At 71.3% G+C, this 115,343-nt stretch carries 76 protein-coding genes, 1 tRNA gene and 2 pseudogenes (2 of these 79 cut by a window edge); 52 read left to right on the forward strand and 27 right to left on the reverse strand.

The genetic code is table 11. The features are described 5' to 3' along the window. The 5 genes and pseudogenes from ACH4XV_RS20840 to ACH4XV_RS20860 form a co-directional block, all read left to right on the forward strand. Positions 1–4,807, forward strand: the 3' portion of a protein-coding gene (locus ACH4XV_RS20840; protein WP_395792018.1) for a type I polyketide synthase. 4,709 nt of this gene lie to the left of the window's left edge; only the last 4,807 of its 9,516 coding nucleotides appear in the window; its start codon lies beyond the left edge, outside the window; it ends in the stop codon at positions 4,805–4,807. A gap of 163 nt (positions 4,808–4,970) precedes the next feature. Continuing rightward, a pseudogene (locus tag ACH4XV_RS20845) lies at positions 4,971–13,217 on the forward strand (type I polyketide synthase); the annotation flags it as partial. Positions 13,218–13,638: 421 nt separating this feature from the next. Continuing rightward, positions 13,639–18,555 (forward strand): annotated as a pseudogene (locus tag ACH4XV_RS20850) (acyltransferase domain-containing protein); the annotation flags it as partial. A gap of 79 nt (positions 18,556–18,634) precedes the next feature. Continuing rightward, positions 18,635–19,099, forward strand: coding sequence for a nuclear transport factor 2 family protein (locus ACH4XV_RS20855; protein WP_395791814.1), 465 nt, complete (start codon positions 18,635–18,637; stop codon positions 19,097–19,099). Further along, positions 19,096–19,578, forward strand: coding sequence for a nuclear transport factor 2 family protein (locus ACH4XV_RS20860; RefSeq protein ID WP_395791816.1), 483 nt, complete (start codon positions 19,096–19,098; stop codon positions 19,576–19,578). The genes ACH4XV_RS20855 and ACH4XV_RS20860 overlap by 4 nt, the downstream gene beginning before the upstream one ends. Before the next feature lie 63 nt (positions 19,579–19,641). On the opposite strand, the gene ACH4XV_RS20865 is transcribed toward ACH4XV_RS20860, so the two are convergent. Together ACH4XV_RS20865 and ACH4XV_RS20870 are read right to left on the reverse strand one after the other, a co-directional pair. Next, positions 19,642–20,289, reverse strand: a complete 648-nt coding sequence (locus tag ACH4XV_RS20865; RefSeq protein WP_395791818.1) for a 4'-phosphopantetheinyl transferase — start codon at positions 20,287–20,289, stop codon at positions 19,642–19,644. Between the two features lie 2 nt (positions 20,290–20,291). Next, on the reverse strand, positions 20,292–21,191 hold the full coding sequence (locus tag ACH4XV_RS20870; protein WP_395791820.1) for a metallophosphoesterase family protein: 900 nt from the start codon (positions 21,189–21,191) through the stop codon (positions 20,292–20,294). Between the two features lie 186 nt (positions 21,192–21,377). Here ACH4XV_RS20870 and ACH4XV_RS20875 point away from each other — a divergent pair, with 186 nt between their 5' ends. From ACH4XV_RS20875 to ACH4XV_RS20895, 5 genes are all read left to right on the forward strand, one after another. After that, positions 21,378–22,160 (forward strand): BTAD domain-containing putative transcriptional regulator, encoded by a 783-nt coding sequence (locus tag ACH4XV_RS20875; RefSeq protein WP_395791822.1) that lies wholly within the window; start codon positions 21,378–21,380, stop codon positions 22,158–22,160. 46 nt (positions 22,161–22,206) lie between these two features. Further along, the gene (locus ACH4XV_RS20880; protein ID WP_395791824.1) at positions 22,207–22,968 is read left to right on the forward strand and encodes a thioesterase II family protein; all 762 of its coding nucleotides are present in this window, start codon (positions 22,207–22,209) and stop codon (positions 22,966–22,968) included. Positions 22,969–23,160: 192 nt separating this feature from the next. Beyond that, positions 23,161–24,129 carry a non-homologous end-joining DNA ligase gene (gene ligD, locus ACH4XV_RS20885; RefSeq protein ID WP_395791826.1) on the forward strand — a complete coding sequence of 323 codons (969 nt, stop codon included), beginning with the start codon at positions 23,161–23,163 and terminating at the stop codon, positions 24,127–24,129. A gap of 93 nt (positions 24,130–24,222) precedes the next feature. After that, positions 24,223–24,549: a DUF6247 family protein gene (locus tag ACH4XV_RS20890; protein ID WP_379997085.1), complete on the forward strand. Its 327-nt coding sequence runs from the start codon at positions 24,223–24,225 to the stop codon at positions 24,547–24,549. Then, positions 24,546–24,779, forward strand: a complete 234-nt coding sequence (locus tag ACH4XV_RS20895) for a hypothetical protein (RefSeq protein WP_379997087.1) — start codon at positions 24,546–24,548, stop codon at positions 24,777–24,779. The genes ACH4XV_RS20890 and ACH4XV_RS20895 overlap by 4 nt, the downstream gene beginning before the upstream one ends. A gap of 52 nt (positions 24,780–24,831) precedes the next feature. Here the strand turns inward: ACH4XV_RS20895 and ACH4XV_RS20900 are convergent, their stop codons facing one another. Together ACH4XV_RS20900 and ACH4XV_RS20905 are read right to left on the reverse strand one after the other, a co-directional pair. Beyond that, positions 24,832–25,980 (reverse strand): acyl-CoA dehydrogenase family protein, encoded by a 1,149-nt coding sequence (locus tag ACH4XV_RS20900; RefSeq protein WP_395791828.1) that lies wholly within the window; start codon positions 25,978–25,980, stop codon positions 24,832–24,834. Between the two features lie 66 nt (positions 25,981–26,046). Further along, on the reverse strand, positions 26,047–29,562 hold the full coding sequence (locus tag ACH4XV_RS20905; protein ID WP_395791830.1) for an indolepyruvate ferredoxin oxidoreductase family protein: 3,516 nt from the start codon (positions 29,560–29,562) through the stop codon (positions 26,047–26,049). Positions 29,563–29,845: 283 nt separating this feature from the next. On the opposite strand from ACH4XV_RS20905, the gene ACH4XV_RS20910 reads away from it, so the two are divergent. Further along, complete coding sequence (locus ACH4XV_RS20910; protein WP_395791832.1) at positions 29,846–30,634, forward strand: GNAT family N-acetyltransferase; 789 nt, start codon at positions 29,846–29,848, stop codon at positions 30,632–30,634. Positions 30,635–30,683: 49 nt separating this feature from the next. Here ACH4XV_RS20910 and ACH4XV_RS20915 read toward each other — a convergent pair whose 3' ends face one another. From ACH4XV_RS20915 to ACH4XV_RS20930, 4 genes are all read right to left on the reverse strand, one after another. Further along, entirely contained in the window at positions 30,684–31,496 is an 813-nt protein-coding gene (locus ACH4XV_RS20915; protein WP_395792020.1) for an SGNH/GDSL hydrolase family protein, read from the reverse strand. 246 nt (positions 31,497–31,742) lie between these two features. Next, a complete protein-coding gene (locus tag ACH4XV_RS20920; RefSeq protein ID WP_395791834.1) occupies positions 31,743–32,642 on the reverse strand; it encodes a sigma factor-like helix-turn-helix DNA-binding protein in 900 nt (299 codons plus the stop codon). Between the two features lie 96 nt (positions 32,643–32,738). Further along, positions 32,739–32,966, reverse strand: coding sequence for a DUF6247 family protein (locus ACH4XV_RS20925; RefSeq protein ID WP_395791836.1), 228 nt, complete (start codon positions 32,964–32,966; stop codon positions 32,739–32,741). Between the two features lie 36 nt (positions 32,967–33,002). Next, positions 33,003–33,362, reverse strand: coding sequence for a hypothetical protein (locus ACH4XV_RS20930; RefSeq protein ID WP_395791838.1), 360 nt, complete (start codon positions 33,360–33,362; stop codon positions 33,003–33,005). A 108-nt stretch (positions 33,363–33,470) separates the two neighbouring features. Between ACH4XV_RS20930 and ACH4XV_RS20935 the strand changes: the two genes are divergently transcribed. The 14 genes from ACH4XV_RS20935 (at position 33,471) to ACH4XV_RS21000 (ending at position 51,617) form a co-directional block, all read left to right on the forward strand. After that, on the forward strand, positions 33,471–33,800 hold the full coding sequence (locus ACH4XV_RS20935; protein WP_395791840.1) for a hypothetical protein: 330 nt from the start codon (positions 33,471–33,473) through the stop codon (positions 33,798–33,800). 120 nt (positions 33,801–33,920) lie between these two features. Beyond that, complete coding sequence (gene glmS / locus ACH4XV_RS20940) at positions 33,921–35,750, forward strand: glutamine--fructose-6-phosphate transaminase (isomerizing) (protein WP_395791842.1); 1,830 nt, start codon at positions 33,921–33,923, stop codon at positions 35,748–35,750. Positions 35,751–36,062: 312 nt separating this feature from the next. After that, positions 36,063–37,721: an AMP-binding protein gene (locus tag ACH4XV_RS20945; RefSeq protein ID WP_395791844.1), complete on the forward strand. Its 1,659-nt coding sequence runs from the start codon at positions 36,063–36,065 to the stop codon at positions 37,719–37,721. Between the two features lie 11 nt (positions 37,722–37,732). Then, on the forward strand, positions 37,733–38,233 hold the full coding sequence (locus tag ACH4XV_RS20950; RefSeq protein ID WP_395791846.1) for an acyl-CoA thioesterase: 501 nt from the start codon (positions 37,733–37,735) through the stop codon (positions 38,231–38,233). Between the two features lie 126 nt (positions 38,234–38,359). After that, a complete protein-coding gene (locus tag ACH4XV_RS20955; protein ID WP_395791848.1) occupies positions 38,360–40,750 on the forward strand; it encodes an FAD-dependent monooxygenase in 2,391 nt (796 codons plus the stop codon). Between the two features lie 56 nt (positions 40,751–40,806). Continuing rightward, on the forward strand, positions 40,807–41,871 hold the full coding sequence (locus tag ACH4XV_RS20960) for a carbon-nitrogen hydrolase family protein (RefSeq protein WP_395791850.1): 1,065 nt from the start codon (positions 40,807–40,809) through the stop codon (positions 41,869–41,871). Continuing rightward, positions 41,868–42,983 carry a cupin domain-containing protein gene (locus ACH4XV_RS20965; RefSeq protein WP_395791852.1) on the forward strand — a complete coding sequence of 372 codons (1,116 nt, stop codon included), beginning with the start codon at positions 41,868–41,870 and terminating at the stop codon, positions 42,981–42,983. Before ACH4XV_RS20960 ends, ACH4XV_RS20965 begins: the two co-directional genes overlap by 4 nt. Positions 42,984–43,059: 76 nt before the next feature. Then, the gene (locus ACH4XV_RS20970) at positions 43,060–43,965 is read left to right on the forward strand and encodes a fumarylacetoacetate hydrolase family protein (protein ID WP_395791854.1); all 906 of its coding nucleotides are present in this window, start codon (positions 43,060–43,062) and stop codon (positions 43,963–43,965) included. A 137-nt stretch (positions 43,966–44,102) separates the two neighbouring features. Further along, the gene (locus ACH4XV_RS20975) at positions 44,103–44,846 is read left to right on the forward strand and encodes an Asp/Glu racemase (protein WP_395791856.1); all 744 of its coding nucleotides are present in this window, start codon (positions 44,103–44,105) and stop codon (positions 44,844–44,846) included. 179 nt (positions 44,847–45,025) lie between these two features. Further along, positions 45,026–46,546: a histidine kinase gene (locus tag ACH4XV_RS20980; protein ID WP_395791858.1), complete on the forward strand. Its 1,521-nt coding sequence runs from the start codon at positions 45,026–45,028 to the stop codon at positions 46,544–46,546. Between the two features lie 113 nt (positions 46,547–46,659). Further along, positions 46,660–47,991, forward strand: a complete 1,332-nt coding sequence (locus ACH4XV_RS20985; RefSeq protein WP_395791860.1) for a serine hydrolase domain-containing protein — start codon at positions 46,660–46,662, stop codon at positions 47,989–47,991. A gap of 178 nt (positions 47,992–48,169) precedes the next feature. Then, positions 48,170–49,717 (forward strand): MFS transporter, encoded by a 1,548-nt coding sequence (locus ACH4XV_RS20990; RefSeq protein WP_395791862.1) that lies wholly within the window; start codon positions 48,170–48,172, stop codon positions 49,715–49,717. Between the two features lie 153 nt (positions 49,718–49,870). Continuing rightward, on the forward strand, positions 49,871–50,275 hold the full coding sequence (locus ACH4XV_RS20995; RefSeq protein ID WP_395791864.1) for a hypothetical protein: 405 nt from the start codon (positions 49,871–49,873) through the stop codon (positions 50,273–50,275). A gap of 583 nt (positions 50,276–50,858) precedes the next feature. Then, on the forward strand, positions 50,859–51,617 hold the full coding sequence (locus ACH4XV_RS21000; RefSeq protein ID WP_395791866.1) for a SpdA protein: 759 nt from the start codon (positions 50,859–50,861) through the stop codon (positions 51,615–51,617). Between the two features lie 254 nt (positions 51,618–51,871). Here ACH4XV_RS21000 and ACH4XV_RS21005 read toward each other — a convergent pair whose 3' ends face one another. Continuing rightward, on the reverse strand, positions 51,872–53,098 hold the full coding sequence (locus tag ACH4XV_RS21005) for a DNA sulfur modification protein DndB (protein ID WP_395791868.1): 1,227 nt from the start codon (positions 53,096–53,098) through the stop codon (positions 51,872–51,874). A gap of 158 nt (positions 53,099–53,256) precedes the next feature. Between ACH4XV_RS21005 and ACH4XV_RS21010 the strand changes: the two genes are divergently transcribed. From ACH4XV_RS21010 to ACH4XV_RS21030, 5 genes are all read left to right on the forward strand, one after another. Further along, positions 53,257–54,948, forward strand: a complete 1,692-nt coding sequence (locus ACH4XV_RS21010) for an N-6 DNA methylase (protein WP_395791870.1) — start codon at positions 53,257–53,259, stop codon at positions 54,946–54,948. Next, on the forward strand, positions 54,945–57,011 hold the full coding sequence (locus ACH4XV_RS21015) for an N-6 DNA methylase (RefSeq protein WP_395791872.1): 2,067 nt from the start codon (positions 54,945–54,947) through the stop codon (positions 57,009–57,011). The genes ACH4XV_RS21010 and ACH4XV_RS21015 overlap by 4 nt, the downstream gene beginning before the upstream one ends. Then, positions 57,008–58,336 carry a hypothetical protein gene (locus ACH4XV_RS21020; protein ID WP_395791874.1) on the forward strand — a complete coding sequence of 443 codons (1,329 nt, stop codon included), beginning with the start codon at positions 57,008–57,010 and terminating at the stop codon, positions 58,334–58,336. The genes ACH4XV_RS21015 and ACH4XV_RS21020 overlap by 4 nt, the downstream gene beginning before the upstream one ends. A gap of 78 nt (positions 58,337–58,414) precedes the next feature. Beyond that, positions 58,415–61,630 carry a type I restriction endonuclease subunit R gene (locus ACH4XV_RS21025; RefSeq protein ID WP_395791876.1) on the forward strand — a complete coding sequence of 1,072 codons (3,216 nt, stop codon included), beginning with the start codon at positions 58,415–58,417 and terminating at the stop codon, positions 61,628–61,630. Between the two features lie 37 nt (positions 61,631–61,667). Then, complete coding sequence (locus ACH4XV_RS21030) at positions 61,668–63,308, forward strand: protein kinase (RefSeq protein WP_395791878.1); 1,641 nt, start codon at positions 61,668–61,670, stop codon at positions 63,306–63,308. Between the two features lie 251 nt (positions 63,309–63,559). Here the strand turns inward: ACH4XV_RS21030 and ACH4XV_RS21035 are convergent, their stop codons facing one another. Both ACH4XV_RS21035 and ACH4XV_RS21040 read right to left on the reverse strand, forming a co-directional pair. Beyond that, positions 63,560–65,695 carry an AIPR family protein gene (locus ACH4XV_RS21035; protein ID WP_395791880.1) on the reverse strand — a complete coding sequence of 712 codons (2,136 nt, stop codon included), beginning with the start codon at positions 65,693–65,695 and terminating at the stop codon, positions 63,560–63,562. 493 nt (positions 65,696–66,188) lie between these two features. Continuing rightward, positions 66,189–66,272, reverse strand: a tRNA-Leu gene (locus tag ACH4XV_RS21040). Between the two features lie 197 nt (positions 66,273–66,469). Between ACH4XV_RS21040 and ACH4XV_RS21045 the strand changes: the two genes are divergently transcribed. The 4 genes from ACH4XV_RS21045 to ACH4XV_RS21060 are packed head-to-tail and all read left to right on the forward strand — an operon-like array spanning position 66,470 to position 74,815. Then, positions 66,470–68,113 (forward strand): TIGR02677 family protein, encoded by a 1,644-nt coding sequence (locus ACH4XV_RS21045; RefSeq protein ID WP_395791882.1) that lies wholly within the window; start codon positions 66,470–66,472, stop codon positions 68,111–68,113. Continuing rightward, on the forward strand, positions 68,110–69,432 hold the full coding sequence (locus ACH4XV_RS21050; RefSeq protein WP_395791884.1) for a TIGR02678 family protein: 1,323 nt from the start codon (positions 68,110–68,112) through the stop codon (positions 69,430–69,432). The genes ACH4XV_RS21045 and ACH4XV_RS21050 overlap by 4 nt, the downstream gene beginning before the upstream one ends. Then, positions 69,429–73,559, forward strand: coding sequence for a TIGR02680 family protein (locus ACH4XV_RS21055; RefSeq protein ID WP_395791886.1), 4,131 nt, complete (start codon positions 69,429–69,431; stop codon positions 73,557–73,559). The genes ACH4XV_RS21050 and ACH4XV_RS21055 overlap by 4 nt, the downstream gene beginning before the upstream one ends. Next, on the forward strand, positions 73,556–74,815 hold the full coding sequence (locus ACH4XV_RS21060) for a TIGR02679 family protein (RefSeq protein ID WP_395791888.1): 1,260 nt from the start codon (positions 73,556–73,558) through the stop codon (positions 74,813–74,815). Before ACH4XV_RS21055 ends, ACH4XV_RS21060 begins: the two co-directional genes overlap by 4 nt. 68 nt (positions 74,816–74,883) lie before the next feature. On the opposite strand, the gene ACH4XV_RS21065 is transcribed toward ACH4XV_RS21060, so the two are convergent. Then, on the reverse strand, positions 74,884–75,840 hold the full coding sequence (locus ACH4XV_RS21065; protein WP_395791890.1) for an NAD-dependent epimerase/dehydratase family protein: 957 nt from the start codon (positions 75,838–75,840) through the stop codon (positions 74,884–74,886). Between the two features lie 97 nt (positions 75,841–75,937). Between ACH4XV_RS21065 and ACH4XV_RS21070 the strand changes: the two genes are divergently transcribed. Together ACH4XV_RS21070 and ACH4XV_RS21075 are read left to right on the forward strand one after the other, a co-directional pair. After that, a complete protein-coding gene (locus tag ACH4XV_RS21070) occupies positions 75,938–76,147 on the forward strand; it encodes a helix-turn-helix domain-containing protein (protein WP_026218136.1) in 210 nt (69 codons plus the stop codon). Continuing rightward, positions 76,147–76,722 (forward strand): Clp protease N-terminal domain-containing protein, encoded by a 576-nt coding sequence (locus tag ACH4XV_RS21075; RefSeq protein WP_395791892.1) that lies wholly within the window; start codon positions 76,147–76,149, stop codon positions 76,720–76,722. The genes ACH4XV_RS21070 and ACH4XV_RS21075 overlap by 1 nt, the downstream gene beginning before the upstream one ends. Positions 76,723–76,847: 125 nt before the next feature. On the opposite strand, the gene ACH4XV_RS21080 is transcribed toward ACH4XV_RS21075, so the two are convergent. Further along, entirely contained in the window at positions 76,848–79,304 is a 2,457-nt protein-coding gene (locus tag ACH4XV_RS21080; protein ID WP_395792022.1) for a Tex family protein, read from the reverse strand. 176 nt (positions 79,305–79,480) lie between these two features. Between ACH4XV_RS21080 and ACH4XV_RS21085 the strand changes: the two genes are divergently transcribed. The 3 genes from ACH4XV_RS21085 (at position 79,481) to ACH4XV_RS21095 (ending at position 81,893) form a co-directional block, all read left to right on the forward strand. Next, a complete protein-coding gene (locus ACH4XV_RS21085) occupies positions 79,481–79,918 on the forward strand; it encodes a hypothetical protein (RefSeq protein ID WP_395791894.1) in 438 nt (145 codons plus the stop codon). Then, entirely contained in the window at positions 79,918–81,213 is a 1,296-nt protein-coding gene (locus ACH4XV_RS21090) for a hypothetical protein (RefSeq protein ID WP_395791896.1), read from the forward strand. Before ACH4XV_RS21085 ends, ACH4XV_RS21090 begins: the two co-directional genes overlap by 1 nt. Positions 81,214–81,437: 224 nt before the next feature. After that, a complete protein-coding gene (locus tag ACH4XV_RS21095; RefSeq protein ID WP_395791898.1) occupies positions 81,438–81,893 on the forward strand; it encodes a hypothetical protein in 456 nt (151 codons plus the stop codon). Between the two features lie 20 nt (positions 81,894–81,913). On the opposite strand, the gene ACH4XV_RS21100 is transcribed toward ACH4XV_RS21095, so the two are convergent. Beyond that, the gene (locus ACH4XV_RS21100) at positions 81,914–82,447 is read right to left on the reverse strand and encodes an Lrp/AsnC family transcriptional regulator (RefSeq protein ID WP_126641127.1); all 534 of its coding nucleotides are present in this window, start codon (positions 82,445–82,447) and stop codon (positions 81,914–81,916) included. 200 nt (positions 82,448–82,647) lie between these two features. Here ACH4XV_RS21100 and hppD point away from each other — a divergent pair, with 200 nt between their 5' ends. The 5 genes from hppD (at position 82,648) to ACH4XV_RS21125 (ending at position 87,736) form a co-directional block, all read left to right on the forward strand. Continuing rightward, positions 82,648–83,727, forward strand: coding sequence for a 4-hydroxyphenylpyruvate dioxygenase (hppD, locus tag ACH4XV_RS21105; RefSeq protein ID WP_379997334.1), 1,080 nt, complete (start codon positions 82,648–82,650; stop codon positions 83,725–83,727). A 106-nt stretch (positions 83,728–83,833) separates the two neighbouring features. After that, entirely contained in the window at positions 83,834–85,036 is a 1,203-nt protein-coding gene (locus ACH4XV_RS21110; RefSeq protein ID WP_395791900.1) for a homogentisate 1,2-dioxygenase, read from the forward strand. Next, positions 85,033–85,917, forward strand: a complete 885-nt coding sequence (locus tag ACH4XV_RS21115; RefSeq protein ID WP_395791902.1) for a hypothetical protein — start codon at positions 85,033–85,035, stop codon at positions 85,915–85,917. The genes ACH4XV_RS21110 and ACH4XV_RS21115 overlap by 4 nt, the downstream gene beginning before the upstream one ends. Positions 85,918–85,957: 40 nt before the next feature. Further along, complete coding sequence (fahA, locus tag ACH4XV_RS21120; RefSeq protein ID WP_395791904.1) at positions 85,958–87,187, forward strand: fumarylacetoacetase; 1,230 nt, start codon at positions 85,958–85,960, stop codon at positions 87,185–87,187. 84 nt (positions 87,188–87,271) lie between these two features. After that, positions 87,272–87,736, forward strand: a complete 465-nt coding sequence (locus tag ACH4XV_RS21125) for a hypothetical protein (protein WP_379997151.1) — start codon at positions 87,272–87,274, stop codon at positions 87,734–87,736. Positions 87,737–88,032: 296 nt separating this feature from the next. Here ACH4XV_RS21125 and ACH4XV_RS21130 read toward each other — a convergent pair whose 3' ends face one another. The 3 genes from ACH4XV_RS21130 to ACH4XV_RS21140 form a co-directional block, all read right to left on the reverse strand. Further along, positions 88,033–88,524 carry a hypothetical protein gene (locus ACH4XV_RS21130; RefSeq protein WP_395791906.1) on the reverse strand — a complete coding sequence of 164 codons (492 nt, stop codon included), beginning with the start codon at positions 88,522–88,524 and terminating at the stop codon, positions 88,033–88,035. A 195-nt stretch (positions 88,525–88,719) separates the two neighbouring features. Continuing rightward, complete coding sequence (locus tag ACH4XV_RS21135) at positions 88,720–89,607, reverse strand: CAP domain-containing protein (protein ID WP_395791908.1); 888 nt, start codon at positions 89,605–89,607, stop codon at positions 88,720–88,722. Positions 89,608–89,725: 118 nt separating this feature from the next. Further along, positions 89,726–91,363 (reverse strand): ABC-F family ATP-binding cassette domain-containing protein, encoded by a 1,638-nt coding sequence (locus tag ACH4XV_RS21140; RefSeq protein WP_395791910.1) that lies wholly within the window; start codon positions 91,361–91,363, stop codon positions 89,726–89,728. A 117-nt stretch (positions 91,364–91,480) separates the two neighbouring features. On the opposite strand from ACH4XV_RS21140, the gene ACH4XV_RS21145 reads away from it, so the two are divergent. Then, positions 91,481–92,230: a PIG-L deacetylase family protein gene (locus tag ACH4XV_RS21145; RefSeq protein WP_395791912.1), complete on the forward strand. Its 750-nt coding sequence runs from the start codon at positions 91,481–91,483 to the stop codon at positions 92,228–92,230. Between the two features lie 34 nt (positions 92,231–92,264). After that, positions 92,265–92,930 (forward strand): hypothetical protein, encoded by a 666-nt coding sequence (locus ACH4XV_RS21150; protein ID WP_395791914.1) that lies wholly within the window; start codon positions 92,265–92,267, stop codon positions 92,928–92,930. A 49-nt stretch (positions 92,931–92,979) separates the two neighbouring features. On the opposite strand, the gene ACH4XV_RS21155 is transcribed toward ACH4XV_RS21150, so the two are convergent. The 7 genes from ACH4XV_RS21155 to ACH4XV_RS21185 all read right to left on the reverse strand — a co-directional run bounded on the left by ACH4XV_RS21155 (position 92,980) and on the right by ACH4XV_RS21185 (position 104,242). Beyond that, a complete protein-coding gene (locus ACH4XV_RS21155; RefSeq protein WP_395791916.1) occupies positions 92,980–95,172 on the reverse strand; it encodes a hypothetical protein in 2,193 nt (730 codons plus the stop codon). Positions 95,173–96,039: 867 nt separating this feature from the next. Continuing rightward, positions 96,040–97,221 (reverse strand): DegT/DnrJ/EryC1/StrS family aminotransferase, encoded by a 1,182-nt coding sequence (locus ACH4XV_RS21160; RefSeq protein WP_395791918.1) that lies wholly within the window; start codon positions 97,219–97,221, stop codon positions 96,040–96,042. Continuing rightward, positions 97,212–98,705: a hypothetical protein gene (locus ACH4XV_RS21165; RefSeq protein WP_395791920.1), complete on the reverse strand. Its 1,494-nt coding sequence runs from the start codon at positions 98,703–98,705 to the stop codon at positions 97,212–97,214. The genes ACH4XV_RS21160 and ACH4XV_RS21165 overlap by 10 nt, the downstream gene beginning before the upstream one ends. Before the next feature lie 97 nt (positions 98,706–98,802). Further along, positions 98,803–99,891 carry a GNAT family N-acetyltransferase gene (locus tag ACH4XV_RS21170; protein WP_395791922.1) on the reverse strand — a complete coding sequence of 363 codons (1,089 nt, stop codon included), beginning with the start codon at positions 99,889–99,891 and terminating at the stop codon, positions 98,803–98,805. After that, a complete protein-coding gene (locus ACH4XV_RS21175; RefSeq protein WP_395791924.1) occupies positions 99,888–100,991 on the reverse strand; it encodes a glycosyltransferase in 1,104 nt (367 codons plus the stop codon). The genes ACH4XV_RS21170 and ACH4XV_RS21175 overlap by 4 nt, the downstream gene beginning before the upstream one ends. Beyond that, positions 100,991–102,895: an AAA family ATPase gene (locus ACH4XV_RS21180; RefSeq protein WP_395791926.1), complete on the reverse strand. Its 1,905-nt coding sequence runs from the start codon at positions 102,893–102,895 to the stop codon at positions 100,991–100,993. The genes ACH4XV_RS21175 and ACH4XV_RS21180 overlap by 1 nt, the downstream gene beginning before the upstream one ends. Before the next feature lie 147 nt (positions 102,896–103,042). Further along, complete coding sequence (locus ACH4XV_RS21185) at positions 103,043–104,242, reverse strand: glycosyltransferase family 4 protein (RefSeq protein ID WP_395791928.1); 1,200 nt, start codon at positions 104,240–104,242, stop codon at positions 103,043–103,045. Between the two features lie 122 nt (positions 104,243–104,364). Here ACH4XV_RS21185 and ACH4XV_RS21190 point away from each other — a divergent pair, with 122 nt between their 5' ends. The 5 genes from ACH4XV_RS21190 to ACH4XV_RS21210 all read left to right on the forward strand — a co-directional run bounded on the left by ACH4XV_RS21190 (position 104,365) and on the right by ACH4XV_RS21210 (position 110,331). Then, positions 104,365–105,498 (forward strand): glycosyltransferase family 4 protein, encoded by a 1,134-nt coding sequence (locus ACH4XV_RS21190; protein ID WP_395791930.1) that lies wholly within the window; start codon positions 104,365–104,367, stop codon positions 105,496–105,498. A 198-nt stretch (positions 105,499–105,696) separates the two neighbouring features. Further along, a complete protein-coding gene (locus tag ACH4XV_RS21195) occupies positions 105,697–106,773 on the forward strand; it encodes an ABC transporter permease (protein WP_395791932.1) in 1,077 nt (358 codons plus the stop codon). Beyond that, positions 106,763–107,986, forward strand: a complete 1,224-nt coding sequence (locus ACH4XV_RS21200; RefSeq protein ID WP_395791934.1) for an ABC transporter ATP-binding protein — start codon at positions 106,763–106,765, stop codon at positions 107,984–107,986. The genes ACH4XV_RS21195 and ACH4XV_RS21200 overlap by 11 nt, the downstream gene beginning before the upstream one ends. 6 nt (positions 107,987–107,992) lie before the next feature. Next, positions 107,993–109,255, forward strand: a complete 1,263-nt coding sequence (locus tag ACH4XV_RS21205; protein ID WP_395791936.1) for a glycosyltransferase family 4 protein — start codon at positions 107,993–107,995, stop codon at positions 109,253–109,255. Next, complete coding sequence (locus tag ACH4XV_RS21210; protein ID WP_395791938.1) at positions 109,252–110,331, forward strand: glycosyltransferase; 1,080 nt, start codon at positions 109,252–109,254, stop codon at positions 110,329–110,331. The genes ACH4XV_RS21205 and ACH4XV_RS21210 overlap by 4 nt, the downstream gene beginning before the upstream one ends. A gap of 305 nt (positions 110,332–110,636) precedes the next feature. Here the strand turns inward: ACH4XV_RS21210 and ACH4XV_RS21215 are convergent, their stop codons facing one another. The 3 genes from ACH4XV_RS21215 to ACH4XV_RS21225 are packed head-to-tail and all read right to left on the reverse strand — an operon-like array spanning position 110,637 to position 113,818. Continuing rightward, entirely contained in the window at positions 110,637–111,782 is a 1,146-nt protein-coding gene (locus ACH4XV_RS21215) for a glycosyltransferase family 4 protein (RefSeq protein ID WP_395791940.1), read from the reverse strand. Further along, positions 111,779–112,855, reverse strand: coding sequence for a GNAT family N-acetyltransferase (locus tag ACH4XV_RS21220; protein WP_395791942.1), 1,077 nt, complete (start codon positions 112,853–112,855; stop codon positions 111,779–111,781). The genes ACH4XV_RS21215 and ACH4XV_RS21220 overlap by 4 nt, the downstream gene beginning before the upstream one ends. A 48-nt stretch (positions 112,856–112,903) precedes the next feature. Further along, complete coding sequence (locus ACH4XV_RS21225; RefSeq protein WP_395791944.1) at positions 112,904–113,818, reverse strand: polysaccharide deacetylase family protein; 915 nt, start codon at positions 113,816–113,818, stop codon at positions 112,904–112,906. Between the two features lie 391 nt (positions 113,819–114,209). Between ACH4XV_RS21225 and ACH4XV_RS21230 the strand changes: the two genes are divergently transcribed. Continuing rightward, positions 114,210–115,343, forward strand: partial view of a GNAT family N-acetyltransferase gene (locus ACH4XV_RS21230; RefSeq protein WP_395791946.1) — the 5' portion only. Its footprint extends 570 nt past the window's final position; the window shows 1,134 of its 1,704 coding nt (coding positions 1–1,134); the start codon lies at positions 114,210–114,212; the stop codon falls past the right edge of the window.

A 115,343-nucleotide genomic window follows, 5' to 3' on the forward strand; every position in this document is an offset into this window, starting at 1 on the left:
ATTGCCCGGCGGGGTGGCCTCGCCCGCCGATCTGTGGCGCCTGGTGACGGCCGGCACGGACGCGGTGGGCGGGCTGCCCACCGACCGCGGGTGGGACGTCGAGGGGCTGTACGACCCCGATCCGGATCGGGTCGGCACGTCGTACACCCGCAACGGTGCCTTCCTGCCGGAGGCGACCGAGTTCGACGGCGCCTTCTTCGGCATCTCGCCGCGCGAGGCATTGGCGATGGACCCGCAGCAGCGGCTGCTTCTGGAGACCTCGTGGGAGGCGCTGGAGCGGGCCGGGATCGACCCGGACACGCTGCGCGGCAGCCGGACCGGGGTGTTCGCCGGCGTGGCCGGCCAGGACTACCTGCGCGACCTGACCGAGACCCCGGAGGGCCTGGAGGGCTACCTCGGCACCGGCACCGCGGGCAGTGTCGCCTCGGGCCGCATCTCGTACACCCTCGGCTTCGAGGGCCCGGCGGTCACGGTGGACACCGCGTGCTCGTCGTCGCTGGTCGCGCTGCACCTGGCGGCCCAGTCGCTGCGCTCGGGCGAGAGCGATCTCGCGCTGGCCGGCGGGGTCGCGGTGATGGCGTCGCCGAACATGCTCGTCGAATTCTCCCGGCAGCGCGCCCTGTCCGTCGACGGTAGGTGCAAGGCGTTCGCCGGCGCGGCCGACGGCACGGGCTGGGCCGAGGGCGTCGGGCTCGTGGTGGTGCAACGGTTGTCGGACGCGCGGCGCGCGGGCCGCCGGGTGCTCGCCGTGCTGCGTGGTTCGGCGGTGAACCAGGACGGCGCGTCGAACGGGTTGACGGCGCCGAACGGCCCGTCGCAGCAGCGGGTGATCCGCGCGGCGCTGGCCAACGCCGGGTTGTCCGCCGGTGAGGTGGACGCGGTGGAGGCGCACGGGACCGGGACGACGCTGGGTGATCCGATCGAGGCACAGGCGTTGTTGGCCACCTACGGTCGGGGCCGGGACGAGGACCGGCCGTTGTGGCTGGGCTCGTTGAAGTCCAACATCGGGCATGCCCAGGCCGCCGCCGGGGTGGCCGGGGTGATCAAGATGGTGGAGGCCCTGCGGCACGGCGTGTTGCCGAAGACGCTGCACGTGGACGAGCCGACGCCGCATGTGGACTGGTCCTCGGGCGGGGTGCGCCTGCTGACCGAGGCGCGTGCCTGGCCCGAGGTGGATCGGCCCCGGCGGGCGGCGGTGTCCGCCTTCGGGGTGAGCGGGACCAACGCGCACGTGATCCTCGAACTGGCCCCGCCGGAGAGCGGGCCGGCCAACGAACGCCCGCCCGTCGACGACGTGTTCCCGTGGGTGTTGTCGGCCCGGACACCCGACGCGCTGCGGGCACAGGCCGCCGGGGCGCGGGGCGTGCTCGACGAGAACCCCGTGGATGTGGCGTTCTCGCTGGTCGCCTCGCGGGCGTCGTTCGCGGAGCGCGCGGTACTGGTCGGCTCGGCGGATCGATCGGCGAACCTGGAGGCACTGGCACGCGGTGATCGCCCGACGGGCGTGGTGACCGGGACGGCCGGGCCGGTCGGCAAGACCGTGTTCGTGTTCCCGGGGCAGGGCTCGCAGTGGGCAGGTATGGCGGCGGAACTGTACGGCGAGTCCCGGGTGTTCGCGGCCCGGTTCGAGGAGTGCGCGACCGCACTGGCCGATTTCGTCGACTGGTCGCCGGTGGAGGTGTTGACCGGGATCGAGGGTGCGCCGTCATTGGATCGGGTGGACGTGGTCCAGCCGGTGCTCTGGGCGGTGTTGGTGTCGCTGGCCGAGGTCTGGCGGGCGTACGGGGTCGTCCCGGACGCGCTCGTGGGTCACTCCCAGGGTGAGATCGCGGCGGCGGTGGTGGCCGGTGGATTGTCGCTGCGCGACGGCGCGCGGGTGGTGGCGCTGCGGAGTCGGGCGATCGTGGCGCTGTCCGGTCGGGGCGGGATGGCCTCGGTGGCCGAGCCGCTCGTGGCGGTGCGCGAGCGGATCGCGGCCTGGGACGGCCGGATCTCGGTCGCGGCGGTGAACGGCCCCGGTCAGGTGGTGGTTTCCGGCGAGCCCGACGCGTTGGCCGAGTTGGTGGCGGCGGTGACCGAGGAGGACGGCCGGGCCCGGCTGATACCGGTGGACTACGCGTCGCATTCGGCGCAGGTGGAGGAGATACGCGCCCGGATCGTCGCCGATCTGGCCGGGATAGTGCCGGTTTCCGGAACGATTCCGCTCTGGTCGACGGTCACCGGGGAGTGGTTGGACACCGCGGAGATGGACGGCGCGTACTGGGCGACCAACCTGCGCGAGACCGTGCGCTTCGAAGAGGCGATTCGGGGTCTGGCCGCCACCGGGCACGGGGTGTTCGTCGAGGCGAGTCCGCACCCCGTGCTGACCGCCGCGATCGAGGCCACGCTCGACGAGGTCGGCGTGGAACACCCTGTTGTGGTGGGCACGTTGCGGCGCGACCACGGTGGCGCGGAGCGCCTGTACACCTCGCTTGCCGAGGCATTCGTGCGCGGGGTCGCGGTCGACTGGACGGCCGGTTTCGCCGGGGTTGGGGCGCGGGTCGTCGAGCTGCCCACCTACCCGTTCGAGCGCAGGCGGTATTGGATTCGGGACACCGAACAGGGGGTCTCGGCGACCGGTTCGGCGTCGGCATCGACGGCGTCGATCGACGCCGCGTTCTGGGACCTGGTGGAGCGTGGCGATCGGGTCGAACTGGCGGCGGCGCTCGGGGCGGACGCCTCGGCCGAGTCGTTGGGCGAGGTATTGCCCGCGTTGTCGTCGTGGTGGGACCGGCGGCGCTCGGACGCCACGATCGACGCGTGGCGGCACCGCATCGTCTGGCGTCCGGTCGGCGGCACCGGGCCCGGCAGGCTCGCCGGCACCTGGCTGCTCCTGGTCCCGGAGGCGGAGGCCGCGACGGCCTGGGCGGACTTCCTGACGGCGGTCCTGACGGCCGCCGGGGCCCGGGTGGAGCCGATTCCGGTGGCGCGTGGAGCGGGTGAACGCGCCGCGTTGCGGGACCTGGTGGCGCGGCCGCGCGGGCCGATCGCCGGCGTGCTCTCGTTGTTGGCGCTCGCCGACGGCACGGCGCCCGGGTTCGACGCGGTGCCGTGGGGCTCGGCGGCCACCGTCGCGCTGGTCCAGGCGCTGGACGACGCCGGGGTGTCGGCGCCGCTGTGGGTGGCGACCGACGGTGCGGTGTCCGTCGAGGCGGGGGATCCGGTACGGGTACCCGAGCAGGCGCAGGTGTGGGGCTTCGGCGGAGTCGTCGCGGCGGAGAGTCCCGGGTCGTGGGGCGGCCTGATCGACCTGCCGGGCGAGTACCCGACCGGGGATGCCACGGCACCGGTGTGGACGCGACTGACGGCCGTGCTGGCCGGGGCGGCGGACGAGAAGGAGGTGGCGGTACGGGCGAGCGGGCTTCGGGGCCGCCGACTCGTGCGTGCGCCGCTCGGCGCGGCGCGGCCGGCCACGACCTGGCGGCCGTCCGGCACGGTGTTGATCACCGGGGGCACCGGCGCGCTCGGCGGACACGTGGCCCGCTGGGTGGCCGAACGCGGCGCGGAGCACGTGTTGTTGGTCAGCCGCAGCGGCGCGGACGCGCCCGGCGCGGCACGGCTCGCGCGGGAGATCACCGCGCTCGGCGCCGAGGTCTCGTTCGCCGCGTGCGACGTGGCCGATCGAGCCGCGCTGGCGGCCGTACTGGACCGGGTCCCGGAAGCGTTCCCGCTGACCGCGGTGCTGCACGCGGCGGCGATCCTGGACGACGCGGTGATCGGGGACCTGACTGTGGAGCAGCAGCAGCGGGTGTCGCGGGTCAAGGTGGACGGCGCCCGGCACCTGGACGAACTCACCCGCGATCTCGACCTGTCGGCATTCGTGCTGTTCTCCTCGGTGGCCGGGATCTGCGGGGTGGCCGGGCAGGGCAACTACGCGCCGGGCAACGCCTATCTGGACGCGCTGGCGGCACGCCGCCGGCAGGCCGGGCGGGTCGCCACCTCGGTGTCCTGGGGACACTGGGCCGGCGGCGGGATCGCCGCGCCGGAGATCGAGGAACGACTGGGCCGGCAGGGCCTGACCATGCTCGACCCGGCCCGCGCGGTGCAGGCGCTCGGATACGTCCTCGACGCCGACGAGAGCCACCTGACGGTCTGCGACATCGACTGGGACGTGCTGTTCCGGGACCGGGCGCACCCGCTGGTCGCCGAGCTGCTTCGGGCGCCGGCGGCCGGACCGGCCGCGACGCACGGTGCCGCCGGCGCCGAGACCCCCGCGAGCAGGCTGACCGCGCTGCTCGCCGAACTCCCCGAGGAGCAGCGCCGACCGCATCTGGTCGACCTGGTCCGGACCCAGGCGGCGATCGTGCACGGGCACGCCTCGGCCGCCTCGGTCGAGGCCAAAAAGCCTTTCCGGGACCAGGGATTCGACTCGCTGACCGCCGTCGAACTGCGCAATCGGCTGACCGTCGAGACCGGTCTGAAATTGCCCGCGACGCTGGTCTTCGACCACCCGACCCCGAACGCGCTCGCCGAGTTCCTGCGCGGCGAACTCGTGCCGCGGACCATCGTGGACGCGGAGACCGTGCGGGCCGAGATCGACCGTCTGGAGGCGCTGCTCGCCCACGCGGCCGGCGACCCGGCCGTCGATCCGGTCGAACACGCCTCCTCGGCCGAGCGGTTGACCACGATCGCCGCCCGCTGGGCCGCCGCCGTGGCGCCCGGCGCCGGGTCCGACGGCCCGGAAGTCGGCGCGATCGACGAGGAGATCGACGCGGCCACCGACGCCGAACTCATCGAATTCATCGGCAAGCAGTTCGGCATCTCCTGATCCGCCGGCATTCCCCGACCCGCCGGTAGCTCCCGACCGGCCGGTCCACGCGAAAGGCACAACCACCATGAGCGACCAGCAGATCCGCCACCTGCTCAAGCGGCTGACCGTCGAACTGCACGACACACAGGCCCGGTTGGAGGAGGCGCGCAACCCGACCCCCGAGCCGATCGCGATCGTCTCCGCGGCCTGCCGGCTGCCCGGCGGCGCGGAATCCCCCGAGGAGCTGTGGCGCATCCTGGCCGAAGGCATCGACGTGGTCGGCGACTTCCCCGCCGATCGAGGCTGGGACGTCGAGGAGTTGTATGATCCCGACCCCGATCGACCGGGAAAGTCGTACACCCGCCAGGGTGCGTTCCTGCCCGACATCGCGGGCTTCGACGCCGAGTTCTTCGGTATCTCGCCGCGCGAGGCACTGGCCACCGACCCGCAACACCGGCTCCTCCTGGAAACCGCGTGGGAGCTGTTCGAGCGGGCCGGCATCGACCCCACCACCCTCGCCGGCAGCCGCACCGGGGTCTTCGCCGGCCTCAACGGCCAGGACTACGCGGCCCGGTTGAGCCGGGTGCCCGACGAGGTCGGCGGCTACATCGGCAACGGCAACGCGGCCAGTGTCGCGTCCGGGCGGATCGCCTACTCGTTCGGCTTCGAGGGCCCGGCCGTCACAGTGGACACCGCGTGCTCGTCCTCGCTGGTCGCGCTGCACCTCGCGGCCCACTCGCTGCGCAGCGGCGAATGCGACCTCGCGCTGGCCGGCGGGGTGACGCTGATGGCGTCGCCGCTGGGCTTCGTCGAGTTCTCCCGACAGCGCGGGCTGGCCGCGGACGGGCGCTGCAAGGCGTTCGCCGGCGCCGCCGACGGCACCGGCTGGTCCGAGGGCACCGGTCTGGTCCTGGTCGAACGGCTCGCGGACGCCCGCCGCCTGGGCCACCGGGTCCTCGCGGTCCTGCGCGGCAGCGCGGTCAACCAGGACGGCGCCTCCAACGGCCTGACCGCGCCCAACGGGCCCTCGCAGCAGCGGGTGATCCGCCAGGCGCTGCGCGACGCCCGGCTGACCGCCGCCGACATCGACGCGGTCGAGGCACACGGCACCGGAACCACCCTGGGCGACCCGATCGAGGCCCAGGCGCTGATCGCGACCTACGGTCGGGACCGGCCCGAGGACCGGCCGCTGTGGATCGGCTCGGCCAAGTCCAACATCGGCCACACCCAGGCCGCCGCCGGGATCGTCGGCGTGATCAAGATGATCGAGGCGATGCGGCACGGCGTACTGCCCAGGACGCTGCACATCGACGAACCGACCCCGCACGTGGACTGGTCGGCGGGCGCGGTTCGGCTGCTCACCGAGGCCCGGGCCTGGCCGGAGACCGGCCGGCCCCGACGTGTGGGGATCTCGGCGTTCGGCGCGAGCGGGACCAACGCACACCTGATCCTCGAACAGCCCGAGGCCGCCGATCGGGGCCTGCCGGCCGAACCGGGGGAGGCGAGTGCGCGGCGAGCGTCGGGCACGACGCCGTGGCTGCTCACCGCCAGGACCCCCGCCGCGCTGCGCGCCCAGGCGGCCCGACTGGCCGCGCACGTGCGCGGTGCGGCGCTGGGGAGTGCCGACGTGCTCGACGTCGGCTATTCGTTGGCCACCGCCCGGGCCCGGTTCGACGAACGCGCGATCGTGGTCGCCGACGACCCGGCGGGCTTTTTGGCCGGCCTCGACGCACTCGCGGCGAACACGCCCGCGGCCGGCGTCGTGCGTGGCGGTGCGGGCGGATCGGGGCCGCTGGCCTACCTGTTCACCGGGCAGGGGAGCCAGCGCGTCGGTATGGGCCGCGAACTGCACGCCGCGCAACCGGTGTTCGCCGCCGCCTTCGACGAGGTCGCCGCGGCCCTCGACGCCGAACTGGCCGGGCACGTTCCGTACCCGCTGCGCGACGTGGTGTTCGGCCTGGTCGAGGACGCGGCCGAACAACTCGACCGGACGGTGTACGCACAACCGGCGCTGTTCGCGATCGAGGTGGCGCTGTACCGGCTGTACGCGTCCTGGGGCCTGCGGCCGGACTTCGTCACCGGACACTCGCTCGGCGAACTGACCGCCGCACATGTGGCGGACGTACTCACCCTGTCCGACGCCGCGACCCTGGTCGCCGCCCGGGCCCGGCTGATGCAGGCGATGCCCACGACCGGCGCGATGGTCGCCGTCCAGGCCACGGAGGAGGAGGTCGCCGCCGCGCTGACCGGTCGGGAGAGCGAGGTGGCGGTGGCGGCGATCAACGGGCCACGCTCAATCGTGCTGTCCGGGGCCGCCGAGGCGACGCTCGCGGTCGCCGCCGAGTTCGCCGCGCAGGGCCGCAAGACCAAACGACTGCGGGTCAGCCACGCGTTCCACTCACCGCTGATGGCCGGGATGCTAGACGAGTTCGGCCGGATCGCGGCCGGTCTGACCCACCACGTGCCGCGCGTCCCGGTGATCTCCAACCTCACCGGTCGACCCGCCGACGCCGGGCGACCGCTCGACGCCGCGCACTGGGTGGCACACGTTCGGGAGGCGGTGCGATTCCGGGACGTGATCGCCCACCTGGCCGACGCGGGCGTGACCACCTACCTGGAACTGGGCCCCGACGGGGTGCTGACCGCGATGGCCCAGGACAGCCTGGCGGACGCGGACGCGGACGCGGACGAGGGCGGGAACGCACCGGCGTTCGCCGCCGCGCTGCGCCGGGACCGGCCCGAGAGCGAGAGCGCGCTGCTTGCCTTCGGCACGGCCCACGTGCACGGCGCGACGGTGGACTGGCCCGCGTGGTACGCCGGTTCCGGCGCCCGGCGGGTCGACCTGCCGACGTACGCCTTCCAGCACCGGCGGTTCTGGATCGACCAGCCCGCCGTGGGCGCCGACGACGCGTCCGGGCTCGGGCTCGGCGCGGCCGACCACCCGCTCCTCGCCGCGTCGTTGCGAGTGGCGGGCGGTGCGGCCGACGGCGGCGCGGAGACGGTGGTGCTGACGGGGCGATTGTCCCTGCGCGGCCATCCGTGGCTGGCCGGGCATGTGGTGTTCGGATCGGTCCTGGTGCCCGGAACAGCCTTCGTGGAGGCGGCGATCCGGGCCGGGGACGAGGTCGGCCTGGACACCGTCGAGGAGTTGGTGATCGAGGCGCCGCTGATCCTGCGCGAGCGCGACGCGGTGCAGCTTCAGGTGGTCGTCGGGGCGCGTGAGTCCGCCGACCGTCGGCCGATCGCGGTGTACGCGCGACCGGCCGACGCCGACGCGGACGCGCCCTGGACCCGGCACGCGGTGGGCTTCCTGAGCATGTCGGAGGACCCGGGGCAGGCCGCCGAGGCGCCGGCCCGGTCCGGCGACGCCGGGGCGTGGCCGCCCGCCGGCGCGAGCCCGATCGACGTCTCTCAGGCGTATGCGGCCCTGGCCGAGGCGGGCATCGACTACGGCCCGGCCTTCCGCGGCCTGCGCGCCGCCTGGCGGTTCGGCGGCGAGATCCTGGCCGAGGCCGCGCTGCCGGCCGACGAACACCCGGACGCGGCCCGGTTCGGCCTCCACCCGGCCCTGCTCGACGCCGCGCTGCACATCGCCTCGGTGCGGAGCCTGGCCGATCCGGACGCGGCCGAGGGGCGCCGACTGCCGTTCGCCTGGAACGGGGTACGGCTGCACGCGTCCGGCGCGACCGAGCTGCGGATCCGGATCGGCTCGACCGGCCCGGGCGAGCTGACCTTCACAGCCGCCGACGGGAACGGCGCGCCGGTGGTCTCGATCGAGTCCCTGGCCACCCGGACGGTGACGGCGGATCAGCTGGAGGGGGCCCGAACGCCCGAGCGGGACGCGTTGTTCGAGGTGGAGTGGGTCGAGGGAGCGGCTCCGATCGGGGCGCCGGGCGAGGACGGCCGGGAGTTCGGTGCCGGCGCGGTGGTCGTGGCGGTGCGGCCGACGGAGCAGGACGCGTCGTCTTCGGCACATCGGGAGACCACGCGGGTGCTGGAGGTCCTGCGGTCGGAGGCCGAACGCATCGTGGTGCTCACGCGCGGCGCGTTCGCGGTGGCCGCGGGGGAGGATCCCGACCCGGCCGCCGCCGCGGTGGCCGGTCTGGTGCGGTCGGCGCAGGCGGAACAGCCTGGCCGGATCGTACTGATCGACTACGACGGGGAGCCGGCCTCGGAGGCCGCGCTCGGTGCGGCCCATGCGGGTGCGCGCGACGCCGACGAACCGCAACTGGCGGTGCGTGGCGGGGCTTTGTACGTGCCGAGACTGCGGCGGATCGAGTCGGCGGCGGTCGGCTCGGGGTCGGTCGAGGACACGCGCGGCTGGGATCCGGACGGGACCGTCCTGGTGACCGGCGGTGTGGGCGTGCTCGGTGCCCTGGTCGCCCGTCACCTGGTGACCGAACACGGCATGCGACGGCTGCTGTTGACCGGCCGACGCGGCCTCGAAACGCCGGGCGCGGGCGAGTTGCTGGCCGAGCTGACCGACCTCGGCGCCGAGGTCACCGTCGCGGCGGCCGACGTGGCCGACCGGGACGCGCTGGCCGCACTGATCGCGAGCGTGCCGGCGGCCTATCCGCTCACCGCCGTGGTGCACGCGGCGGGCGTGATCGACGACGGCGTGGTCGATGCGCTCACGCCCGAGCGGCTGGCGGCGGTACTGCGGCCCAAGGTCGACGCCGGATGGCACCTGCACGAGTTGACCCGGCATCAGGACCTGGCGGGCTTCGTGCTGTTCTCCTCGGTCGCGGGTGTGCTCGGCGGGCCCGGACAGGGCAACTACGCGGCGGCCAACGGCTTCCTGGACGCGCTCGCGCTGCGCCGGCGGGCGCTCGGGCTGCCGGCGGTGTCGTTGGCGTGGGGGATGTGGGCCGAGGCCGGCGGGATGACCGCCGGGCTGGGGGAGGCGGACCGGCGGCGTGCGGCCCGGGCCGGCATCCGGCCGCTGGCCACGGCGGACGGACTGCGCCTGTTCGATCACGTGGTGCGGCCCCGAGGCGGCGCCGACGGGCCGGACTCGGCGGTGCCGATTCCGGCGCCGCTGGATCTGGCCGGCCTGCGGGCCCGGCCGGACGCGGTACCGGCGCTACTGCGCGGGCTGGTCCGGCCGAGCCGACGCGTCGCCACGGCGGCCCGGTCGGCGGGCGGCGGGGCGTTGACCGCCCGACTGGCCGGCCTGAGTCCGGCCGATCAGGAGCGCGAACTGCTCGACCTGGTCCGCGCCGAGGTCGCGGGCGTACTCGGCGCCGACCCCGAAACGCTCGGTGCACGACGTGCGTTCGGCGACGTGGGCATGGACTCGCTCACGGCGGTCGAGCTGCGCAACCGGCTGGGCGTGACCACCGGTCTGCGGTTGCCCGCGACGCTGGTCTTCGACCAGCCCACCCCGGCCGCCCTCGCCGAGTTCCTGCGCGGCGAATTGCTGGGCGAGGCGGCGGGAGTGGCCGAGCCGAGCCCGGCCGTGGCAACACCCCCGCCGGGCACGGACGATCCCATCGTGATCGTCGGCACGGCCTGCCGGCTGCCGGGCGGTGTCTCGTCCGCCGGCGACCTGTGGCGGTTGGTGGCCTCCGGTACCGACGCGGTAGGGGCGTTCCCCGAGGATCGTGGGTGGCACGTCGAGGAGCTGTTCGACCCGGACCCGGAGGCGTCCGGCAAGTCGTACACCCGGCACGGCGGATTCCTCTACGACGCCGCGGAGTTCGACGCGGGCTTCTTCGAGATCTCGCCCCGGGAGGCGCTGGCCACCGATCCGCAGCAGCGGCTGCTCCTGGAGACGACCTGGGAGGTGATCGAGCGGGCAGGGATCGACCCGACCACGCTGCGCGGCAGCCGGACGGGTGTGTTCGCCGGGGTGATGTACCACGACTACGCGCCGCACCCGGGGAACGTACCGGCCGCTCTGGAGGGTTACGTCGGCAACGGCAATGCGGGCAGTGTCGCGTCGGGCCGGATCTCGTACTCGTTCGGCTTCGAGGGCCCGGCGGTCACGATCGACACGGCGTGCTCGTCGTCCCTGGTCACCCTGCACCTGGCCGCACAGTCGTTGCGCCTGGGCGAGAGCGACCTGGCGGTCGCGGGTGGGGTCGCGGTGATGGCCTCGCCCGGGGCGTTCACCGAGTTCTCTCGGCAGCGCGGACTGTCCGTGGACGGCCGCTGCAAGGCGTTCGCGGGCGCGGCGGACGGCGTCGGCTGGGCCGAGGGCGTCGGATTGGTGCTCCTGGAGCGGTTGTCGGACGCGCGGCGCAACGGGCATCGGGTACTGGCGGTCGTCCGGGGTTCGGCGGTCAACCAGGACGGTGCGTCGAACGGGTTGACGGCGCCCAACGGCCCGGCCCAACAGCGGGTGATCCGGGCGGCGTTGGCGAACGCGGGCGTGCCGGCGGCCGAGGTGGACGTGGTGGAGGCGCACGGGACCGGGACGACGCTGGGTGATCCGATCGAGGCGCAGGCGCTGTTGGCGACCTATGGGCGGGATCGTCCGGCGGATCGCCCCTTGTGGCTGGGGTCGTTGAAGTCGAACATCGGGCACGCCCAGGCCGCCGCCGGGGTGGCCGGGGTGATCAAGATGGTGGAGGCGCTCGGCCACGGGGTGTTGCCCAAGACGCTGCATGTGGACGAGCCGACGCCGCATGTCGACTGGTCGTCCGGCGGGGTACGACTGCTGACCGAGGCCCGTCCCTGGCCGGAGACCGGGCGCCCGCGCCGGGCCGGAGTCTCGTCCTTCGGGGTCAGCGGGACCAACGCGCACGTGATCCTGGAGCAGGCTCCGCCGGACGCCGCCCCCGAGGCCGCCGACCCGCACCGGGGCCCCGACGCGGTGCTGCCGTGGCTGATCTCGGCCAAGCGGGCACCGGCCCTGCGCGGCCAGGCCGCTCGGCTGATCGACACCCTGGCCGGGGCCGACCTCGACCCGGTGGACGTCGGCGCGGCGCTGATCGCCTCGCGCGCGGCCCTGGAGGAGCGCGCGGTGCTGATCGGCGCCTCGGACACGCTGCCCGAAGAACTGGGCGCGCTGGCCCGGGGCGAATCGGCGGCCGGTGTGGTGACCGGGTCCGCGACGGGCACCCTCGGTCGGACCGTGTTCGTGTTTCCGGGTCAGGGTTCGCAGTGGGTCGGTATGGCGGCGGAACTGTATGGCCAGTCTCCGGTGTTCGCGTCTCGGTTCGGTGAGTGCGCGAAGGCTCTGGAGTCGTTCGTGGACTGGTCGGCGGTGGATGTGTTGACCGGGGTGGAGGGTGCGCCGTCGTTGGATCGGGTGGATGTGGTCCAGCCGGTGTTGTGGGCGGTGTTGGTGTCGCTTGCCGAGGTCTGGCGCTCGTTCGGGGTCGTTCCGGATGCGGTGGTGGGGCATTCGCAGGGCGAGATCGCGGCGGCGGTGGTGGCCGGTGGATTGTCGCTGGACGACGGCGCGCGGGTGGTGGCGCTGCGGAGTCGGGCGATCGTGGCGCTGTCGGGGCGGGGCGGGATGGCGTCGGTGGCGGAGTCGGCCGAGGTGCTTCGAGAGCGTCTCTCGGCGTGGGATGGGCGAATCTCCGTCGCGGCGGTGAACGGCCCGGGACAGGTCGTGGTGTCCGGCGAACCCGACGCGTTGGCCGAGTTGGTGGCGGCCGTGACCGACGAGGGTGGTCGGGCGCGGTTGATCCCGGTGGACTACGCGTCGCATTCGGCGCAGGTGGAGGAGATTCGGGACCGCATCGTCGCGGACTTGGCGGGGATCGTGCCGGTGTCCGGATCGGTGCCGCTGTGGTCGACGGTGACCGGCGAGTGGCTGGACACGGCCGAGATGGATGCGGAGTACTGGGCCACCAACCTGCGCGAGACCGTGCGCTTCGAGGAGGCCGTTCGCGGGCTGGCCGATTCCGGGCACGGCGTGTTCGTCGAGACGAGCCCGCACCCCGTCCTGGTGGCGGCGATCCAGGAGACCCTGGAAGTCACGACGTCGGGCCGCTCCCTGGTGGTCGGTACGTTGCGCCGCGATCAGGGCGGCGCGCAGCGCCTGTACACCTCGCTGGCCGAGGTTTGGGTGCGCGGGGTGGAGGTCGACTGGAGTGTGGCCTATGCGGGATTCCGTCCCCGGTCGGTCGAGTTGCCGACCTACGCCTTCCAGCACGAACGCTTCTGGCTGGACGGGAGCCGGACGGCCGTGGGCGGAGGTACGAGCGCGCTCGGGCTGCCGGGTGCGGCCGAATCGGGCGCCGACTCGGCGGCCGGCCCGGTGCTCCCGGGGCGCCTCGCCGGTCTGGTCGGCACCGAACGAGTGCCCGCCGTACTGGAGTTCGTCCGGGCCGAGACGGCGGTCGTGCTCGCGCACGGGAACGCGGCCTCGGTCGAGCCCGAACGTGCTTTTCGGGAACTGGGGTTCGACTCGTTGACCGCCGTGGAGCTGCGCAACCGGCTGAAGGCCGGCTCGGGTCTGGAGCTGCCCGCCACCTTGGTCTTCGACTACCCCACCCCGGCCGACGTCGCCGAATTCCTCGCCGAGCGGCTTGCCGCCGCCGGCCCCGGCTTGCCCCTGCCCGACGCGCTGGCCGAACTCGACCGCCTGGACGCCACGTTGACCGCCGATCTCGGGGACTCCGCCCAGCGGTTGGCGATCATCGAGCGACTGCGGGTGCTGACCGCCAAGTGGGACGAAGCGGTACCCGGCACGGCATCCGGTCCGGCGTCCGCCGACCCGGACGAGATCGATCTGGACAGTGCCACCGACGAGGAACTGTTCGGCCTGCTCGACGGCAACGTCGAATCCTTCTGATCCCCCGGACCCCGACCGACCACCCCAGGTCCCATCACTCAGGAAAGGCAGCTCCATGTCCGACGAAGACAAGCTCCGGGGATATCTCAAACGTGCGCTGGCCGATGTCCGAGAGGCCCGCAAGCGGGTCCGCGAAGTGGAGGCGAGTCGGCGCGAGCCGATCGCGATCGTCGGGATGGCCTGCCGGCTTCCGGGCGGGGTGACCTCGCCCGAGGACCTGTGGCGGCTGGTCGAATCCGGCACCGACACGGTCGGCGAGGCGCCCACCGATCGCGGCTGGGACCTGCGCGACCTCTACGACCCGGATCCCGACCGGCCGGGCACCACCTACACCGTGGCGGGCTCCTTCCTCCCGGACGCGGGCGACTTCGACGCGGCGTTCTTCGGGATCTCGCCGCGCGAGGCACCGGCCACCGACCCCCAGCAGCGCCTGCTCCTGGAGACCGCGTGGGACGCCTTCGAGCGGGCCGGGATCGACGTTACCGGCCTGCGCCGCAGTCGCACGGCGGTGTTCACCGGGATCGCGGGCATCGACTACGCGCCCGCGCTCGACCGGGTGCCGCCGGAGCTGGAGGGCTATCTCGGCACGGGCACGCTCGGCAGCGTCGCGTCGGGCCGGATCTCGTACACCTTCGGCTTCGAGGGTCCGGCGGTGACGGTGGACACCGCGTGCTCGTCGTCGCTGGTCGCGCTGCACCTCGCGGCCCAGTCGCTGCGCAGCGGGGAAAGCGATCTCGCGGTCGCGGGCGGGGCCACGGTGATGGCCTCGCCGATGGGCTACGTCGAGTTCTCCCGGCAACGCGGGCTCTCCGTGGACGGCAGGTGCAAGGCGTTCGCCGCGTCGGCCGACGGCACCGGTTGGGCCGAGGGGGTCGGAGTGCTGATCCTGGAACGGCTTTCCGACGCCGAACGCCTGGGCCACGAGGTGCTCGCGGTGGTGCGCGGCAGCGCGGTCAACCAGGACGGCGCCTCCAACGGCCTGACCGCGCCGAACGGCCCGGCGCAGCAGCGGGTGATCCGGGCGGCGTTGGCCGGTGCCGAACTGTCCGCCGACGAGGTGGACGTGGTGGAGGCGCACGGGACCGGGACGACGCTGGGTGATCCGATCGAGGCGCAGGCGTTGTTGGCGACGTATGGGCGGGATCGTCCGGCGGGTCGGCCGTTGTGGTTGGGCTCGTTGAAGTCGAACATCGGTCATGCGCAGGCGGCTGCGGGTGTGGCCGGGGTGATCAAGATGGTGGAGGCGCTGCGCCACGGGGTGTTGCCGAAGACGCTGCATGTGGACGAGCCGACGCCGCATGTGGACTGGTCGTCGGGCGGGGTGCGGTTGTTGACCGAGGCTCGGCCGTGGCCGGAGGTGGATCGGCCTCGGCGGGCGGCGGTGTCGGCGTTCGGGGTGAGCGGGACCAACGCGCACGTCATTCTCGAACAGCCCTCGACCGAGGGCGAACCGGCCGACGAGCGACCGGTGTCGGACGACGTTCTCCCGTGGGTGTTGTCGGCGAAGACGCCGGAGGCGTTGCACGCTCAGGCGGAGCGGTTGCTCGATCGACTCGATGGGGATGCCGCGCCATCGACCGCCGACGTCGGTTTCTCCCTGGTCACCACACGGGCGGCGTTCGCGGAGCGCGCGGTGGTGATCGGCGACCGCAGCGGGTTGATCGAGAACCTGGACGCGGTACGGCGCGGCGAATCGGCGGCCGGAGTGGTCTCGGGGTCGGTCGGTCCGGTGGGCCGGACCGTGTTCGTGTTTCCGGGTCAGGGTTCGCAGTGGGTCGGTATGGCGGCGGAACTGTATGGCCAGTCTTCGGTGTTCGCGTCTCGGTTCGGTGAGTGCGCGAAGGCTCTGGAGTCGTTCGTGGACTGGTCGGCGGTGGATGTGTTGACCGGGGTGGAGGGTGCGCCGTCGTTGGATCGGGTGGATGTGGTCCAGCCGGTGTTGTGGGCGGTGTTGGTGTCGTTGGCGGAGGTGTGGCGGTCCTTCGGCGTGACGCCGGACGCGGTCGTGGGGCATTCGCAGGGTGAGATTGCGGCGGCCGTGGTGGCCGGTGGGTTGTCGCTGGACGACGGCGCGCGGGTGGTGGCGCTGCGGAGTCGGGCGATCGTGGCGCTGTCGGGGCGGGGCGGGATGGCGTCGGTGGCGTTGCCCGAGCCGACGGTGCGGGAGCGGATCGCGGCGTGGGACGGGCGGATCTCGGTCGCGGCGGTGAACGGCCCGGGTCAGGTGGTGGTGTCCGGTGAACCGGACGCGTTGGCCGAGCTGGTGGCCGTGGTGACCGACGAGGGTGGTCGGGCGCGGTTGATCCCGGTGGACTACGCGTCGCATTCGGCGCAGGTGGAGGAGATTCGCGCGAGGATCGTCACGGATTTGGCCGAGATTGTGCCGGTTTCCGGGTCGGTGCCGTTGTGGTCGACGGTGACCGGGGACTGGCTGGACACCGCCGGGATGGATGCCGCGTACTGGGCGACCAACCTGCGCGAGACCGTGCGCTTCGAGGAGGCGGTACGCGGGCTGGCCGAATCCGGGCACGGCGTGTTCGTCGAGGCGAGTCCGCACCCCGTGCTGACCGCCGCGATCGAGGCCACGTTGGAGGAGTCCGGCCCGGAACACCCCGTGGTGGTCGGTACGTTGCGCCGCGACCAGGGCGGCGCGCAGCGCCTGTACACCTCGCTTGCCGAAGCCTTCGTACGGGGCGTCCCGGTGGACTGGGCCGCCGCCTTCACCGAACACCAACCCCGGCGCGTGGCGTTGCCCACCTACGCGTTCCAGCGTCGGCGGTACTGGCGCGAGACACTCGACCGCCCCGCCGCCGGTGCGTCGTCGTTGGGCCTGCGGTCGGTGGGGCATCCGTTGCTCGGGGCCTCGGTGGGCACCGGCGACGGGGACGATGTCCTGCTGACCGGACGGCTGTCGCTGCGTACACATCCGTGGCTGGCCGATCACGCGGTCCGCGACACGGTGTTGTTGCCCGCGTCCGCCTTCCTGGAACTGGCCGTGCGGGCCGGTGACGAGGTCGGTCTCGGCGTGGTGGACGAACTCGTGATCGAGGCGCCGCTGATCCTTGCCCACGAGGCCGAAGCCGCCGCCGACGCCGAAGCCGCCGACTCCGATGCCGGCGTGCACATCCAGGTCGCGGTGGGCTCGGCGGGCGAGGACGGGCGGCGGCGGTTCGCGGTGTTCTCCCGGGACGAGGCGGCGGGGGACGGCGCGGAGTGGGCGCGGCATGCCGGCGGCTTCCTGGCACCGGAGTCCGCCGAGGACGACACCGCGCCGGAGGTGGGCAGTTGGCCGCCCGCCGACGGGGTGTCGGTGCCGGTCGAGGACGCGTACGAGGTGTTGGCCGCGGCCGGGATCGACTACGGGCCGGTGTTCCAGGGGCTGCGGGCCGCCTGGCGGACCGACGAGGCGTTGTTCGCCGAGGTCGGGGCGGCCGGGGAAGGGACGGAGCAGGCCGGGGAGTTCGGGCTGCATCCGGCGCTGCTGGATGCCGCGCTGCATGTGGCGGTGGTCGATGCGTTGCGGCGGGCCGAGGCGGCCGGCGAGGAGGTCGGGACGAGCTTGGCCTACGCGTGGAACGCGGTACGGCTGCATGCGACCGGGGCCGCCCGGCTGCGGGTTCGGCTCACCCCCGCCGGGCCGGACACGGTGGCGGTGGCGGCCTGGGACGAGACCGGCGCGCCGGTGCTCTCGGTCGGGTCGCTGACGTCGCGTCCGGTGCCCGCCGGGCGGCTCGCGGACGGGCCCACCGCTTCGCGCGCCCGGGCGGCCGACGCCGGTGCCGGGCGGCGCAAGCGGCGTGTGGCGCGTACCGCCCCGGCGGTTGCCGAGTCGGGGCTCGGTCGGCGGCTCGCGGCGGCCGGCGAAGCGGAGCGGGACGAGATCCTGGTGGACCTGGTCCGGACCGAGTTGGGGGTGGTCCTGGGCCATGCCGCCGACGAATCGGTGGACGCGGAACAGGCGTTCCTGGAGGTCGGCCTGGACTCGCTGACCGCCGTCGAACTGCGCAACCGGCTCGCCACGGCGACGGGCCTGCGGTTGCCGGCGACGGTGACCATCGCGCATCCGACCCCGCGCGCCCTCGCCAGGCACCTGGGCACCGCGCTCGCGGAGCAGGGCACGTCGCGCGACGAACAGCCGAGTGCGACGCCCACCGGGTCCGACCGGGTCAAGGGCGCGCTCGCGTCGTTCTACGTGCAACTGTGCGCGGCCGAGAAGTACACCACGGCCGCCGAGGTGATCATGGCCTCGGCGGGGTTGCGGCCGTCGTTCGCGGAGTCCGAACGGGATCGGCACGTCAAGCCGGTGTTGCGGTTGGCTACCGGCGAGGCCGGGCCGAAGATCGTCTGCTTCCCGTCGCTCAGCGCGATCTCCGGACCGCACGAATACGCCCGGTTCGGGCAGGTGTTCCAGGGCGAGCGGGACGTGTTCGTGATCCAGACGCCGGGATTCGTGGCCGACGAGTCGCTGCCGGATCACGCGGACGCGCTGCTGCGGATGCACGTGGAGACCGTGCGCGCGGCGGTGGGGGACGAGCCGTTCGTCGTCGTCGGCCGCTCGATGGGCGGATGCATCGCGCACGAGGTGACCCGACGTCTGGAGGCCGAGGGGGTGTACCCGGTCGGGCTCGGCCTGGTCGACACCTTCCCGATCGATACCGCCCTGGTGCCGGGCATGGACTGGTGGCTGCCCGCGATGATCGAGGGGATGCTCGGGCGCGTCGCGCAGTACGACATGACGCTCGACGACACCAACCTCAGCACGATGGGGCTCTACCAGAGGTTGTTCGCGGACTGGAAGCCGCGGCCGATCGCCACCCCGACGCTGGTCGCGCAGGCGGATACGCCGGTGGCGGGCACCGTGATCGACCCCGAGGGCCGGTGGGACTGGCGGGCGTACTGGCCCCTGCCGCACGACCTGATCGAGATCACCGGCGACCACTTCACCGTCCTGGAGGACCACGCCGACCTGACCGCGGCGACCATCGTGGACTGGGCCGCCGGGTTGGCCCGATGAGCCCGCCCCCTTCACCGCCACCGCCACCGCCACCGCCACCGCCACTGCGATACGACATCACTTCGAGGCTGGGACATTCATGACGAAGGTATTGACCCCGGTGGACCTCGCCGAGATCCACCGCACGCTCGCGCTGTTCGCGCACGTCTTCGACAACGGTGACGTGGACGGACTCGACCTCGTGTTCACCGAGGACGTCGTGGTCGAGATCGGCCTCGGGCCCAAGCGGGCCTTCCACGGCATCGCCGAGTTCGCCGAGTACACCCGGAGCAAGAGCGCGGCGACGCCCGACCACCACACGGTCAACACGACGGTCGAGGTGGACGAGCACGGCCAGGTCCAGACGCGCAGCCGCTACATCGGGATCAACCCCGCCGGTCGGATCACCGGCGGCGAATTCCTGGACATCCTCCGGAAGACCCCGGCCGGCTGGCGGATCGCCTATCGGCTGAGCCTGCCGCGCGCCCCCCGCGAGGCCGGGGCGGGCGTGACCAGGGTCGCCTTCCCGCTCGCGGTCCGGCTCGCCGAGGTGGTCGCGCCGTGACCGGCGGCCCCGCGCTGAGCGCGGCGGACGTCGCGGAGATCCACGACACCCTCGCGCAGTTCGCGCACGTCTTCGACAACGACGAAGTCGAGGACCTGCACCGGGTGTTCACGGACAACGCGGTGATCGAGAACACCATCGGCGCCGGCTACACCATCGAAGGCATCGCCTCGGCCCGGCAGTTCACCGGCCGCCGCAGTCCGGACACCCCCGACCACCAGACACTCGACACCGTGCTCCTGGTGGACGCGGGTGGTACGGTCCGGGCCCGCAGCCGCTACATCGCGACGCTGATCGACGGCGAGGTACACGGCGGGGACTACTACGACATCCTCGAACACACGCCGCGCGGCTGGCGGATCCGCTATCGGGTCTCGGTACCGAGGCATCCGATCCTGGACGCCATCGAACTGCCGGCGGAATTCGCCGAGGCGTGGCGGCCCACGGCGGACAACCTGGTGCGGTTCACGCCGAACTGACGGCGATACCGATGCCGACGGGCGGACCGGGGCGGGGCCGGCGACGGCCCCGCCCCGAGCGCGTCAGTCGCCGTGTCGCACCACGATCGCCGTCACCGCGATGCCCAGATCCACCTGCCACCGTCCCGCGAACCCGTCCAGCGGTCGATCCTCGATCAGCAGCCGGGCGTCGAACGTGCCCGCCGCCGGGTCGAATTCGAGTTCGGCCTCGGCGAAGTCCAACCAGCGCGAGGTGAGCGGGAACCACGCCTTGTAGACGGACTCCTTGGCGCTGAACAGGAGCCGGTCCCAAGGGATCTCCGGCCGATCGGCGGCCAGTTCGCGCAGGTGTTTGCGCTCGGTCTCGGACGAGACCGCCTCGAGGACGCCGTCGGGCAGCGGCCCCGCCGGCTCCGCGTCGATGCCCAGGGTCAGCACCGCGGCGGCGTCCGCGACCACCGCGGCCCGATACCCGTCGCAGTGCGTCATGCTGCCGACCACGCCGGCCGGCCAACCGGGCGCACCACGCAGCCCCGGCAACAACGGCGCGGCCGGCACGCCCATCCGGGCCAACGCGCGCCGCGCGCACCGTCGGACGGTGGTGAACTCGCGGCGCCGCTTGTCCACGGCGTTTGCGAGCAGCGCCTCCTCGGCCGGGTACAGCGGCGGCCCGTCGGGGTCGTCGAAGCACTCCTCGGCGAACACCCCGGGCGGCAGAATGCGGTCGATCATCGTCATCGGGCACCCGCCGATTGCCCCGAACGGCCGGCTCCGGCGGTCCCGGCGACCTCGGCGGGCAGGATCCGGCGCGGAATCGGCCTGCGCAGCCCGTTCTTGCGCTCGCGCGGATAGCCGAGCGAGACCTCCTCGAAACGCACCCCGTCGTACCAGGTGGTGCGCGGGATGTGCAGGTGGCCGTACACCACGGCCGCGGTCGGAAAACGCCGATGCCAGTCGGCGGTCAGGTCGGTGCCGCACCACTGGGCGAACTCCGGGTACCACAGCACGTCCGTAGGCTGCCGGACCAGCGGGAAGTGGTTGACCATCAGGAACGGCGCCGCCGGATCGGCCGCCGCCGCGAGCCGGTCCTCGGTGTACGCCACCCGGGCCCGGCACCAGTCGCCGCGGGTCGGATACGGATCCGGGTGCAGCATGAACTCGTCGCTGCACACCACGCCGGCCTCGTATGCCGCGTCCAACGCCTGCTGCTGCGTGGCCGCGCCCGGCGGCCACCAGGTGTAGTCGTAGAGCACGAACATCGGTGCCACGGTGACGGTTTCGCCCGGGCCGTCCCAGACCGGGAACGGATCCTCCGGGGTCAGCACCCCCAACTCCCCGCACATCGCCACGAGATGCCGGTAGCGCTCCTCGCCGCGCAGTTGCACCGGGTCGTCGTTGGTGGACCACAACTCGTGGTTGCCCGGCACCCAGATCACCCGGGCGAAACGCTCGGCGAGCAGGCGCAGGGTCGAGGCGGTCTCCTCGACGTGCTCGGCCACATCGCCTCCGACCAGGATCCAGTCCTCGTCGTGCCCCGGCCGGATGCCCTCGACGAGTCTGCGGTTGGACGGAATGGCGGAATGCAGGTCGCTGACGGCGTACAGGGCGCGCTCGGGCGAACGGGCAGTGCTCATCGATCGACCATAGGCGGATCCGGGCCGCCGAGGGAAGGCCGACGCGGCCGAGTGGAGGGCCTGCGCAAGCCCGACGCAAGGCGGCGTAGGGGTTGGTCAGGGGTACGCCATACGCCCGTCATATGTCACCGTCGTGAGAGAGCAGGACCGGACGCCACAGGCAGCGCCACAGAGAGGGAAGAGCCGTTGCGGTACGAGATTCTCGGCCCCGTGCGGATCGTCGACGGCGCAACGCCGCGCACGATCGCGGCGCCCAAGCCGGAAACGCTCCTCTCCGCCCTGCTCGCGCGGCGGGGCCAACTGCTGACGGTCGACCAGATCGTCGCGGAGATCTGGACCGACGCCGGGCCGCAGCGGGCGAAGTCGACGGTGCACGTGTACGTTTCCCGGCTGCGGGCGATGCTCGGCGCGCCGGGACCGGCCCGCACCGGCCCATTGGCCACCTGCGCCGGCGGCTACGTGCTGCACACCGGTCCGGACCGCCTCGACGCCGACACCTTCCACGGCCTGGTCGAACGTGGTCGCGCGGGCGCGCGGGCCGGCCGGTACCACGAGGCGGCCGAGGTGTACACGAGCGCGCTCGACCTGTGGCGCGGACCGGCCTACGCCGGGGTGAGCCTCGGGCCGATCGTCCGGGCGCACGCCGCGCGGTTGGAGGCGTCCCGGCTGGAGTGCCTGGAGTTGCTGGTGGAGGCGAACCTCGCGCTCGGCCGGCACCGGGAGACGGTGGCCCGGCTGTACGCGCTGACCGGCGAGTATCCGCTGCACGAGAACTTCGCCCGGCACCTGATGGTCGCGCTGTACCACTGCGGCCGGCGCGGCGACGCGCTCGCGGTGTACCGCGACACCCGCACCGCGCTGCGCGAACTGCTGGGCCTGGAACCGTCCCGGGCGCTGCGTGAGATCCAGCACGCGGTGCTCACCGGGGCTGAACCACTGGGCGCGCGCAAGGACTCGATGGCAGGCTGACGGTCACGCAGCACGATCATTCGGTGACGATCAGAAGGGCCCTGCCATGAGTACCGCCTCCTCCGTATCGGACACCTGGATCCGCCGGTTCCATCCGGCCGCCGATCGGGTGCCGCGCCTGGTCGCGCTGCCGCACGCGGGCGGCTCGGCGAGTTTTTGGTTCCCGCTGTCGGCGGCGCTCAAGGAGCGCGTCGAGGTGCTGGGCGTGCAGTACCCGGGGCGCCAGGACCGGCGCACCGAACCGCTCATCGACGACATCGAGACCCTGGCCGAGCGCATCACCGAGGCCCTGGATCCCTGGCTGGACGAGCAACTTCCGCTGATCCTGTTCGGGCACAGCATGGGCGCGGTCCTCGGCTTCGAGGTGGCCCGGCGGTTGCGGATCCCGCCCGCCGCGCTGATCGCCTCCGGGCGTCGGGCCCCGGACCGACAGCGTGACGAGCGGGTGCACCTGCTCGACGACGCGGGGCTCGCCGCCGAACTGCGCTCGATGAGCGGCACGGACGCGAGCCTGCTGGCCAACGACGAGGTGCTGCAAATGGTGCTGCCGGCGCTGCGCGCCGACTACCGCGCGATCGAGACGTACCGGTGCACCCCCGGCGCGCCGTTGGAGTGCCCGATCACCGTGCTGATCGGCGACCGGGATCCGAAGGTCACCCTCGATGAGGCCACGGCCTGGCGCGACCACACGAACGGCACGTTCGCGCTGCACACCTTCACCGGCGGCCACTTCTATCTGACCGAACACCAGGCGGCGGTCACCGCGCGCATCGCGGACGCCATCGACGCGGTGACCGGACGGGGATAGCGCCGCCCGGGGCGCGGCCGTCGGCCGGGCGCTCGCTCGAATGGGTTCCGCGCGGGCCCGGGTCCGAGGGGCATCGGGTGGTCCGGAACACGCGGGTCGGCGGGGGATCACCCGGATATATCAGCCATCCGGGTGTATTCGGGCACATCGGCTCGGCCGGCGGCGGTGTCGGGGCCCGTCGATGATCGAGACATGGCCGGTCACGATCACGTTCATGCCGTGTTGCCCGAGATTCCGCCGATGCTGGCCACCGCGGCGCCGCTGCCCGGGGAGGAGTACGAGTTCGACTGGGGCTTCGAGGTCAAGTGGGACGGGGCCCGTACGGTGGCGTACTGCGCGGGGGACGGGGGACTGCGCCTGCTGGCGCGCGACGGGGCGGACGTGACCCGGGTGTACCCGGAACTGGCCGGCCTGGGCGAGCAGCACGGCCGGCGCCAGGCCGTGCTGGACGGCGAGATCGTGGTCCTGGACGAACGGGGGCGCCCGGACCACGCACAGCTGCGTCGGCGCATGGGTGTGGTCAACCCGCGCAAGGTGGCCCGCCTGACCATCGACGCGCCGGTGCACCTGATGTTGTTCGACGTGATGTATCTGGACGGCCGGCCGCTGCTGCACACCCCGTACCGCGAACGGCGGATGTTGCTGGCCGGCCTCGACCTGGCGGGTCCGCGCTGGTCCACCCCGGAATGGATCGAGGGCGACGCGCGGCGCGCCTGGGCGACCAGCCTGCACCAGGGCCACGAGGGCGTCGTCGCCAAACGCCTGACCTCCGAATACCAACCCGGACAACGCTCCCCGGACTGGATCAAGGCCAAGCACGTGGAGACCCACGACGTGGTCATCGGCGGCTGGATCGAGGGTCGGGGCGAGCTGCGGGGCCTGCCGGGGGCGTTGCTGGTCGGCGTCGCCGCACCCGACGGGCTGCGCTACGTCGGCACGGTCGAGGACGGCCCGACCCTGGCCGAGCGCGGCGAACTGGGCGAATACCTGGGCGCGCTGGCGCGCGCGGACTCGCCGTTCGCGGGGATGGTGGACGTGCCCGGCGCCCAGTGGGTCGACCCCCGCTTGGTCGCCGAGGTCACCGCCTGGGGCTGGACATCGGAGGGCCACCTGCGCCACCCCACGTGGCAACGCCTGCGCCCGGACCTGCCGGGCGGGTAGCGGACCCCCTCACGAGGGGCGCACACGGGGACGATGACGCACCGGCGCACGCCGACTACCGTCCGCTGCCCCACTGATGGCATCCTGACCGACATGGACGAGCAGAACGCCGACCCACGCCGGCCCCGGCACATCATCGGCGTCGGCGGGACCCACCACGCCACGCCGGCCGAGATTCGTGCGGAGCTTCCCGCCGAACTCCGCGAGGAGTTCGAGGCCGAGTACGGCAAGGCCCTCGACGCCGCCCGCGACGGTGACCTCATTCCGCTTGCCGAAATGCTCGGGCCCTGGCAGGCCGAGGTTCGCATGCGCCGCAGCCCCGACTGGCCGGAGACCGAGGAAACCATCCGACGGCTCAACGCCGGTCTGCCCGTGGACACGGTGCCCGCTCACACGGACGAATGGGAGAGCCCCCCATGAGCTACACCGTCGAGTCCACCTACACCGTGCAGCGGTGGCTGAAGGGCGCGCCCTCGCATGCGATCGGTGCCTACAACGACATGGTCTCCCGACTCGCCTCCGACCCATGGCGAGTGGGCTCGCCGACCAGGTCCGCGAACATGCGCGAGTACGCGTTCTGCGTGGAGGGCACCGCGACTTTCGTCATCGAGGATCGATGCGTGACGGTCACGATCGTGCAGATCAGCTGATCGTTCGGCCGGCCCGTACGCGCCGCCGGCGGCTCGCGGACCGACCCGCCGGCTACTTCTCCGGGTGGGTGAAGCCCCGCGCGATGACCATACGTTGGATCTGGTTGGTGCCCTCGAAGATCTGCATGATCTTCGCTTCGCGCATGTAGCGCTCGACCGGGAACTCCCGTGTGTAGCCCGCGCCGCCGAAGACCTGGACCGCGTCCGTGGTGACCTTCATCGCCGCGTCGGTGGCGATCAGCTTGGCCACGCTGGCCTGGCGGCTGTACGGGCGACCCAGATCGCGGCGGCGGGCCGCGTCGAGGTAGGTGGCGCGGGCCGAGTCGACGGCGGCGGCCATGTCGGCCAAGAGGAAGCCCAGGCCCTGGTGGTCGACGATGCGGCGGCCGAACGTGGTGCGCTCGTTGGCGTATTCGACCGCGGCGTCCAGGGCGGCCTGGGCCAGACCCGTCGCGCACGCCGCGATGCCCAGCCGACCCGAGTCCAGGGCGCTGAGCGCGATCGCCAGCCCCTGGCCCTCCGCGCCGATCAGCCGATCCCGCTCCAGGACCGCGCCGTCCCAGAACGCACTGGTCGTCGGGACCGCGTTCAGGCCCATCTTCGCCTCGGGCCGACCGAAGGCCAGCCCCTCCGCCTCGCCCGGCGCCAGGAAGCACGAGATGCCCCGGCCGCCCTCGCCGGTACGCGCGAACAGAGCGTAGAAGTCGGCCTTTCCGCCGTGCGTGATCCACGCCTTGGTGCCGGTGATCCGGTATCCGTCGGCGATCGGCCGCGCCTTGCACACGATCGCGGCCGCGTCGGAGCCCGCGTGCGGCTCGGACAGGCTGTAGCCGCCGACCAGGCGGCCCTCCAGCATGTCGGGCAACCAACGCTCCCGCTGCTCGGCCGAGCCGTAGGTGGCCACCGGGAAGCAGGCCAGCGTATGCACACTCGTGGCCACCGCGACCGCCGCCCAGCGCGCGGCCAACTCCTCCAGCACCTGGAGGTAGACCTCGTACGGCTGACCGCCGCCGCCCTCCTCCTCCGAGTAGGGCAGGCCGAGCAGGCCGACCTCGCCCAGGACGGCGAACAACCCTTCCGGGTACGACTCCTCGCGCTCGTGCCGGGCGGCCACGGGCGCCAGTTCGCGGTCGGCCACGGTACGGGTGAGGTCGAGCAGGTCCTCGGCGTCCCGGGTGGGCAGGAGGCGGTCGACGGTCACGGCTGCTCCGGAGGTCGGGGAGGTCGGGGAGGTCGGGGGTGGGGGGTGGAGCGGGAGCGGCCGAGGTCAGCTCGCGGGGACCAGCGGCGGGCCGGCCGGGGCGGCGACCGCGGCGGGCGCGGTGAGTTCGGCCAGCGCGGCGCGAGCGGCGGTGCGATACTCGGCGACCCGGGCGAGCTTGATGTCCTCGTAGCCCCGGATCGTCTCGGGCAGCGCCACCAGGGCGATCACCGCGTCGACGTTGTCGGCGGTCAGCTCGCGTAGCGCCGCCCGGACCAACGTCCGGTATTCGGCGACCAGTTCGCGCTCGACCCGACGCACCTCGGCGTAGCCGAACACATCCCAGCGGGTGCCGCGCAGGCCGCGCGCGGCGCGCAGTGCCTTGAAGGCCGGCACCGCCGTGCGCCGCAGCCGGATCTTGCGCTTCATTCCGAGGTAGCGCAGCACCGGCGGGTGCAGCAGTACCGAGACCGCCGCGTCGGGGCCGAACTCGGCGTCGCGCCGGGCCTGTTCGACCGGGTCGAGGTGCAGGCGGGCCACCTCGTACTCGTCCTTGTAGGCCATCAGGTGATGCAGCGCCCTCGCATAGGCCACCGCGACCCGCTCGCCGCCCTCGGCCCCCGCCCGTTCGACGGCCAGGGTCCGGATCGCGCGCACGTCGTCGGCGTAGCGGTGGGCGTAGGCAGCGTCCTGGTATCCCGTCAGATCGGCGATCCGGGTGCCGAGCACCTCGCGCAGCGCCGCTTCGCCGCCGGAGCGGTCGGCCAGGGCCACCGAGGCCGCGTCCACCGGGACCACCGCGAGCGGCGGCGCGGCGACCGCGGCGGCCAGTACCGCGGCCGGGTCCACGGCCAGCGCCCGACCCCACCGGAACGCCGCCAGGTTCTTGTCCACCGCCGCGCCGTTGAGCGTGATCGCCTGCTCGATCGCCGCCGCGCTCAGCGGCAGGCAGCCGTGCTGGAACGCGGCGCCGACCAGGATCATGTTGGCCGGCATGTGGTCGGCGAACAGCGCCTCGGACAAGCCGAGCGCGTCCACGTACAGGTTGTCGGCCCGCCGGGTCGCGGTGTCGATCCGCTCCAGCGTCTCGGTCGGCGAACCGGGCAGCGCGATCTGGTTGGTGACCATCGCGGCGGTGGGCACGATCGCGGTGTTGACCACGGCGACGGTGCGCTCCGGGTCGGCGGTGGCCAGGTTGCTCTCCGCCGCCGCGCCGAGCAGGTCGAAGCCGATCAGCACGTCGGCGCCGGACCGCGAGGCGCGCAGGGCGCCGGTGATCGGCCGGGTGGAAAGGCGCAGGTCGGACACCACCGGCCCGCCCTTCTGGGCCAGGCCGGTCTGCTCCAGGCCGGCCGCGTACAGCCCGTCCATGTGCGCGGCCATCTGCAGGATGGAGGAGACGGTGACCACGCCGGTGCCGCCGATGCCGGGCATCCGCACCAGCAGGTCGTCCGCGCCGAACCGGCGCTCGGGCAGGGCGGGTTCGAGCGGCAGATCGGGTATCGCCCGGGTCTTGCGGGTGCCCGGCTCGACCAGCAGGAAGGACGGGCAGTCGCCGTTCAGGCAGCTGAAGTCGGAGTTGCACGAACCCTGGTGGATGTGTGTCTTGCGGCCGAACTCGGTGTCCACGGGCTGCACCGACAGGCACGACGACTTGTCGCCGCAGTCGCCGCAACCCTCGCACACGCGCTCGTTGATGACGACCTTCTCGGCCGGGGTCGGCAACTGCCCGCGCTTGCGCAGCCGGCGCTCCTCCGCCGCGCACCGGTCGTCGTGGATCAGCACGGTGACCCCGTCGAGGGCGGACAACTCGCGCTCCACATCCTGGAGTTCGTCGCGGTGCCTAACGCTCGCGATCGGGTCGAGCCGAACTCCCCGGTAGCCGCGCGGGTCATCGGTGGTGACCACCACGCGGCGCACCCCCTCGACCGCGAGCAGTCGGGTCAACGCCGGTACGTCCAACCGGCCTTCGGCCTTCTGGCCGCCCGTCATCGCGACCGCGTCGTTGTACAGCAGCTTGTAGGTCATCTTGGTGCCGGCCGCGACGGCGGCGCGAATCGCCAGCGAGCCCGAGTGGTGGAAGGTGCCGTCGCCGAGGTTTTGCACGAAGTGCTTGTCGTCGGTGAACGGCGCCAGCCCGATCCACTGCGCGCCCTCGCCGCCCATCTGGGTCAGCCCGAGCTGGTGCCCGCGGCCCTTGCCGTCGAGCGCGATCATCACGTGGCAGCCGATGCCGACACCGACCAGGGTGTCGTCGGCGGTGCGGGTGGAGGCGTTGTGCGGACAGCCGGAACAGAAGTACGGGGTGCGCGAGGCCAGCATCGGCAGCGCGATCCGCGCGCGGCGCTTGGGGGCGAGCGTGGCGAGGTAGGCGGCGGCGGACTCGGGCAGCCGGTCCGCGCCGAGCCGGGCGGCGATCGCGCGGGCCACGTCGTCGGCGCCGAGCGTGCCGCGCGCGGTGAGCAGCGGGCGGCCGGTGTCGTCGCGCCGACCGACGATGCGGGGCGCGTTCGGGCGGCGGTACAGCGCCTCCTTGAGCCGGGCCTCCAGGAACGGCACCTTGTCCTCGACCACCAGGACCTCGTCCAGGCCGTCGGTCAGCTCGGCGAGTTCCGCGTCGTCCAGCGGGAACGGCATGCCGATGCGGATCAGCCGGACGTCCGGGGCCGCGTCGTCGGTCAGACCGAGGTCGGTCAGCGCGCGGCGGACCACCGAGAACGACACGCCGGCTGCGAGGATGCCCAGCCGGGCGTCGGGGGTGTCGTGCACGACCTTGTTCAGGCCGTGTTCACGGGCGTACGCGCGGGCCAGGTCGAGCCGGCGGGTGATCAGGTCGTGCTCGGCGTCGAGCGCGGCCGGACCGACCAGGGTCGGCAGCGTGCCGCGCTTGGTCGCGGTCGGGACCGGGATGTCCTTGCCCCATCCGGACACGTCCACCGTGGTCGACGCGTCGGCGATGTCGGCGACGATCTTCAGGCCCGTCCACAGGCCGCAGGCGCGCGACATGGCCACCGCGTGCAGCCCGAACTCGACGATCTCGCCGATCGTGCCGGGGGCGAGCAGCGGCATCGACAGGCTTTCCATCATCGGCTCGCACGAGCTGGGCACCGTCGACGACTTGCTGCCCGGGTCGTCGCCGATCCACGCGACGGCACCGCCGAGGGGTGCGGTGCCGGCCATCGTGGCGTGTCGAATCGCGTCGGCGGCGCGGTCCAGGCCCGGGTTCTTGCCGTACCAAAAGCCGGTCACCCCGGCATACCGGGCGCCCGGCGTCTGGTCCACCAGCTGGGTCCCGGCCACGGCGGTCGCGGCCAGCTCCTCGTTGAGTCCGGCCTGGAACACCACCCCGGCCGGGTCCAGGAACCGCTTGGCGCGCCCCATCTCCAGGTCGACACCGCCCAGCGGCGAGCCCTGATAGCCGCTGACGAAGACCCGGGTGTCCAGTCCGCGCTCGGTGTCGAGCCGACGCTGTTCCAGGGTCAGGCGAATGAGCGCCTGCACGCCGGAGATCAGCACGCGGCCCTGGTCGGCGGCGTACTTGTCGTCCAACGAAACCGACGGAGAAGCCTGATCTGCGCGCACGGGAGCCTCCGTCGAAACCGGATGGTGGGGTGGGGTGCGGTAAGCACACCAACGGCTCGTCCTCGACGCAAGTACCTTGCGGGATTTCCCTTGAAAGACGCAAAGATATTGCTGCCGAGGTGCTCTGGGACGCAGTGCTTTGCGTGTGAAGCACGTCACCGGAGGGGTGGTCCGGGCGGGCGTGCGACGGCCGATGGAGTGACGGGCTCCGTTCGGCGGACGCGGGGCCGGGGTAGCCCATGACCGCGACGGCGGTGGTCGGCGGGCGAAGGGCGGCGGCGGGATGGGCGATCCGGTGGTGCGCGAACTGCACGAACTCGACGAGTTCCGGGAGGTCGAGCGGCTGTACGACGAGATCTGGCCGCACGTCGCGGGACAGGGCCGGGTGCTGACCGTCGAGCTGATGCGGGCGCTGGATCATGCCGGGAACTATGTGGCCGGGGCGTATCGCGACGGCCGGCTCGTCGGCGCGTCCGTGGCCTTCTTCGGCGCGCCGATCGGCGAGACGCTGCACTCGCACGCGACCGGCGCCGTGGCCGGGAGCGGGGTGGGCTTCGCACTCAAGCGGCACCAGCGGGAATGGGCGCTCGCGCGCGGGCTGCTCCGGATCACCTGGACGTTCGACCCGCTGGTCCGCCGGAACGCCTACTTCAACCTGGTCAAACTGGGCGCGCGGCCGGAGGAGTACCTGCCGAACTTCTACGGCGACGACATGGTCGACACGGTCAACAGCGGGGATCGCAGCGACCGGGTGCTGGCCGTGTGGCGGTTGCACGACGCCCGGGCGCGGGCGGCCATGGGGGAGGCGGAGCCGGCGGTGTCGGGCGCGGTGGCGCGGGCCGAGCCGGCCCTGGTGGAGCGCGACGGCCGGCCGGTGTCGCTGCCCACCGACGCCGAGGTGGTACGGGTCGCGGTGCCCGCCGACATCGAGGCGATGCGCCGGACCGACCCCGAGGCGGCCGGGGCCTGGCGGTCGGCGCTGCGCGAGGTGCTGGGCGGGCTGCTCGACGCCGGGGCGCGGGTGCTCGACTTCGACCGGGAGGCCGGCTACCTGGTGGCGCGCCGGGGGTGACGACGCGCGTCCGGGGCGACCTGGGGCCGCCCCGGACGGTGTCGCCTACCTAGTGGGCGCGCACACCCACCACGGCCTGGAGCGCGGGCAGGTAGCCCTGGCTCTGGCCGGAAGTCGTGGGGTGGTACGACTCCTCGATCGGCAAGGAGACGCCGTTGACCCAGGGGTTCGACGCGCAGACCCCGTGTCCGGCGAACCGCGAGCGTACGTCGGCGAAATCGGCGTTGGCGGCGCTCGCGCGCTGGTGGGTGACCTCGTCCAGGGTGTCGGCGGCCTGGTTGATCACGGTGCGCTTGGCCTGGCTCAAGCCCAGGAAGCATGAACCGAGTTCGAACAGGCGCGGGTAACCGAGCACGACGAGGCGGGCGTTGGGGGCCTTGGCCCGGATCTGGGCGTAGGTGGCGTCGAGATCGCCGGGCAGGGTGGTGGTCGCGTATGTCTTGGCCTTGTTCACGGCGGCGGCGCACTCGCTGTCCGAACTGAGCACGCAGGTGGTGATGGTGCTGACGAATCCGGCGTCGTTGCCGCCGATGCTGATGGTCACCAACTGCGTGGCGCTGTTCAGGACGGACAGTTGACCGTTGCGTACGTCGGCGGTCTTGGCACCGGAACAGGCGGCGAACGCGAAGGTGCCGCCCGGGTGGGCCTGATTCCACAGGGCGGGGTAGGACTTGGCGCTGCGCTTGCACGAGCCGCTGTCGGGAAGGTAGGAGCCGGTACCGACCCCGGAACTGTACGAGTCGCCCAGGGCGGCGTAGTTCGTGGCGTAGCTCGCCGCGGGCGCGGCCTGGGCGCTCGGTGCGACGACGCCGATGGCGGCGGCGGCCACGGCGGCGGCCACCGCGGCGATGGTGCGAGGCATGGGAAGCACGGGCGGGTCTCCTCGGAAGACGTGGGGACGCCGCGTCCCACGTTGGGATACCCGAGCCGGAACGGCCTTGCCTCGTCCGCCTCTACCGCAGTCGTCACCCTTGACACTCGGCTTTGCGCACACATCGTCCCGCCCCGATCTCCCCCGTGCCTAGGCGGATTTCGGCCGGTTGACACGTGTAGAACAGGCCCCCGAAACCGATGCCGGGGGCAGGGGGCCGCAGGGGGTGTTCCGGTGTCAATTCGGGGTGAACGGGGTGGCGGCGGCGATGTGGGTGAGCTTGGCGGGGTTGCGGACGAAGTAGATGCCGGTGACGAGGCCGCCCTCGACCCGGATCGTCATCACGCTGTCGATCTCGCCGTCGACGCGCAGGAGCAGCGCCGGATCGCCGTTGACGGTGGTGGGCTCGCCGGTGAGCGCGCCCTCCTTGTCGCCGAGGCCGACGAGGAGGAGGCGGACCACCTTCTCGATGCCCGTGACGGGCCGCAGCGCGGCGCTTCGTACGCCGCCGCCGTCGCTGATCAGGACGACGTCGGGGGCGAGTACGTCGAGCACACCCTGGAGGCCGCCGGTCTCGACGGCGTGTTGGAACGACGTGAGCGCGGCCCGGGCCTGGCGCGGGGAGACCACTTCGCGGGGGCGCCGGGCGTCGACGTGCCTGCGGGAGCGGTGGGCGATCTGGCGGACCGCGGCCGGGGTCTTGCCGACCGCCTCCGCGATCTCGTCATAGCCGACGTCGAAGACCTCGCGCAGCACGAACACGGCCCGCTCGGTGGGCGAGAGGGTCTCCAGGACGAGCATCACGGCCATGGACAGGCTCTCGGCCAGTTCGGCGTGCTCGGCGACGTCCGGCGAGGTGAGCAGCGGCTCGGGCAGCCAGGGGCCGACGTAGGTCTCCTTGCTGCGCCGCAGGGCCCGCAGCCGGTCGAGGGCGCGCCGGGTCGTGTAGTCGACGACCGCGTCGTGCGACCCCGCCACCAACTGGTGCAGTCGCAGCCGCTCGACGAAGGTCGCGCGAGGGTTGACGAGGGTCACGGCCACGTCCTCGCGGCGGGTCAGCCGGTTGGCCGCGAGAACTCCGGCGTATCCGCCGCCGATCACGATGACTGCCGTGCGCCCACCGGTGTGCTGTGTCATGGTCCCTGCTCCGTTCGCTCGGGTTACGCACACAAGGCGTCGCCCGAACCGAACTTGTGACACCGTGTGGCCCGGATCACATCGACGAGGTTCGAGTCAGTCGGCGGCTCGTGCGCGCCGGCGGGCGAGTTCGGCCTGCCACGTCGCGAGGGTGTCGGCCAACGGATGCAGGGTGCCGTTGGCGTTGGCCTCGGCCAGGGCGTCCTGATACGCCTCCTCGAAGTCCATGCGCAGGTCGTCGGGGAGTTCGGCGCGGAGTTCGGCGGGAGCCGGGTGGGTCGGGCCGCCGATGTGGATGGTGCGGTGGGGTGTCCGGTCGTTCATGGGGACAGGGTGGCGCATGGCGGGGGCGTCGGCGATTCAGTCGGCTTCCGGGGCGTGAAGGGCGTCCAGGGCTTCCGCGGCTTCCGGGGCGTCCGGGTCGAGGGTGGCGAGGCGGCGGGCCCGGGCGGTCAGGGCCTCGTAGCCGGCGCGGTCCTTGCAGGTGACGGCCATGCGTTGGATCTCGGTGAGGGTGTCGGCGGCCGCGGCGAGGTGTACGGCGAAGTCGTCGTAGCGGTGGGCGTCCCAGGCCGCGGCGGCGGCCTTCAGGCCCTGGCTGACCACGCGTTCGTAGTCGGCGCGGAGATCGTCGTCGACGACGGCGAGGGCCTGATCGGTGATCCGCGCGTTCAGGCCGGTACCGGTCACGACGAGGTGGATGTCGGGTGCGCGATCCATCCCCCCAGCGTGGCACCGCGACACCCCGCCCCGACACCCGGCGCGCGGAGCAGGACACACCCCGCTTCCGCGCGCTCCCACGACCGGAGTGCGCTACTCGGTGGCCGCGTGACCTCGGATCTGCCCGAATTCGGGCAGATTCTTGCCGTAGGGGCGACATGGGGCCAGGATCGGGGAGTGGCTGACGGCGAATTGGTGGAGCGCATCGTGGCGACGACCGGCCTCGCACCCGGCGAGGTGGCGCGGATCGTCGACGACGTGCTGGCCTGGTACCGCGAGCCGGTCGAGGACTATGTGCGGCGCCGGCATCGCCATCACAAGGTCTACGGTCGGCGCAACGCGCAGATCTATCGCCTGATCGCCGACGAACTGGGCGAACGCCTCGTCGCGCCACCGGAGTTGACCGAACGTCAACTGCGCCGCGTGATCTACGGCTGAGCCGACCGGGCGACGGTCGCGACCGCGACCGCCGTTGTGTCGCTCGCAGGCCCCGTGCGCGCCATCCACCCCCGACCGCCCCGGCGGTCGGTCCGTCGACCTGCCGAGGAGCGCAGCAGTATGTGTGGAATTGTCGGATACATCGGCGCCCAGCAGGCCGCCCCCATCCTGCTCGAAGGTCTGGGACGACTGGAGTACCGCGGCTACGACTCGGCCGGCATCGCCGTGCTCGGCGCGCGTGGCGCGGTCAAGGTGGTCCGCCGGGTGGGCCGCGTGCACGCGCTCGCCGCCGCAGTGCCGGCCAAAACCGCCGGGCGGGTGGGCATCGGACACACCCGCTGGGCCACCCACGGCGCGCCCTCGGAGGCGAACGCCCACCCGCAGCCCTCCGCCGACGGCCGGATCCAGGTCGTGCACAACGGCATCATCGACAACGCGGCCGAACTGCGCGCCCGCCTCGCGGCCGAGGGCGTCGACCTCGCCTCGGACACCGACACCGAGGTCCTGGCCCACCTGATCGCCGGCGCGACCCGGACGCGGGACACCCTGGAAACCGCCGTCCTGGCCGCGCTCGCGCAGGTGACCGGGACGTACGCGATCGCCGTCGTGGACACCGCGACGCCGGACCGGATCGTGGTGGCCCGCAACGGCTCGCCGCTCGTGATCGGGGTCGGCGAGCGCGAGATGTTCGTGGCCAGCGACGTGTCCGCCCTGGTCCGGCACACCAGCTCGGTCGTGCACCTGGAAGACGGCGAACTGGCCAGTGTGACCGCCACCGGCTTCCGGACCTTCACCCGCGAGCGGGACGACGTCGCCAAGACGCCCACCACGGTCGAACTCACCGTCGAGGAACTCGAACTCGCGGGCCACGACCACTTCATGCACAAGGAGATCCACGAACAGCCCTCCTCCGTCGAGCGCATGCTCGGCGGCCGGCTCGACGACCGGTTCGGCTCGGCCCGCCTCGACGGCCTGCGGATGGAGCTGCGCGAGTTGCGGGGATTTCGCCGGGTCAAGGTGCTCGGCTGCGGATCGGCGTACTACGTGGGCCAGTTGGGCGCGACGCTGATCGAGGACCTGGCCCGGGTGCCCGCCGACGCCGAGCCCGCGTCGGAGTTCCGCTACCGCAATCCGGTGATCGAGCCGGACACGCTGTACGTCGCGGTCAGCCAGTCCGGAGAGACCGCCGACACGCTCTTCGCGGTCCGCGAGATCCAGCGCAAGGGCGGCCGGGTGGTCGGGTTGGTCAACGTGGTCGGCTCGTCCATCGCGCGCCAGTGCGACGGGGGGGTCTATCTGCACGCCGGGCCGGAGGTCTCGGTCGCCTCGACCAAGGCGCTGACCCACATGGCGGTCGGCTTCGCGCTGCTCGCGCTCGCGCTCGGTCGGGTGCACGACCTCTCGCACGCGGACGGCGCGCGGATCCTGGCCGGCCTCCAGGCGCTGCCCGGCCAGATCGCCGAGATCCTGGCGGACGAGGAGACCATCGCCGAGGCGGGCAGGCGGCTCGCGGACGCGCGCAGCCTGTTCTTCATCGGCCGGGTCCGGGGGTATCCGGTGGCGCGCGAGGCCGCGCAGAAGTTCAAGGAGATCACCTACCGGCACGCCGAGGCGTACCCCAGCAGCGAACTCAAGCACGGGCCGCTCGCGCTGATCGACGCCGACCTGCCGACCGTGGCCGTCATCCCGGACGACGACCTGGTCGAACGCAACCTCGCGGCCGCGCACGAGATCCGCGCGCGCGGCGGACGGCTGACCGTGATCACCCACCCGGGGGTGGACCTCGGCGACCTGGAGGCCGACCGGATCACCGTGCCGCGCAACGAGCGCGAACTCGACCCGATCCTGCTCACCATCCCCACCCAGCTGCTCGCGTACCACGCGGCCCGGGCCCTCGGCGAGGACATCGACCGCCCCCGCAACCTGGCCAAGTCGGTCACGGTCGAATAGCCCGGCGTCGGCGCCGCTCGGCTCACCCGAAAGGTCCAAGCGCGGTGGCACGGGCCCCCGAGCGGGGGACTCTCGCGACCATGCCCCGCCAATCCCGCAGCTCCCGCCAACTCCGCCCACCTCGGCACCCCGGTGTCCCGGCCTCGGCCCTGACACCGCCCGCCGGGGTGGGCGTTTGTGTGCCCGGTGCCCGTCGCTCCCGGTTCCGCCCGGCCCGGCCGGAGGAAATATATCGCGCAACGTTGACTGTCGTCATAATTGATAGATACTGGCTCCGCGACTCCCGCTGACGCCAGGATGAGGTGCGCGCACATGGAGCTGTCCCGTTCCGCTCACGTCGACACGTTCTGTCGTGATCGATTGCCACCTGCCGAGCAGTGGCCCGAACTGCGTTTCGAACTACCGGAATTGCGCTACCCGACCCGGCTGAACTGCGCCCGGGTCCTGCTCGACGACACCATCGATCGGCTCGGTGCCGAGCGACGGTGTCTGGTCACCCTGGACGAGCGGTGGAGCTACGGCGACCTGCGAACCAGGGCCAATCAGGTCGCCCGGGTGCTCACCGAGGACCTCGGCCTGGTGCCGGGCAACCGGGTGCTGCTGCGCGGTCCGAACAACCCGTGGCTGGTCGCGTGCTGGTTCGGCGTACTCAAGGCGGGCGGTGTCGCGGTGACCACGATGCCGCTGCTCCGAGCGCACGAATTGACCACGCTGTGCGAGATCGGCCGACCCACGATCGCGCTGTGCGACCACCGCTTCATGGACGAGCCGACCGCCGCGGCCGTGCCCGGCCTGACCACCGTGGCCTATGGCGGCGACGCCGCCGACGACCTGACCCGGCGCTGCGCGACCAAGAGCGCCGACTTCGAGGCCGTGGACACCGCCGCCGACGACGTGGCGCTGATCGCGTTCACCTCCGGCACCACCGGTCGGCCCAAGGCCACCATGCACTTCCACCGCGACGTGTTGGCCAACTCCGACACCTTCTCCCGGCACATCCTCAAGCCCACCCCGGACGACCTGTTCGCGGGCACCCCGCCGCTCGGCTTCACCTTCGGTCTCGGCGGCCTGGTGGTCTTCCCGCTGCACGTCGGCGCGGCCACCCTGCTGCTCGAACACGCCACCCCCGAGCGGCTGGCCCGGATCGTCGCCGACCACGGTGTCACCGTGCTGTTCACCGCGCCGACCGCGTACCGGGCGATCATGGCCGCGGGCCACGCCGATCTCCTCCGGGGCCTGCGCCGCTGCGTGTCGGCGGGCGAGACACTGCCCGCGGAGACCTGGCACGACCTGCACGCGGCCACCGGGATCGAGCTGATCGACGGCATCGGCGCGACCGAGCTGCTGCACGTGTTCGTCTCCGCCGCCGACGAGGACATCCGGCCCGGCGCGACGGGGCGGGCCGTACCCGGCTTCGAGGCCGCCGTCCTGGACGCCGACGGCAAGCCGGTTCCCGACGGCACGCCGGGGCAGCTCGCGGTCAAGGGCCCGACCGGGTGCCGCTACCTGGACGACCCGCGCCAGCTGGACTACGTGCGCGACGGTTGGAACATCACCGGCGACACCTACATCCGGGACGCCGACGGCTACCTCTGGTACCAGGCGCGCAGCGACGACATGATCATCTCCTCCGGCTACAACATCGCCGGCCCCGAGGTCGAGGTGGCCCTGGCCGCACACCCCGACGTCGCCGAGTGCGGCGTGGTCGGCGCGCCGGATCCCCGCCGCGGGCTGATCGTCAAGGCGTACGTCGTGCTGCGCCAGGGGGTCGCGGCCGACGCGAACACCGCCGAGCGCATCCAGTCCTACGTCAAGAACACGATCGCGCCCTACAAGTACCCGCGCGCCGTCGAGTTCGTGGCCGCCCTGCCCCGAACCGGCAACGGCAAGCTGCGCCGCGCCGAACTGCGCGCCTGGGCCGCCAACACCGGCGAACCGGCCCCGAACTCCCTTGCCCCGGAAGCCTCGTGAAAGGCGCGACCATGCCCCAAGACAGCCCGCTCGGCTCGACCGGCCCGATCCGGCCCGACGTGAGCGACCCCACCGACCCGGCCGTCGATGACCCCGCCGACCTGCCCTCGGTCCTGGTCGAGCGCCGCGTCGAGTGGCAGGACACCGACGCGGCCGGCCACTACCACCACTCGGCGGTACAGCGCTGGGTCGAGGCGACCGAGGCGGTGCTGCTGCGCCGACTGGGTGTGGGCGACCTGTTCGGCCGGATCCCCCGGGTGCACTTCGAGGCGGACTACCTCGAACGCCTGTGGTTCGGCGAGGCCGCGTACATCCTGCTGCGGATCGACCGGGTGGGTACCAGTTCGCTGCACTACTCGTTCGAGGTGCGGGGCGAGCACGGCGTGGCCGCGACCGGCCGGTTGTCCGTCGTGCACTGCCCGCCCGACCACAAGGGCGCGTCGCCGTGGCCGGACGAGGTCAGGGCCGCGCTGTCCAAGGGCGGCGCGCAACGTCCGGAGTCCTACACCTGACCCCCGCGCGCTTTGTGGGGCCGGGCGGATCGCACCTCCGATCCGACCCCTTGGATATCGCGTGATGTTGACGACCGTGGAATTTATTACATACGCTCGGATAGGCCGGGAACATTGGAGGACGCTGTGCGCATAGCAGTCATCGGCGGCGGGCCGGGCGGGTTGTACTTCGCCGCCCTCGCCAAGCAGCTCTCGCCGGCGTCGGAGATCACCCTGTGGGAGCGCAACGCACCCGACGACGTGTTCGGCTTCGGCGTGGTGTTCTCCGACGAGACCCTGGACGGCATCGCCCAGGCCGACCCGGAGATCTTCGCCGCGATGTCCGAGGGCTTCGCCCGCTGGACCGACGTCGACGTGCGCTACGGCGGACGCACGCTCACCTCCGGCGGGCACGGGTTCGCCGCGCTCGGCCGGGAGCGGCTGTTGCGCATCCTGCAGGAGCGCTGCGCGGGGCTCGGCATCGACCTGCGCTACCGCACCGAGGCCCCGCCCGTGGACGAACTGGCCCGCACACACGACCTGGTGGTCGCCTCCGACGGCGTGCGCTCCCACGTGCGCGAGCGCTACTCCGACGTGTTCCGGCCCGATCTGGACGAGCGCGGCTGCCGCTACATGTGGCTGGGTACGGACAAGGTCTTCGACGCGTTCACCTTCATCGTCGACAAGCACGACTTCGGCGTGGTGCAGGTGCACGCGTATCCGTTCGACGACCGGCGCAGCACGTTCATCGTGGAGCTGGCCGAAGACGCCTGGCGGCGCGGCGGGTTCGCCGAGTTCGCCGGTCGCGAGCTGCCGCGTGGGGCCAGCGACGAGGCGGGCATCGCGCGCTGTGAGGCGCTGCTGGCCGAACACCTGGACGGACACCGGCTGATCCCGAACAACTCGCGGTGGATCCGGTTCACCACGGTGCGCAACGCCACCTGGCACCACGAGAACGTGGTCCTGCTCGGCGACGCCGCGCACACCGCGCACTTCTCCATCGGCTCGGGCACCAAGCTCGCCATGGAGGACGCCCTCGCGCTGGCCGCGTGCCTGAACGAACACGCCGACATCCCGGCCGCGCTCTCCGCCTACGAGGCCGAGCGCAAGCCGGTCGTGGCCTCCACGCAGCGGGCCGCGCAGGCCAGCCTGGAATGGTTCGAGAACATCGACCGGGCGGTCGGCCAGGCGCCCGAGCAGTTCGCCTTCAACCTGCTCACCCGCAGCCGCCGGGTCACCCACGCCAACCTGTCCGAGCGCGACCCGGCGTTCGTGGCGCAGGTGGACGCGGCCTTCACCGCCGGGCGGGCGGACCGGGTGGACGCGGCGCCGATGTTCCAGCCCTTCCGACTCGGCTCGGTCCGGCTGCGCAACCGCGTGGTGGTGCCGCCGATGGCGACCTACGCGGCCGTCGACGGCTTCCCCGGCCCGTTCGAGGCCGCCCACCTGGGTGCGCTCGCGCTCGGCGGGGCGAGTCTCGTCTTCGCCGGGATGACCGCCGTACTGCCCAACGGCCGGGCCACCGCCGCCTGTCCGGGCCTGTGGTCCGACGCGCAGGAGACGGCCTGGCGCGACGTGGTCGCCCGGGTGCGCGAACAGGTGCCGAACGGGCCCCTGTTGGGTATCCAGCTCACCCACGCCGGACGCCGCGCGGCCGGTTCGGTGCCGGACACCGACGGCACATGGGCGCCGCTGGGCCCGAAGGGCTGGCCGACCGTGGCGGCGTCCGCGATTGCCTGGGACGCCGAGGGCGACTTCCGCCCGCGCGAGGCGGACCGGGACGATCTGGACACGATCACCGCCGCGTTCGCCGCCGCCGCCGCACGCGCCGACCGGGCGGGCTTCGACGCGCTGGAACTCCAGTACGGGCACGGCCACCTGCTCTCCGGCTTCCTGTCCCCGCTGACCAACCTGCGCGAGGACGAATACGGCGGCTCGCTCGCCGGTCGACTGCGCTTCCCGATCGAGGTGTTGTCCGCCGTGCGGGCGGTGTGGCCGAGCAACAAACCGCTGGTGGCGCGGATCTCGGCGAGCGACTGGGCCGAGGGCGGCACCACCGAGGACGAGGCCGTCCGGATCGCCCGGGCGCTCGCGGCGGCCGGCGCGGACGCCATCGACGTGTCCTCGGGCGAGGTCGTGCCCCACGAGCGACCGGCCTACGGACGCGGCTACCAGACGCCGTTCGCCGACCTGATCCGCAACGCCACCGGCGTGCCGACCATCGCGGTCGGCGCGATCTCCACCTACGACGACGTCAACTCGATCCTGCTCGCGGGCCGGGCGGACCTGTGCGCGGTGGGCCGCGCGCACCTGTACGACCCGCTGTGGACGCTGCACGCCGCCGCCGAACAGGGCTACACCGGGCCGGGCGCGCCCTGGCCGGGTGCCTGGCGTCCGGGCAGTCGCAAACCGCCCGGCGCGGGTAGTGATCGGGTGCCGCCGCGGCTGCACCTGTCGCGCGAAAGGGTCGAGACCGTACCGCGGCGGTGGCGACCGGAGACCGACCCCCGCCTGCTCGCCGCACCCGGCCGGGGGTGACCCGACACCCCGACCTCGTATCCGCCGACCGAACAGCGCACCACGAGGAGCCCGCCATGACAGGTCCCACCCCACCGATCGTGCTCACCGGCGCACAACGCGACAACCCGCCCCGGTTCAAGGCCGCCGCCGTCCAGGCCGCGCCGATCTACCTGGACGCCGCCGCCACCGTGGCCAAGGCGGTCGCGCTGATCCGCGAGGCCGCCGGCAACGGCGCCGAACTGATCGTCTTCCCCGAGGCGTTCGTCCCCGGATACCCGTACTGGAACTGGACGATGAACCCGGTCCAGGGCTCGCCCTGGTACGAACGCCTGTACCGGTCCTCGGTGGACGTGCCGGGCCCGCACGTGGAAACGCTGCGCGCGGCGGCCCGGGCGGCCGGCGCGGTGGTGGTGATCGGCGTCAACGAGCGCGGCCCGCACAGCATGGGCGTGCTCTACAACACCATGTTGACCATCGACGCCGACGGCGAACTGATCGGGGTGCACCGCAAGCTGGTGCCCACCTGGGCGGAGAAGCTGACGTGGACCGGCGGCGACGGCAGCTCGCTGCGCGTGCACCCGACCGGGATCGGCCCGCTCGGCGTGCTCGCGTGCGGCGAGAACACCAACACGCTGGCCCGCTTCACCCTGCTCGCCCAGGGCGAACTGGTGCACGCCGCGAGCTACATCGCGCTGCCCGTGGCGCCCGCCGACTACGACATGGCCGACGCCATCGCGGTCCGCACCGCCGCGCACAGCTTCGAGGGCAAGGTCTTCTCGGTGGTCGCCTGCTCGACCATCTCGCCCGAGATCGTCGACGCCATCGCCGGCGACGACGACGAGGTGCGCAAACAGCTGGGCCGCGAACGCAGCGCCTACTCGGGCGTGTTCGGCCCGGACGGACGTCCCATCGGTGAACCGCTGATCGACGACGAGGGCATCGTCTACGCCGACATCGACCTCGCCAGGTGCATCCAGCCCAAGCAGATGCACGACATCGTCGGCCACTACAACCGCTTCGACGTCTTCGCGCTGAACGTGGACAACCGGCCCCGGTCCCCGATCACGTTCACCCACGACCCCGCCGCCGCGCCGCCCCTCGCCCCCGCCGCCACCCCCGTACCCGAGGAGGAGACATGACCACCCAGGACGACAACATGCTGGGCCGGGCCCGAGTCACCGACACCCCGGAACTGAGCGCCTACTACGCCGAGTTGGCTGAACGCGAGGCCGGCGCGCTGTGGACCGTGGCGAACGAGATCGAACCCTGGTACCCGCAGCCCAAGTCGGTACCCACCCTGTGGCGCTACAGCGAACTGCGCCCGCTGGTCCGCAAGGCGCTCGACCTGGTCAAGGCCGACGACGCCGGCCGCCGCGTGGTCATGCTGGTCAACCCCGGCCGCCGGGACATCAGCGCCGCGGCGGGCCTGCTGTACACGGGCCTGCAGATCATGGGCCCCGGCGAGTCGATGACCGCGCACCGCCACCAGGCCGCCGCGCTGCGTTTCGTCCTGGAGGGCACCGGCGCCTGGACGATCGTCGACGGCGAGAAACTGCGGGTCGGCGCCCGCGACTTCGCGATCACCCCGAACGGGACCTGGCACGAACACGGCAACGAGTCCGACGACACGCCGGTGATCTGGCAGGACGGCCTGGACATCCCGCTGGTCAACGCGCTCGACGCGGGCTTCTACGAGGTCCACCCGGACGTCTATCAGGTGCCCGGCAAGGTGGTGAACTCCTCCGTCCTGACCTACGGCGGCAACCTCGTGCCATACGGCGTCGAACGGTGGACCCGGCCCTACTCGCCGCTGCTCGCCTGGCCGTGGGAACCCACCTACCAGGCGCTGCTCGACCTGGCGAAGGCGAGCGAGGGATCGCCGTACGACGGCCTGATCATGGAATACACCAACCCCGCCACCGGCGGCTCGGTGATGCCCACGATGAGCGCGCACATCCAACTCCTGCGCGCCGGTCAGGCGACGAAGGCACACCGGCACACCGGCTCGGTCGTCTACACCGCGGCCAAGGGCCACGGCGTCTCGATCGTGGCCGGACAGCGGTTCGAATGGCACGAAGGCGACGTCTTCGCGGTGCCCGCGTGGGCCTGGCACGAGCACGCCAACCTCGACGGGGGCGAGGACGCGGTCTTGTTCTCGTTCAACGACTTCCCCGTGATGCGCTCGCTGGGCTTCTTCCGCGAAGAGGCGTACGTCGACAACGACGGCCACCAGCCGACGCCGGCCGGCTGAGCCGGTTCATCCCGCAAACCCACCACCCGAGGCGCCGCGACCGCGTCGCCCGGACGCAAGACAGTGAGGACACCCCATGCGCCTGGTCACCTACACCGTCGGCGACTCGTCGCCCCGCCTGGGCGCCGAGGACGGCGCGCACGTGACGGACCTGGCCGCCCTGGCCGCCGCCGCCGGCGTCGAACTCCCCGGCGACCTGCTGTCGTTCGTCCGGGCGGGCGCCGACGCGCTCGATACCGCGCGCGAACTGCTCGCCGGCGCGCCCGCCGACCGCCCGGCCGGCACCGTGCACGCCGCCGGCGAGGTGCGGCTGCTCGCGCCGCTGCGCCCCGGGAAGATCATCGGCATCGGGCTCAACTACGTCGAGCACGTGGCCGAGTCCAGCCGCACCCTCGACACCGCGAAGGAACTCCCGGACCGTCCGGTGCTGTTCGGGAAGCCCGCCACCGCGGTGACCGGACCCGGCGCGCCGATCCTGCACAACGCGGACCTGACCGCACAGCTCGACTGGGAATGCGAACTCGCCGTGGTGATCGGCCGAACCGCCTACAAGGTGAGCGAGGCCGACGCGTGGGACCACGTGTTCGGCTACAGCATCATGAACGACATCAGCGCCCGGGACCAGCGCCGCTCCGGGCAGTGGTTCTTCTCCAAGGGCCAGGACTCCTACGCCCCGTTCGGCCCGGCCGTGGTCACCGCCGACGAGATCCCCGACGCCCAGAACCTCGACCTGTCGCTGCGGGTCAACGGCGACGTCAAGCAGAAGTCCAACACCCGGCACATGTTGTTCGACATCCCCCGACTGATCGCCGACATCTCCTCCGGGATGACCCTGGAGCCCGGCGACGTGATCTCCACCGGCTCGCCGTCCGGGGTCGGCGCGGCCCAGGTTCCGCCGCAATACCTGCGGCCGGGCGACGTGGTCGAGGCGACCGTCGAGCGCATCGGCACGCTGAGCAACCCGGTGATCGACGCCCGCTGACGCGAACTCGCCCAGCCCGCTCCTTTTTTCGGCGCCGGAATGCCCGGCACCGGCTTTCCCGGCACCAGCAGGAGGCCCTTCCCGTGCGTCAACACCCCTACCGCGTCGGCCAGATCGTGCCGAGTTCCAATGTCACGATGGAAACCGAGGTGCCCGCGATCCTGCGGGCCCGCGAGACGGTCGCCCCGGAGCGCTTCACGTTCCACTCCAGCCGGATGCGGATGACCCACGTCACCCCCGAGCAACTGGCCGCGATGGACGCCGACTCCGACCGGTGCGCCGTCGAACTGTCCGACGCGCGGGTGGACGTGCTCGGCTACGCGTGCCTGGTGGCGATCATGAGCATGGGACTCGGCTACCACCGGGTCTCCGAGGAGCGCCTGCACGGCCGTACCGTCGACAACGGCGCGCCCGCGCCCGTGGTCACCAGCGCCGGCGCCCTCGTGCACGGGCTGCACACCATCGGCGCGCGCAAGGTCGCGCTGGTCGCGCCGTACATGCTGCCGCTGACCCGCACGGTGGTGGAGTACCTCGGGCACGAGGGGATCGAGGTGCTGGACTTCGAGGCACTGGAGATCCCCGACAACCTCGACGTGGCCGCGCACGACCCGTTGCGCCTGCCCGACATCGCGGACCGGCTCGAACATGCCGACGCGGACGCGGTGGTGTTGTCGGCGTGCGTACAGATGCCGTCTCTGGCCGCGATCGAGGACGCCGAACAGCGCCTGGGCAAGCCGGTCGTCTCGGCGGCGGTGTGCACGGTGCACCAGATGCTCCGCGCCCTCGACCTGCCAGCCTTCGCGCCGGGTGCCGGACACCTGCTGTCGGGGGCGTTCGCCGACGCGCCCCTGGGGGCGGGCAGCGCGGCGGCGGGGGCCTGATCCGCGAGTCTTCCGCGAGCCCTGGTCGGCCCGGACCCGCATCTCGCGGGTCCGGGCCGACCAGGGCATACCCATGAGGATCCGCGCGCTGCACCCATTGGGTGTCTATTGCGGCGATTCGTGACTATTCCGCCACGATGGAATACTGGCACGCCGTTCCCCATGGAAGGAGACCCCGGATGGGCTTCGGCCCCGAGTCCTGGGCCGCGCTCGGCAGGGCCGTCACCGGGCGTGACCTCGCAGGCACGACATCGACCCCGGGGGCGCCCCCCGGCCGGTGGACATTCCTCGGCGTCACCCGGGCCGACCTCGTGATCTGCCTGGTGGCGGCGGCCGTGGACACCTTCGGGTTCTTCATCACCCTTCCCTCCGCCGGACCGGGAGAGGGGGTCGTCGGCACGCTGTTCATGCTCCTGTCGGCCGCGAGCCTGCTCGTGCGCCGTCGGTCGCCGATCGGCGTGTTGTCGTTCGTGCTGACTCTGGCGGTGGCGCTCAACCTGCTCCTGGCGATGCCGCAACGCTTCGGTATCGCGCTGGCCGTGGCGTTGTACACGGTCGGCCTGGCCGGTCGGACCCGGACGATGGTGCTCGCGGCGCTGGCCACGCTCGCGGCCCAGGCGACGGGATATCCCAACGCCCCGGAGTCCTTCCTCTGGCTGTTCAGCGGCGACTTCGTCGCGGTCCTGCTCGTGCTCGGGGTCAGCGTGGCGGTACGGAACTGGCAGGGGCAGATCGAGGTCAACCGCGCGCTGCTGGCCGACCGGGCGCTGTCCGACGAGCGCCGCCGGATCGCCCGCGAACTGCACGACATCGTGGCGCACCACATCACCACGATGCACCTGATGTCCGGCGGCGCCCGGGCCAGCCTGGACCGCGACCCGGAGGCGGCCCGCGCCGCGCTGCTCACCCTGGAGGCGTCCGGCCGGGTCGCGCTCGGCGAGATGCGGCAGTTGCTCGGTGTACTGCGCAGCGACCACGACCCGGACCAGGCGGCCTCGGTGGCCCCGCAGCCCGGTGTGGACGACCTGGCCCGGCTGATCGCCGAATCCTGCCTGGCCGGGCTGCCCACCGAGCTGCGCGTGCTGGGCGCGCCGCGCGTGCTGCCGTTGCCGGTGGGGCTGGCGGTGTACCGGATCACCCAGGAGGCGCTGACCAACGCCCGCAAGCACGCGGGGGACGGGGCGACGGCGACGGTGCGGCTGGAGTACCTGCCGGGGGCGGTGGCCGTGGAGATCCGCGACGACGGGGGCGGCGAGGTGGTCGTCGGGGACTATGCGATGACCGGTGGTGGGCACGGGCTGGTCGGGATGCGTGAGCGGGTGGCCGTGCACGGCGGGTCGTTCGAGGCGGGGCGAGTCGCCGACGGCGGATTCCGGGTCGCGGCGATGTTGCCGCTGGCGGGGGAGGGGCCGGAGCCGGAGCCGGAGCCGGTGCCGACGCCGCCGGCGGGTGTCGGCCCCGCGTCCGAGCCCGAGCGGCTGGCCCGGCTCAGTCCGGCCGAGGTGGCGCTGCTGCGCCTGTTCGCGACCGGCAAGGCCGATGGCGAGATCGCCGCGGCGATGCGGGTGGAGCCGGCCGGTCTGGAGCGGCGGGAGGCGGACCTGCTGACCAAGCTCGATGTGCGGGACCGGGCCCAGGCGGTGGTCGTGGCGTACGAATCCGGCCTGGTTCGGGCGGGGCAGGGCGACCGCGCCCGCTGATTGTGCGTTCGCACGAACACCGGCGCTCGGGTTCGTCGTCGCGGCCATCAGCAGCGGGGCGCCGTCCGCGTAGCGTGCCCGTACGCCTCCGGACTCCCGTGAAAGAAGGCCCCATGACCGGAACCGTCGTCGACACCGCGCACTGGAACGCCCGCCTCGCCGAGCTCATCGCCGAATACGACGTGCCGGGTGCGAGCCTCGCGTTCTGGCATGGCGGCGAGGTGCACAGCTTCGCCGCCGGTGTGCTCAACAGGGACACCGGTACGCCCGTCTCGATCGACTCGCTGTTCCAGATCGGCTCGGTGAGCAAGGTCTGGACCGCCACCCAGCTGATGCTCCTCGCCGAGCAGGGCCGGCTCACCCTGGACACCCCGGTCGTCGACCTGCTCCCCGAGTTCAAGGTCGCCGACGCCGAGGTGACGAAGTCGGTGACGGTGCGGCAGCTGCTGACGCACACCTCCGGCATAGACGGCGACCTGTTCCTGGACACCGGGCGCGGCGACGACTGTCTGGAGAAGTACGTCGCGGCCTGCGCGGACCTGACCCAGAACCACCCCATCGGGGAGAGCTTCTCCTACTGCAACACGGGCTTCGTGATCGCCGGCCGGATCATCGAGCGGCTGACCGGCAAGACCTGGGACGCGGCGCTGCGCGAGCAGATCTGCGAGCCCCTGGGCCTGACCCACACCTGGACGCTGCCCGAGGACGTGCTGCGCTTCAGCGCCGCGACGGGGCACGTGGAGGACGGCAAGGCGACCCCCGTGTGGGGTCTGCCGCGGGCGATGGGGCCGGCCGGCCTGATCTGCGCGCGGGCGAGCGACGTCGTCGCCTTCGGCCGCGCGCACCTGGGTACCGAGCTGCTGGCCGAGCCGACGGGGATGACCGAGCCGCAGGTGGACCTGCCGAACCCGTACACGCTCGCGCCGCAGTGGGGGATCGGGTGGATCCTCGACGAGTGGTCCGGCCACCGGGTGATCATGCACGCGGGCAACACCATCGGCCAGTCGGCGATGTTGTGGGTGGTGCCCGACACCGGCACCGTGGTGTGCCTGCTGGCCAACGGCGGCGAGACCTCGGCACTGCAACGCGCGGTCGGCGGCGAGCTGTTCGCCACACTGGCCGGCATCACCATGTCGCCGCAGCTGGGCCCGCCGCAGACCCCGGTCGAGGTGGACGTCGAGCAGTACGCCGGCATCTACGAGCGGGTGGGCAACCGCACCACCGTCTCGGTCCGGGACGGTCGGCTGCACATGCTCATCCAGACCACCGGCGAGCTGGCCGACATCTCGCCGGACGTGGAGCTGACGCTCACCCCGGTCGACGAGACCACGTTCGTCGGGCAGCGCGAGGGCGCCACGTTGTGGGACAACGTGGTCTTCTACCGTCTCGCCGACGGGAGCCAGTACCTCCACATGGGCGTGCGCGCCACCCCCAGGACGTCCTGACCCCATTCCACCGCGCGGGTTCGCCACTTTGACCCCGCGCGGTGCCCGGTGGTGGGCCGGCCGGTGCGGGTTTACGGTCGAACGAGTGGGCCCGTTCCGTACGGCCCGCACCGCAGGCGGGCGTCGCCTCGACGCTCGACGCCGCGGCCGGCAAGCCCCTCGCCTGGCAGGACACACCATGGCGCATCCGAACGCGACACCCTCGCAGACCGCCGCCGCACCGAAGCGAAGCGGCGGCAACGGCGCGGCGCTCGCGGTGATCGCCTCCTGCCAATTGATGGTGGTCCTGGACATCACCATCGTGAACATCGCCCTGCCGCACATCCAGCGGTCGTTGGACTTCTCCACCACCGGCCTGTCCTGGGTGCTCAACGCGTACACGCTGACCTTCGGCGGGCTGCTGCTGCTCGGCGGCCGCGCGGGCGACATCCTGGGCAGGCGCCGGGTGTTCATCTTCGGCGTGTTGTTGTTCGCGGTCGCCTCGCTGCTCGGCGGACTCGCGCAGAGCGCCCCGGAGTTGCTCGCCGCCCGCGCGCTGCAGGGCGTCGGCGGCGCCATCGCGTCGCCGACCGCACTCGCCCTGATCACCACCACGTTTCCCGAAGGCCCGGCCCGCAACCGGGCGTTCGGGGTGTTCGCGGCGGTCTCCGCCGGTGGTGGCGCGATCGGGCTGCTCGCGGGCGGGGTCCTGGTCGAGTGGCTGAACTGGCGGTGGGTGTTCTTCGTCAACGTGCCGATCGGCGTGATGCTTGCGCTGGCCACGCCGCGCTACATCCGGGAATCCGAGCGCCATCCGGGGCACTTCGACCTGCTCGGCGCGCTCACCTCCACGCTGGGCATCAGCTCGCTCGTGTACGGCTTCATCCGAGCCGCGCAGGAGGGGTGGCGCGACGCGTTCACGCTCGGTGCGTTCGCGGCGGCCGTGGTGTTGCTCGCGCTGTTCATCTCGATCGAGCGCAATTCCAGGCAGCCGATCACCCCGCTGAAGATGTTCGCCGACCGTAACCGGGCCGGTACGTACGGCATCATGTTGTGTCTGGCGGCGGCGATCTTCGGGATGTTCTTCTTCCTGACCCTGTGGGTCCAGGACGTGCTGGGCTTCAGCCCGCTCCGGACCGGGCTCGCGTTCCTGCCGATCAGCGCGGTGATCGCGGTCGGCGCGGGATTCGCCTCGCAGCTGCTGCCGCGCTACGGGCCCAAGCCGTTCATGGTCGTCGGCGCGCTGCTCGCGGCGGCGGGGCTGGGCTGGCTCACCCGGACCGATGTGCACAGCACCTACCTGGGGAGCATCCTGGGGCCGACGCTGGTGTTCGGGGTGGGCATGGGCATGCAGTTCGTGTCGCTGACGCTGATGGCGGTCTCCGGTGTGCGGGCCCGCGACTCGGGCGCGGCCTCCGGGCTGCTCAACGCGACGCAGCAGGTGGGCGGTTCGCTCGGGTTGTCGATCCTGGTCACCGTCTTCGGCACGGCCAACCGCAACGAGGCCAAGGACCAGGTCCCGGCCTTCCTCGCCCAGGCCACCCCGACGCAGCGGGCCGAGTTCGAACGCACCGGTGTGCTGCCCGCGCCGTGGAGCGACCAGGTGCTCACGAGCGGCGTCTCCGCGGCCTTCATCGTGGCCGCGATCTTCGCGGTGGTCGCCGCGGTGATCGCCCTGTTCGTCATCCAGGTCCGCGCCTCCGACCTGGAACGCCTCCAGGGCGGCGCCCAACCCCCTCCCGGCTGACCGGCGACGTATTCGCCCGACCGGCCGCGCACCGGCCCACCGGTGCGCGACAATGCGTACACGGCGTATCACTCACGTAGCGGCAACGACGACGGGGCCCGATGGAAGCCGAACTGATGACGCTGGCAGCATCCGGAGCAACCACGATGGTGGATGGTCTCCGAATCCTGGATCCAGGCCCGCAACCGCCTGACCGCCTTCTTCACCAGAACCGGCTCCGAACCATCCACCACGGAACACGAACTCGACGCCGCCCAGGGCGAGTTGACCACGGCCCGCACAGGGGGCAACGACATCGTGGCGGCCGACATCGAAGCCGAATGGCGAACCCGCCTGCGCCGAGCCCTCCAGTCCGACCCGACAGCGGCAGCCGACCTACAAGCCCTACTCGACGAACTGACCCCACTCATCGGGACACCCACCACCACCCAGGTGACCAACACCATCACCGGCGGCACCCAACACGGCCCGGTCCTCCAGGGCCACAACTTCTCCGGCGTAACTTTCCACGCGCAAACCCCACCCCCCTCCGAAAACCCCCCATCACCCCAACTCTGACCAACCGGCCCCGGGCCGGTGTCCCGCCCGGCGCTCCATCGGTCGATCAGAATCCCGTGCACCCGACGTAGTCAGCCGGCTTTCCAGCGCGGGTTGTTTTCGGCATGCGCGACGGATCGGGTCGAAACCTAAAGGGTTGACAGTACTCGGACGGCGAGACTCGAGCGGGTGACTGGTCGCTCACGGACATTGCGAAACGAGTTGAGGCAACGGCAACCCCGTCTCCCCGATAGTTCCGCCAACGCTCGATTACTCGCCCGGCTACACCCATGAGCCGCTACGGCAGGCGTCGCTTCGAAGGCGCCGAGGCACTTGCCGCTTCGAGCGGGACCCGGCTCGGCCTCCGGTCGCTGATCCGACCTGAGAAGTCTCGGCCCGGTTGGTCGCGCCATGGGGCGGAAAGCAGAAATACCCCTGATCAACAGGGGTCTCTCGCGGTGTCCGAGGGGGGACTTGACCCATACCCCCAACCGATCCACCTGAGCGGATCCTTCGCTCCCGTCTTTTCAGCTCACGGTAGTGCCGTTGTCTGCGACGATGCGTCACCCACAGGTGTGAACCTCACTGAGCCGTGGGACCGGTCATGAGCACCTCCACGAATACCCAGGCTTCTTCACCCCTCCGCGCCGTCACCTGGATCATGGGCGCCGTCATCGGCCTGACCTTCCGCTTCGGCTTCGGCAACGTCTGGGCGCTCGCGCTCCGCCTGGACGTCACGGCGTGGGTGGCTCCGCTCGTTGCCCCGGCGGTCGACCCGTCCGTCCTTGGCCTGCTCCTCGCTGTCCGGCACCTTGCCCTCAACGGCGCGACCCGCGAACAACTGCGCCGCGCAAGAGGGTTGTTGATCTTCTCCAGCCTGATCACGCTCGCCCTCAACGTGGCAGACCCGCTCATCGCCGGGGAGTTCGGCAAGGCGACGTTCGACGCCGTCGACCCCCTCCTCCTCATCGGGTGGGCCGAGGTGGGTCCCAGCCTGCTCCAATGCCTCAAACCCCAGGAAGACCGGCCGCAACGATCACCGGAGTCCGACACGGCGCCGCTCGACGTTCTCTCGCCGAATCCGTGTGTCGTCCCTCGGAGTCTTCGGGCCGATCATGGAACCGACAATCCGGAGGCCCTCGCCATGGGGAACAACGCACTCGATATTCGCCTGCTGATCCGCGCACGCGAAGAGAACGCCTGCCACTGGGCCACCCACCAACGCCCGATCTCTGCCGAGGTACTGCGGAAGTCCCTCCATGTCGGCGCCGCCAAAGCCAGAGCCCTGCTCACCGATCTACGGCGCGAGGCAATGCGCCACGTTGGGGCTGTCGAACGGATCGACACGTCCATGGCGAGGTGAAGGGTCGCCCGTTCAGACAGAGAATCAGCCTCCCCAGCGAAGCGAAATTCGGCCTTACCAAACTGGTCCGCATCACGCGCGAATGGCTCCAAGCCCACGACTACGTGCGTCGCGCTGTACCCAGGCCGGGAGGTCGGGCCAGTCCGCGACGTAAACCGGCCTGGGCCTTCGAAGCACGTGAGCATCTGGGCCGTCCAGCACGTCGCGATGAACCGGCTCCCGGGATCCTGCCGAGCAATCAGCGCTGTGCGGGCCTACCAGCCACGGATCCTGCGCCCGTAGTCGGTGTCGGGACCGAGCAGCGCGTCGGCGACCCGCCCGCCGGAGTCCTTGGCACCGCCGCCGAAGTTCAGCGTTCCGGCTGCGTTCGCGCTTGCGGCAACGCCGTCCCAGTATTGGGCTTCGCGCTCGAAGTGCACCGGCTCGACCAACCTCAGCAGCTCCTCGGCGTTCAGCCGAGTACCGCCAAAGGCCCAGCTGGTGGCCTGGTGGGCGGCGATCCCGAGCCCCGCAAGCACCGCGGGCGCGGAGACGGCGTCACGCGCCTCGAAGTGCGGGAAGAGCCGGCCGATCAGATGCGAAAGCAGCGGCACAACCTCCCGCTCGGCCTGCTCGGCGCTCACGCCGTCGGGCAGCTCGCCCTCGTGCATGGTCGCGGAGGAGAGCCCGAGGCCCCCTCGCCCGTGCAGCGTCGTGATCACGAGGACCCGGAGCGCGGACAGAGTCACGACCTCCGGATCGGCTTTCGTCAGCTGTCGCTTGCGCGCCTGCACCAGCTTGCTGAACGAGATGATCTTCCCGTCGTGCTCGACCTTCACCGCCTCGGCGATCCGGTGGGCGAGCTGAGTGCCGATGTCGCGCTGGTCCATCGACATGGCCAGATTCTTCGCGACCGGTACGCCTTCGACATTGCGGTCGTAGAAGATTTGCCGCGCGTCCTCGACGCCGAGCCCGAAGTACAGCTCGAACGGCAGCCGTACGCTGCTGAGCTTCTCGTACGTCGTCCCGGACCGCTCGGGGTTGTCGAACAGCTCGTGCCAGGCGGTGACCTGCGTCTCCCCGTCGATGGCCACGACCGGCGACCCCGGCAGCACGGTGATCGTACGGATCCCGCTGCCCGCGATCAGCTCCTCGCTTACCGCACCCGGCTGCCCGTCCAGCCACAGCGTGATCGGCGGCGTCGACCAGGCCGCCCCGTGCCCGCCACCGATTCCGGTGGCGATGTAGGAGGCGTACGAGGTCACGTTCCGCCCCTTCTGCGAGGCCTTCAGCATCCGCTGCACGAGCCCGCGCACCTCGGCGTGCCGACGCACCGCGCCGGAGGCGTACTTCAGGGCCCGCTTGTCCTCCTCCGCCCGGGGCGAGGGGACGAGCTGGAGGAGCGTCGGCGGCCCCATCGTCCCGATCACCGCATCCGGGCGGAAGGGGATGACCGTGAGCTGGATTCCCTCGACGGTCGTGGTCGGCATGGTGATGGTCATTGTGAGGCCCTTCCATGGCAGTGGGATGGGAGATCGCCGCCGGAGCCCAGAACACATGCTCACCGCGACTATCGACATGAGACTGACAGCATCGCGTTAGCATCGTCAACGCGCTAACGGATTCCATAGACACAGGTGATGCGTGTACTCTTACCCGCATGGAGGAAGAAGGTCCCGCTTCAGCGCCCGTCGTCACGGCGGCACAGATCGCACGGCTTGCCGGCGTCACCCGTGCAGCTGTCGCCAACTGGCGACGCCGACACGACGATTTCCCCTCGCCTGCGGGTGGGACAGCGGCAGGCCCGCTCTTCTCCCTCGCCGAGATCGAGACCTGGCTGGCCGGACAACGTAAGGGGCGAGGACCCTCACAGGAGGTCACCCTCTGGCAGTCCCTTCGTGCCACGTACAGCGACGACATGACGGCCGCCCTTGTGGATGTCGGCTCACACCTGGCCCGGAAAGCCACTGGGGTACTCCGGGCCGACCTTCAGCAGTCCGTCGACCAATTGGCCGCCGAGCGCACCGCGCCGCAACTCTTCGAGGACCTGATCGCCCGTTTCATTGCCTCGGCCGGCCGGAGCGGCGCGCAGGCGGCCTCCTCCCCGCGCCTCATCCGCGCCTTCACGCACTTCACCGGACCAACCGAGGGCTTGATCTACGACCCGGCTTGCGGGGCCGGATCACTCCTGTTGGCGGTCGCGGGAGGGGAGGCAACCCGGCGGGCTGGGCAAGAGCTCAACACTGGCCTGCTTCGGCTGGCCCGGCTGAGAACTCAGCTCAGTGGTGCCCTCCCGGCCGACCTTGAAGCCGGCGACTCACTCCGGGACGACCGGCACCCCGATCTACGGGCCCAACTCGTCGTCTGTGAACCGCCTTTGGGGCAGAACGACTGGGGCCGTGAGGAACTACTGCTCGACGCCCGATGGGAACTGGGCGCACCACCCCGCGCAGAGAGCGACCTGGCCTGGCTCCAGCAGTGTTACTTCCACACCGCCCCCGGAGGCCGCACCCTCATCGCACTCGCGCCGTCTGCCGCATACCGCAAGAGTGGCCGCCGGATCCGGGCGGAGCTGGTACGCCGAGGAGCACTCACCGCGGTGACGGCTCTTCCGTCAGGCATGGCGACCAGCCACAATCTGCCGATCCTGCTGTGGGAACTCCGCCGTCCGGCGTCGCCGGGCGAGGAGGTGCAGACCGTACGCATGATCGACCTCACGGCGAACGATCCGGACGGCCCACTGGAACCGCTTCCGGACCAGGTCGCCGATGTGCCGCTGATCGACTTGATCCGCGAAGACGTGGACCTCAGTCCATCCTTGTACGTGACGCCGGCCCAGCCCGACTACCCAACCGAGTACACGGCTCTCCGCATCACCCTGGAACACCAACTGCGCGAGCTGGCCGAGCTGCTACCTCCGTTGCCGCCCGGACTCGGAGTGGGTTCCGTGGACGAGATCACCCCGGTGGGCGTCGGCGATCTACTCCGGGCAGGTTTGGTACGCACGGAGGAAGGCCGGCTGGCTTCCACCAGTGATCAGCTGGACACGGACTACCTGCAGGGATTCCTCCGTAGCGCGGGCAACATCCGCCGCAATACCTCTGCCACGGGCACCCACCGAGCGGACCTGCGCGGGGCCCAACTGCCCCAGATGGGCATCGAGCAGCAGCGCAGGTACGGGGCGGCCTTCCGGAACTTGGGTGAGTTCGAGCGAAGGCTGAAGGAACTTGCCAAAATGGGCGATCAAGCCACCCGCCTGGCATACGACGGACTGACCAACGGCGCCCTCGCGCCGGCGGGGACCCCACATGACGTAACACCACAAGACGCGACACGAGAAGGTGCCGAGTGAGCAACACCAACCAGGAACTTGCCGACTTCATCTGGTCGGTGGCCGACCTGTTGCGGGGCGACTACAAACGCTCGGAGTACGCCAAGGTCATCCTGCCGCTCACCGTACTGCGTCGCTTCGACTGCGTGATGGAGGAAAAGGGCACACGCGAGGCGGTATGGGCGCGAAATGACTCGTTCGCGGGTGAGCGCAAGGACGCGCTCTTGATTGGCGTCTCGGGGCTCCCGTTCTTCAACACCTCGCGACAAAGCTTCAAGACCATCGGTAGTGACGACAAGAACGTCTACGCCAACCTCAAGGACTACATCCGCGGCTTCTCTCCCGAAGTCACGGAGATCATCGACCGGTACGACTTCCATATTCAGATCGAACGCCTCAAGGATGCCGACCTGCTCTACCTGGTGATCCAGGCGTTCGCGGCGATGGACCTCAGCCCGAGCAAGGTCAGCAACCACGACATGGGTTACGTCTTCGAGGAACTGATCCGTAAGTTTGCGGACGCCTCCAACGAGACGGCGGGTGAGCACTTCACCCCACGCGAGGTCATCAAGCTGATGGTCGAACTGCTTCTGGGTCCCGACGAGGAACTGATCCGCAGGCCCGGCGCGGTCATCGACATCCTGGACCCGGCATGCGGCACCGGCGGCATGCTCGCCGCCGCCGAGGAACACATCAGGGACCTCAAGCCAGGTGCCCGCGTGAACCTGTTCGGGCAGGAGATCAACGCCGAGTCGTACGCGATCTGTCGCTCCGACATGCTCCTCAAGGGTCACGAGGCCGGGAACATCCGTTTCGGCAACACCTTCACCCGCGACTGGCACGAGGACCGCAAGTTCAGCTACATGCTGGCCAATCCACCCTTCGGCGTGGAGTGGAAGAAGTCGGAGAAGACGGTCCGCGAAGAGCACGACGACCGTGGCTTCGACGGGCGCTTCGGTGCCGGCCTTCCCCGGATCAACGACGGCTCGTTCCTCTTCCTTCAGCACATGCTCCACAAGATGCAGCCGCTGAAGAAGGACGAGCACGGCAAGGAAATCGGTGGCTCGCGCATCGCCATCGTCTTCAACGGCTCGCCGCTCTTCACGGGAGGCGCGGGGTCGGGTGAATCGGAGATCCGTCGCTGGATTCTGGAAAACGACTACTTGGAGACCATTGTCGGCCTCCCGGACCAGCTCTTCTACAACACCGGTATCTCCACATACGTCTGGATCCTCAGCAACCGCAAGCCCAAGCACCGCAAGGGCAAGGTCGTCATGATCGACGCGCGTGGGGAGTGGGTGAAGAAGCGGAAGTCCCTCGGTGAAAAGCGCAAAGAGATCTCGGAAGAGCAGATCGCCGGCATCTGCACCATCTACCGCGATGCCGAGCAGATCGCGGCGGACGAGAACCACCCGCAGCACGCCATGGTCAAGATCCTCCGCAACGAGGAGTACGGCTACCAGCGCATCACCGTCGACCGCCCGCTGAAGCTCCGCTTCGAGGTCACCGAGGACACTCTGACGGAACTGGCGGCTTCCGCAGCACTCCAAAAAGTGCTCGGCGAAAAGAAGATGTCGGAGGAGGAAGTCGCCAAGCGTCAGGCCCAGTTCGTGGCGGCGCTTCATCCTCTGATCGGGGAAGTCTGGCCAGCCAAGTCCGATGCGTGGGACGCCCTACACAAGGCCGTCGCCGCGGCTGGCCTTATCTGGCCATCCGGTGCGGCTTTCCAGAAGGCTCTCCGTGACGCGGTGGGTGTACGTGACCCGAAGGGCGAGATCCAGTACGCGAAGGCCAGGCAGCCCGAACACGACCCCGATCTGCGCGACGCCGAGAACGTACCGATGGACCAAGACATCGACGACTACCTCGCGGAAGAGATCGTCCCGCATGTCAAGGACGCCTGGATCGCCGAGTCCAAGAACCCGAAGACGAAACTGACCGAGCGTTTCAAGGTCGGCTACGAGATCCCGTTCACACGGCACTTCTACGTGTACGAACCACCGCGACCGCTGGCGGAAATCGACAAGGAACTCAAGCTCCTCGAGGCCGAGATCCAGGCGCTGCTGGGTGAGGTGACGTCATGACCACCATGGAAATCGCCTATCAGCGGCTCCCACTGAGGCGCTTCATTCGAGAAATCACTGATGGCCCATTCGGCAGCTCCTTGAGCAGTAGTCACTATACCGCAGAAGGTGCTCGTGTAATTCGGCTAGGGAACGTCGGTGCCGCTCGCTTCAAGGGAGAAGATGCCGCCTATATTTCTTTGGAACATTTCCAAGACCTGCGACAGCACGAGGTGAAGCCCGGAGACTTGATCATCGCCGGGCTTGGTGACACCAATCATCCTGTCGGGCGAGCGTGCGTAGCACCCTCCGACCTGGGACCGGCGATTGTGAAGGCAGACTGCTTCCGCGCCCGGCTTGACGAAGAACAAATGTCCCATCGATATGCGGCCTGGGCCCTCAGCTCATCTTTCGTATCTGGCCAAGTGCGTACGTTGACTCGTGGCTCAACTCGCACTCGCATCAACCTCGATGTAGCACGCGAGATTCAGCTGCCAACGCCACGAGTAGATGAGCAGCGCCGCATCGTGGACTTCCTCGACGCCGAGACCGCACGCATCGACCAGCTCGGATACCTACGCCAACGGCAGGTCTTCCAGCTCGAAGAGCGATACACGACCGCCATTTCCGAGCTCATAATTCCAGAAATTTGTTCCGCGAATGAACGTAACAGGTCCTGGCCTTGGCTGCCCGCATCCGTGTCCATCGCACGGCTGGGTTACCTGGCTCGTGTTCAATCAGGCGTGACGGTTCATGGCGCTCGTGCACGCGGTCACGATGATACTGAATATCCCTACCTTCGCGTGGCAAACGTCCAAGGTGAATGGCTTGACCTCTCCGAGGTAAAAACCATCGTGATTCCTGTCGCCATGGCTCGTCGGTCAACCCTCCGAGTCGGAGATGTGGTCATGACCGAGGCGAATGGGAACCCGGATAATCTGGGCCGAGGTGCGGTGTGGAATGGTGAAATCAGTGGAATGATTCACCAGAACCATGTCTTCGCAATTCGAGTTGATGAGGATGCGCTCGTTCCTGCTTATTTGTCGGCCTTGCTGGCAACCGTCCACGGCCGCCACTATTTCCGCTTCACCTCCACACAGGTCGGGATCGCCACTACCAGCAGTTCGAAGGTTCTGGACTTCCCGGTGCCAGTCCGTAACATCACGCAACAACGCATGATCGTGAGCGAGTATGAAAGGCTTCGTGGGAATGTCGAGCGTGTGCGCCAAACGCTATCTCGCCAGCTCTCCCTGCTCTCCGAGCGCCGCCAAGCCCTCATCACCGCTGCCGTGACCGGTCAGTTCGACGTCTCCGCCGCGTCCGGTCGCGGAGTTGACACCCCATGACAACCGCTGGCCACGGTTCGCCGACTTAGATCCGTGACGTCAACCACCTCCAACCCGGAACCCGAGGAGCCTGATTCCATGGCGCGCGGAGACACCGAGGAAGCGTTCGAGAACGCTATCGAGAAGGGGCTCCTCACGCATAAATGGGAGCCGGCCCTGGCAAAGAACTACAATCATGAACTCGGCATCGACACGCACGAATTGACCTCGTTCCTCCGTGCCTCACAGACCGACGCCTGGCTTCGCCTCCAGGCCGAATACGACGCGGACGAGAAGGCCTCGATCCTGCGGTTCGCCAAGCGCGTGGCGCAGCAGATCGACGCCCGCGGCGTCCTCGACGTGTTCCGGCGTGGCGTTAACGACCGCAACGTCAAGATCCGGCTCGCGTTCTTCCGGCCCGCGCACACAATCGCCGCCGACGCCCTGGAGGAGTACAACGCCAACCGGCTCACCTTTGTACGGCAGTTCCACTACTCGGCGAAGACTCCCGCCAAGTCGGTCGACCTGGCGCTGTTCGTCAACGGAATTCCCACTACCTCCGTCGAGCTGAAGAATCACCTCACGCAACGCCCGCAGAGCGTCGAGGACGCGATCCGCCAGTACCGCACCGACCGCGATCCGAAGGAACTGTTCTTCGCCAAGCGCACCCTTGTGCACTTCGCGGTGGACCCGACCCTGGCGTTCCTCACCACTCGCTTGGCCGGGAAGAAGACCCGTTTTCTTCCCTTCAACATCGGTTCCGATGGCCCCGGCGTCTCCGGCGGTGCGGGCAATCCGCAAACCACGGAGGCACAGGATGGCGCTTACCCCGTCTCGTATCTTTGGGAACAGATCTGGAACCGCGACAACTGGCTCGAGCTGCTTGAGCGTTACCTCCACGTCGAGGACGAGCAGGCGAAGGCCGGCAAGTCCCCTTCGCACCGCCCCGGCAGCGCGCACACCCAGCTGTTGATTTTCCCCCGCTACCACCAGTGGCACGCCGTAAGGCAGCTCACCGACCATGCGACCCGGACCGGCGCCGGGGAGAACTACCTTGTCCAGCACTCGGCCGGTTCGGGCAAGTCCAACACCATCGCCTGGCTCGCACACCGACTGTCGTCCCTGCATACCCCCGAGGATCCGACACAGCTCGGCGAGGCCATCCGTGCGAAGGGCGCGAAGCCCAACGAGCCGGTCTTCGACAAGGTCATCGTCATCACCGACCGCCGGGTCCTGGACAAACAACTTCAGGACACGATCTTCCAGTTCACCCACACCCCCGGTGTCGTGCGGCGTGTCGACGAGGACTCCACCCAGCTCGCCGAAGCACTCACCGGGTCCACCGCACGCATCGTCATCACCACCCTCCAGAAGTTCCCGTTCATTCTGAAGAAGGTCGGCGGGCTCGGGAAGCTCCGTTATGCGGTGATCATCGACGAAGCGCACTCCTCACAGGGCGGCGACGGCTCGGCGGCGTTGAAGAAGGCCCTCGGCTCCAAGACCGTGGACGCGGACGGCGACCCGTTGACCGCCGAGGCGCTGGCGCGCGGCCAACAGCCGAACATGTCCTTCTTTGCGTTCACCGCGACCCCCAAGCCCAAGACCCTCGAACTCTTCGGCACGCCGGACCCGGCCACCGGCAAGCCAGGACCCTTCCACGTGTACTCGATGCGCCAGGCCATCGACGAGGGCTTCATCCTCAACGTGCTGGACACGTTCATCACCTACGGCACTTACTTCAAGCTGCACAATGACGCGGCCGAACAGGTCGAGCAGCAGGTGGACCCGCGTAAAGCCCGTTCCAAGCTGGTGCGTACGGCGCTGCTGTCCGAGGCATCGTTGGCCCAGCGGGCGAAGATCATGGTCGATCACTTCCGCTCCCACAGCGCGGGCAGTCTCGGCGGCCGGGCCAAGGCCATGGTCGTCACCCCCAGCCGTGAGCACGCGGTCCGGCTCTTCCTCGCGATCCGCAATTATGTGGACGAGCGGGGTGCCACGGACTGCACCCCGCTGGTCGCGTTCTCCGGCGCCTTGACGCTCGATGACGTCGAATACACCGAATCGAAGCTCAACGGTTTCCCGGAGAAGGAACTCCCGGCCCGATTCGGGTACGTACGCGCGGACGACTCGAACCCGCCGTCCGTACCGAAGCGCGAGTACCGGATCCTCGTCGTTGCGGAGAAGTATCAGACCGGTTTCGACCAGCCGCTTCTGACGACGATGTACGTGGACAAGCCACTCGCCAACGTCGCCGCCGTACAAACGCTCTCCCGTCTCAACCGCACACACCCGCTGAAATCCCAGGAAGACCTGTTCGTCCTGGACTTCGCCAACAAGTTCGAGGTCATCAAGGACGCTTTCCAGGCGTATTACGAGACGTCGTTGACCGAGCCGACCGACCCCAATCTGCTGTTCGATCGGCAAGATGAGGTCATGAGCTACCAGCTGCTCGTGGAAGCCGAGATGGACGCGCTGGTCAAGGCGTACCTCGCGGCCTTCGACGACAACCGTGCCACGGAGGACCAGGTCAAGAAGGCGCACGCGCGGCTGTACCACTACACGGCCCCCGCTGTGGACCGCTTCAACGGTCTCGCGGCCCAGGAACCGAAGAAAGCCGAGGAGTTCCGCCGGGCCTTGGAGTCGTACGTCAAGGCGTACGGTTGGCTCTCGCACATCATCGGGTTCGCGAACCTGGAGCTCGAACGCCTTTTCCAGTACGGGCGGTTCCTGTTGCGCCGGCTTCCGCGTCCCGACGGCACTGCGGCCGCCGACATAGGGGAGACGGTGCCCAGCCACATGCTGGTCAAGCAGACCGGAACCCCAGAGCTGAAGCTGGAGACCGTCGGAGCCCAGGTGCTGCCGGGGTTGGTGGCTCTGGCGGCAGGTGCGGCAGCCGAGGTCGAGGAGAAGTCGCTCGCAGAGGTCATCCAGTCCATCAACGACGAGCTGGGCGCGGGGTTGTCCACGGCGGACCAGATCCTGCTCGGCCAGCTAGTCGTGACGATCGCCGAGAACCCGGATATGCAGGAGGTGGCCTTGGCTCAGGACGAGGAGACCTACGGCCGCGAACTGGCCAAGGATATAGACGACTTCGTGATCAAGCAGGCGCAGTCCAATGATGCGCTGATGGTTCGCTACTTCGACGACGACAGGGTGAACCGCATCTTCCGGCGGGTCGCCACGGCCCAGTCGTACAACTTGATCCGCCGCCCGGCCCGTCGTGAGGCCGACCGGCAGGCAACAGCCGAACGGGCGGCAGAGTTGAAGAATCGTGGGTTGAATCCCACCAAGCCTGCCTGGCCTCCCACACCATAATCTGCACCGACGATCACCACGAAGGAGAGGGTGCGGCATGGGGGACGACAGGGTGCCGACCCAGGACGCGAGGCAGTCGGAAAGAGTGCTGGCCGGGCGGTACCGCCTGAGCACCCTCCTCGGCGCGGGCGGCATGGGCGAGGTCTGGCAGGCATACGATGTGAGCCTGGACCGGCGCGTCGCCGTCAAGATGATGCTCGACGAACAGCCGCACGCGAATGTCATTCGGGACGCCGCCCACGATGAGGCGATGAAGACCCGGCGTCGACGCTTCCTGCGGGAAATCCGTACGACTGCCGGCCTCCACGAACACCCTGGGATACCGGCCGTCTACGACACCGGATTCGACCAGGCAAGCGGGCGGCTGTACGTCGTGATGCAACTGCTGCGGGGGCGCGAACTCCAGACCCTCATCGACGAGACCGACTACGACTACGAGCCGCTGCCGCTCGCCTGGGCGGCGGCCATCGGAGCACAGATCGCTTCCGCTCTGGACGAGGTCCACCGCCACGACGTCGTACACCGCGACATCAAGCCGGCCAACCTGATGCTCACCCCGGGCGGGGTGGTGAAGGTGCTCGACTTCGGCGTCGCGGCGCTGCTCGGCTCCGGATCGAACCCCCATCTGACCCAGCCCGGGATGACCGTGGGCACTCCCGCCTACATGTCACCCGAGCAGAGCCTGGCCAACGCGGTCGGGCCGGCCGCCGACATCTACGCACTCGCCTGCGTGATCTATCAACTCCTCACCGGACGCACTCCTTTCACCGATTCCGACGACAAGTCCGTCACCTGGCACCAAGTGAACAGCGCTGCCCCGGCCGTCGGCCGGCTGCGTCCCGATGTGCCCAGCGATATCGAACGACTGTTGCTCGAGATGATGATGAAGGACCCCGAAGACCGGACATCGGCGGCAACGGTCTACGAGACGTTGCTTCCGCTGGCCTCTCGGGGAACTCTGGCCGGCACCTCGCCTTTGGTCGCCGTCGGCGGGCTCGAGCTCGATCCATGTACTCCCTTTATCCGGCCCTTCGGGGGATCGGTCCGCCGCGGACGTGGCCGTGCAAGCGCCTACACGCTGACCCTGCTGAACGCCCCGGTGGTGGGGGGCCCCGGCGCTCTGCCCCTGAGCGAGGCCGAGGCCGAGGAAGCGGCCGAGCGCGCGTCGGAACTCGTCGGCCAGAAGCAGTTCACCCAGGCGGCCGACGTGCTGACAGACGCACTGGCCAGAGCCGCCGACAGCGCTCTGGTGGACGAACTGACCTTGTCCCTGGCGCACGTGAAGTTCCTCGCCGGGGCGCACAGCGAGGCGCTCGGTCTCTTCCAGGATGCTGTGAAGGGTTTCGGCCGGCGATTCGGCTCCGACGACATCGAAGTGCGGCGGTGCCTCTACTACGAGGCCGAGTGCCGTATGGAACTCGGCGAGACCACTGCTGCCGTCGCTGCCTTCACTGCGTATGCACAGGACGGCCCGGACGAGAGCGACGAGGACGCCGTCGACCGCCATTTGGAGGCGCTCGCCCAGATCATGCGCCTGGAGGCGGGATCGGAGCGGTTCTCACAGGCACGGGCCGCCGCAATCACCCTTCGCGACGCGACGCGACGCTATCGCGGGCCGCAGGCCCCGGAACTCGCCGACATCGACGGATTCATCCAGCGGCTGCGGCGGTTCGAGTAAGCGGCGCGGAGGAGGCCGCCCGAGTGCAGGCGATCCCTCCACTCGTACGACTGCTCAGTTCCCCACCGCGTGCCCGACGAAAGCGCACCACGCGGTGGGTTCCACGGCCGGTGGCGGGTCGCGGAACTCGCCGCGAATGCCATCCGGCGCGACCGTGTCCCGGGCGCGGCTTCGACACGAAGCTCACCTTCACTGTCTCAACGCTCCGTGTCGAAGTCGCCAGAGACCGGCCGTATGCCGTGACCGTCCCGTCAGTCTTCGTCGTTCTGGCTGTCGAGCCACTCGGTGGCCAGCTCGTAGAGATTCCGTTTGCCATCGGGAGTCCAGCGCGCCGGTGCCTGTACCGAGGTTGGAGCCTCGTCCCATCCGGCAAGTTCCCAGATACGGAGGATCAACTTGTTGGCGGAGTACAGCCGGCCGTCATAGGCCCAGAGAAGCGGTTTGCTGCGGTCGTTCTGCCAGGTCGCCTGTGGCCTGCGAGGGTCAGCTGCGATCCATTCCTCCACCGCACGAGCCTCGGGAACAGTGCCCGGGATGTACGTCAGCGGAGTACTGTCCGCAAGCAGCCCTGCGTTGATCAACGTCGGCACCGTGTCGGGACGACGCGACTTCCGACTCCTCTGAGCGGGCGGCTGGTAGTTCTCGGGGAGTTTCGGTACGGGCCGCCCACTGCGCACATCTGGCAGGACGAGGCGGGCAAGTTCTCTGCACTTGGTCTCGTTGGTGAAGGTGCTCGTGAGGAAGGATGTGGGACCGAACGTCGCATCGATATGGTGGATGAGCCACGACAGCACGGCCTCGGCAAGAACAGGCACCCCGGTAAGCGTGGCCTCCAGGTCGTACGTCGGTTCGTCGATGTCGTCGATGTCGAGAAGCTGGAACACCAGGTGGGCGACGATCAGGTCACCTCGCTGAGCCGCATCCGCAGCCCGTCCGTACACACGCTTGCGCAATGCGTCGAGCGCCTCGCCCACGGCACGGTGGATGCACACGCTGCGCCAGATCCGGAATGCACTTGGGATCTCACCGAACAGACGTGGATATGCCCCGCTTCGACCCCGCTCCCACAACAGGTCCGTGTCCCGCTTGGCACGTACGGTGAGCTCGGGAGTCCGATGGGCGCAGGCCAGGGCGATCGCCGCGTGGACCACGGAGCATCCCGATTCCGGTGCGGGATCGGCTTCCCCTCGTTTGAAGACGTACAACTTCTGCAGCGAGAGGTCGAAGTCCTCGCGAATTAGCTCTTGGGTGTTGTCTAGGGCCACGAAATCCCGCTGGGACACGTCGTTCTGGGTGTTCGTGGTCTCCGTGATCCGAGCTGCGTACCGCCCTCGATCGGCTCCGAGTGAAATGACCTTGACGGTGACATCGGCGTCGTCGACAGTCTCCGGAGTCAGCTCCCTCGCTTTGTGGATCTCGGTCACCGTCTGTGCCCCGTTGACGACGCTGGCCCGCCTCAGCCGCAGCTCGACCGTTTCATCCGGGCGCCGCCTGCCCGGCCAGGTGGGCTCGATCTCGTCACACAGGATGGTGATGCCGTTGTTGAAGTACCAGAAGTTGTCCGGTTCTTCGCTGAGTGTGGTCTGGATGCCGGAGTTGATTCGAGTGAGTCCCAAGGACTTGCGGATGTTCTCGTCATAGAGGCGATCCCCGTGGTCCTCGTACCACTGTGCGACCTCGGAGGCCGCGACCGACCCCTGATAGGCCACGAACGGCATGTCTCTCTTGATCCATTGAGGCATGCGGACAGTAATGTCGACCGGCTCCGGAGCGCGGTCGTTCTTCAGTTGCTGGAGCAGCTCACCTGCGCCCATGAGCCGGTAGTCCAGCATCGGCCCGAGACCGAAATGGTCTTCGGCCGCCCGTTCCAGGACCGCTTCCGTATCTGCATGCAGTGGGTCGTTGCCGACGACCGCGATCACCAGGGTGATCTTGAGTCGAGTGTCCGTGAGAGCCGAATCCAAGCGGGCGGTGAACGGCAGCAGCTTGTCGTTGAACAGATCAAACCGGCGCTGTTCCAGCAGGTTCAACCCGTCGATGAAGGCGCGGGCGGCGTGCGTGTCAAAGCCGGCCGTACCCGAGTCCTTCCACTTCGCCTGGACGAGCCAGACCTGAGCGCCGTCGGTCACGGCAACGGCGTCGATCCCGTTGTCCCGACTGCCGTCGATCACGGCATTCGCGCATGCCTTGTGATCCCAGCCGGTCACCCGGCGAATAGCAGTCGCAGCAACCGCTCGGGACAGGAACGCCCGATCCCGATCCACCTCGGAATTTCGTTGGAGGTCGCTCTCGTCGACGAGTCCCCGGTATCCCCGAATCAACGCCTCGCGGATCTGGTGCAGTTCCAGCGTCGTCGTCCTGATGGGTCCCCGCCCCGTATAGCCCACAGTCAGCTCTCCCCGCCGCTCTCGTACCCCTGATGGCCCGCTAACCAAGCGTATCCGGGCTCGCCTCTTCCTCACTGGCTCCTTCGCGGATCATCGCCTCCGGCTCAGGCGACCAGTTGTGGTATGGACGCTCACGTGAGGACAGAGCGCGGAAGCTCGCCGCCTCCGGTGCGGGCCGGGCTCGGTCTAGGATCCCCTGGTCTGGGGTTCGCCGGTCCGTTGGCAACGGCACCGCTCAGAAATGCAAATCCCAGATCAACTGGGGTTTCTGTTGGTGCCCGAGCGGCTCCAGAGCCCATTGTTCGTTTGTGTAGAGACGTCGCAATCCACTGAACCCGGAAGGCCCCTCCCTCGTTCAAGATCACAACAGCGGGAGATCCGTGACCGACCTCCATGGGAGCACACCTAGAGCTGCAGCTCACGTACGACCCCGGAACGCAACAAGTGCGGGTCGAAGCAAGCTTCGACCCGCACAAGTTGGGGTTATGGTCTGTGTCCGAGGGGGGACTTGAACCCCCAAGCCCTTTCGGGCACTAGCACCTCAAGCTAGCGCGTCTGCCAATTCCGCCACCCGGACCGGGTGGTCGCCCTGTTTTGCGCGGCGACGTGGAGAACCATATCAAAGATCCGCAGGGGGGCCGGACCGGGGCGGATGTGGGGCTGACCTGGGGCTTGGGGGGTGGGCGGGTGGGGTGGGCTCAGGGGTGGGTGGGCGGGTTCGCCAGGGTGCGCCAGGGGCCGTTCGGGGGATGGCGTGCGGCACAATGGTTGGCGATGTCGAGTGACGACGAGGTCGTGAGTCGAAGGCCGTTCAGCTACCTGACCGCGCAGCAGCACAGTGCGTTGTATCGGGCGATCATGGGTGTCTTCGTCGAGGCCAAGCAGCGGTTCCTGGTGCATTTGCGGCCCGAGGACGTGCAGGCCGCGCTCGTGGACCGGGTGGAGCTTTCGGCGGTGGCCGCGGCGCTGGACAGTCTGGCCGGGTGGGGGAACCTGCGGGCGGACGCCGATACCGGGCGGGTGACGTCCGTGGAGGACTTCTATCGGCATCGGTACCTGTACCAGCTCACGCGCGAGGGTGAGGCGGTCGAGGAGGCGCTGAGCGCGTACGACGCGGCGCTCGGACGGCGTGGGGCGCTCCAGGCGGTGGCGCTGGCGGACATCGCGACGCAGTTGCGGGCGCTGATCGGGTTCGGTGCGGCGGAGCGGCTCGACGAGGGCAAGGTTCACCTCGCGCTGATCACCCTGACGCACCGGTTCAACGACCTCGCGGACAACGCGCGGGCCTTCATGGGGTCGCTCCAGCGCACGATCGACCTGCACGACGCGGATGTCGAGGTGTTCCTGGCCTACAAGGATCGCCTGATCGACTACCTGGAGCGCTTCATCGCCGATCTGGTCACGCGCGGTGCGCAGATCGCCGGCCTGCTGGACGAGCTGGGCGACCCGCGCCGGGACGACGGGCCGCTGCGGCGGCTCCTGGTCGGTGCCGCCGAGCGCGAGGCGGGGGACGCCGCGCCGGATCCGACCCTCGTGGACGCGGAACCGGAGGGTGCGGAGGCGGCCGTGCGCCGCGCGCTGTACGAGACGTGGGTCGGGCGCTGGCTCGGTCTGCGGGCGTGGTTCATCGCCGAAGGCGGCCACGAGTCGCAGGCACGACTGTTGCGCAGTCGTGCGCGCAGCGCGGTGCCGCAGTTGCTCACCGTGGTCGGCGTGCTCAACGAGCGCCGCGCGGGCCGTTCCGATCGCTCGGCCGACTTTCGGGCCCTCGCGCTCTGGTTCGCCCAGGCTCCCGACGACGCGTCCCGGCATCGACTGTGGCGCTCGGCCTTCGGATTGCACGCGGCCCGGCACCTGACGGTGGACGCGCAGAGCCTGGCGGCGCGGGAGCAGGATCCGCCCGCCGCCGGCACCCCGTGGCACGATGCCCCGCCGATCCACATCAGTCCGCAGTTGCGCAAGACCGGATCGTACGAGCGTCGCGGCAAGCCCAACCGCGTCGCGGACCGATCCGACGCACGCCGATTCCTCGCCGAACACGCGCACCGCGAACGCGTGCAACTCGCGGCGGCGCGGGCCCTGCTCGCCACCCACGGGGTGACCCGGCTCGGTCGGCTGCCCGAACTGGATCCCGTCACCTTCGGCCTGTTCCTGCACCTCCTCGGTGACGCGCTCGCGCTCTGGCGCCCCGAGACCACACATGTGGTCGCCACCGGCCACGACGGCTCGATGGAGATCCACCTCACCCTGCCCGACGACGACGCGCGGGCCGAAGTACACACCACCGTCGGGGTGTTCAGCGGCCCCGACTTCCTGATCGAGATCATCGACCTCGGCGAGCCCGGCGAGCCCGGCGACCTCGGCACGGTCGGCGAACCCGGTATGACCGACCCCGATACGGAAGAGGTCGGCGCATGAGCAGGCCACCCGGAACAACCGCGCTGGGATCGGCACTCGACGAGGACCGCCGGGTCAAGCGGCGCCGGGCCGCGCGAGCCCTGCTGCGCACGCCCCTGCTGCGTGCTCGGGGCGACGGCGGCGAGGAGTTCCGGCTCGTGCAGCAGTTCGCCGCCGAACTGCGGCCCTGGTTCGAACGCAACACCGGCTGGCGGCTGTACGTGGACGCCGAGGTGGCGCGCCTGTACAAGGTCCCCGCCGACTCCCGGTCGGCCACCCATCCGGCGCGCGACCCACGCACGAAACTGCCCTTCGGTGCCCGCAGATACGTGCTCGTGTGCCTCGCGCTGGCCGCGTTGGAGCGATCGGATCACCAGATCGCACTCGGGCGGTTGGCCGGACAGATCGTGATCGGCGCGGCCGATCCGGCGCTGGGCGCGGCCGGTGTGGAGTTCACGCTGGAGAACCGCGAGGAACGCGCCGACCTCGTGGCCGTCGTCCGGCTGCTGATCCGCCTCGGCGTGCTGACCCTGGTGGCCGGTGACGAGGAGGCGTATCTCAAAGCCACGGGGGACGCGTTGTACGACGTCGAACGCCGCGTGTTGGCCGGGCTGCTCAGCTCCCGACAAGGCCCCTCCACGATTTTCGCCACCGCCTTCGAGGACCGACTCGCGGCGCTCGCCGACGACTCCGTGCTCGACAACGACGACCTGCGCAACCAACGCATCCGCCATCACCTCACCCGTGCGCTCCTGGACGACCCGGTCCTGTACTACGCGGACCTGCCCGACGCCGAACTCGCCTATCTCCAGAAGCAGCGTCCGCACATCACCGGCGCCATCACGGAGTTGACCGGCCTCGTCGCCGAAGTACGCGCCGAGGGCATCGCCATGGTCGACCCCGACGACGAACTGACCGACGTCAAAATGCCCGACACCGGCACCGACGGGCACGTGACGCTACTGCTCGCCGAACGCCTGGCCGCCGGTACCGGAGCCGGTATCGACACCGACCCCGCGGCCGACCCCGAATCGGCCCCGATCGTCCCCCTCGCCCAACTCCACGCATTGGTGCGAGAGTTCGCCCGCGAACACGGCGGCTACTGGCGCAAGGCCGCGACCGAACCGGGCGCTGAGCCCGAACTGGTCGAGCAGGCCGTGGGCCGCTTGACCGCCCTCGGCCTGCTCGCCCGAACCCACGACCACGAGGGCGCCCCCGCCGTCGTCGCGCTGCCGGCCCTCGCCCGCTACGCCGTCGGCCAGACCGTCCTCCTCGAACCAGGAGCCAGGGCACCCGGCCCGCGTACCCGGCGAACCGCACCGAAGGGCAGCCGCCGATGAGCCCGATCCTGCCGCACCCCACCCGCGAGCGGTGGCAACCGCTGCGCACCGGCCTGGTGGACCTGTTCCACTACGACGTCGAGGAGTTCCACTTCCGCGACGGACGGCTGCTGCTGCGCGGCAACAACGGCACCGGCAAGTCCAAGGTGCTCGCCCTGACCCTGCCGTTCCTGCTCGACGGCGACCTGTCCGCGCATCGGGTCGAACCCGACGGCGATCCGCGCAAGCGGATGGAATGGAATCTGCTCCTGGGCGGCGAACACCCGCACAGCGAACGGCTCGGCTACACCTGGATCGAATTCGGCAGGCGCGCCGACGACGGCACCGTCGAATTCCGCACCCTCGGCTGCGGACTCAAGGCGGTGGCGGGCCGAGGGGTGGTCCGACACTGGTACTTCGTGACCACACAACGCGTCGGCGAGGACCTGTCGTTGATCGACGGCACCCGCACCGCGCTGACCCGGGACCGCCTCACCGAGGCGCTGGCCGGCCACGGCCTGGTCCACGACCAGGCGGGCAGCTACCGCCGGGCCGTGGACGACGCGCTGTTCGGCCTCGGGGAACAGCGCTACGCCGCGCTGGTGGACCTGCTCATCCAACTGCGCCAACCGCAACTGTCCAAGCGGCCCAGCGAGAAGGCCCTGTCCAAGGCGCTCACCGAAGCCCTCGCGCCGATGGACCAGGCGGTGGTCGCCGACGTCGCCGAGGCATTCCGCAGTCTCGACGAGGACCAGGCCCGGCTCGCCGCGATGGCCGAGACCGAACAGGCGGCGACCACGTTCTTGACCCACTATCAGCGCTACGCCAAGGTCGCCTCGCGTCGCCGGGCCCGCGCACCGCGCAGCGAACACGCCCGCCACGACACGCTGCGCGCCGAATTCACCCGGGCCGGCGACGAGGAGGCCGAGGCCCAACTACGGGTGGCGGCGGCCGAGGAACTCATCTCCGAGTGCACCGCCGAGGCAGCCCGGCTCCAGGCCAAGGACGAGGCACTGCGCGCGGGACCGGAGATGCGCAGCGCCCGCGAACTCGACCGGGCCGCCGAAGCCGCGCGCACCGCCAGGGCGGACGCGACCCAGGCCGAGGACGACGCACGGCGCGCGAGCGAGGACGAACGGCGCGCGAGCGAACGCGCGGACGCCGCCGGCGCCCGACTGACCGTCGCCGTCCGTGAAGTCGACGCCGTGCGCCGCGAGGCCGCCGACGCGGCCGCGCAGGCGATACTGACCGCCGCACACGCCGAACACGTGGCCGCCGCGCCGGCCGACGAACCCCGGGTACGTCGGGCCGCCGACGACCTGGTGGACCGCCGCCGACGCACCGTCGAACTCCTGGCCGGGCTGCACCGCGACGCCGAGCGGCTCGCCGGCGTACGCACCGCCGCCCGGCAGCGACTCACCGACATCGAGGCCGAACTCGCGGCCCAGGCCGAGGAGCACGAGCGCTGCGCCGACGTGACGCTGGCCGAGAGGCGGTCCTTTGTCGCGGCCGTGCAGGCGTACCTGGCCGAGTGCGCCGAACTGCGACCGGCGGATCCGCTCGGCCTGCTGGACGAACTCACGGTGTGGGCGGACACGTTGGCCGGCCCCGACCCGGTCCGTGTGGCCACCGACGCGGCGGCGCGCGAGCGGCACGCCGTGCTCGCGGCGCAGGCCGCCGCCGTGGCCGGCGAACTGCGGGACGTCGACGGGCAGGCCGAGCGGCTCCGGGCCGAACTGGCCGACCTGCGCGCGGGCGGGACCCGACCGCCGCGCCCACCGCACACCCGCGACGACACCACGCGCACGACGCGCCCGGGCGCCCCCCTGTGGCGCCTCGTCGACTTCACCGACGCGGTGCCGGGCGGCGCGGACCGGGCCGGCCTCGAGGCGGCCCTGGAGGCATCCGGCCTCCTCGACGCGTGGGTGGATCCGGACGGTACGGCCACCTCGGTGGGCACCGGCGAGCTGTTGGCCAGACCCGGGCCGCCCGTTGCCGGGCCCACCCTCGGCGACGTGCTGAGCCCGGCCGTGGACCGTGCCGACGAGCGGGCCGCGGCGGTGCCCGACGCGACGGTGGGCCGCCTGCTCGCCGCCATCGGCTGGGGGTCGGACAGCGCCGCGACCACCCGGGTCGCCGCGGACGGCACCTTCACCCTCGGCATGCTGACCGGCCGCTGGACCAAGCCGAACGCCGAATACCTGGGTGCGGGGGCACGCGAGCGCGCACGTCGGGCCAGGATCGAGGCCGTCGTCGCCGAACTGGCCGAACTCGACGTCCGGCGCGCGGACATCGTGGACCGAGCCGCCGCGGTGACCACGCGTCAGCGCCGACTCGACGACGAACTGGCGGGCCGACCGGGCGACGAGGCGTTGCGCCGGGCGCACGCGCAGGTCGCCGCCGCCGGTACCCGGCTGGCCGCCCTCGACACCCGCCGCGCCGAACAGGAGCGGCACGTGGTGACCGCGGCGACCCGCGCCGACGAGGCCGCCGACGAGGCCCGCCGCGCCGCCGTCGACACCGGCCTGCCCACCGCCCCGGAGGAACTCGCCCCGGTGTCCGCCGGCCTGGCCCGGTACCGCGAGGCATTGGCGGCGCTGTGGCCCGCGTTGCGCGAACACACCGCCGCCTCGGCCGCCGCCGCGAGCGAACGCGTGGAGGCCGAACGGGTCGCCGTACACGCGGGCGGCCTGCGTGAGCGCGCCGCGGCGGCACAACGTCGGGCGCTCGCCGCCGAGAGCGGTCACGAAACCCTCGCCGCCACCGTCGGCGCGGCCGTCGCCGAACTCCAACGCGAACTGACCGCGACCCGCCTGGCCCTGCGAGGATGCGAGGACGCGACCCGGCGCGCCCACCGCGAGCACACCGACGCGGTCAAGGCCGGCGGCGTCGCCCAGGGCCGTCGGCAACAACTGGAGCGCGACGTCGCCGAGTCCGCGCGCACCCGGGACGAGGCGGTGGCCGCGCTGCGCCGGTTCGCGAGCACCGGCCTGCTCACCGTGGCGTTGCCGGAACTGGAGGTGCCCGCACCGGATTCCGCGTGGGCCGCCGATCCGTCGGTGCGCTTCGCGCGCCGGATCGAGCGCGAGTTGGAGCAGATCGACGACTCGGACCAGGCGTGGGAGCGCGTGCAGCGGCGGGTCGCCGAGGAGTTGAAGAACCTCCAGGACGCCCTGGGCCGGCACGGCCACACCGCCTCCGGACACATGCTGGAGGACGGCGTCGTCGTCGACGTCGTCTTCCAGGGCCGCACCTCGACCGTGGCCGGGCTCGCGACCTCGCTGGCCGCCGAGGTGGAGGCGCGACGGCGGCTGCTCTCGGCCCGGGAGCGAGAGATCCTGGAGAACCACCTGATCTCCGAAGTGGCGGGCACCCTCCAGGAGTTGATCGGCGCGGCGGAGCGCCGGGTGGCCGTGATGAACGCTGAACTGGCGGCCCGCCCGACCAGCACCGGGATGAGACTGCGGCTGGTGTGGCGCCCGGCCAAGGAGGCGCCGACCGGCTTGGCCGCCGCCCGCGCCCGGCTGCTGCGCCAGACCGCGGATGCCTGGACGGCCGAGGACCGCGCGGCGGTCGGCGAGTTCCTCCAGGCCGAGATCGCGCGGGTGCGCAGCCGGGACGCCGGCGGTACCTGGGTCGAACAGCTGAGCACGGCCCTCGACTACCGCTCGTGGCACGAGTTCGGCATCGAGCGGCATCAGCACGGCCAGTGGAGCACCGCGACCGGCCCGGCCTCCGGCGGCGAACGGGTGCTCGCCGCCTCGGTCCCGCTGTTCGCGGCGGCGTCCTCGCACTACGCTTCGGCGGCCAACCCGTACGCGCCTCGATTGGTCACGCTGGACGAGGCGTTCGCGGGAGTGGACGACGACTCGCGGGCCAAATGTCTGGGGCTGCTCGCGGCCTTCGACCTGGACGTGGTCATGACCAGCGAACGCGAATGGGGTTGCTATCCCGAGGTGCCGGGTCTGGCCATCGCCCAGTTGTCCCGCGTGGACGACATCGCGGCGGTGCTGGTGACGCGCTGGGAATGGAACGGCGAACACCGTTTCCGCGCCGTCGATCCCGAGCCGATGGGATTGTCCGCGACGGTGCCGGCGCCGCGTTCCGGCGGCTCGGAGGGCGCCACCCAGGACGAGCTGTGGACGTGAGCGGAACACACCTGGAACGTCTGCTCGGCGGCCCGGACCTCGCCTGGCTGGTGGACCGGGCGCGACACCGCCTCGAACACGCCCGCGATCTCGACGGATCGGTCACCCTCAAGGCGCCAACCGCCGGGCAACGGGTCGCGGTGGAAAGGTTGTTGGGCCGACCGGCACGTTCCGGTGGGTCGTTGTCGGTCGCGCTGCCGGCGGTCGATCGAATCCTGCGCGCATCGGGCGCATGCCCCGAGGGCCTCGCGGCGGCCGTCGAGATCCTGGTCGGCCCGGTGGTGCCGCGCCACGAGGTCGCCTCGGCGGAGCGCGGCGCCTGGGCGCACGCGTTCGAGCCGCTGGACGAACTGGTGGTCCGCCGGCCCGAGTTGGCGGGCTGGGCGGCGGACATCCGGGCGTCCGGGTTGGTTCGGCGCGTGTGTGGCGGGCCCGAGGCGGCCCATCGCACGTTGACGGATGTCGCGGCGGTACTGGGCGAGTTGCCGGTCGAGGGCGAGCCGATCGGCGTTTTCGCGGCCCGGGTCCGTGCCGACGCGCACGCGCTCGACGAGGATCGTTCGTTGACCACTTTGGTGTTCGGCGCGGCGCGAGTCCTCGGCGGGATCCCGGCCGGCAGCGGCGCCGAGTGGCGGCGGGCGGTCTGGGCGGCGGTCGGGCTGCTCAAGGACGATCTGTCCAGCACGGTGCTCACCCTCGGGCTGCCCGGCGACGACGCCTCGCCCACCGGGCGGGCGCTCGCCATTTTGGGCGCGGCCGGCCAGCCGGCGGTGTTGACCTTGCGTCAGCTCGCGGGTGACCCGCCCGCGGCGCTGCCCGCGAGGGCCGTGGTGTTCGTGTGCGAGAACCCGGCCGTGGTCGCGGCGGCGGCGCATGGGATCGGCGCCGATTGCCCACCGCTGGTGTGCGTATCGGGTCAGCCCGGAACCGCCGCGGTGCGGCTGTTGGCGGCGCTGACGGCCGATGGTGCGGTGGTGCGGGCGCACGGCGACTTCGACTGGGGCGGTCTGCGGATCGTGTCCGGTCTGGCCGCGCGCGTCCGGGTCCAGCCGTGGCGATATCGGGCGTCGGACTACCTCACGGCCGTCGCCGCGCGGCCCGGTACCCCGCTGACGGGCGCGCCGACGACCGCGGCCTGGGACCCCGAACTGGCCGACGCGATGCGGGACGTGGGTCGCCGGGTCGAGGAGGAGACGGTACTGGACGATCTGCTCGCCGATCTTCGGGCGACGGGGCGGACGGGTTTGCCGAGCTGATCGGCGACCGCGTACGCCGGGGTGGTCGGTGCCGGCCGGGTCGGGACCGCGCCGCCCGGCCCCTCGGGCTACGCGCCGGCGAGCAGGTCGGCCTCCTCCCGCGCCGACAGGCCGTGTGAGAGAGGGGGTTCGCCGCGTTGTCGGTCCCAGGCGCGGACGTCGGCCACCGTGACCGGGAGGGGAGTGGCGGGCATGCCGGCGGCTCGGGCTCGGACGGCGCTGCGTTGGCGGGTGGGCCATTGGGCTTTTGGAGTGACCAAGGGGAAGTGGGCCGGGACCGCGTCGATGGGGACCGGGACGAGTTCGATGTCGGCGCCGGCCGCCTTGGCGCAGGTTTCGATCAGGGTGCCCAGCGTGGTGGGTTCGGCCGGGCCGACGGCGTGGAAGGCACCCGGGCGGTTGTCGGTCAGCAGGCGGGTGACCAGGTGGGCCAGGTCGCGGGAGTCGACCACCTGTACCGGCTGGTCGGGGTCGCCCGGAACGGCCACTCGGCCGCCTCGGGCGGCTCGGCGGACCCAGTAGGTGAAGGTTTCCTGGACGTCGTGCGGGCCGACGACCTTGCCGGGGCGCACGATCGTGGCGCGGTCGCCGTACCGGGCCAGGACGTCGTCCTCGCAGGCGACCTTGCACGGGCCGTACGTGTCGTTGTCGAGCACCTCGGTGTCGCGGCGGGGCGGGCGGCGCGGGGTGTCCTCGTCCGAGCCGGGGCCGACGCCGGTCTGTACGTATACGGCGTGGCTGGAGACGAACAGGTAGCGGCCGACCCGGTCGCCGAGTGCGGCCATCGCCTGGTTCACGTGGCGCGGGACGTAGCCGCTGACGTCGACCACCGCGTCCCATTCGCCGTCGCGCAGCGCCGCGTAGTCGCCGGTGTCGCGGTCGCCGATCAGCCGGGGCAGGTCCGGGAACAGGTGCGATCCGGTTCGTCCCCGCCCGAACAGGGTCACGTCGGCGCCTTCGCGCAGTGCGTCCTCGACGATCGCCCGGCCCACGAACGCGGTGCCGCCCAAAACAAGAATGCGCATGGTCGGCGACGGTATCGGCTCGGGCGCTGTCGTGTGTCGAATATTCGAGTGTCAACCTTGATTGACATCCAGTGTGCGTCAACGTACGTTGACAGACATGACCGAAGCAACCGACCTCGCCAGTAGGGCGGGGGATCGTGATCCGCGTGTGGGCCTGCGGGCCGTGGCCGCGCTGCGGCGGCTGCTCGAACAGCTCGAAGCCGTGCAGGTGCGCAGCGCGCGCGTGCAGGGCTGGTCGTGGCAGGAGATCGCCGCCGAGCTGGGAGTAAGCCGTCAGGCAGTGCACAAGAAGCACGGGAGGAACTGATGTTCGAGAGGTTCACCGACGATGCCCGCGCCGTCGTGCGCGGCGCGGCCGGGCACGCGCGACGGGCCGAGGCCGGCGAGGTGGGGGAGGAGCACATGCTCGCGGCGTTGCTGGACGGGCAGGGTACGCCGGCGGCCGTCGCGCTGGCGACGATCGGTTTCGTCGCCCATCGCGACGAGGTGATGGAGGCGCTGGCCCGGGCGCGCCGGCGCGGCGGGGTGTCGTCCGCCGACCAGGCCGCGCTCGCCGACCTCGGGATCGACGTGGACGAGATCGTGGCCAGGGTCGAACAGGTGCACGGCGAGGGCGCGTTGGCGATGGCGCCGCGACGCCGGCGGGCGTGGCCGTTCGGCGGTCGCTCGGCACCCGGGCCGTTCACGGAGGGGGCCAAGCGGGTGCTGGAGAAGTCGCTGCGGGAGGCGCTGGAGCGCGGGGACAAGCACATCGGCGACGAGCACGTCCTGCTCGCGCTCACGTCCGGCCCGGGAGTGGTGGCCGACCTGCTCGCCGAATACGGGGTGACCCGTGTGTCGGTACTCCGGGCGCTGGTGCCGCCGGCGGCCCAGGCGGGTTGACGCCCGGCGCGCCCGTACGCGGTGCGAGGCACCTGCGAGCGGGCGGGGGCCGGCGAACCGCGTGCGCGCCGGGCAGGCATTGAGGCTCACCCGACGCGCACGCACGATCAACCGAACAACCGCGCCTACTCGACCAGTCCGGCCCGCCGCAGCGCGTCCGCGATGGCGCCGCCGCCGGAGGGCGGCTGCGACCCGCGGCTCTGCTTCGGCGGCGCGCCCCGGCGCCCCTGGCCCCCGCCGGCCCCGCCGCCGCCCTGACCCTGGCCCTGCCGCGGACCCCCCTGCCCCTGCCGCGAACCACCCTGGCGCCCGTCCCCGGACCGCCCCTCCCCGGACGACCGCCCATCGCGCCCTCCGCGCTCGGCCGTCTCGTCCTCCAGCCGCAGCGTCAACGAGATGCGCTTGCGCGGGATGTCCACGTCGAGCACCTTGACCCGCACCACGTCCCCCGACTTGACCACGTCGTGCGGGTCGCTCACGAAGGTCTTCGACATCGCCGACACGTGAACCAGGCCGTCCTGGTGCACGCCGACGTCCACGAACGCGCCGAACGCGGCCACGTTCGTGACCACGCCCTCCAGGAGCATCCCGGGCCGCAGGTCGGACAACTTCTCGACGCCCTCCTTGAAGGTGGCCGTCTTGAACGCCGGTCGCGGGTCGCGCCCCGGCTTCTCCAACTCGCGCAGGATGTCGGTGACCGTCGGCAGCCCGAACTTGTCGTCGGTGAACGCCTTCGGGTCCAGCGCGCGCAACTTCGGCGCCGCGCCGATCAGGGTGCGGACGTCGCCACCGGCCGCCGCCGCGATCCGGCGCACCACCGGATATGCCTCGGGGTGCACGGAGGAGGCGTCCAGCGGGTCGTCGCCGGCCGGGATCCGCAGGAAGCCGGCCGCCTGCTCGAACGCCTTCGGGCCGAGCCGCGCCACGTTCTTCAGGTCGCGCCGCGTCTTGAACGGCCCGTTCGCGTCCCGGTGTTGCACGATGTTCTCGGCCAGCGTCGCGCCGATCCCGGACACCCGGGTGAGCAGCGGCGCGGACGCGGTGTTGACGTCAACACCGACCGCGTTCACGCAGTCCTCGACCACCGCGTCGAGCGACCTCGACAACTTCAGCTCGGACAGGTCGTGTTGGTACTGGCCTACGCCGATCGACTTGGGGTCGATCTTGACCAACTCGGCCAGCGGGTCCTGGAGTCGCCGGGCGATCGACACCGCGCCGCGCAACGACACGTCCAGGTCCGGGAGTTCCTGCGAGGCGAAGGCAGAGGCGCTGTACACGGAGGCGCCGGCCTCGGAGACCATCACCTTGGTCAGGCCCAACTCGGGGTGCTTGGCGATCAGTTCGGCGGCCAGCTTGTCGGTCTCGCGTGAGGCGGTGCCGTTGCCGATCGCGATCAGGTCCACCCGGTGGGCGGCGGCGAGGCGCGCGAGCGTGGCGATCGACTCGTCCCAGCGGCGGCGCGGCTCGTGCGGATAGATCGTCTCGGTCGCCACCACCTTGCCGGTGTCGTCGGTCACCGCGACCTTGACCCCGGTACGCAGGCCCGGGTCGAGGCCCATCGTGGCGCGGGTGCCGGCCGGCGCGGCCAGCAGCAGGTCGCGCAGGTTGGCGGCGAACACTCGAACCGCCTCGTCCTCGGCCTCCTGGCGCAGCCGACCGCGCAGGTCGATGCCCAGGTGCACCAGGATCCGAGTGCGCCAGGCCCAACGCACGGTGTCCGCGAGCCACTTGTCGGCTGGGCGGTCGCGGTTGGTGATCCCGAACGTGTGCGCGATCGCCCGCTCGTACTCGGTCGGACCGTCACCCTCCTCGGCCGCGTCCGAGGTGGGGGCCAGCGTCAGGTCGAGGACGTCCTCCTTCTCACCCCGGAACATCGCCAGGATCCGGTGCGACGGCAGCCGGGTGAACGGCTCGGCGAAGTCGAAGTAGTCGGCGAACTTGGCGCCCGCCTCCTCCTTGCCCTCGCGCACCTTGGCCACCACGCGCCCGCGCGTCCACATCTTCTCGCGCAGCGCGCCGATCAGGTCGGCGTCCTCGGCGAACCGCTCGACCAGAATCGCGCGGGCACCCTCCAACGCCGCCTGCGCATCGGCGACACCCTTGTCCGGGTCGACGAAGGCCCCGGCCGCGGCGACCGGATCGCGCGACGGGTCGCCCAGCAACCCGAGCGCCAGCGGTTCGAGGCCGGCCTCGCGGGCGATCTGCGCCTTGGTCCGGCGCTTGGTCTTGTACGGGAGGTAGATGTCCTCGAGGCGGGCCTTCGAATCGGCCGCCATGATCTGCGCCCGCAACGCGTCGTCCAACTTGCCCTGCGCCTCGATCGCGGCGAGCACGGCGACCCGACGCTCGGCCAACTCCCGCAGGTAGCGCAGCCGTTCCTCCAACGTACGCAACTGCGTGTCGTCGAGGGTCCCGGTCACCTCCTTGCGGTAGCGGGCGATGAACGGCACGGTCGCACCCCCGTCGAGCAACTCGACGGCCGCCCTGACCTGCCCCTCCCGAACCCCGAGCTCCTCGGCGATCAGCCGATGCACATCCTCCCGCGCACCCTGCTCCGAACCCTGCTGCCCAGACACCGACATCGTCACGTCCCGATCCACATCATCACCAACCATCCCCCACCATTCTCCCGTCCCACCCACCCCGCTGTCGCGCAGCCCCACCGGGAAGGCGAGGTCGTCCTCACGCACGCGTGTGCGATCGACTACCGTCTGCATCCCATCAGTTCTGTCGACGAGTGGACACGCCCGGGGGCGATATGTCCGAGATGGAATCGAGGTTCGAAGTGTCCGAGCAATTCGTGGTCGATCTCGACTGGCTCGACCGATTGGCGGAGAGGTTCGCGGCCTGCGCCGACGCCGCCGGGCAGGTTCTGAAGGCGCTCGAGGAGACCGGACCGATTCGTACCGGGCACAAGAGCCTGGATCGATCCTGCTCCGCCTTCAATCACAAATGGAAGGAAAACGTCGATACTTTCCGCGGGGAGATATCGGAATTACGTCACGGCTTGGGCGTGGCGAGACGCAACTACGGCACGACCGAGCACGCCGTCGCCACGTCGATGACCGCATCGCAGACGCCGCCGCCCGCCACGGTAGCCACGACGGCCACGCCGGTCGCAGCGGCCTCGACGATCGCGCCGACCGACGAGGCGCCCGCGACCGGGTCGCCGCGGATCAGGGAGTTCTTCGCCTGATGGGGGCGAAAGAGGACTTCCCGGGATTGCGATTCGACCCGACCCCCGGCATCCCCGGGGCCGTCGACGGGCTGCTGGCGCAGATCCGCGGGGTGGTCGTCCAGATGGGGCAGGTGCAGACCGAATTGGATGCCACCCTGCTGCGACCCGCGGCTTGGCAGGGCCGGGCGGGGAGCGAATTCCAGCGCCGGGTCACGGATTTGGTCCCTCACCTCGGCGTACTCCGAGACTCGCTCCAGACCGTGCAACTGAGCCTCGCGGGTTGGTTGTCGGCTCTGACTTCGTATCAGCAGACCCGCAAGTCGTTGGATGATCAGGCTCTTGCGGTGCGCAGGCGCAAGGAAGCGGCCGAGCGCTCCTGGGAACAGATCGGGAAGTCCCTGCTGCTCGGCGGCGGCCTGAGTCAAGCCGATGAAGCCCGCGCGCGACAACTCCGAGCGGAAGCCGATGCTGCCGGCGGTGAACTTGCGTCGATCCTTCGACAGGCGAAGGGACTAGAGGAACAACACCACGGCTCGGCCGAGAGCGCGGCACGCGACATCGAGCAGGCGGCCAAGGATTTCGGGCGCTATCGGTCCATGGGCACGTTGATCCAGACCGCGCTGCAGTCCCTGGACAAGGGCTTCGACGGGCTGACCCGGCAGGATCCCGGCGAACAGCGCGAGGGCATGGACCGCGACGGCAGTCGTGCCGGGACCAAGGGGCTCAACTTCAACAACGACTGGGCCGGGCGCGAGATCCTCGCGCGATATCTGCGCGGTGGCGGCGACTGGACCATCCGCGACGATCCGGACTGGAACGAGTACATGAACGGAAATCACTCGCTGAACGCGGTGCTCGAGTCCGGTAAGAGGAACCCGAACGACGGCACGGTGATCCCGCCGCTTTTCGTGCAATTGGCACAGGACGCGGTCGACCGCCGGTCGACGTACTCCACATTCGACAAGACGGATCACATGGAGATCGAGAATGGTGAGGGTTTCGTCGGCTACCAATATCTGCACGGCACCAACAAGGATGTGGGGGACTTCAACGCCCGGGGAAACGCGGTGGTCAGCGTCCTGCCGAACGGGGATAAGGAGGTCCGCATCCAGGCCGACCTCACGTGGAACGACACGATAGATCCGAATAAAAAGTATGAAACAGATAGCTGGAAGAGCAAAGTCGCCGAAGTCGTGACGTTCGGTCAAGCCGAGTCATACGATCTCCACCTGACCTGGCCCCGCGATGCGGTCGTGGTGTTTCCGGCCGGCGGCGGGGCTCCCGTCGTCAGGAGTGGGCCGGGGAAGGGATGAGGAGAGCTGTGGGTGCCGGGGGGTTGCCCGCTGGGGTCGGTGGGTCGCCGCGGGCGTGGGCGCTCGGTTGGGTGGCCGTCGTGATGGTGGTCGCCGGGTGTGAAGGTGTGGGCCCGGCCCCCGTACCGGTGCAGACGTCGCCGTACGACCAGCACAGTCGTTACCACACCGGGAGTGTGGCCACGCCTGAGTATTGGGCACGGTCGCCGTGGGATCGGTATGCCATGGAAGTGCAGACCAAGGCCGATCCGGCGCGGTCGGGATCGCGGTTGCAACGATTTCTGGTGCGTGTCTTCGAGCCCGACGGATACGGGGAGGGAAAGCGCGGCAAGGTCGTCTACACGGATGATCGTTGGTATCCGGAGAGTCGACAGGGGCCGGAGTTCCAGTGGGACCGGCTCTCCGATCGGGTCTGGATGATGGTGGGACATTCGCCGTATGAGGAAGGTCGGCCCGAGATCCGGTCGATCGTGCCGGGGCCGGACGGGGCCTGGGTGTCGCGCGTCGTGCCGCCGGAGGAGGACCCCACGTTGCCACCTTGGGTTCGAAACGCCGGAGACCTGTTCGGCATGCGCCAGGGCCGGCCCGGCGGTGAGACCAACTTTCCTCCCCTCGTCCTGAGTACCGCTGCTCCCGGCGGTGCACCGCTCGACGACCACTCCCCGGATTCCGGCCGCTGACCTCGGCCGCCGAACGCTCGCTACGCCGAGTGGTCGCGAAAGGCCGGGACACGGCTCGGGCGGGGGCGGTTTTGGGCTTCGAGCAAGGGGAGGGTGCGCATGGGGACCACCTCCGACAACGCGATGACGCTCGTGGTGCGGACCACCTCGGGGATGCGGTTGATGTCGATCAGGATTTGTTGCAGGTCCTGATTCGACGTGGCGGCGATGCGGCAGTGCACGTCGCCGATGCCGGTGGTGCCGTACGCCTCCAGCACCTGGGGGACCGCGGCCAGCGCGGTGGCCACGCCCGACAGGCCGCCCTGGGCGATCTCCAGTGTGACGAAGGCCAGGACCGGGTATCCGGCGGCGACCAGATCCACCTCGGGGCCGTAGCCGGTGATCACTCCGGCCGCCTCCATCCGGTCCAGCCGGGCCTGGACGGTGGCGCGGGAGACCCCGATCAACCGGGACAGCTCCAGCATGCCGGCGCGCGGATGTTGCCGGCCCGCCCGAATGAGACGTACGTCCAACTCGTCCAGTGTGATGCGCGAATCCTGAAGATCGTCTCGCATATGGCTCTCTCACCTAAGCAATCTGTATAGCTCCCGGCCGAGATGTTGTCAGATGTTGTCAGCGGAAGTGTACTTCCGGCATCCGTTCCTTCCCGAGGGGATCGCCCGTCATGAGCACCTTCAACACCCTGGAAGACACCGACGTCCTCGTCGGCGCCGTCGAGCACGACCCGGCGGGCGACCCCTTCCCGGTCATCGCAATGGACCACGTCCGGTTCTTCGTGGGCAACGCGAAACAGGCCGCGCACTACTACTCGACCGCGTTCGGGATGACCTGCGTCGCCTACCGCGGTCCCGAGACCGGCTCCCGTGACGCCGCCGAGTACGTCCTCGTCTCCGGCAAGGCCCGCTTCGTGATCACCGGCGAGGTACACGCCGGTACCGAGATCGGCGCCGCGACCCACGCCCACGGCGACGGCGTCGCCGACCTGGCCATCGAGGTCCCGGACGTGGACAAGGCGATCGCCTACGCCCGCGAGCACGGTGCCACCGTCCTGGTCGAGCCGCACGACGACAGCGACGAGCACGGCACCGTGCGCAGCGCGGTCCTGGCCACCTACGGCCAGACCCGGCACACGCTGGTGGACCGCTCCGCCTACAAGGGCCCGTTCCTGCCCGGCTTCGTCGCCGCCGAGCCGCTGTTCCGCGGCAAGCCCGCCGCGCACCCCAAGCGCTACTTCCAGGCCATCGACCACTGCGTGGGCAACGTCGAGCTGGGCAAGATGGACGAGTGGGTGTCCTTCTACAACCGCGTCATGGGCTTCACCAACATGAAGGAGTTCATCGGCGACGACATCGCCACCGAATACTCCGCGCTCATGTCCAAGGTCGTCACCAGCGGCAACCACCGGGTGAAGTTCCCGCTCAACGAGCCCGCGATCAGCCGCAAGAAGTCGCAGATCGACGAATACCTCGAGTTCTACGGCGGCCCCGGCGTGCAGCACATCGCGCTCGCCACCAACGACATCGTGGCCTCGGTGCGCGCGATGAGCGAGATGGGCGTCGAGTTCCTGTCCACCCCGGACAGCTACTACGACACCCTGGGGGAGTGGGCGGGCGAGACCCGGGTACCGGTCGAGACGCTGCGCGAACTCAAGATCCTGGTCGACCGCGACGAGGACGGCTACCTGCTCCAGATCTTCACCAAGCCCGTCCAGGACCGGCCCACCGTGTTCTTCGAGCTGATCGAGCGGCACGGTTCGCTCGGCTTCGGCAAGGGGAACTTCAAGGCGCTGTTCGAGGCGATCGAGCGCGAGCAGGAGCGCCGCGGCAACCTCTAGGCCGCGACGCGTCCGCCCGGCCGACACGGCCGGGCGGACCGGGACACGGGCGGGGACGGCGGCGCCGCGCACAGGGCGCGGGAGTGGACGGAGGAGTCGGGCAGTCATGGCGTACTACCGCAGCGTGGGCGAGGTGCCGCCCAAGCGGCACACCCAGCACCGCCGCCCGGACGGCGGCCTGTACTACGAGGAGCTGATGGGCGAGGAGGGCTTCACGTCCGACTCCTCCCTGCTCTACCACCGCGCGATCCCCTCGGCCATCGCCGACGCGACCGTGTGGGAGGTCCCGGACCAGACGGTCACCGCCAACCACCCGCTCAAGCCCCGCCACCTCAAGCTGCACGACCTGTTCGCGGACAACGAGTGGAAGGCCGTCGACGCGGTCACCGGCCGCCGGCTCGTACTCGGCAACGCCGACGTGCGGATCTCCTACGTGGTTGCCGGCAGCACCTCCCCGCTGTACCGCAACGCGCTCGGCGACGAGTGCGTCTACGTCGAGTCGGGCTCGGGCACGGTGGAGACCGTCTTCGGCGCGCTGACCGTCGGCCCCGGCGACTACGTGATCCTGCCGCGCGCCACCACGCACCGGTGGGTGCCGAGCGGCGACGAGCCGCTGCGCGCGTACTGCATCGAGGCCAACTCGCACATCGCGCCCGCCAAGCGCTACCTCTCCCGGTTCGGCCAGCTCCTGGAGCACGCGCCGTTCTGCGAACGCGACCTGTGCGGGCCCGTACAGCCGCTCCTGGCCGAGGGCACCGACGTCGAGGTACTGGTCAAGCACCGCGGCCTGGGCGGCGAGATCGCCGGCACCCGCTACGTGTACCCCACCCATCCCTTCGACGTGGTCGGCTGGGACGGGTGCCTGTACCCGTACGTGTTCAACATCTCCGACTTCGAGCCGATCACCGGCCGGATCCACCAACCGCCGCCCGCGCACCAGGTGTTCGAGGGCCAGGGGTTCGTGATCTGCAACTTCGTGCCGCGCAAGGTGGACTACCACCCGCTGTCGATCCCGGTGCCGTACTACCACTCCAACGTGGACTCGGACGAGGTCATGTTCTACTGCGGGGGCAACTACGAGGCCCGCAAGGGCTCCGGGATCGGCCAGGGGTCGATCTCGCTGCACCCGGGCGGACACGCACACGGACCGCAGCCCGGCGCCTACGAGCGCAGCATCGGCGTCGAGTTCTTCGACGAACTGGCGGTCATGGTGGACACGTTCCGCCCCCTGGGCGTCGGCGAGGGGGGCCTCGCGAGCGAGGACCCGGCCTACGCGTGGACCTGGGCCGGGAAGGCGCCGCGGACATGAGCACGGGCACGAACGCGGACACGAGCGCGGACACCGAACGACCCGAACTGCCGCTGTTCGCGGGGTTGTGGGACGACGCGGCGCTGTTCCCGCCCGGGAACGCCCCGATGGCCGAGGCGGTACCCGCACACCGGGTCTACCGCACCGAATGGTTCGCCGACTTCGTCCGGCACTTCCTGGTCGGCGTCGCGCACCTGCCAGACCTGATCGCGCTCGCCGACCCCGAGGCGCCGCTGCGCGTGGTGCTCGTGGCGCCCGGCGGGCCGGCCACGGTGGGGCCCGCGGTACGCACCATCATGGACACCCCCGGGTTGCTCCTGGAGGGCATCGAGGTCGCCGGCGACGGCGAGATCGGCAAGGCGGTCGCGGCGCTGCACGAACACTTGCCGGAGATGACGGCGGGCTACGTCGAGGTCCTCAAAGGCGCGGGCCTCGACGCAGACCTGGACAATCTCGCCGGCACGTACGGGCGGCCCAAGTTCCGCACCGGCGGCACCGCCGCGCACGCGTTCCCGAACGAGGCCGAACTGGCCGCGTTCGTACACGCGTGCCGGGTCCGCGAAATGCCGTTCAAGGTCACGGCCGGGCTGCACAACGCCGTGCGGCACACCGACCCGACCACGGGTTTCGAGCACCACGGTTACCTCAACCTGATGCTCGCCACCCACCACGCCGTCGCCGGTGCCGAACCGGACGCGCTCGCGGACCTGCTGGCCATCCGCGACAGCGCCGAACTCACCCGCATGGCACACGGACTCACCGTGCCCGAGCGCACCCGCCTGCGCGGCTACCTGACCTCGTACGGAACCTGTAGCGTCGCCGAGCCGCTCCAGGACGCGCTCACGCTCGGCCTGCTCGGCCAACCCCCGCACACGCGCTAGCCCGCACCACCGCGACCGATCCCACGAGGAGCCGCACCTCATGCCCAGCACCTGGGTCCCGCTGCCGACCGACTCGGGCTACGGCATCGACAACCTGCCCTACGGCGTGTTCACCACCGACCACGAGCCGGACCGGCCGCGCGTCGCGGTGGCCATCGGCGACTTCGTGCTCGACGCCGGTGCCGCCGCGCACGCGGTCGGCGCGAGCGCCGAGGTGTCGGCCGTGCTGGACGCGCCGAGCCTGACCGCGCTGATGGCCGCCGGGCGACCGACCTGGCGCGGCGTACGGGCCGCGATCACCACGTGGCTGACCGACCCGAGCCTGCGGGCGAGCGTCGAACCGCACCTGATCCCGCGCCGGGACGTGGTGCTGCGGCTGCCCTTCGAGCCCGCCGACTACGTGGACTTCTACGCCTCCGAGCACCACGCGAGCAACCTCGGCCGGATCTTCCGACCCGGCACCGAGCCGCTGAGCCCGAACTGGAAGCACCTGCCGATCGGCTACCACGGCCGCGCGGGCACCGTCGTGGTCTCGCACACCCCGATCGTGCGCCCCAGCGGGCAGCGCAAGGCCCCGACCGACGCGGTGCCGTCCTTCGGGCCCACCCGGCGGCTCGACATCGAGGCCGAGGTCGGCTTCGTCGTCGGCGCGGGCTCCGAGCTGGGCACCCCGGTCGGCCTCGGCGACTTCGCCGACCACGTGTTCGGCGTGTGCCTGCTCAACGACTGGTCCGCACGCGACATCCAGGCGTGGGAGTACGTCCCGCTGGGCCCGTTCCTGGGCAAGTCGTTCGCCACCTCGGTGTCGCCGTGGATCGTGCCGCTCGAAGCACTCGACGCCGCGCGCGTGGCACCCCCCGCGCGCGACGTCGAGCCACTGCCCTACCTGGACGACCGCGCCGCCGAGCCGTGGGGCCTCGACCTGAGCATGGAGGTCCGGCTCAACGGACACGTGATCTCCCGGCCGCCGTTCTCGTCGATGTACTGGACCGCCGCGCAGCAGCTGGCGCACATGACCGTCAACGGCGCGTCGCTGCGCCCGGGCGACCTGTTCGCCTCCGGCACGGTCAGCGGGCCCGAGGTCGGCGAGCGCGGGGCGCTGATCGAGATCACCTGGAACGGCGAGAACCCCCTCAAGCTCCCGGACGGGTCCAGCCGGACCTACCTGGAGGACGGCGACGAGGTCACGATCACCGCCACCGCCCCCGGCCCGAACGGCACGCGTCTCGGATTCGGTGAGGTCAGCGGCCGGATCTTGGCGGCGCGCTGACTTGATGCCGGCTCCCGCAGCCTGCGGGAGCCGGCATATCGTCGGGACGGCAAGGGCAGCGATACCGGGCAGCAGAGGGATCCCATGTCGTCGTTCGTACATTCGTCCTGGAGCAAAACCGCCGTTTCACCCGTCATGGTGGGCCTGACCGGGGCCTTCGTGGTGGCCTCTGCCGTGGTCAGCGTCATGTACGGCTTCATCGGCTCGGGCATCGGGCTCCTGGGCGGAGCGGTGTTGTGCGCGTTCTTGTCGGTTGTGCGGGTGCACGCCGACCAACGCGGGCTGACCGTCGAGTTCGGCTTGCTGCCGTGGCCGCGCAAGCGGGTACCGCTGAGCGAGATCCGCAGGGCCGGACACCGCGAGGTCCGGGCGCTGCGCGAGTTCGGCGGCTGGGGATACCGGATCAAATCGAGGGCGACCGGGGTCGTGCAGCGCTCCGGCGAGGCCCTGACGCTCACCCTCGTCTCCGGACGCGAGTTCGTGGTCACCGTGTCCGACGCGCCCCAGGGTGCCGCGGTCCTGAACGGCCTGCTGGGCAACCGGGTCTGAGCGAGGCGGCCCCCGGGTTCACGAAGGGTCCCGGGGTTGCGGCGCGGGCCCGGATGGGCCGTGGCCCCGCCTACCGCCGCAGACCCCCGTCCACCGCCGCAGACCCCCGTCCACCTCCGCGTCACGGCCGCCCTGTCGGCCCGGGTGGCGAGTTCACACACTGGGCGGCGGAGTTCGGGCGGCCGCAGCGTCGGCCGACGAGGTCGTGGACCCCGCCGAGCCACTTCTCGGCGAGGATCCACGACTTCGGCTCGTCGTGTTCCCGTCTTGCGAGCCGATCGCTCAGGGGGTAGGGCTCACCCGGCGTGGATCGCCCGGTGTTGCCCGCTCTTGTCGTAGTATCCGGGGCCGGCGACCAGGGCGGTGCGGAAGTACAGGCCCTCGCCGACCACGCCGTTGTTGTTGCCGTGTCCGGGCACGAACGGCTGCCACAGGGCCACCAGCAGTTCCGGGGCCACCAGCGACGCGCCTTCGGTCTCCACCCGGATGGGTGTCAGTTCGCCGAGCAGTCGGGTGACGTCCACGGCCGGTGTGCCGAAGACGTCGATACCCAGACACAGCACAGTGTCGGCGAAATCGTCCTCGGACCGGTGTACCTCGATCGCCTCGACCAGTCCGTCCTTGTCGCTCACCACATGAATCGAGAGGTCCGCTCCGAAGTGGGCGAACCCACGAGTGCGTCCCGACAGATCTCCTCCGAGTTCGCGCAGAGCGGTCTCTGCCTCGTCCATGGACATGCCGATCTTGATCGGCCCTACGCCGTACGGCGGATCCAACTCAAGCTGCACGTGATCTCCCTCGCCTCGAACAACCGAGTATGACGCACCGTCATCGGGCCTCCTCGCACCCGGTTGCCGGTTCGACCCGAGAGGGTGCCCCGGTGCCCGCACACGGAGCGCACCACTCCCGCCGACGTCGATCCCGGCATCGTCTTTATACCCATTCGGGTCAACGCGGAGACCGCCGGCCCACCCCGGAACGGGTCAGCGCGGGGTGCCGAAGACCTGAGTCCAGGACGTGCCGTACGTGCCGCCGGTGACATATCCGACACCAATTTCGGTGAACTCCGCGGTGAGGATGTTCTTGCGATGTCCGGGGCTGTCCATCCACCCCTGCACCACCTCGGCCGGGCTGCGCTGGCCGCAGGCGATGTTCTCCCCTATCCGGCTGTACAGGTAACCCGCCGCGATCGCCCGGTCCCACGGCTCGCGGCCGTCCGGATCGGTGTGCGAGAAGAACGCCCGGGTGATCATGTCCGCGCTGAACGCCTGAGCGCACGCGGTCAGTTGCGGCTGCGGCGCGAGCGGACGCAGACCGTGCCGGGCCCGCTCGACGTTGGTCAGCTCGACCACGCCGCGCTGGAACTCGGAGAGGCCGGACGGGGTTTGCGTCTCCTCCTCGACGTCGACGCCGAAGTCCCGGGCGATGCCCGCGAGGCCGTCCGCGTAGCCCTGACCGAGCGCGCGCACCTTCCACTGCGTGCCGCGCCGATATATCTCGGCGAGCAACAACACCGTCTCGGTGCGTGGTCGCGGCGGGGTGAACCGCGCGAGCAGCGTGCCGCTCGCACCGGTGAGCGTCATCGCCGGCGGCGGCAGCTCGCCGAGGGTGTGTGTGGTGTCGGCCGGACTGACCACCACGGTCACCCGCGTCGCGCCCGCCCGCAGGGCGGTGGGATCCACGGTGACGGTGTCGCCGCCGAGCCGTACCCCGGGCGCGGACACCTGGTTGAAGAAGACGAAGTCGGCGTCGCCGGACACCCGTCGGTCCTCACCCGTGATCAGCGCGGAGATGTCGAACGGCCCGGGCACCCGTACCCGCACGACGCCGACCGGCAAGGATTGGTTCGCGCCCGGCGGCAGTTCGCTCATGGCCGCTGATTCTAACGATGGATCATGGGCGGTTGGCGGGTCACGGATCGACACCCGGTCCACGACCGCATCGAGCCGCGGACCGACCCGGGGCCGGCACCCCCGCCCCGACGCCGGATCAGAGCTCGGCGACCCGGCCGTCGGCGACCCGCAACCGGCGGGTGGTGCGGACCGCGTCCAGCATCCGGCGGTCGTGGGTGACCAGGAGCAGGGTGCCCGCGTACGACTCCAGCGCCGACTCCAACTGCTCGATCGCGGGCAGGTCCAGGTGGTTCGTCGGCTCGTCCAGGACCAGCAGGTTGACCCCCTCGGCCTGGAGCAGCGCCAACGCCGCCCGGGTGCGCTCACCCGGGGACAACGTCGCCGCCGGACGCAGCACATGCGCCGCCTTGAGCCCGAACTTGGCCAGCAGCGTGCGGACATCGGCCGGCAACAGATCCGGGACCAGCGCGCAGAACGCGTCCAGGAGCGGCCGGTCGCCCAGGAACAACCCGCGCGCCTGGTCCACCTCGCCCACCACCACGCCCGAGCCGAGCGAGCCCTGCCCCGCCGTCAACTCGGTGCGCCCGAGCAGCGCCGCGAGCAGCGTCGACTTGCCCGCGCCGTTCGCGCCGGTGATCGCGACCCGATCCGCCCAGTCGATCTGCAGCGTCACCGGCCCGAGCGTGAACCCGCCGCGCTCGACCACCGCGCCGTTCAGCGTGGCCACCACCGCGCCCGCGCGCGGAGCGGCGGCGATCTCCATCCGCAGCTCCCACTCCTTGCGCGGCTCCTCGACCACGTCGAGGCGTTCGATCATGCGCTCGGTCTGCCGGGCCTTGGACGCCTGCTTCTCGCTCGCCTCGGCCCGGGTCTTGCGGCTGATCTTGTCGTTGTCCGTGGACTTGCGCCGCGCGTTGCGCGTGCCCTTGTCCATCCACCCGCGCTGCATCCGGGCCCGGGCCTCGAGGTCGCCGCGCTTGTCGGCGTATTCCTCGTAGTCCTCGCGTGCGTGCCGGCGGGCCACCTCGCGCTCGGCCAGATAGGCGTCGTAGCCGCCGCCGAAGCTGCGCACCTGCTGCTGGGCCAGATCCAGCTCGACCACCCGGTCCACCGTGCGGGCCAGGAACTCGCGGTCGTGGCTGATCACCACGGTGCCCGCGCGCAGCCCGGTGACGAACTTTTCCAACCGGTCCAGACCGTCCAGGTCCAGGTCGTTGGTCGGCTCGTCGAGCAGGAACACGTCGTAGCGGCTGAGCAGCAGCGACATCAGCCCCGCGCGAGCCGCCTGGCCACCGGACAGCGCGGTCATCTCCCGATCGAGGTCCACCGCCAGGCCCAGTTCCGCCGCGACCTCCTCGGCCCGCTCCTCCAGGTCGGCGCCACCCAGGTCCAGCCAACGATCCAGCGCCACGCTGTACTCGTCGTCCGCCCCCGCGCGACCCTCGACCAGCCCCTCGGTCGCGGCGTCGAGCGCGGCCTGCGCGGCGGCGACGCCGGTACGGCGGGCCAGGAACGCGCGCACCGTCTCGCCCGGCCGCCGCTCCGGCTCCTGCGGCAGGTGGCCCACCGACGCGGTCGGCGGCGAAAGCTGTACCGAACCCGCCTCCGGCGCGGCCAGGCCGGCCAGCAGCCGCAACAGGGTGGACTTGCCCGCGCCGTTGACCCCGACCAGGCCCACGACGTCGCCGGGGGCGATCACCAGGTCCAGTCCGGAGAACAGGACACGGTCACCGTGTCCGGCGGCAAGCTCTTTGACGACGATCGTGGCGCTCATGAGGATACGAATCCTATCGGCCGCCGCGAAGCCGGCTGTGGCAGGCCGCCCGATGTGAAGATGGCCCGGTCCGCGTAGCACCCGGCCGAAAGCGGCCACCCCGGAAGGACGATCCGAATGACCACCGAATCCCGGCCCGAACCGTACGAGACGCTGCCCGAGGACTGGGAGCGCGCGCTGGCCATCGTCGCGCACCCCGACGACCTCGAATACGGCGCCGCCGCCGCGATCGCCCGCTGGGCCCGACAGGGCAAGCGGATCACGTACGTCATGGTCACCAGCGGCGAGGCCGGCATCGACGGCCTGGAGCCGGACAAGTGTCGCCCGCTGCGCGAGGCCGAACAGGTCGAATCCGCGCGGATCGTCGGCGTGGACACGGTCGAATTCCTCGGCCACCCCGACGGCGTGATCGAGTACGGACTGCCGCTGCGCCGCGACCTGTCGCGGGTGATCCGCCGGCACCGCCCGGAGATCGTGATCACCGGCAACTTCCGCGACACCTGGGGCGGCGCGTTCCTCAACCAGGCGGACCACATCGCGGTCGGCCGCGCCGTGGTGGACGCGGTGCGTGACGCGGGCAACCGCTGGGTCTTCCGCGAACTGCTCGACGAGGGACACCAGCCGTGGGGTGGCGTGCGTGCGGTGTGGGCGAGCGGGTCGCCGGAGTCCGGCCACGGGGTGGACACCACCGAGGACTTCGCCGCGGGCGTGGCCTCGCTGGAGGCGCACACGGCCTACCTCGCCGGCCTGGGGCAGGACCATCAGATGGCCGACGCGGCGGAGTTCCTGGAGGGCATGGGCCGGGCCGCCGGCGCGCGCCTGGGCACCCGGTTCGGCGCCGCCTTCGAGGTGTTTCCGATGGGCTGACCCGGGGCGTGCCGGCCGTCGGTACGCTGCCCGCATGATCGATTGGCAGCACATCCGAGGTCGTACCCTCGCCGTGCTCGCAACGGGGGCACTGATCATCACCGCGGCGAGCGCGTGCGGCGGCGACGACGGTCCCGGCGGGTCCGGCAAACGCCTGAACGTGGAGAAGTTTCGACAGCAGGTCCGGCCGATCGGGGAGCACGGAACCGTGTGCCCGGTCCGGTACGACGTCGCCGCCGCGGCCCGCAAGGCCCACATCGAGGGCGCGGTCACCCCCGGCGAACCGGCGGCGTCCGGCGCCGAGGGCTGGTCCGACGACGAGGCGGCTGCCCGAGACCCGCAGTCGAACCTCACCCCGGTCCAGCGGGTCAACGGCGTCGCGCTGACCTGCTCCTACCGCATCGGCGCCGACACGATCGACGTGGGTACGTACGGCTCCCGGCGCGGCTTCCCGCTGAGCATCGCGCTGCCGGTGATCCAGCGCGACTCCGACGCGAAGGCGGCGATCCTGGGCCCGTTCTCCGACGACATCGCGACGGGCGAGCCGCAGCGGGTGATCCCGGTCGGCAACGGGCACGTCGCGGCCGTACGGCTGCGGGTGAGCGGGCCGGGCTCGGCGGCGATGTACGTCTCGTCGGAGACGCTGACGCCGGAGCGCGTCGCCGACCTCGCCGAGGCCCTCGCCGGGCAACTCGACTGACGCGGGTCCCGCGGGACTTCGTCGGGTCCCGCGGGACACCGGGAGCGGGTCACCGTGACCGGGCGCGGGCGGCGTTCATCTCCTCGACCGCCCCCGCCGCGTCGCCGATCGTCGCGTAGTCCACCGCGACGAAGTTCACCGGTCGCCCGCGCTGCGCCTCGCACGCGCGGGCCCGGTCGAGCACGTATGGGCGCGCGTTGACCTGCCCGGCGTCCAACCGGCTGCCGCCCAGGTTGGTGATGAAGTGGTTCATCAGGAACAGCCGCTTGCCGGTGCCGCCCCGGTTGGGCACACAGGACATGTCGGCCGGGGTGAGGAAGGTGAACGGGGTCTCCATGCCGTACTGGTAGAAGTTGCGGTACCACGGCGCCGGACCACTGGCCCGCTCGGCGAACACCACCAGGCGTTTCCCGTCGCGGACCATGTCGCCCAGCTTCGGCCACTTCGCCGCCGGGTCCGCGGACGGCGTGAACAGCAGCCGCTCCACGCCCGCCTCGCGGAACGCCTGTTCGGTCTGCTCCCCGGTGATGTCGTCCTGCAGGATCAGCGTCACCACCTCCCCCGGGTTGTCGTCGAGCCAGGCGCCGATCTCGCGCAGGGTCGGGGCCAGCGGGATCGCGCCCGCGCGGCACAGCGCGTGGCACAGCCACAGGCCCGGGCGCGGCGGGTTGGCCAGGTCGATCAGCCGCAACACCTCGGCCTGCATGTCCGGCGCGAAGCTGGAGACGCTGAGCCGGGGCTGGACCTGGTCGGGCTGCTCCCAGGTGTAGGTGTCCAGTTGCAGGCCGCGCGCGCCCGCGTTGAGCTGCGCGGTGATGCTCGGGTCCTGGAGCGGGCCGATGAACCGGTAGGCGGTGCTCGCCATGGCGTTGTGCGTGGTCAGGTAGGCGGCCTCGTCGTAGTGCAGCTCGCACAGCTCGATCGACCCCAGACAGTGCGGCTCCTCGCTCTTGCCGGCCGCGACCGGGACCACGGTGGCGCCCAGGGCCAGGGCCGCGAGGGTGAACGCGGCCACGGTCGCGGCGAGCGCGATGCGGTGGCGCGGGGGCAGGGCCAGGGCCCGGCGGGCGGCGGCGCGACGCCAGCTCCAGGCGCCGGCGACCAGGAGCAGGCCGAGTACGAGGGGGACCAGCGCGACGAACAGGCCGACGCGGGTGAGCGAGGAGATCGCGGACCGCTGGACGTCGGTGACCAGCGTGTTCACCGAATGCGGCCAGGAGGGCGACGGCTGGGCGAGTACGTTCGGCAACCGGCCGCGAACGAGCAGGACCAGCGCGCCGGTCAGCACTCCGCCGACGGCCAGGGACCAGCCGATCACGGGCACGCGGCGGGTCCACGAACGCGGCCCGGTGAGCCACAGCAGGGCCACGGCGGCGATGCCGAGCACGGTGGCCAGCGTCTGGATCGGGCCGAGGGCCAGTTTGGTGAAGCTGCGGGCGGTGGAGACGCTGCTCAGGTTCAGGCCGGCGTGGCGCAGGTCCGGGAGCACGTCCCACTGCCCGTCGTCGGTGCGCTCGGCCAGGTCGGAGGAGGCCGAACCGGCGCCGCCGCCCAGCACGTACGGCCCGACCACGGCGAGCGCCCCCGCGATGTCGCCGGTGGCCAGCGCGGCGGTCACCTGGACGCGCACCCCGGCCCGGGCGTCGGCCGGCACCACCGCGACCAGGGCGTCGGTGGTGGCGGCCATGCTCGGGGCATCCAGCACGAAGGTGGGGAAGTCGGCCGGCCGGCGGCCCTCGGCGAGGTCGTCGAGGGTGGCGTCCAGGCCCTCGCTAAACGCGGCGAAGTCGGCGGAGGGGCGGCCCTGCACGTTGGCGATCAGGTCCCCGAGGTACAACTCGGCGACGCCGCCGACGTTGGCCAGGATCGGCCGCAGATCCAGGATCAGCCGCAACTCGGGCTGCTCGCCGCGCAGGTAGCCGATCGTGTTGGCGATCTGCGTGTCGACGATGCCGCGCAGGGTCGCGGGCGGCAGCACGGTCTTGAGGTTGGCGGTCACCACCGACGGCGGGACGGGCATCCGCGCCAGCAGGTCCCGGGTGACCTGGGCGGCGGCCGGATCGACCAGGATCTCGTCGTACATCCGGTTGTAGGCCCGCTCGTCGTCGAGCGCGCCCTGATAGAAGGCCCGATTGAGCACGGTACTCCGAGCAATCCCGGCCGAGCCCAACACGACCACGGCAAGCACCAAAACCAGCGCGGCAACCCCCCGAAGCACCACCATCCACCGACCAACACCCATCCCCCCACGCTCACCCGCCCACAACACCCCCGCGATCCCGGCGACCCATCCGGGGGAGCGGGGGCGGGGAGGCGGAGGGCAAGCCCTCGGGGGTCGGAGCGGGGGAGGGGTGGGTCGTGGGGCAGGCCGCCGCGGGCGCGCGGGGCTCGGAGGCGTGGGGGCCCGACGGGACGGGTGCGTTGCGCGGCGGAGGGCAGCAGGCAGCGGGTGAGAGGTTGGGTCGAGTCCGCCGGGGCCTTCCCGGGTGGGTCCGGCGTGTTCGGTGGGCGCGGCGTCTTTGGCTGCGTGGGCCGGTGCGGGGCCGGCCGGAGTCGCCGGGTCGGCCGCCGCCGGCGTGCGGGGCTCCGAGAGTCGGGGCGCCCGGCGAGGCGGGTGTGTTGCTCGGCGAAAACCGGCCGGCAGCGGCGGGGAGTGCGGGCGGCCGGGGCGGGTCCGCCGGGAAGGCTCCCCTGCGGACTCGACCCGACTTCTCGCTCGCCTCGCCGGGCACCCCGAGTCTCGGAGCCCCGTACGCCGGCGGCGGCCCATCCCACGACCCGGGCCGGCCCCGCACCGGCACCCGGCACCGGAAGCGCAACGCGTGCCGGGAGCTGCCGAGCCATTCGGGCAGGCCCCCGCCCGAAGCGTGATCCCGGGTGCGTCGCGGCCGGTGTTCGAGTCCGACCCGGGGTGCCGAGCTGCGAGGTCGGCGGAGCCGAGTCGTAGACGACGCCGGTCGGGCCGGCCCGGCTCGTGCGCCGAGTCGGCCCGGTCGGCACGTACGGCCGACTGATCCGGCGGCCACGTGCGAGGCCGACCGGCCCGGCCCGCACCGGGGCCGACCCGGCCGACCGGCGAATGCCGCCGGCCCGATCCCGCCGCTTACCCCTACCCGGCCGCCCCCCGCACCTCCGCCGCGTGCTCGTGCAGGCGGATCACCGCCTCCGCCACCGTGTCGACCGTGGCCGTGTCCATGTGCGACCACAGCGGCAGCGTCAGGACCCGGTCGGCGATGTCGTCCGTGACCGGCAGATGCCGCGCCGGGAGGTGGGCGTAGGCCTTTTGGCGGTGTACCGGGGGGTGGAAGTAGCGGCGGGAGTCGATGCCTTCCGCCTTCAGCGCCCGCGCCAGCGTGGGGACGTCGAGGCCGAACGGCTCCGGGTCGATCACCAGCGTCAGGTCCTTCCACGTCGATACGTCGCCCTCGGCCAGTACCGGCAACCGCACGCCCGGGACGTCTCGGATCGCCGTCGCGAATGCCGCGACCAGGTCGGTGCGCGTGCGTACCCGCTCCGGCAGGCCCCGCAGGGAGACCAGGGCCAACGCCGCGTGGAGTTCGGACATTCGGGCGTTCAGGCCCGGGAAGACGCAGTCGTAGTCGCCCGGGTTGCCGTACCCGCGTCCCAGTCGGCAGGCCTGGGCCAAGCCCTCGTCGCGGGTCGCGATCAGGCCGCCCTCGCCCGCGACGACCACCTTCGTCGGGCTGAGCGAGAAGACCTCCGCCGCGCCGAAGCCGCCGACCGGGGTGCCGCCGCGCCGGCTGCCCAGTGCGTGTGCCGCGTCATAGAGGAGCGGTACCCCCGCGTCGTCGGCGACCTGGGCCAACTCCTCGACCCGGCACGGGGTTCCGTACACGTGTGTGGCCATCAGCGCCGAAGCCCCGGACTCGGCCAGCAACTTCGCCGCGTCCGCCGGGTCCAGGGTCAGCGTGTCCGGATCGACCTCGGCGAACACCGGCACCGCCCCGGCCCAGTGCGCCGCATGCGCGGTGGCCGAGAAGGTGAAGCCCGGCATCGCCACCGAGCCGTTGACCCCCATCGCCTGGAGCGCGAGCATCAGTCCGCTCGTGCAGTTGGACACCGCCACCACATACGGCACTTCGAGTTGCGCCGCCGCGGCCTCCTCCAACTCGCGGACCGTGGACCCGTCGGTCAGCTGCCCGCTCGTCAAAATCGTGTCCAGGCGCCGCGCCAACTCCTCCCGCTCGGACACCCGTACCCGCGTCAGCGGCAGGCCCTCCGCGAACAGCGCCGTTCCGCCGAGCACCGCCGGCTTGCCGGTCACCGCCATGTCCCATCCCCCCTGAATTCCCCGGGATACCCCGGATCCGTCGAACCTGTCCCCACCGACCCGGAATCGGCCGCGACCGGCATCGTCTGCCGCACGGGCACACGCCGCCGTCTGCGCTCCGAACCGCCGCCCTTCGCGGTCTCGGTCCGTTCCGGTTTCGACACCGCGAGCAACACCAGCACGAACGGGAACACCTGGACCCGTTCGCGGGTGAGGATGCCGAAGTTGCGGATGTTCGCGAACGCGAGCGCGAACACCAGTGTGTAGACGATCACGAAGGCCACGTAGGGTCTTCGGACCAGCAGACCCGGAATACGTTTCAACCGGGGCAGCGCCACCACGAACAGGCCCATCAACACCACGCCTTCCAGCGACGCGACCAGGGCCTGGATGTTGTGCGCCTCGAACGGGAACGGCCGGAACAGCACGGTCACCAGCGACTGCGGCAACGCGGCCGGCGAGATCGCCAGCGCCGCCTGGTCGTCCACCGCCTGGGCCGAACCGCCCTGCGCGGTCTGCGTCTGGGTCTTGGCGATCACCTGGTTGGCCTGCGCGGCACCGATGCCGGGCGTACCGAAGAAGGTGCCCACCTGCTGGAGCGCGAGCACGCAGCCCACCCCGAGCACCACGATGCCGAAGGCCGCGCGCAACGGGCCGAGTGCGGACGCCTGTTGCGGCCGGTTGCGCAGCAGATACCCCACGCACAACCCGCACAGGAGCAGCACCGTCACATGCGGTCGCACCATCGTGGTGCCCACCGCACCCAGGATCAGGAACACGAACGCCCCGCGCTTGCGCACCAGAAGCAGCGCCACGCCGTAGGCGGCCATCCCCAGCGTGAACATCATCCAGGTGTCCTTGCCGATGCCCGACGGCCAGAACAGCAGGGACGGCAGGAAGAACAGCAGCTTGCCGTAGCGGCGCCGATCGCCGTCCGGGTAGGCCACGTTGAACGCGCGCCAGAACAGATACAGCCCCCAGAACCCGAGCCACGAGTAGACCAGGTAGCCCGCGAGCAGGGACTGGCCGACGATCGCGTACACGATCCCGGTGACGATCATGATGAAGCCGGTGCCGATCACCTTGCGGCCGATGTCCACGGTGAAGTCCCCGTCCCGGAAGTGCGGCGCGATGGCCCGCCCGACCAGGTCGTAGGTCGCCGCGTCGGCGCGACCCTCGTAGAGCACGAAGGACATCCAGTAGCGGGCGAAGCACGCGAGCAGCTTGGCGACCAGCGCGCCGATCACCAACCGCCGTACCCACGGCGGCTCGTCGCGGGAGAACCGGGACAGCAGCGGCACGCTGACGGTCAGCAGCAGCGGAAAGACGATCAGCGCGCCCCAGGTGTCGTACGGGCGATACTCCATCGCCCACGCGAACACCGAGACGTAGACACCCACGGCGGCGAGCGCGAGCAGCGAACCCCACGGCAGCCGCGGCGAACGACCCGTCCACCGGGTGAACCACGCAAGTCGGGACGACAACGGAACTCCTTGCAGGAACGGCGAACCGGCGCGACGCAAAACGGCGGTGGCGCGCGGAACCGGCTCGGACCGGTCCGGCGCGGCATCGGCCGCGGGGTCAGAACACCTCCAAGTCCCCCAGGGAGAGCTGCCACGAGCGCAGGTCGTGGACGTCGATCGGATGCGGGTGCACGGGCCGCGCGACCAGGAGCATGCCGGTGCGCGGCGGTGTGGCGTAGCCCGCGTAGCGGGCCGCGCGGGCCGCCTCCGAGCCGCGCGCCAGGTGCGTCGCGACGTGGTCGCACCCGGACATGGCGACCCCGGAGAACAAGGTGCGCGCGGTGTCCCGATCGCCCGGACGGACCACCATTTGGGACAACGTGAACTCGACCAACGGCCCGCGCAGGCGCGGCCGGCCGAACACCACGCCCGTCAACTCGCCGTTCTTGTACGAGGCGACGATCCGGTAGTCCAAACCCGGCGCCTCCCCGTAGCGCCAGCGCAGGAAGTCGCCGGTGAGCGCGGTGCGAAGCTTGTCGTGCCCGATCGCCGCGTCGCCCGCGTCGGCCTCGGCGACCAGCTCGTCGAAGCCGATAGCGGCACGAGGATCGGAAAAGAACTGACGGGCGGTGGGGAAGCGGCAACGGGCCCCCGGATCCACCGCGTTCCAGGTCTGCGAGGTGCCGGTCAGGTCACCCGAGGCCCGCAACTCCTTGAGCCCGCGCGCGAAGGCCAGCGGTCGGATCGGGTGCAGCGAGATCGGCACCTTCCCGACCTCCTGCCAGCCCATCTTCAGATAGCCGGGCAGGCTGTTGCCGTTGGGGGTGTTGAACACCAGCGCGGTGTCCGCCTCGATCCGCTCCAGCAGATCCGTGGTGAGCCGGCGGAACAGGCCGCGGCCCTGCACGTCGGGATGGGTGGCGGTGTCCACCGCGCGCACCGCCCGGATCACCTCGCCGCCGAGGACGAACTCCCAGCGCAGGAAGAGCCGTACGGCCACCACCCGACCGTCGGCGCCCTCCGCGACCAGGCCCGGGCTGGCGCCGAACGGGTTGTCCCGATGCTTCCACCGGAAGAACTCCGAGGTGCGCTCGCCGGTCGGCCCGCCGGACAACGCCGTGCCCAGCAGGTCCAACACCCGGGGCTCGTCGTGCTTGCCCAACTCCCGAACGGTGAAAGGCGAATTCCCGCGTTCCTGCCCACTCACCGCGACTCCTCCAGCACTCTCGCGTACACATCCTCGATCCGCCGCTGGGCGCCAGCGACGTCGAACTCGGCGGAACGCTTGTGCGCCGCCTCGCCGCACCGCCGTCGGCGCGCCGGGTCCGCGGCGAACGACGCCAGCGCGTCGCCGAACGCCCGCGGGTCGCCCGGCGGCACCACCACGCCCTCGATCCCGTCCGTGACGATCTCCGGCATCCCCCCGACGGCGGTCACCACCGACGGCAGGCCCACCGTCATCGCCTCCATCAACGAGACCGGCAGCCCCTCCTGACGCGAACTCAGCGCGAACACGTCGAAGGCGGACAGCAGCGTCGGCACGTCGCCGCGCGAGCCGGTGAAGACCACCGACCCCTTGAGGTCGGCCCGGTTGGCCCGCTCGCGCAGGGTTGCCTCCAGCGGCCCTGAGCCGATCAGCACCAGGAGCGCGCCCGGATGCCGGTCGCGGACCCGGGCATGCGCGTCCAGCAGGCCCAACTGGTCCTTCTTCGGCGTGAAGTTGGCCACCGTGCCGACGATGAAGGCGTCCTGGTCCAGGTCCAGCATCCGGCGGGCCCGCTCCCGGGCGCCGGGCCCGGCGAACGCGTCGCCGAGGTCCGGGCCGTGGTGGATCACCGTCGGGCTGACCCCGGGCCGCAGCCGGCCCGGGACGATGCTCTCGGCCACCGCCGACGAGACCGCGATCACGCCGCTGTTGCGTCGGTACGTCCACGCGTTGGCGAGCCGGGTGGGCCGCCGATAGCGCGACCACATGTTGTGCTCGGTGTGCACGATCGGTACGCCCGCCCCCACCACGCGGGCGGCGACCGCCGGGACCGGCATGTGCGTGTGGATCAGCCCGTAGCCGCGCGCCCGCACCAGCGTGCGCAGTCGCAGCGGCCAACTCCGCCCGCCGCCCAGGCAGTGCACGGTGATGCCGAGCCCGCGCAGCGTCGGCACCAGCGCGTCCTTCCACGGCAACACGTAGGCGACCTCGACCTCGTAGCGTTCGTCGTCCAGGTGACGGGCGCAGTTGACCAGCAACTGCTCGGCACCACCGCGCCCCAGGCCCTTGGCGAGCCACAGGACACGAACGCGCTCTCCCATCAGCGATCCTCCGAGCCGAGTTCGACGGTGGACCACGTGTCGAAGTGCGGACCCAACCGCGCGCCGTCATCGGCGCCGTTGTGCAGCGCTCGCTCGGCGGCCGACTGCACCCGGAAGCCGGCCGCGCCGTTCTCGGTCGGAGCGGGCGGGTCGGTGCGCTGCGAGCCGTGACCGTGCTCGGGCGACTCCGGTTCACCGTCGGTGAGTTGGTTGCGCTTGGCCCAGCTCGGCGCGGGCCGCTCGGTGTCCTCCTCCGGCTCGGCCGGCGTCCCGCCGGAGCGACCGCGCAGCACCAGGCCGCCGGCCGCGCCCGTTCGGCCCACCGAGCCGATCCGCGACCCGCGCCCCAGGCCGCCGCCCATCGCCCCGGTCGGATCCACGCCGAGCAGCGCGACGCCGGCGATCGGTACCCCGGTCCGGGTCAACAGCTCGCCCACCCGGGACGCCTGATCGGCCGTCAGGTTGCCGCTGCGGGCCACCACCAGCATCGCGTCGGCGTGCTGCACCAGGTCGTTGGTGTCGTTCGCGTACATCAGCGGCGCGCTGTCCACCAGCACCACGTCCGCGTGGTGCCGGGCGCGCTGGACCACCTCGCCGGCGCGCAGGAGCAGTGCGGCCGGGTAGGCGGCCGGCGCCCCGGCGGTGATCAGCCGCACGTTCGGGATGTTCGTCCCGCGCACCACGTCGCCGAGGTCGATCTCCTGCTCGGCGAGCAGCACTTCCGACATGCCCTTGCCCGGCTTGGCGCCCAGATAGAGATGGGTGGCCGGGTTGCGGAAGTCGCAGTCCAGGACCAGCACCGAGCGGCCCGCCTCGGCCAGTGCCGCAGCCAGGTTGGCCACCGTGCTGGTACGCCCGTCGCCCGGCTTCGAGGACACCACCAGGATCACCGGCGCCGGATCGCTGACCCGGCGCACCGGCATCGCGGTGGCCCGGGTCTGCCGCGGGTCGGCGCCGCCGAGCCGATAGGCGAGCCCGGGCGGACCGGTGAGCAACAGCGCCGAACGCAGCGTGCGATACGCCTCCGCGACCGGGCTGTCCGGGCGCCCCGCGACCAGCACCGCGTGCCCGGCGCGCTGCCGGCGCGGGGCCCTGGGCACCTCGGCGATCACCGGGAGGCCGAACGCGTCCTCCAACTGGATCCGCCCGCGCAGCCGCACGTCCATGCGGTCGACCATGAGCGCGGCGATCAACCCGAGCGCGAGGCCCAGCGCCGCGGCGAGCGCGATCCGCAACGGCCGTGAGGTCGGCGCCAGGATGCTGGTGGTGGAGTCGGCCGTGCTCTTGAGGCCGTCCATCACCTCGATCTTGGGGTCGTTCAGCGGGTTGATCAACTCCTGCTGCTGCCCCACGAGGGTCGTGTACTGGGTCCGCTTCGCGTCGAACTCGGCCTGGAGAGTGGCGCGTTTGGTGGTGTTCTTGTCCAGCGCGTCGATGTCGGTCTTGAGCTTGTCCAACTGGGCGGTCATGCTGTCGGCCTGGCCCTGCCGGGTCTTGCGCTGTGAGTCGGCGAACGCGGCCACCGTCTCCTGGGCCCACGCGCTCGCCAGGTCCTCGGCGGCCCTGCGGCCGGGCGCCTTCGCGGAGATGGTCACCAGGCCCAGATTCGGGTTCAGTTGCGAGGTGACCTTGGCCGCGAGGACCGCAGGGTCCGGGTTGTTCAGCCGCTTCGCCACCCGGCGGGCCACCTCGCCGCCGTCGGTCATCAGTTGCACCGGTGCGAGGTTGAACTCCTTCGCCGAGTTCGGCGCGGGCAGCACGTTGACCGAGGCGGTCCACTGGTTGCCCGTGCCCTTGGGGTCCGATGGGGTCAGGATCAGCCCCGCGAGCAGTCCGATCGCCAGACAGGCGAGCACCAGCGGCCAACGACGCTGGAGAACGGAGAAGTAGCTAGAGGTTTCCACCGGTCCCCCTCCGGTTCGAGGTGCCACCGCGCGATGGGACCGCGGGGCAGGCCAAACGTAGAGCACGCGGGGTGCCGAACGACCCCTCGACTGTGCCGGAAGTGTGGAGATTCCGTCGAGATCCGACCCGCCGTGTTCGCGGGGCCGTCACCGCACCGGACCTGACAACCCGTCACGGCCCGCTCCGGGACCGAGTGCCCGGGCATAGAACGCGACCATACGGTCGCAAACGCTGTCGATCGTGTACTCCTCGCCGAAACGTCGATACGCCGCTTCCGCGCGCATCGCGGTCTTCTCCCGCTCCGTCAGGGCCGAGACCAGCGCCGTCGCCAGCGCCTCGGGCGAGTCCGGCGGCACCAGGGCCGCGCAGTCGCCCGCCCCGGTGATCTCGCGCACCGGGGGCAGGTCGCTGGTGACGATCGGCGTCCCCACCCCCATCGCCTCGATCAGCACGCTGCCCAGGCCCTCCCAACGCGAGGGCAGCACGAACACATCGGCCGCGCCCATCAGATCGGGCACGTCGTCGCGATATCCCAGGAACCGTACGGGTTCCGCCCCGTCCGGGGAGTCCCCGGCCAGGCCGGCCGCCGCCTTCCGCAACGACTCGGTCTGCCCACCGGGCGGACCGGCCAGCAGCAGCACCGCGTCCGGCACCTCGCGGCGCACCGACGCGAACGCCGCGAGCAGTACGTCCAAGCCCTTCTGGTATTCCTGCCGGGCCGCGGTTACCAGCACCGGCACGTCGGCGCCCAGACCCAAGTCGGCCCGGGTGTGGGCCCGTCGCTCCCGCGCGCCGGCCAGCGCCTCGGGATCGCGCCCGCGCGGTACCACCTCGATCCGCGACCGGCGCACGCGCAACCGGCGCGACATCACCTCGGCCACATGCTCGGTCAACGCGTGGAACCGGCGCACCCCCTGTCCGCTGGCCGCGTCCAGACCCTGAGCGGCGCGCAGCTTCCACGGCCGAATCCCGGGCTGGGTCCGCATCTCCGCCCCATAGGAGGTGTTGACCAGGCTCGACACCACCGGAACACCGTTTGCCAGCGCGGCGAATCGCCCGGCGATGTCCGCCTCGTACAGGGTCGTGTGCACCAGATCGGGCCGGCGATCGCGGATCACCCGCGCCAACCCGCGCACCGAACCCGCGCGCGAGCCCCGGTGCACCCCGAACAGCGACGCGCCCGCCTCGACCAACTCCGGTTGAAAACCGTCGAGATCCAGGAGATACGCGACATCGAGGGTGATGCCGCGCCGGATCAGTCCCGGAGCCATCGCCACCGCCGCGCGTTCGGCGCCGCCGACCCGATCCACGCTGTCGATCACCTGGAGCACGTGCACTTGCCTCACCCCTGCCATCCCCCGCGCTCTCCCGACGCGGCCGTCGGTCACGGGACGCCCCCACCCCGCACCGCCGAGCATGTCATCGATACGCCCCCGGCGGGGCGGGATTCGTGACAACCTGTCACCCCATGGGGACAACGACCGATCGGCGTGGGGTCCTGCACGTCGTGACCGACCCCCGACGACGGGGCTCACAGGCGTTCGCCCACGATCTGGACGCGGCGCTGCGCGATCGAGGGCGGTCATCGGCGGTCGTCGCGCTGGCCGGCAGCGGGGAGATGGACTTCCCCGTGCTCGGACCGGGGCGACTGCACCCGAGCACGCTGCGCGAACTGCGCCGACGGGCGGCGGGCGCGGGCGTGGTGATCGCGCACGGCTCGACCACGCTGGACGCGTGCGGGATCGCCCTCGCGGGCACCGGGACGCCATTCGTCTACGTGAACATCGGCGACCCCCGGCACTGGGCGCGCGACGCGCTGCGCCGGGCGCGGGTGGGGTTGCTGCTGCGCCGGGCGGCGGCGATCGCCTCGGTGTCGCCGACGGGCCGGGAAATCCTGCTGCACACCTACCGGTTGGCGCCGGGTCGGGTACGGGCGATCCCCAACGGGCGGCGTCCGGAGCGGTTCCCGCCACCGGACGCGACCGATCGGTCCAAGGCGCGCGCCGAGTTGAGGCTGCCGACGGGAGCGACGGTGCTCGTCGTGGTCGGCGCGCTGGCCGTGGAGAAGCGGGTCGCGCTGGCCATCGAGGCATTCGCACAGCTCGTGGAGGGGGATTCGCAGCGTGCCGAGGAGGCGTCGGAGCACGCCGAACTCCCGACCTACCGCCTGCTCGTGGCCGGAGAGGGCCCCGAGCGCGCGGCCCTGGAGGCTTTGGCCGCGCGCCGCGCCCCGGGGCGGGTCACCTTCACCGGCAACCTCGCCGACCTGGGCCCGGTGTACCGAGCCGGCGACGTGCTGGTGCTCTCCAGCACCAGCGAGGGCGTGCCGGGAGTCCTGGTCGAGGCGGGCATGACCGCGATCCCGGCCGCCGCGACCGACGTCGGGTTCGTCCGCGACGTGGTCGTGGACGGGGTCACCGGGGCGCTCGCCGAGGTGGGCCCCGGCGCCGGGGATCCGGCCCCGCTGGTCGCCGCGATCCGCCGGGTGTTGGCCGACCGCGACGCGATGGGGCGGGCGGCCAGGGCCCGTTGCCTGGAACGACACGCGATGGAGACCGTGGTGGACGCGTGGACCGCGTTGCTCGACGAACACACGCGCTGACACCGCGGCGTCGAGGGAAGGATCGGAACGACGCCTCGGCGTCGAACGCAGGACTCGGGACGGGGCGCGAGCCCCGATTCCCGTACGGCCGAATGCGACTCGTGGGGAGATCGCATGTGCCAAGGTTGTTGTCGAACCAGGGAGGGGGAGTCCGTGGGGGAGTCTGTGGGGGGTGCCGTCGGCATGCCCGGCGACGGCATGAGCAGAATCGGCGATCTCGGCCGGGTGGCGCGGCATGCCCGACCCGGCGGCAGCGTCGACGAACCGGCCGATCACCGAACACACGTCAACGGAGTGCCCCTCGCGGGCCACGGGGGAGCGACCACGCCGACCATCGACAGTCGCACCGGCACCGGACGACACGCCGCGCCCACGGCAGGCGTCGGCGGCGGCACCGGCCGCATTGCCGCCGCCCAGGCGCCCGACCCGGAGGTCAAGGGACCACCGCCGGAGCTGCGCTTCAAGCGCCGCACCAGCCTGTTCCGCGGCATCCGGGAGTTGTGGCACTCGCGCGAACTCGTGCGCACCCTGGCCGAGCGCGACCTCAAGGCCCGCTACAAACAAGCCGTTCTCGGCTTCGCCTGGGCGATCATCACGCCCGTCCTGCTGATGCTGGTGTTCACCATCGTCTTCCAGCGGGTGGGCAACCTCAGCGAGACCGCGCACAAATACGACGTGCCCTATCCGCTGTTCAGCTACCTGGGCCTGCTCCCGTGGACGTTCTTCATGTCCTCTGTCACCCAGGGCTCGTCCTCGCTGGTGTCCAACGGGCCGCTGCTGAACAAGGTCTACTGCCCGCGCGAGGTCTTCCCGTTCGCCACCGTGATCGTGGCCACCGTCGACATGCTGATCGCGTCGAGCGTGCTGGTGGTGCTGTTCGCGGCCTACACCACGCCGCCCGCCGCGACCATGTGGGCGTTGCCGATCCTGCTGCTCATCCAATTCGAGGTCACCCTCGGCGTGGTGCTCGTGTTGTCCGCGGCGGTGGTCTACTTCCGCGACATCCGGCACGTGCTGCCGCTGCTCATGCAGATGGGCATGTTCGCCACCCCGGTCGCCTACGGCATGGACCAGATCACCAAGGACTGGCTGTTGCCCTACGTGATCAGCAACCCGCTCGCCGCGGTGATCGACGGCTACCGGCGCTCGATCCTGTACGGACAACAACCGGACTGGGAACTCACCGGCGCCGCCGGTGCGTCGGCGACCGTACTGCTGATCGTCGGCTACAAGATCTTCAAGAAGCTCGAGGCGGGGATCGCCGATGTCGCCTGACCGCACGTCGACCACGCTCGCGCCGGCCAAGCCGGGCACTCTCCCACCGGGCACCATCCGGGCCGAACACCTGTGGAAACGCTTTCGCGCGGACAGCCAACGCATGCTGCTCCGGGACAACCTGGGCCGCATCGCGCGCAAGTTGTCCGGCCGCGACCAGGCCGACTGGCGCTGGGCGTTGCGCGACATCCACATCCACATCGACCCCGGCGAGGCGGTCGGCCTGATCGGCTCCAACGGGTCGGGCAAGTCGACGCTGCTCAAGATGCTCACCGGCGTGATGTACCCCTACGCGGGCCGGCTCCAGGTGCGCGGCCGGGTCGGCGCGCTGATCGAGGTGCGCGCGGGCATCCACCCGGACCTGACCGGTCGTGAGAACGCCTTCCTGTACGGCTCGTTGCTCGGCCTCAAGCGGGCCGAGGTGGCCAAACGTTTCGACGACATCGTCGACTTCGCCGAACTGGGCACGGCGATCGACCGGCAGGTCAAGTGGTACAGCTCCGGTATGCAGATGCGCCTGGGCTTCGCGGTCGCCGCGTTCCTGGAGCCCGACGTGCTGCTCGTCGACGAGGTACTGGCCGTCGGCGACGCGCTGTTCCAGCAAAAATGCCTGGACCGGATGCGGGTGGTGCTCGAACAGGGCACCACGCTGGTCCTGGTCTCGCACGACCTTGCGTCGGTCGAGTCGATCTGCACGCGCGGCATCTGGCTGGAGCAGGGCGAGATCCGCACCGACGGCCCGATCCGGCAGGCGCTGCGCGGATATCGGGACAGCGTCGAGGAGGAGACCGAGGCGCGCACCCGCACCGACGAGGCGATCCGCACCACCTACGTCGACGTGCGCGGCGTGGACACCGCCGGTCCCACCACCAACCGGTCGATGGTCGTCGAGGCCGACTTCGTCGGCGACTTCCGCGGCTCGGCCACCGTGCACATCGGCGTCACCGAGGGCACCGCCAGCCCGGTCTTCACCACCCGCCGCGACGTGCGGTTCGGCCCGTCGGGTACCCGGGTCAAGTGCACCCTGGACCGACTGCCGCTGCCCCGGGGGCGCTACGCGCTGTGGATCGGCGTCTACGACGGCGACGGACATCCGCTGACCGCGTGGCATCCGGCCAAACAGTTCGACGTGGCCGGTCCCGAACTCGACACCCCGCCGCGCGCGGTCGTGCTCGCCGCGCCGGTGTACGTCGACCACACCTGGGAGGGGTGAACGAGCGTGCGCATCCTGGTGTGTCCGCACGACATGCAACTGGGCGGCAGTTCGATCAACGCGGTGGACCTGGCCCGCGCGGTGCGCGACCTCGGCCACGAGGTGTGGGTGATGGGCCGTCAGGGCCCGCTGCGACAGCGGGTCGCCGCCGCGGGCCTGCCGCTGCTCGCGCTGCCCGAGCGGGCGCACGTACGTCCCTCGCCCGCCGTCTCGCGCGCCATCGCGGCGGCGGTGCGCCGGCATCGCATCGACGTCGTGCACACCTACGAATACTGGCCGCTGGTCGAGGCGTTCCTGGGCGCGTTCGTCCCGCGCGGAACGCCCGTACTGGGCACGATCATGTCGATGGGCAGCCTGCCGCCGTACTTCCCGCGCACCGGCGTGCCGCTCACCCTCGGCTACGGCGACCTGTACGAGGAGACCGGCGAGGTGCGCGGCCTGGAGGGTGCCCGCGTGCACCTCCTCGAACCGCCGGTGGACACGGCGATCGATCACCCGATCGCGGACGGGGCCGACACCGAGGTGGACGTGGACGCCTTCGCCGCCGAACACGGGCTGCCGGGGCCCGCGCCCACCGTGGTGCTGGTCTCGCGCCTGGCCCGCCACCTCAAGCAGGAACACCTGGAACGCACCGTCGACGCGGTGGCCCGACTGTCGCCGAAGGTTCCCGGATTGCGCCTCGTGCTGGTCGGCGGCGGCTCGATCGAGAGCGAACTCCAGGCCCGGGCCGCGGCGGCGAACGCCGAACTGGGCCGGCGCGCGATCGTGCTGACGGGCGAGATGGCCGACCCGCGACCGGCGTACGCGCTGGCCGACGTGGTGGTCGGGATGGGCAGTTCGGTGCTGCGCGGGATGGCCTTCGGCAAACCCACCGTGGTGGTCGGCGAACAGGGCTTCAGCAAACCGGTCACGCCCGAGACGATCGGCGAATTCGACGGCCTCGGCTTCTACGGCCTGGGCACGGGCCGGGTTCCCGTCGAACACGACGCGCTGGTCGACCAGTTGACCACACTGTTGGGCGACCGGGCCGAGCGTGAGCGCATCGGCGCCTGGTCGCTCGACCTGGTCCGCGAGCGCTTCGCGCTGGACAGCCAGGCGCTGCGGCTCGTCGACTGGTACGAACAGGCCCGCGCCGAACACCCGCCCGCCCGTGGCCGGGTCGGCGAGGCGGTGCGCGTCGGCGGACGACTGGTCGGCTTCAAGGCCGGGCAGCGCGGTCAGGCACTGCGCCGACGCACTCGGGGCGGGCGCGGAGCCTCGGCCCGATGACCGGGCCGGCGGGGCTGACCCTGCTGCATGTCGGGGCCTTCTCCGGGTCGGTGCCGGCGCTGTGCCGGGCGCTCGCGGAGCGCACGGAGGTGGCCGCGCACGACCTGATGCCGCTGGCCCGCGCGCCGGGGCTGGCCGCCGCCCGGCTGCGGGCGGTGCACGAGGCGCGGCTGGCCGGTCCCGGGACGCCGTGGACCAAGACCGGCGCGTGGACGGCGGCGCTGGACCGCAGGGTGCGCTCGCGCGGACTGCTCGACTCGGGGCGGCCGGTGCTGATCGTGCAGACCCTGCCCGCGCTGACCCCGCCGCCGGGCGTGCGCTACGGCGTATACACCGACCGGGTCGGCTTGGAGGGCGCGGCGGTCGGCGGTGTGCATCGATCCCGCTACTCCGATGGATGGTTGGCCCGGGAGCGGCGGTTGTTGCTGGGCGCACACCGGGTGTTCGTGATGGGGCCCAGCACGGCCGACGTGCTGGTGCGCGAGTACGGCCTGGCCGCCGATCGGGTGCACGTGGTCGGCTCCGGAACCAACGCCGAACCCGCGCCGGACGCCGATCCCGGTCCGGTCGGCGCGGATCCGCCCCGTCTGCTGTTCGTGGGCACCCAGTGGGAGCTCAAGGGCGGCCCGCTCCTGCTCGCCGCCTTCGCCCGGCTCCACGCCCGCGACCCGCGCCACCGGCTGACGCTGGTCGGTAGCGGTCCGGCGGGGGAGTTGCCGGTCGGGGTGACCGCGCTGGGCCGGGTGCCGCACACCGCGATGGGCGCCGCGTACGCCGCCGCCGACGCGGTGGTCATCCCCACGCACATGGAGGCGTTCGGGATAGCCCTGATCGAGGGCCTGATCCGGGGGCTGCCGTGCGTGGCCTCCACGGTCGGCAACCAGCCCTGGATCATCGGCGACGCGGGCCTGACCGTACCCCCGGGCGACGAGGAAGCCCTGGTCGTGGCGCTGCGCCAACTGAGCGCCGACTACCCCTCGTTCCGTCAACGCGCGGTGGTCCGGGGCGAGGAGCTGCGGGCGACGATGACATGGCCGACGGTGGCCGCGCACATTCTGGCGGAACTGTGCGGATAGCGGTTCGGTGACGGCCGGGCGCCTGATCGAGGTCCATCGCGGCCTGAGGATCTCCGAGGAACAGCGCCAACGTTTCATCGAGCTTATCTCGCCGCCGAACCGCCGTCCGACGAACCGTTTCGGGAGGCGCTGCGCTCGCACGTGGAGCTCGGCACCCACGTGGCCAAGCAGAACTCGCACGCCGAGACCGACGACGAACTGCACCCGCTGCGCGAAGTCCCGCACTGGGACCGGCCGTCGATCGCATGAAGCCGGGCCCGGCGACGTTCCCCTCGCCGCCGGGCCCGCTTCGATCCGCCGGGCGGCTAATCCCCGCGCAGCGCCGCGCGTTCGTATACCCGGGCGAAGCCGTCGAGCATGTGTTGCCGGGTGAAGCGGGCCAGGACCCGTTCCCGGCTCGCCGTGCCCATCCGGGCCCGGGTGTCCGCGTCGGTGAGCAACTCCCGGCAGGCCATCACCAGTCCGCCCCGATCGCCCGCGCGCAGCAGGCGCCCGGTGACGCCGTCGGCGACCACGTCGGTGACCCCGCCCACCGCCGTGGCCACGACCGGGACGCCCGCGACCATCGCCTCGGCGACCGCGAGGCCGAAGCCCTCGTAGTGGGACGTGGACAGGAACAGGTCGGCCGCGTCGAACGCGTCGCCCAGCCGAGGCAGCGGCGGCACCACCCGCACGTGCTTGCCCACCCCCAACCGCTCGATCAGCGCCGGGATCTCCGGTTCCTGGCGGCCGATGATCAGGAACACCACCGGCGGTCCGGCGTCGCCGAGCCCCCGCACCACGTCGGCGCCGACCCGCACCATCAGCGGGATGTTCTTCTGCGCGGCCCGGCCCACCCCGACCACAACGAGCGCCTCGGGCGCGATGCCCAACTCGGCGCGCAGCCCGGCCCCGGCGGCCGGATCCGGCTCGTGGACCGGCACGCCCAGCGGCACCAGCGGGATGCGCTCGGGCCGCCATCGCACGATCGCCGCGGTCGCGTCGCGCACGTGGGTCGAGTGGGCGAACGGCCGGAACCCGGCCGCCTTGACCATGGCGACCTCGATGCCGTTGGTCAACCGCGAGTGCAGGCCGTCCTTCAACGGCTCGTGCACCTCCATCACCCGGGGCAGCCGGGGGCAGGCCAGGGCGGCGGGCAGCGAGAGGCGGGCCGTGCCGCTGTGCGCGTGCAGCACGTCCGGGCGCAACTCCCGGACCTTCGCCGCGATCCGTAGCCCCAACCGCACCTCGTCCCTGGGCCCGGCGGGCCCGGTGTGGTCGAGCGCATGCACCGTCACATTCGGCCCCAGCTCGCCGAGTTCGTCCTCCTCCCAGGCGGGTCGGGCGCTGATCGCGTGGCAGTCGAACCGCTCCGGGTCGAGCCCGGCGAGCACCTGCCGGCTCACCTGCGGGATCCCGCCGCCGACGCTCAGCCGCCACACCACGTGGACGAGCCTGATCCGCTCCTTCACGATTCCCCCCGCGCCGGTCGCCGCCGGCGATCCCGGGCCCGGCGGGCCGCGGCCTTCGCGCCGAGGAGCGCGCCGGCCGCACCGCGGGCCACCAACCATGTCGTGTCGTATCGATCGGTCGCGCCGAACCGATGCTTGAACTCCTCGGCGCCGCGCAGGAAGTCGAACGTGGCCACCTTGCGCTCGGCCAGCGCGGTCAGCGTCTCGTGGAACAGCACCGTGCCCAGGCTCGCCTTCGCGTAGGCCGGATCCCACCCCAACTGGTAGTACGCGAACGTGTCCTGCCACAAAAACCCGTACAGAACCCCCACCACCGCGCCCGCCGGATCCCGCGCCACCAACGCGCACGGCCCGCGCCCGGGTTCGGCCCGCGCCGCCAGCGCCGCGTGCAGCGGACGCCGGGAGGCGTCGAACGCGCTGGAGGCGCCGATCGTGTCCCGGCGCAGCCGATGCAGCCGCAGCAGGTCGTCGAACACCTCCGACGTCATCTCGCCGGGCCCCGCCCAGGTGAAGACGACCCCCTCGGCCGCGAGCCGGCGCGCCTTGCGCCGCACCCCCTGGCGGTGCCGGGCCGAGCCCAGGGCGTCCGGGTCGGCGGGCATCACCGGACAGGCCGTGCGCTCGATCTCCCGGGCGCCGGGCGGTAGATACGGATCGCCCGTGCCCGGATCCAGGTGCGGGAAGAGCATGCTGCGCCGCCGCGCGAGTGTGGCCAGCCAGGCCCGTACGTCCTCGTGTCGGTGCGGCGCGACGGCGAACCCGCAGTGGTCCGCGGCGCCGATCCCGCTGCCGAGCACGGTCCAGACCGGCACCCCGCCGGGCAGCCGGGGGTGCAGCCGCTCACGGGTGCGCAGCAGCGGTACGACCGCCTCGGCGGCGCCGTCGTCCCCGCGCCACACCGCGACCAGCACGCGGCCGGCCTGCTCCCGGCCCAGCGACTCGGTCCAGCCCAGCACCCAGTCGGGCGTGGCGAAGTACGACGTCCCGGGCGTCGCGGCGACCAGCGCGCGCCAGGACGGCACCAGCGCCGCCAACTCCCCGGGCGAGCGCAACAATGTGGGCAGAGCAAGCACGAAGATCCCCCCGGACCTCGAAACCGACGCCGAACCGGACCCGACCCCTCACCGCCCGCCGCGCAACGCGTGCACGGCCGAATGCAGCCCGGAGACGATGGTGGCGAACCGATCCGGGCGGGTGTTCGAGCCGACCCGCAGGCGGGAGATCCGCAACGGGTGATCGGGCAACCGGGGCCCGAGCCGGTGGTCGAACAGGAAGCCCGAACGGTAGCCCAGTTCGTCGAGCAACCGCTCGGCGCGCACGTCCCAGTTCCCGTTCGGATATGCGAACGAACTCGGCGCCCGGCCCAGCAGCTTGGTCAACCGCGCGTGTGCGTCCACCACTTCGGCCCGCACATCCGCGTCGGAGCAGTGGTCGAGCAGCGGATGGGTGAGCGAGTGGTTCTCCACCCGGATCCCGCCCGACTCCAGGGTGCGCAGATCCGCGCCGGTCAACTGCTCGCCGAGCACCGGCTCGTGTCCCTCACGCAGCGCGGCGAGCAGGCGCAGTCGGCGCTCCTGCGGCACGGTCTTGAGATACGCGACCCACCCGCTCGGCGACCGCTCCGGTTCGCCCGCGACCCGCGCCCCGGCGGTGACCAACCGGTGCGCCTCGTGCCACCAGAACGGCGTGCGCGAGTCGATCACCGAGGCCACCACGTAGGCCACTCCCGGGATGCCGCGTTCGCGCAGCAGCGGCAGGCCGTGCTCCAGGATGCTGCGCTCGCCGTCGTCGAAGGTCAACAACACCGCCCGGGCGGGCAGCGGGCGTCGATCGCCCAGCGCCGCCTCCACCTCGTCCAGCGACACCGGCCGGGCGATCCGCTTCAACCGGTCCAACTGCCCGGCGAACACGTCCGGATCGGAGATCCCGTGATACCCGAGCACGGCCAGCCGCAGCCGGGACCGGCGGGCGAACCACACCTGCGCCGGAGACCGCCGCAACAGCGCGTCACCACCGCCCCGCAGCGAGGACCGCATCGACGACCCCACCGACGACCGCAACGTCCCCACCCTCGAACCGCCCACCCGCGCCTCCCCGGTCCCGCGGTTCCCCAGCCTCTCGGCCCCCGCTGCCGGAACCGTAACAGCGGGGTCACCTCCCGTCAGCCGGACACCGAACGTCCGCCCGGTCGACACCGCACATCCACCCGAACTCCCGCCAGGTCATGGCAAGGTCGTCAACGTCGGATATCGCGGAACATCACCCCAGACTCGTGGACGGATCGCGAAACACCCTTCACGCGTGCCCCATCCGGCCTAATCTGGTCGGCGGGCGACCCGAGCCCCGACCGTGTGGGGGCGGCGGCGCCGGTCGGGCACAAACGTTCCGATGCTGCTCACATCGGGACCGCGAGGTGGGGGCCGGGCGATGAATCGTGCATCGACCCTGCGCGCCGAGGAGATCGATGGCGATCTCGCTCGCGCGTGGGACGAATTGGTGGTCGGGAGGGGGGTTCAGGCAGACGTCTTCGACACCCACGCATGGGCGTCGTCGTGGTTGGCGACCCGACCGCAGCGCGCCGAACACGTACGCGTGCCCGCCGTGTTCGGCGGGGATCGGCCGCTGGCCCTGCTGCCGCTCGAACTCGACTCGACCGGTCGCGCCCACGAACTCGGCCGCGGCCAGCGCGAACGCACCCGTGTCGTCATCGGCACCCCCGAACCACGCCCCGACGTGCTGGGCGCGCTCACGGGCGAACTGCGCCGGGTCGGCATCCGCGAGTTGACGCTGCACCGCATGCCCAGCCGCGACCCGGCCACACACGCGCTGCTCGGCGCGCTGCGCGAGGCCGGCTACGCGGTGGACGTGCGCGAGCGGATGACCGACATGATCGAGTCCACCCCCGACGGCTGGTCCGGCTACCGGGCCCGCCATCGCGGCTTCGACAGCGCCGTCGGACAGGCCACGCGCCGCGCCGGCCGGCTGTGGAAGTTGCGGGTCGTCGCGTACGGCGCCCCCGGCGGCCCGCCGCTCGCGGCCGGACTGGCCGACCACGAAGAGCTGTTCGACCTGAGCTGGAAGGGCCGACTCGGCGCCGCCCCGGAGCGCCGCCGGTTGCTCACCCGCGCGCTCGACGAACGCGGCCTGGCCCGGCTGTACGTGCTCTACGCCGAGGACCGCGCCATCGCGTCCTGCCTCGGCGTGCGGATCGGCCCGGTGATGCACTGGCACACCGTCGCCTACGACCCGGCCGCCGCGCTGCTGTCGCCGGGCAACGTGGTGCACTGGCGCGCCCAGGAACTCGCTTTCGCCGAGAGCGGGTTGACGCTGATCGACCTGCTGCCGGGGGCGAGCCCGCTGAAGGACCGGATCAGCAGCGAACGACCCGCGCTGCTCGACGTGTGCGCGGCCCGGGTGCCGCGCCGGGTGTTGCCGCTGCTGCGCGGGGCCCGCGAGGTGCAGCGCGCCGTACCGATCGCCACCCGCGCCCGGATGGGCCGGCTGCGCGCCCGGGTCGGCGCCGTCCCGCCCGGCCACGCCGGCACCGCCCGCCGGCTGGAG

Origin of the sequence: Embleya sp. NPDC020630 (assembly GCF_044334985.1) — a bacterium.
GTDB lineage: Bacteria > Actinomycetota > Actinomycetes > Streptomycetales > Streptomycetaceae > Embleya.

Coding starts and splice junctions, on each gene's coding strand:
- ACH4XV_RS20880 (WP_395791824.1), top strand. CDS start 22,207: ATGAGTACCGCCTCCTCCGTATCGGACACCTGGATCCGCCGGTTCCAT.
- hppD (WP_379997334.1), top strand. CDS start 82,648: ATGGACCACGTCCGGTTCTTCGTGGGCAACGCGAAACAGGCCGCGCAC.
- ACH4XV_RS20890 (WP_379997085.1), top strand. CDS start 24,223: ATGGACGAGCAGAACGCCGACCCACGCCGGCCCCGGCACATCATCGGC.
- ACH4XV_RS21030 (WP_395791878.1), top strand. CDS start 61,668: ATGGGGGACGACAGGGTGCCGACCCAGGACGCGAGGCAGTCGGAAAGA.
- ACH4XV_RS20980 (WP_395791858.1), top strand. CDS start 45,026: ATGGGCTTCGGCCCCGAGTCCTGGGCCGCGCTCGGCAGGGCCGTCACC.
- ACH4XV_RS20895 (WP_379997087.1), top strand. CDS start 24,546: ATGAGCTACACCGTCGAGTCCACCTACACCGTGCAGCGGTGGCTGAAG.
- ACH4XV_RS20915 (WP_395792020.1), bottom strand. CDS start 31,496: ATGCCTCGCACCATCGCCGCGGTGGCCGCCGCCGTGGCCGCCGCCGCC.
- ACH4XV_RS21190 (WP_395791930.1), top strand. CDS start 104,365: ATGGGGACAACGACCGATCGGCGTGGGGTCCTGCACGTCGTGACCGAC.
- ACH4XV_RS21225 (WP_395791944.1), bottom strand. CDS start 113,818: ATGCGGTCCTCGCTGCGGGGCGGTGGTGACGCGCTGTTGCGGCGGTCT.
- ACH4XV_RS21210 (WP_395791938.1), top strand. CDS start 109,252: ATGACCGGGCCGGCGGGGCTGACCCTGCTGCATGTCGGGGCCTTCTCC.
- ACH4XV_RS20975 (WP_395791856.1), top strand. CDS start 44,103: ATGGAAACCGAGGTGCCCGCGATCCTGCGGGCCCGCGAGACGGTCGCC.
- ACH4XV_RS20855 (WP_395791814.1), top strand. CDS start 18,635: ATGACGAAGGTATTGACCCCGGTGGACCTCGCCGAGATCCACCGCACG.
- ACH4XV_RS21155 (WP_395791916.1), bottom strand. CDS start 95,172: ATGGGTGTTGGTCGGTGGATGGTGGTGCTTCGGGGGGTTGCCGCGCTG.
- ACH4XV_RS21175 (WP_395791924.1), bottom strand. CDS start 100,991: ATGGGAGAGCGCGTTCGTGTCCTGTGGCTCGCCAAGGGCCTGGGGCGC.
- fahA (WP_395791904.1), top strand. CDS start 85,958: ATGCCCAGCACCTGGGTCCCGCTGCCGACCGACTCGGGCTACGGCATC.
- ACH4XV_RS20950 (WP_395791846.1), top strand. CDS start 37,733: ATGCCCCAAGACAGCCCGCTCGGCTCGACCGGCCCGATCCGGCCCGAC.
- ACH4XV_RS20925 (WP_395791836.1), bottom strand. CDS start 32,966: ATGAACGACCGGACACCCCACCGCACCATCCACATCGGCGGCCCGACC.
- ACH4XV_RS21150 (WP_395791914.1), top strand. CDS start 92,265: ATGATCGATTGGCAGCACATCCGAGGTCGTACCCTCGCCGTGCTCGCA.
- ACH4XV_RS21025 (WP_395791876.1), top strand. CDS start 58,415: ATGGCGCGCGGAGACACCGAGGAAGCGTTCGAGAACGCTATCGAGAAG.
- ACH4XV_RS21095 (WP_395791898.1), top strand. CDS start 81,438: ATGGAAGTGCAGACCAAGGCCGATCCGGCGCGGTCGGGATCGCGGTTG.
- ACH4XV_RS20995 (WP_395791864.1), top strand. CDS start 49,871: ATGGTCTCCGAATCCTGGATCCAGGCCCGCAACCGCCTGACCGCCTTC.
- ACH4XV_RS20960 (WP_395791850.1), top strand. CDS start 40,807: ATGACAGGTCCCACCCCACCGATCGTGCTCACCGGCGCACAACGCGAC.
- ACH4XV_RS21195 (WP_395791932.1), top strand. CDS start 105,697: ATGAGCAGAATCGGCGATCTCGGCCGGGTGGCGCGGCATGCCCGACCC.
- ACH4XV_RS20965 (WP_395791852.1), top strand. CDS start 41,868: ATGACCACCCAGGACGACAACATGCTGGGCCGGGCCCGAGTCACCGAC.
- ACH4XV_RS21200 (WP_395791934.1), top strand. CDS start 106,763: ATGTCGCCTGACCGCACGTCGACCACGCTCGCGCCGGCCAAGCCGGGC.
- ACH4XV_RS21145 (WP_395791912.1), top strand. CDS start 91,481: ATGACCACCGAATCCCGGCCCGAACCGTACGAGACGCTGCCCGAGGAC.
- ACH4XV_RS21010 (WP_395791870.1), top strand. CDS start 53,257: ATGGAGGAAGAAGGTCCCGCTTCAGCGCCCGTCGTCACGGCGGCACAG.
- ACH4XV_RS20865 (WP_395791818.1), bottom strand. CDS start 20,289: ATGATCGACCGCATTCTGCCGCCCGGGGTGTTCGCCGAGGAGTGCTTC.
- ACH4XV_RS21085 (WP_395791894.1), top strand. CDS start 79,481: ATGTCCGAGATGGAATCGAGGTTCGAAGTGTCCGAGCAATTCGTGGTC.
- ACH4XV_RS21005 (WP_395791868.1), bottom strand. CDS start 53,098: ATGACCATCACCATGCCGACCACGACCGTCGAGGGAATCCAGCTCACG.
- ACH4XV_RS21055 (WP_395791886.1), top strand. CDS start 69,429: ATGAGCCCGATCCTGCCGCACCCCACCCGCGAGCGGTGGCAACCGCTG.
- ACH4XV_RS21000 (WP_395791866.1), top strand. CDS start 50,859: ATGAGCACCTCCACGAATACCCAGGCTTCTTCACCCCTCCGCGCCGTC.
- ACH4XV_RS21050 (WP_395791884.1), top strand. CDS start 68,110: ATGAGCAGGCCACCCGGAACAACCGCGCTGGGATCGGCACTCGACGAG.
- ACH4XV_RS20970 (WP_395791854.1), top strand. CDS start 43,060: ATGCGCCTGGTCACCTACACCGTCGGCGACTCGTCGCCCCGCCTGGGC.
- ACH4XV_RS21075 (WP_395791892.1), top strand. CDS start 76,147: ATGTTCGAGAGGTTCACCGACGATGCCCGCGCCGTCGTGCGCGGCGCG.
- ACH4XV_RS21090 (WP_395791896.1), top strand. CDS start 79,918: ATGGGGGCGAAAGAGGACTTCCCGGGATTGCGATTCGACCCGACCCCC.
- ACH4XV_RS21110 (WP_395791900.1), top strand. CDS start 83,834: ATGGCGTACTACCGCAGCGTGGGCGAGGTGCCGCCCAAGCGGCACACC.
- ACH4XV_RS21125 (WP_379997151.1), top strand. CDS start 87,272: ATGTCGTCGTTCGTACATTCGTCCTGGAGCAAAACCGCCGTTTCACCC.
- ACH4XV_RS20920 (WP_395791834.1), bottom strand. CDS start 32,642: ATGACACAGCACACCGGTGGGCGCACGGCAGTCATCGTGATCGGCGGC.
- ACH4XV_RS20930 (WP_395791838.1), bottom strand. CDS start 33,362: ATGGATCGCGCACCCGACATCCACCTCGTCGTGACCGGTACCGGCCTG.
- ACH4XV_RS21080 (WP_395792022.1), bottom strand. CDS start 79,304: ATGTCGGTGTCTGGGCAGCAGGGTTCGGAGCAGGGTGCGCGGGAGGAT.
- ACH4XV_RS21020 (WP_395791874.1), top strand. CDS start 57,008: ATGACCACCATGGAAATCGCCTATCAGCGGCTCCCACTGAGGCGCTTC.
- ACH4XV_RS20985 (WP_395791860.1), top strand. CDS start 46,660: ATGACCGGAACCGTCGTCGACACCGCGCACTGGAACGCCCGCCTCGCC.
- ACH4XV_RS20945 (WP_395791844.1), top strand. CDS start 36,063: ATGGAGCTGTCCCGTTCCGCTCACGTCGACACGTTCTGTCGTGATCGA.
- ligD (WP_395791826.1), top strand. CDS start 23,161: ATGGCCGGTCACGATCACGTTCATGCCGTGTTGCCCGAGATTCCGCCG.
- ACH4XV_RS21160 (WP_395791918.1), bottom strand. CDS start 97,221: ATGGCGGTGACCGGCAAGCCGGCGGTGCTCGGCGGAACGGCGCTGTTC.
- ACH4XV_RS21115 (WP_395791902.1), top strand. CDS start 85,033: ATGAGCACGGGCACGAACGCGGACACGAGCGCGGACACCGAACGACCC.
- ACH4XV_RS21140 (WP_395791910.1), bottom strand. CDS start 91,363: ATGAGCGCCACGATCGTCGTCAAAGAGCTTGCCGCCGGACACGGTGAC.
- ACH4XV_RS20870 (WP_395791820.1), bottom strand. CDS start 21,191: ATGAGCACTGCCCGTTCGCCCGAGCGCGCCCTGTACGCCGTCAGCGAC.
- glmS (WP_395791842.1), top strand. CDS start 33,921: ATGTGTGGAATTGTCGGATACATCGGCGCCCAGCAGGCCGCCCCCATC.
- ACH4XV_RS21065 (WP_395791890.1), bottom strand. CDS start 75,840: ATGCGCATTCTTGTTTTGGGCGGCACCGCGTTCGTGGGCCGGGCGATC.
- ACH4XV_RS21070 (WP_026218136.1), top strand. CDS start 75,938: ATGACCGAAGCAACCGACCTCGCCAGTAGGGCGGGGGATCGTGATCCG.
- ACH4XV_RS21135 (WP_395791908.1), bottom strand. CDS start 89,607: ATGAGCGAACTGCCGCCGGGCGCGAACCAATCCTTGCCGGTCGGCGTC.
- ACH4XV_RS20910 (WP_395791832.1), top strand. CDS start 29,846: ATGGGCGATCCGGTGGTGCGCGAACTGCACGAACTCGACGAGTTCCGG.
- ACH4XV_RS20990 (WP_395791862.1), top strand. CDS start 48,170: ATGGCGCATCCGAACGCGACACCCTCGCAGACCGCCGCCGCACCGAAG.
- ACH4XV_RS21045 (WP_395791882.1), top strand. CDS start 66,470: ATGTCGAGTGACGACGAGGTCGTGAGTCGAAGGCCGTTCAGCTACCTG.
- ACH4XV_RS21100 (WP_126641127.1), bottom strand. CDS start 82,447: ATGCGAGACGATCTTCAGGATTCGCGCATCACACTGGACGAGTTGGAC.